Source organism: Adhaeribacter arboris, assembly GCF_003023845.1.
GTDB lineage: Bacteria > Bacteroidota > Bacteroidia > Cytophagales > Hymenobacteraceae > Adhaeribacter > Adhaeribacter arboris.
Genome location: NZ_PYFT01000001.1, coordinates 3,393,315 through 3,508,657 on the forward strand (window position 1 = coordinate 3,393,315; position 115,343 = coordinate 3,508,657).

Here is a 115,343-nt window from a genome sequence, read left to right on the forward strand (position 1 = left end):
GCTAATTAAATATTTTATTCTACAAACTCATAGCACTTAAGTGCCCTGATGGTGGTTGACCGAGTTTCACTTATTCTCTTATTTTATTTAGATAAATATAACCTTACCAAACAGATTTAATACATGAAATTACAGTTAATCGAAAATCAGATGGAAGAAATGACTATTAAAGTAATCGAAAAGCTGAAAGATGCCGATTCTAAAGACCAGATGCTAGATATAGTTACCCAAAAATTACAGATTTTAATTAAAAAATTTGAAGACCGGATTTTTACTACCCTGACCCCTTCTAAGGAATACGAAAAAGACAGAAATGCTAAAGAAGAAATAAGATATATAAAAGCGGTATTAGAAGGCAATCGGGATCACGAAGTTAAAAATCCGGAAAAGTTTAGCTTTATTAAACAGCAGTTAGAACAGGTAAGCTACCGTTTTAGCTAGTTACTCACTTGTAAAAAATAGCTTTTAGTATGCGCCACTTACTCTACACCATTTAAATCATTTACATCACACATTTTTAAGCCAGAAAATAACCTCGCTTCTTATTGGTGCGTACAGTTAAATTCACTAAGCATTAATTAAGATGGCACTAGCAGAAGAAGATAAACAAACCACTCCGAATAAACCTAAAAGTGTTAATTCAGACTATCACCAAGACCAAGCCAACGGAAACCAACCCGATCCGAGCGCTTACCGGAACGTGGGTCCGAACGGTGAAACCGAACGCAACGATCAAAAAGACTCTTTAAAGAATTTACACATTGGCGGCAATGAAACCACTGGTTACGGCGCCAACGATCCGGATAACAAAGAAGCATTTGCCCAAGGACCTGGTTTCGAGTTTGAAGGCAGCTACGACGAAATGGATGGCCATACTAATGGCATCCGGGCGAATGACCAGCCCTTTGGTAGTACGGAGACGAAACCTGAAGAATCTGATTCGGATTACAGCCGGGTTTAATTTGAAAAAATAGACTTAAAACAAAAGCAGCCGGTAATAGTACCGGCTGCTTTTGTTTGTATAGAGATTAGCTAAAAAATATAACGAATAGGGCACCAAGGAATAATTTCCTGCTGTAATTGCTTAAACTCGGCAATTAGCGCTGCTTTTAACTGATGCTGATACCGCACGTTAATACCGCCAAACTGGCTGCGTTTGGTTTCTTGATTTTCCGGTGTCCAAATTAAGGTTTCGGCTTTGGGGTTAATAGCTAAGTTAGCCTGGTGCTGCCAAAAATTATGCGTGAGAAATATAACCTCGCAGCTCATTTGTGCTTTCACTGTCGGATGAACTACTTGATTTAATTGCTCAAATAACTCTCGGTAATCTTCCTGCCAGCCCTCGTACACAATAACCGGCGAAAAGTTAACGTGTACTTCGTAACCAGCTTGGTAAAAATCATTAATGGCGTTAATCCGCTTCTCTACCGAATCGGTGCGCACGTCTACTAACTTACTTACTTTGTGGGGTAACAAGCTAAACCGAATGCGTACTTTCTGCTGCGGATCGTAAGTAAGTAATTCCGGGTTCACAAACTTAGTGGCAAATGTCGCAAAAGCTTTCGGGTGCTGCCGGTAAAAATCAACGGCAACCTTCACGTTATCCGAAATAGCAGCATCTACCGAAATATCAGAATTACAGCCAATATCGTAGGTGTAATACAGGTTATGCGTTTGGTTAGGCACTTTCGGCCAAACTTGCTTTTGCACATGCTTGTCTACGGCAGCCAGAATTTCTTCGGTGTTGGTGAATAAGGTAATGGGGTTTACGGGTTTGTTGCGGTCTACGTAGCAATAAGCACACGCCCCCATGCAACCATTAGCCAAGCTCGGTGAAATAAAATCAGAACTGCGGCCACTTTCCTTGCAAACCAAAGTTTTTAAACGGCCTAATACCAGTACCTCCGACTTCACCTGAAAATGATTACTCTCCAGAGCTGGTAAACGGTTGTGCTGCTGAATCTCCTGCTGACTAGCAGCAGGATGCGAGAGAAGCGCCTTCTGACCACGCTCATTGAGCGCATCGGGCGTGTAAAAGATGGTAGATGGCTGAAATGTTTGCATACGTATGTATAACAGGTTAATGACTGGCAAGGTTCAACCCGACACATATTAAACTATTTGATTATCAATTCATTATACATAATTTTTATAGATTTTTTTAAGTTCCAAATCAAGTGTTTAGCAGGTAAAATCAGGAGTTTACCTTGAATAGAAAATAAAAAAGGCAGGTTTTAACCTGCCTCTGCCTATTAGGTCCAGTATAAGATAGGAGCATCCGGGAAGCGGCGTTTTAATTCCGCTTGAAAGAAGCTGCGCAGCATGTTCATGGTAACGGTATTGTACACGTACTTTTTACCACCAAACTTATTAAACTTAAGCGAACGGTTGCTTTCGTCGAAGTCGATGGAAGTATTGGGGTACCATTCCTGTAGCAATGCCTTAGAACCGGGGGTAAACCGGTGCGTAATTAATTCAAAAGTAATCTCGGAAGGAAAATTTAAAGTTTGCTCTAAACGATCGAGTAAATGGGTGTATTGCTCTTCCCAATCCGGCAATGGCATAATGGGCGCTAAAACAATACCTACTTTGTAACCACCGCCACCTGCGCTACGAGGCAAAGCTAATTTCCGGATAGCAGCTAAACGAGCTTCCATAGAAGCCGTACCGCCTTCCATCCGTGAAGCTACCAACTCGGTATTTAAACTTAGCCGTGGATGCGTATGACCATTGTGAGGCAATTGCAGCAAGCTATCTACCTGGTCAAACTTGGTAACCCAACGCAGGTGCATATTTTCCTGCTCCCCAAAAAAGCGAATAGTTTCGGAAAGGCTGCCCGTAACGTGCTCAATACCCAATGGATCGGTATAACAACTTGCTTCGAAAGTAGTAACCTGATTTGGTTTCTGGTAATTTTTTAAATTTTCCAGAATAGCCGGTAAATTGGCAAATGCCCGGATAACGGGTGGTCCTTGCAGGCTACCAGCCAAATAACAATACTGGCAATGTGCCGGACAACCTTCGGCCAAATGAAACTGGTAATCGGCCGAAGGCGGAATGGGCTGTAACTTCAAGGCGCTGGCCGGAGCAGTTACCACAGCTAAGGTACTTTTTGCTTTCCGGTAGGTTTCGCGCTCATCAGCTCCGCGTAATCCAAGTAAACGGTTTTGTTTTAATTCTTCTATGGGTAAGCCTAAATCCTTCACCCGCTCGTAAATCTGCTGCCCCCATGGCTCCTGCAAAGCGGCGGGAGTAAATAACACCTGTTTGGGCATCCATAATTTGGTTTTACGAACAATGGGTTTAAATTCTACTATTTCCTGGGTGGCTATCATCTACTAAGTTTTAGTACCTAAATTCGATTTAAACAAAAGGTTTTAGCAGTTTAACCTGCTTTACGATCTGTTATTATTTAAACACCTTTATACGCTATATAATTCAGCTTTAACCAGTAAACACCAAAGAATTACCTTTTGTAAATCAAGAACTTACAAATTAATTTTCTATTAAAAATATCTCCTTTAAAAAGCCCTTTCAACTTATTTGACCCGATATTTTGTGAAATTCTGGACCTGATGAAATGTGGAAGGAAGTTCGAAAATGGATTAAAAAATTTTCTGAGAGAAAAATAAGACTGTTATTAAAAAGAAAAGAAAGAAGATGGATAAAAAGCAGAAAGCCCGGAAAGTATACTCCCGGGCTTTTCAGATTTATAAATTTAAAAATTAGATAATATCTTTTAATTCTTGCTGATCCACGAAAGGTTGATTACGCAAACGCTTACCCGTAGCTTTAAAAAGAGCATTGGCCACGGCGCCACCGGTTGGAGGCAAGGCCGGTTCACCCAAACCAGTAGGATCAATGCCGTTATCCACAAAATGAACTTCAATTTCCGGAACTTCTTTTAACTTAATCAACCGGTAGGTATCAAAGTTCTTCTGCGTCGGTAGTCCATCTTTAAAAGTTAATTTGCCGTACATCGCGTGACCGATACCATCTACAATACCACCCATCATTTGCTGACGGGCGCCACTCAGGTTAACTACTATACCGCAATCACCAGCCGCATAAATCTTTTTCAAAACTGGTTTTCCTTTCTGTACCACTACTTCGCCCACTTGAGCTACGTAAGAAGCATGCGAGAAGTAAACGCTAAAGCCTTGAAAAACACCTTTCTTCTTACCCCATTGCGCTTTTTCCGCCGCTAACTGAATTACTCCCTTCATCCGGTCGATGTCGTATTTTATTTCACCTACCGGCGTTTTCTTCGCCTTATCTAATAAATCGAGGCGAAATTGAACCGGGTCTTTACCAGCCGCCAGAGCTACTTCATCCATAAACGATTGTTCGGCAAACGCTAAAAAGTTGGTAATGGGAGCCCGCCACGGACCAGTGGTAATCGGGGATTGATGCTCTACCGAATCAATTAGTAAATTATCAACCGCTCCGGAAGGGAAGTTATGTTCGCGGGTAGAATTACCGGCATTAATACCAGCGCCCCGCAATTTATAACCAATTAAATTTCCTTGCGCATCCAAAGCCGCCTCAAAGCGATACCGAACGGCCGGACGGTAAGAACCACCCGTCATATCATCTTCCCGGGTCCAGATTACTTTTACCGGAGCTTTAATTATACTCGATACTTCGGCGGCTTCTAAAGCATAGTCAGCTTTTAAACGGCGACCAAAACCACCACCTAAGCGGGTAATTTGTACGGTTACCTTTTCCGGTGGGATATTCAGCAATTTAGCCGTTTCGTTACGGGCCAAATCCGGCGTTTGCGTTGGTCCTACTAACTCTACGCCATCGGGCCGAACGTGCGCAAAAAAGTTCATCGGTTCCATCGGACTGTGCGATAAGAACGGACACTGATACTCGCTTTTAATTACTTTAGCCGCATTTTTAAAAGCAGTATCTACATCGCCATCTTTCCGGCGTACCGTAGCTTCGGTACTATTCAATAATTCCTGGAAAATACGATCGTGGTCTTGGGTACTTTCGATGTTACCCTCTTTTTCGTACTCTATTTTTAGAGCTTCCCGCGCTTTTTTAACCTGCCAAGTAGATTTTCCTACTACCGCTACGTTATTTTTAAAAGTAACTACATCTACAATACCCGGCGTGGCTTTAGCGGCCGCTGAGTCTACAGATTTAATTTTCATCCCGAAAGCTGGCCGTTGCACCATGGCAAACAACATTCCTTCGCGGTAAAAATCCAAGCCAAAAAGTGGTTTACCGGTTACAATTGCCGGATGCTCCACATTTTTTATTGCTTTCCCGATCAGTTTAAAATCTTTCCGGTCTTTTAATTTTACCTCGGTTGGTACGGGTATTTGAGCAGCTTCAGTAGCCAGTTCACCATAAGTTAGTTTCCGGTTACTTGACTTATGCCAAACTACTCCTTTTTCGGTGCTTAATTCAGATACTGGTACGTTCCAGCGCTTAGCCGCTGCTTCTAGTAGCATTTGGCGCGCAGTAGCGCCCGCTTTTCGCAATCTTTGCCAGGAATGCGGCACTGCCCCACTACCACCGGTTAATTGGCGCTCGAATTTTTTATCTAACATGGCCTGCTCTACTTTCACCTTAGTCCAGTCGGCATCCAGCTCTTCGGCCACAATCATCGGGAACGAAGTTTTAATATTCTGGCCTAACTCCGGATTAGGAGAAAAAATAGTAATCAGGCCATCCGTAGAAATTTTAAGGTAGCTGTTAAAATCAATATCTCCGGCAGCCAAAGCTGCTTGGCCAACTACCGAAGTAGTAGCCGCTTCGGAGCTGAGCCAGTTAAAGCCCAGAAAGAGTCCGCCGCCGGCCGCAGCGGTTAATTTCAAGAAGTTTCGCCGGCTCGTTTGTACTTGCGTTGACATAGCTATTTCGTGGTTTTGTTAGCGGCTAATTGCACGGCTTCGCGAATCCGGTGATAGGTTCCACAACGGCAAATATTGCCGGTCATGGTGGCATCAATTTCGGCGGTTGTAGGTTTCGGGTTTTTCTTCAGCAAGGCTGCAGCCGTCATTATCTGACCGGCCTGGCAATAGCCACACTGCGATACATCTACTTCGTTCCAGGCGGCTTGTACCGGATGATCCCCTTTAGCAGATAAGCCTTCGATGGTAACAACTTTTGATTTACCCACGGCGGATACCGGATAAACGCAAGATCGGGTAGCTTCGCCGTTAACGTGTACGGTACAGGCGCCGCATTGGGCAATACCACAACCATATTTAGTGCCGACCAACCCCAGGTGGTCACGTAGTACCCACAAAAGTGGGGTATCGGGCTCTACATCGGCCTGATAGCTCCGGCCATTTATTTGTAATTTGAACTGGGCCATTGGTTTAAGAAGATTAGTTTGCAGGCTAATTTACAAAACAATTAAAAATTTACCAGAAATTATGTTGTATAATTCACAATAACTAGCCAATTAAATTTTAAAGCTAATTTCCTTTTAGTTAAGGGATAGAAAAGGCGTGTTTAACATTAGTTATAAAGAACCGGAGAATATTGCCTTGTACGTTGAAAAGTTAAAAACCACCACTTTTACTTAGACAAAAAGCGGTCGTGGCTGTTGCACAACTCCCTTTTGAGCCGCGTCCTATTTCCCTATCTGAACTCAATGCTGCTCCTAATAGTGCTCTCTTAGTGGAAAAACAGCTTAGTAAAAGCAAAAGAATAGCTGCTAAAAGCAGATTCTTGATTCTTTTGAAGTGCCAAAGCTTGGCTGACCGCTTTCACCGGTTTAAACTTCAGATATTTCTTCAAGTTAAAAGCAGTGGTGGCCAGCAGCATCACCTTGTGAGCCCCGGCTTTACCCCGCACTCCTATTTTCCGGAGACCATAGTAATGAATTAAGCTGCCGAAGACCGGCTCTACCGTGCTTTGTCGAACTCGCTTCATCCGTTTACCTTTTCTACTTTGCTGTCTTTCTAATGCTCGTCGATATTCCGAATCGTATGCAGTACGGGTGATTTGGCGGCATTGGCTTTTGGGAACGCAAGAAGATTTGAGCGGGCAATGTTTACAGTCCTGGTAGGTAGCCCGGTAGATTTTTAGCAAACCTCCCTCCGCATTGGTGTCATAGGTCTTAAAGGCGAGTATCTTCCCGGTCGGACAGGTGAAATAGTCAGCTTGTTGGTCATAAGGAAAACCTTCTATCTCGGACTTGTACTGGCCAAATACGGGTATCCAGCCCGTTATCTTTCTTTGCTCTAAAAAGGCGTAGTTGCTACCGTTAGAATAGCCACCATCCGCTAGCAGTTCCTTTAGACGTAGTTCATTATCTAGTAGCCGTCGCTGCAATCTCAGCGTGATAGCCGGCAAATATTGGCTGTCCCGCCCATCAGCCAAATCCGCTTGAACATGGCTGATAACGCCTTTGGCTGTATCCACCGCCAGGCTGCAATAATAGTTAAGTTGTCTGGCTTTGCCCGGTTTGACCGATATGCGGGCATCCGGATCGGTGGAACTGTAGTGCGTTTTATTGCTGACCAGGCGGGCCTTCTCGTGCTTACCGCCTAAGCCTTTGGGAGATGCTTTCAGCTGATCTTGGTGCTTTTCCAGTTTTCTTAACTGGTACTCCGGAGCCGAGAGGAACTGTTCTGGCTTTCCCTCTTTATTCTGGTTGGACTTCTTTACTACCGCTTCATTCTCGAGGATAACCTTCGTTAAGTGCTTTTTCACCGACTCGGGTGATTGTTTTAAAAGCAGGCTATCCATCGAAGCATTGGCCTTAATGGGGGCGGAGTCAATCGCCTGCCGATGACCGGCTACCATGCCTTTCTCGACACATAAGCGAAAGACTCTATCAAACAGTAGCTCAAACAACTTCTCCGGGTAAAGCTGCCGAGTACGAGAAACCGTGGAGTGCCAGGGCAAGGGCTCATCTATTTGGTAGTCTAAAAAGTAAAGCAGATCTAGTCGGAGGCTACAGTGCTCGATCAGTTGGCGGTCGGAAACAATATTCTCCAGGTAACCCACCAAGCAGAGCTTAAAGAAGACTACCGGATCGATCGACTGCTGACCACATCGTCCGTAGTAAGGTTGGGTAAGCTCGTAGAGAAAATCCAAATTCAACTGCTGTTTCAAGCGGCGATAGAAGTTGTGTTCTGGTACATGTGCCGAGAGCGAAAAAAGCAACGCCTTTTCATCTTCCAAAACCTTTCTGCCTTGCATAACCTTAAAAAATAGTCCTATCCTTCTTCAACGATTAACTTCAATCAAGGGGTTGTGCAACAGCCACTGCGGTTTTCTACGAATAAGAAAAATTCTAATTTTTATTAGTTAATCGGTCTGCTGCTGCTTCGTCTACCATCCAGATAGTTTCACCTTTTTGCGGTTGAATAAGTTGGGCCGGATATTTTTCCGGATTATGTTCTCCTTCTAAAACTTCGTATAAGGCATTACTTTTCTTTCCGCCGTAAGTTAAAAAAGCAATTTTGTTTGCCTGATTAATAAAAGGAGCCGTGAGGGTAATACGGTGCATTTGTTGCGGCTCTAAATAATAAGCCTGCACCCAACGCTCTTTTTCGTGCAGAACAGCTGTACCCGGAAAAAGAGAAGCCGTGTGACCATCATCGCCCATTCCTAACAAAATTAAATCGAAACCAGCGTTTGGTTCATGAAAGTGATTTCGTAAAAGATCTTCGTATTGTTGCGCATATTGTTCGGGAGCTACTTCGCCCCACATGGGGTAAATTTGAGCAGGAGGTATGGGCACATTCTTCAGCAAAGTATCAAAAGCCATTTTAGCATTGCTGCGTTCATCGGTAAGGGGCACCCAACGTTCGTCGCCCCAGAATACATAGGTTTGCTGCCAGGGTATTTCTTCTCGATAAGGTGATTGCGTTAGTAAACGATATAATTTCTCCGGCGAAGAACCTCCCGTTAAGGCAACGGTAAATTTATTTTTGGCTTTTACCGCTTCTAGGGCCGTTTGCCGGAAAATTTCGGCAGCCGCTTGGCTAAGTTCTTCCAAATTTGTAAATACCCGGATCATGCTTTTTCCTTTTCTTTCACTTCCTTAGATTGCCCGTTCCGGGAAACATTTACCGCCCAGGTATGGCCTTCGCGAGCTATTAAAGCCTCTGCATTTTCGGGTCCCCACATGCCTGCCGTATAGTTCGGAAACTCCAGCGACGGCCGCGACTCCCAGGTTTCCAGAATTGGCGTAATTACTTCCCAGGCGGTTTCTACCTGGTCGGAGCGCATAAATAAAGTAGCATCGCCTTGTAAAGCATCGAGCAACAAGGTTTCATAAGCCTCCGGCGATTGGGTAGAACAATCATCGTAATCAAACACCAGTTCGGCTGGGGTCAATTGCATTTCCAAGCCGGGTCGTTTGGCAGTAAACCGCAGGCGGATATCCATTTGCGGCTGAATATTGATGGTTAACCGGTTAGGCAATAAATTTTCGGAGAGAGCCGTGGAAAAGGTAGAATGCGGCACGGGCCGGAACTGCACGGTTATAGAAGAAGTTTTTTCCTGCAGACGCTTACCGGTACGCAAATAAAAGGGTACTCCTTGCCAACGCCAATTATCCAGGTAAAATTTTACGGCAGCATACGTTTCAGTATTTGAATGCGGATCTACGCTGGTTTCTTCGCGGTAACCCGGCACTTTTTTACCCTGCACCCAGCCGGACCCGTATTGACCCCGGACGGCATGTTTGTTTACCTGATCAGGTGTTAGGCGGCGGATAGCCCGTAGTACATCTACCTTGCGGTTGCGTATTTCTTCGGCTTCGAACGAAACGGGCGGTTCCATGGCAATCATACACATAATCTGGAGCAAGTGGTTTTGAATCATATCCCGCAAGGCGCCCGATCCTTCGTAGTAGCCTCCTCGATCTTCTACCCCAACTTGTTCGGCTACCGTTACCTGCACGTAATCGATATAATTCCGGTTCCAGAGAGGTTCGAACAAGGCATTGGCGAACCGAAAAGCCAGAATGTTTTGCACCGTTTCTTTTCCCAGGTAATGATCAATGCGGTAAATCTGGCTTTCCTGAAAAGTACGGGTGAGTAACTGGTTTAAATCACGGGCCGTTGCTAAATCTTTCCCGAATGGTTTCTCCACAATAATGCGATCGCGGGCCGCATCACTGGCCAACTTAGCCGCGTGGATATTAACGGTAACTGCTTCGATAAACTGGGGGGCAATGGAGAGATAGAACAATCGGTTGGCTCGGGTACCCCAGGCTTTATCCAATTCAGCTATTCTATCGGCTAATTTTTTATAAGCTTCCGGATCATTGATTTCAGAGGGTAGATAAGAAATAAACGGGTTAAAAGTATTCCATTTTTCTTCGGTTGGTTTACCGCTGCGCGAAAACTCACCTAAGCCTTCGTACAGACGCGTCCGGTAGTCATTATCGTTCAGGGGGGTACGTCCTAAGCCAATAATGGCAAATTTATCGGGCAACCAGCCATCCAGAAACAAATTGTAAAATGCCGGTAACAGTTTTCGTTTGGTTAAATCGCCGGTACCGCCGAAGATAACCACCACGGTTGGCGCTGTATTTTTGCCTGTTATCATAAGGATAATGATTAATAAGGTAGTATTACCGGATAGAAGCTGTATAGGAGGTTTTGAATTTATCTGATATCAAGACCCGGAACATTCCATCCCGCTTTTATTTTTTTCGATGTATTAATAAGAGAAACAACACAACTTAAATCTGTTGATGTAACTATTACAACTACTAACCCGAAACTACGCGAAATGTTAAATACGGCACATCAAGTATGGCCTTTTTCTTAAAGGCCCATTAACTCCACTGCGTATGAAAAATGCCTGTCTGATCAATACGTTCGTAAGTATGCGCCCCAAAGTAGTCCCGCTGCGCCTGAATTAAATTGGTAGGTAAAGTAGCGCTGCGGTAAGCATCAAAATAACTCAACGATGCTAACAAACCGGGCATCGGAATTCCTTTATCTACGGCGGTTTTAACTATAATTCGTACATCTGCCTGGCGCTGTAACAAAGATTCTCCAATTTTAGGATCGAGCAACAGATTGGACAAATCCGGGTTGGTAGCAAAAGCTTGCCGGATATCTTCTAAACAAGCCGCCCGGATAATGCACCCCCCCCGCCAGATTTTAGCTACTTCCTGCAGTTGCAAACCATAATTATACACTTGCGAAGCTATCCGTAACTGCACCAAACCTTGCGCATAGGTAATAAGCATAGAAAAATAAAACGCTTGCCGGAGCTGATCAATAAGTTGCAAATTGTCAGCCTCTGAATGAGAGGCGGCGTTTATTCCTCCTAATTGCTGAGCGGCTTGTACTCTTTCGTCTTTATAAGCTGACATATCGCGCATCGTTACGGCCATATCCACAGTAGGAAGCGGAACCTGCAAGTCCATGGCGTTCTGTGAAGTCCATTTTCCGGTACCTTTTTGCCTTGCCCGATCCGAAATAAGATTTACCAATCGTTGGCCGGTAGCTTCGTCGTTTTTTTGCAAAATTTCACCGGTAATTTCAATCAGGAAGGATTGAACTTCGGTTTGATTCCAGCTGGAAAATACTTGTTGCAAAGCATCATCGTTCAGTCCTAAACCACGTTTTAGAAAATCATACGTTTCGGCAATGAGTTGCATAATGCCGTACTCAATGCCATTGTGCACCATTTTCACGTAATTACCTGCCGAGCCATTTCCTAAATAAGTTACACAAGGTTCGCCATTTACTTTAGCGGCTACGGCTTCAAATATCGGGCGTAATCTTTCGTAGGCTTGTTTATCCCCGCCCGGCATCATACTCGGTCCAAAGCGGGCACCTTTTTCTCCTCCCGAAATACCCATCCCAAAAAAATGAATTCCTTTTTCGGCCAAAGCTGCATCCCGCCGGTCGGTATCCGGGAAGTAAGAGTTACCTCCGTCGATTACAATATCACCGGGTTCCAGATAGGGTAATAAACTGGCAATGGCAGCATCTACCGGTTTACCCGCGGGTACCAGCAACATTAAGGCCCGGGGCTTCCGCAATGATTGAATAAATTCTTCGGCGATGGTAGTTCCTTTTACCGGTTTACCTTTATCGGCTTCGTTTTCCAGAGCTAAAGCTTTCACCGGGTCCAAGTCCAGGCCGGAAACGGCAAAACCATGATCAGCCATATTTAAAAGTAAATTGCGGCCCATCACGCCCAAACCTACCATGCCAAAATCGTATTGTGTGTCGTTCATAACAGCTTTATGTTTGAAGCTTTTGGTGTAAATGTAAAAGAGTAACCATTAAACTAAACCAAAGTTTGCCAGAGCTTGCCGGGTGGTAGCATAACTGGTATGATGAATACAATGCATGCCTAAACTACCCGCTTCCCGCACAAACATAGCTCGGTCGTCGATGTAAATGCTGTGTTCCGGAGCTACCTGGGCGACATCCAAAGCTAACCGGAAAATATCATGATCGGGTTTCCGGAAGTGCACAAAGCACGAGGAGACAAAAGTATCGATGAATTTATCTAACCCGAATTGCTGGATGCGGTAAGCGTTTATTTCACGGCCTTCGTTGTTTACAGCTATCGATTTTAATTTATAGCGATGTTTTAATTCCGTAACCATTGCCATCATATCGGGAAACGGACCAGTTTGATCCATGATAAATTGCGTAAACTCCTGCCGGGAATAAGGCCGGTCTTCGTAGAAAACAATCCGTTCCAAGTATTCGTCCAGGCTTAACTTACCCGATTCGTAGGTATCAAAAGTAAGGTGGTGCCGCTCGTTGAGCTGTTCGTAATCTAAATTAAATTTTTCCGCCGCCCGTTTCCGGGCGGCACGATCCCAGCCATTGGTTAAAAATACCCCACCTATATCCAAAAAAAGGGCCTTAATAGAAAAAGTCGCACTCATTATTCTACCGTGGCTGCTTCTTTACGCTTTTCTTCCAACACACGCATCAAACTAGTAAATGGTTTAATAAATTTCTGGATACCTTCTTCTTCTAATTGTTGGGTTATAGCGGCTAAATCAATTCCTACTTCCGCTAATTGGGCTAAAGTATTCCGGGCTTCTTCGGTGCCTTCCTCTAAGCGAGCAGCCGGCTGTCCGTGGTCGCGGAAAGCATTAAGCGTTTCCATAGGCACCGTATTTACCGTATCAGGTCCAATTAAGGATTCCACGTAAAGTACATCCCGGTAAGCCGGATTTTTGGTACTGGTGCTAGCCCAGAGTAAACGCTGTGGTTTGGCTCCTTTTTCGGCTAAAGCTTTAAACCGGTCAGATTGGAATACTTCTTTGTAAATCTGGTAAGCCATTTTAGCGCTGGCAATAGCTGTTTTTCCGAGCAGCTGCTTGGCAACTCCAGCTTTATCGATGCTTTCGTTAGCTAATTTATCCAGTTTAGGATCTACCAGAGCATCTATCCGGCTGAGGAAGAAACTCGCAACTGAGGCTACCTTATCGATTGGTTCACCTTTTTGCGCCCGCTGTTCCAGACCGGCCACGTAAGCTTCGGCAACCTGCCGGTATCGTTCCAGGCTAAATAATAACGTAACATTAACATTAATGCCTTCGCTGATTAACTGGGTAATAGCCGGTAACCCTTCGGGAGTGCCTGGTACTTTAATCATTACGTTTGGCCGGTTTAAGGTTTGCCACGAAGATTGCGCTTCTTTAATGGTGCCAGCGGTATCCTGCGCCAGAGTGGGCGAAACTTCTAGGCTCACGTAACCATCCAGGCCTTGGGTTTGTTCGTAAACTCCTTGAAAGGTATCGGCCGCATTTTGCACATCTTCAATAGCTACCGCTAAAAAAATTTCTTCGGTAGATTTTCCTGATTGCGCCAAGGTTTGAATAGCCTCCCAGTAATCGTCGCTACGGGCAATAGCTTCTTCAAAAATAGCCGGGTTAGAAGTAACGCCCCGCAAATCATCTTCGTCGATCAATTTTTTTAATTCGCCGGAAGAGATAAATTTCCGACGGATAAAGTCCAGCCAGATACTCTGACCAAACGATGCTATTTGAGCAAGAGAACTTTTCATGATTTATTCTTTTTTTCTAAAGCTATTACTTTATCTAAACGACGTTGGAAGCGCTCTTCTTTTAAGAACTGCGCTTTTAAAAAAGACTGCACAATTTCCCAGATGAGCATGGGGCCAATTACCCGACCGCCCACACAGAGCAGATTCAGGTCGTCGTGCTCTACTCCCTGGTGGGCCGAGTAGCTCTCCGTGATTAAAGCGGCCCGTACTCCCGGAAATTTATTAGCTGCCACCGACACGCCTACTCCACTTCCGCAAACAGCAATGCCCCGTTCTACTTCCTTGTTGGCAACTGCTTGGGCCAAGGGAATAATTATATCCGGGTAATCGTCCTGGGCATCGTACTGGTGTGCCCCGTAATCGGTAACCTCGTAGCCGGCGTCGCGCAACTGCTTTATTAAATATTGCTTTTGTTCGAAACCAGCGTGATCGGCAGCAAGCCCTATTTTCATTATTGTATTACTTATTTAAAACCGCCCGGGCTTTTTCACAAACATTTTCTACGGTAAAGCCAAAAGCGGCTAATACTTTGTCACCGGGACCAGATTCGCCGTAACGGTCGATACCCACTACTGCTCCATCGGAGGTAACGTATTTATACCAAGCCAAGGTAATACCCGCCTCAACAGCTACTCTTTTCTTTACGGATGGTGGCAGCACTTCATCGCGGTACGCTTGATCTTGTTTTTCGAATAATTCCCAGGAAGGCATACTTACCACCCGGGCCTTAATGCCTTCTTTTTGCAATTCAGCCTGAGCGCCCATTACTAATTGCACTTCAGAACCGGTTCCGATTAAAATAATATCGGGAGTTCCTTCGCTATCACTTAAAATATAAGCTCCTTTCTCTAAATTACGAGCCGCTGCGTACTTGGTACGATCAACAGTAGGTAATTTTTGACGAGTAAGAATTAAAGCTACCGGACCTTTCATGCGGTTCATGGCAATTCGCCAGGCTTCTACCGTTTCATTAGCATCCCCAGGGCGGATAACCGTTAAATTAGGAATAGTGCGTAATGCGGTTACGTGCTCAATAGGCTGATGCGTAGGGCCATCTTCGCCTACCGCAATACTATCGTGAGTGAAAACATACGTAACTGGAGCTTCGGTGAGAGCAGCTAGCCGGATAGAGCCCCGCATGTAATCGGAAAAGGTTAGGAACGTTCCGCCGTAAGCCCGCACGCCCCGGTGTGAAGCCATCCCGTTTAAAATAGCGCCCATCCCGTGTTCCCGCACGCCAAACCAGATGTTAGTGTGGTCGTAACTACCCGGCTGGAAGCTAATATCGCCTTTAGTAGGCATTTCGTTGGAGCTGGCTAAATCCGCAGAGCCCCCAATTAACCAAGGCACCGTTTGCTTTAAGGCCTCTAAAGTTTTACCGGATGCCTGCCGGGTAGCCAATGCTTCGCTGGGGGCAAAAACGGGTAAGTTGGCGTCCCAGTTAGCGGGCAGTTCCCCTTCGTACGTGAGCCGAAGTTGTTCCCCTTCGGTGGTAAATTGCTTTTGGTATTCTTCAAATTGGCGCTGCCATTCGGCTTGTAATTCGGAGCCGCGGCGGCCTGGTTCCTGGAATTGTTCTTTTACTTCGTCCGGGACATAGAAACTTTGATTCGAATCGAACCCTAAAAATTCTTTCGCTTTTTTCAGGTTTTCCTCGCCTAATGGGTTGCCGTGTACTTTACTGGTGCCTTGCTGCGGGCTGCCGTAGCCAATAATGGTTTTAACAGATATAATGGAAGGGCGTTCGGTTTCTTCTTGCGCCGCCCGGATGGCCTGATCAATTCCTTCAACATCATTCCCATCTTTTACTTGCTGCACGTGCCAGCCATACGCTTCAAAGCGAGCCAAAACATTTTCGGTAAAGGCCAGACTGGTTGGTCCATCCAGAGAAATATCGTTATCGTCGTACAGATAAATAAGCTTACCTAATTTCAAGTGACCGGCCAACGAGGCTGCTTCGGCAGCTACCCCTTCCATTAGATCGCCGTCGCTCACAATACAATAAGTGTAATGGTCTATCAGGTTAAAATCGGGGCGGTTGTATTTAGTGGCTAAAAAAACTTCGGCCATGGCTACTCCAACACCATTACCAAATCCTTGGCCTAATGGTCCGGTAGTTACTTCTATTCCAGGAGTCAGGAAAGATTCGGGGTGCCCCGGGGTTTTAGAGCCAATTTGCCGGAAGTTTTTAATTTCTTCTAAAGGTAAATCATACCCATATAAATGCAATAAACTATACAACAAGGCGGAACCGTGTCCGGCCGAAAGAATAAAACGATCGCGATTCTGCCAGTGCGGATCTTGCGGATTAAACCGGAGAAAACGCGACCAGAGTACATAGGCCATTGGTGCGGCTCCTAAAGGTAAACCAGGGTGTCCCGAGTTAGCTTTCTGTACCATATCGGCAGAAAGAAAACGGATGGTGTTAATGCTAAGCTCATCGAGCTGGGTTATTGTTTCGGTGGAATTTTGTTCAGCCATATTGAATAGGAAAATAAGTTTTAACGCGAAGCGGTAACTTTAGGATGAAAAATCAAATTAAATTGCTGTTAACCCGTAATTACATGTTTAAGTAAGTTTTAACACGTACCCGTATTCTATTTTCTTACCGGTTAGCAGTAAAATGGTTGTAAACTTAAAACTTCTATTGAATAAATCAGCAGTTCTGTTCCTGAAATAGTTAATTGATTAAAAATTGTTACGCATAAGGCGATGGACTTACCGAAGTCCAGCCGCCATCAATAATTAAGGTTTGGCCGGTAATATGGCGGGCCTTTTCCGATACCAGAAAAACGGTAGCGTGGGCAATATCAGTCGGGGTAGCTGGTCGGCCTATAGGAGTAATAATCGACCAGGTCTTTTCGTATTCCGGGTCTTCGGCGGTTCTCTCGGTGAGGGTGGCGCCCGGTGCCACGGCATTAACGGTAATACCATAAGCCGATAATTCCACCACCAGATTCTTGGCCAGCATTTCCAAAGCAGCCTTGGTCATGCCATACGCTGCCAGATTCTTATGCGCCTGATGCCCGGTAACCGACGACATAAATAAAATACTACCGCCCGTTTGCTGTTTCATCATCTGCTGAGCGGCGGCTTGGGCTAAAAAGAAAGATCCGCGTAAATTTAAATCCATCACCCGCTGCAAGGCTTCCGGAGTATAGGTCAAAAAATCACCAAAAAGCGTAATACCGGCATTGGCAATAGCAATAGTAACCCTACCAAAATGGTCTACGGCTTTTTGAATTAATTCTCTTATAAAAAAAACATCGGCTGCGTTACCAGGTACCCCTAAACAACAATCTTTAAACTCAGTATTTAATTGACGGGTAGCCTGTTCGGTTAAGGCCGCATCGGCATCATTCAGTACAACCGCCACCCCTTGTCGGGCCAACTCCCGGCAAATAGCAAAACCAATGCCTTGGCCCGCCCCGGTTACAATTGCTACTTGCTGCTTTGCATTTTTGTTTTCGAGCATATTAGAAGGAATAATCCACTTGTTGATAAAGGTATCCCGTTTTATAGAATTTCTTTTTCCGGCAACTTAGTCTCAGTTAGTTAAAATTGGGGCAGGGAATTCAATTTACAGAAATCATCTTCGGCTCTCGTTTTGCCTTCTGCTAGTACTAAAGTTTTCCCGGCCGGAAATACGTATTTCTCCGGCATAAAACCAAATTACCGTAGTGCGCTACCAATGATTTTAAAGAATACTTCTTAGGTGCTTTAACCCAGATTAAAACTTGTATAATTCAGTGACCCTGCCCACAATATTCTTTCCTCGCAGATGTTATTCTAATAGGTGCTTGGCGAAAAAACAAAAGTGATTTTTATAAGATTAACCACATCCAAAATTTTAAACTTATTTACCTGAATAATAAAGTTCGTCTAATATTTTATTTTGAGAGTTGATCTTAGCCTTAAATGTGACCTTAAACAAGAAAACTATGGTACTTTACATAGAGAAACATCAATATTCAATATTCGCGTGCTCTTAGAAATGTTAAAATCATAAAATCACTATATATTTACTTCCGTAATGCAAGAGCAACACAAAACATTAATCAATCTTATTAACTGCTAAAAACCAACAACACCAATGACCACCAACTACAGCGCCGTTCAAGAAGTATCTAATCTTAATCATTCCTCGATTTCAGCTAATGCTATCCTGTTAGTTAAAGCCGAAGAATCGCTCATTCAACTAAGTTGGGTAAAATCACCGGCCCCTGCCGAATTAACTGAATGTGCCAATTTAGTTAGTGAGATAATAAAAGAAAATAACCTGCTTTACTTCTTGCACGACATCCGGAATGTAAATTATACCGATATAAATTTACAAAGATGTTTAACGAAAGAGTTTTGCCCGCAAATTCTGGAAGCTGGTATTACCCGGTTTGTGCATTTAGCTAAATACGCGCTTCCCGAAATGATGATAATTGACCAGATTACAGATTATTTAAAAAGCAAAGTGGTCACTAACAAAAACGTTAAATTAGAAATCTGTACTACTCCCGAAGGTGCCTCGGATTGGTTAAGCAATTCCGCTTCTCAAACGGCTGATTCTTCGGTTAAAATACAAGTTAAAGAAGTAGTTGCCGAGCAAGTTAGTTACAACTGGGCAGCGGCGGCTCAAATTAGCGCTTCCATTAAGCAATATAAAGAAAAAGCATCCTTGGTCTTCGGGATTCTAACCAAACGCAAATCCTTTCTTTCTGATTTATAATAATTAAGTAATTCTATTCTGATAGAAACAAAAAGAGGAAACCTTAAAGGTTTCCTCTTTTTGTTTCATAAATTTTATGGTTTTCGCTTCAGGAACTTGAAAGTAACAATACATAAATCCGATTTGTTTTTAACTTAACCTGTCCTCTTTAAGTTAGAATCTCATATTAAAGCGTACCTCTATAATTCTTCTTTATTACAAGCAATAGTAACAGGCAGCAATTCCCCCTTAGTTAAAGTTAAAACCACTTATCTTGCTTCGCCGCTTTCAATAAGTGTTCTGGAACTATTAAGGATACTTAAAATAAATACCTGAATGAAAATATTTAAGAAGATTTAAGAAAGTTTTTGTATCCGCTTCAACTTATCCTTTCGGTAATGAGTATAATTTTACTTTTACGCCATCCTGCATAACTAGTATTTAGAGCAAATTAAGAATTACTTGTTTTGATGGGTTATGTATTTACCGGCACGTTTTACTTACCATGACCCGAAAACAGCGCATCAGCATTATTCTTATTTTAGGAACCCTCGCTACTATCAGTCCTTTTTCGATTGATATGTATTTACCGGGTTTTCCGGCCATTGCGCGGGATTTAAACACTACTATCGACCAGATTCAATTATCCTTAACCAGTTATTTGATTGGTATTGCCATTGGTCAGTTACTATATGGCCCTTTATTAGATAGATTTGGTCGCAAAAAGCCACTTTATATAGGTTTAACCGTTTACGTGCTCGCGTCTATTGGTTGTGCCTTTACTCACTCGGCCAATAATTTAATAATGATGCGGTTTATTCAGGCAATTGGAGGCTGCGCGGGCATGGTAGCGGCGTTGGCTTTGGTACGAGATTTATTTCCGGTAGGTGAAATTGCCAAAGTACTATCGCTGCAAACGCTGGTAATCAGTGTATCTCCTATGATTGCTCCTACTGTGGGAGGCTATGTTACGGCTGCGTTTGGCTGGCAGTTTATTTTTTTGGTATTAGCCATAATCGTGGGCTTGGTAGTTTTGGGTATTTACTTTTTTTTACCAGCTGGCCGGCCACCGGACATTTCCTTTTCCTTATTACCGGGGCCGGTATTAAGTAACTTTTATTCGGTTTTAAGAAATCCGCAGTTTCTTACTTATTTGCTGGCGGGAGGAGTTGGAGCAGCCGCTCCGTTTGCTTATATATCGGGTTCGCCGGATGTATTTATGAATATTTACAAAGTAAGTGAGCAAGAGTACGGATGGATCTTTGCCTTTTTAGCCGCGGCCATGATTGGTTCTACCCAACTGAATACTCCTTTATTGAAACGGTTTTCCAGTGAACAACTCCTCTCTTTTGCTTTGTTTTGGCAAACCTGCATTGGTATCTTATTGGTAGTTGGAACCGTTTTGGGCTGGTACGACAAATTTAGCCTAATTATTTTAATTTTTTTGTTCCTGGCTGGTCAGGGTTTAAATGTACCTAATTCATCGGCTCTGTCGCTGGCTCCTTTTGCCCGACAGGCAGGTAGTGCCTCGGCCTTGTTAGGCTGTTTCCGAATGGGAATTGGAGCGGTGGCTTCGGCGGCGGTAAGTGTGCTGCATAACCAAACCGTTTTACCTATGGTAGGTGTAATGGCCTTGTGCGCCTTTATAGCAGCCATTATTTTATTTATCGGTAAAAAACAAATTATCCTGGAGCCACCCTTACCCGATCCGGATGAATCAGAGTTACAAGAAACCACGCAACCTGTACCTCTTAAGAAATAGTTTCAGCTATAATTCGTCAAGAATATGCACTATAAAGTATTAGGTAAATCAGATCTACAAGTAAGTACCGTAAGTTTCGGCTGCATGTCGTTACCGGCGGCTAACCCAGCAGAGAGCATTCAGCTTTTAAATCAGGCCTTTACCAATGGAATTACTTATTTTGACACAGCTGACTTGTACGATAAAGGAGAAAATGAAAAATTAGTGGGACAAGCCTTTCGGGAGAACCGTCAACAAGTAATTATTGCTACCAAAGTAGGGAACCAATGGCGCTCCGATGGCAGTGGTTGGGATTGGAATCCGCGTAAAGATTATATTTTAAAAGCCGTAGAAAGCAGCCTGCAACGTCTGCAAACCGATTACATTGATTTATACCAGTTACACGGCGGCACCCTCGACGACCCCATTGACGAAACCATTGAAGCATTTGAAAGACTCCAACAGCAAGGTAAAATCCGGTATTACGGTATTTCTTCAATCCGGCCAAATGTTATCCGGGAATACGTTAAACGGTCGAATATAGTAAGTGTGATGATGCAGTATAGCTTGCTGGACCGTCGCCCGGAAGAAACGGTACTAGATTTATTAAAAGAAAGCCAAATTGGAGTTCTTGCCCGGGGCAGTCTGGCCCAGGGATTATTAACGGGTAAGCCGCCCAAAGTTTACCTTAACTATTCAGAAAAAGAAGTAGAAAAAGCAGCGCAAGCAATACAAAATCTGGTTAAGGAGAATCTTTCACCTGCTACTATGGCGGTACAATATGTGTTGCATCCTCCTGCGGTAGTATCTGCTGTTTTAGGTATTCGAACACTACCTCAATTGCAGGAAGCCTTGCACATCCCGAATGCCGAAGCATTATCAGAAAATAATATTCACTTTTTACAGGAATCTATCCGGCCGCTTCTTTACGAACAGCACCGCTAAACCATGCGGCAAGAACTTATATTTTGGAATGGAAGCAAAAGATAACCTGACCTTCATTACTCAATCCACTACTTTTTAATATTATAAAATTCCTCTTCTATAGTAGCTATAGCACCTAGCTAAATATATTGGTTTTGCTAAACTTTTGATAAAATTCTTGAGGTAATCTTTTAAAACCAGCACTTAAAAGCGAAAGGTTAATAGAAACCAGAATGAGAAATTTAAATCAGAGAGGTTTATAACAATTTTAGTTTTAATCCTAATTTTTGCAACGGATCTAGAAAAAAAACGCTCTACAATATTTAAAAAAGCTTTTATTTGTCATAACTTAACTTAGCAATTCCGTTACAAGTTGCACTTTACCTTCATTCCCTTTCCGGTGGTTACTGAAGCTGTAAATTATTTTGCAAGTAAAAGGTATAAATATTTGTATATTAAGTTTTATGAATTTATAATCGTATAATATTTTATTACTTACAGGATAGTCTTACTAGCAGAATTAGTAAAACTATTTAAATACTCATGCTACTTACTTATTTATCACAAACCCATTTATAATTTCAAACTAGCGAATGGAACCTGTACAAATTTTATTTATTCCTCCCTAAAGATTATCAAAACCTTCTTACGACTTTAGCATAACCATGACCGGACCTTCGCTTCCGGTCATGGTCGTTTTAAAGGCTAACCAAAACAATTTACACCTTATTCTTACCTAACGTTTTGCTTAGGCGCGCAAACTCACTTTGCCTGTGTTAGCCAGTAATTCTTTTAATAAGCTTTTAGATCAACTACTAACATCAAAACCAGAATAAATAAAAAAGTTACTACCCGTGACAGATGGTAACTTTAAAAAGGTTAAACCAATAATATGGTTAAAATTAAATTTTAATATTTAATACCCATTTTCTTCGCAATATCTTTAAACATCTCCGGATCAAAATCATCGGCGCCCGGGGAATTCAATTGTGGTTCCTCATCTAAGTCAGGCGCTGGAGCGCCTTCCGGAGCACCAAAACGTACCTCCAATGGTTGACCATCTTCCGGATGAGGACCGTTAAATACTAAACCGGCTTTCTGATAATCATCTGGACTGAAGGTGTAAAGAATACGATGCACTCCATTTGCTTCATATTTACGCGTTTCCGGGAAAGCTTTATTGCTCAATTCAGGCACCGGAATTAATTTTGTTACATCAGAACCAGTTAAGTGCTCTAACGCCCTCGCGTAGGCTACTACGTGTAATCCACCGCGAACCAGTAAATAACCTACCATTTCGCGAGCGGTTGGATCGGTTACCATTTCGTAAACCCGCATTTTATTAGCCCGGGCACCGCACTCCAGGAAAAAGTTGTGCAGCAAATCTAATCTTAAATTACCACTGCTGAACACATTCTGGCCGGTCCAGAAATTACCCATAGAGTCTACGGGCAAAGCAGATTGGTTGCTGGCGATAAAATGGTAGGTATTACGGGCATCGGTTGCATTTTTAAGTGGGCCTGGCTCCGGATCAAAACCCCTTTTAGTAGTACCGGTTAATAATAAGTTAATGGCGTAACTAACCGCTTCTATATGACCATATTCTTCGCCGGCAATACTGCAAATCAGATCATAAAAAGGGCGTAGACGCTTCCGGCCCCGAAAATTAAACGACTGATAAGTGTAGTTCATCAGGGTAGACATTTCCCCGAATTTACCACCTAATAACTCTTGAACCGCCGCCGCATCGTTCGGCGACGGGTTATTAGGGGTAGGCAGCTCTATCGGCAGCCGATCCATTTTTAAAATCATAGTTTATTAGTTAATAGGTTAAAAATAAGAACAGAATAATGCTTTGCTAAACGTTTGAACCGGAGCAAGGTTTGTAAATAAGTAGTTATTTCTAGAATAAATTATTCGGGAACAAAGGTTGGCAGAAGGTAAATCTGCTTAGTTAACCGCGGAGAAAGCATTTATTAAGAGCGGAGAAAACAGCATTTATTTTTATAAGTTAACACTCCCATTTGCAGTGCTAAACTGCGCTATAAACGCGCTGTTTCAACAATCACACTTACCTTATTAGCGTCGGAACGATACTTTCTTACAGCAGGCGGGTAAAAATTTGACAGAATTAATTTAGGTAAAGTATTTACGGAGTATGGCACTGGATTAACTTTTATCAGAATAGCTTATAACCTACTTAAAAGCGGCTATTAGTGGTTTAGCACAAAATCGAAGTTTATTTCGCGCATGCATTTAAAATGGCCTTGTGGACATTTGCTGTAGCCAATTTTAGAGCAAGGCCGACAATATAAATTTGGTCGCTCGAAAATTAAAAATTCGGTTTTGTACGGGTACATGCCGAACTCCGGCACGGTGTTGCCCCAAATCGAATAAATCTTTTTCTTAAAAGCGGCCGCAATGTGCATCAAGCCGGTGTCGTGGCTGAAAACGGCGATAGCTTGTTTTACCAGCGAAGCCGATTGATTTAAGTTATATTTCCCGCAGGCGTTGTAGATGGTTGTTGGTTGTTGGTTGCTGGTTGCTCGATTTTGAAAGAATTTAGTAATTTCTTCAGCCGTAGCGGTATCTTCTTTGCCGCCCAGTAAAACAGCCGGAGCATTTATTTTAGTACAAACCTCAATGATTCGTTCGGTAGGCAGTCGTTTAGTAGCGTGTTGCGCTCCAATGGCAAATGCATAATACCCATTTTGGTGCGTAAGAGGTAAGTCTGTAAGCTTTACTTCGTCGACAGCCGGAATAAAATAATCCAAACCTTGGCCATCGTTTTTTATTCCTAACTCAGAAGCAGCCGCTAGGTAGCGGTCTACAATATGCACATCCGGCAATTTGTTTACCTTCAACCGGACCAGTAACCATTTCCGGAAATTAAGTTTATCGAAGCTTTTACCGGGTACTCCTAATTTAAATTTAATGACGCTTGTCCGGAGACTATGGTGCAAATCAACCACGTAATTAAATTTTTCGGCTTGCAATTCAGTAATTAAATCACGTAGACTTTCGCGCAGATAATGGATCTGATCGAGGTACGGATTATGCGCTACAATAGAGCGGAAACTCCATTTAGTCGCGTAATGAATACGAGCCTCCGGTAATTGCTGCTTCAATGCCCGCACTACGGGAGTAGTAAGCACAATATCGCCAATGGAAGAAAAGCGCAGTACTAATATTTTAGTCATTTAACCTCGGCAAGCGCTTTTATCCGGCGTTCTTCGAAATAGTTGGTTACCTTTTCCAACGGCCAGGCATTAAATGTCATTTCTTTGGTTAAGCCGCCTTTACGCGCTACCTGCACCCCGTAATGCATATCGTGGTAACCGCCAGTACTATGGGCATCCGGATTAATACTCAGCAACACGCCTTGCGACAAAGCATAATCAACCCAACGCCAATCTAAATCTAACCGCCAGGGATTAGCATTAATTTCAACAATAACCTTATAAAAGGCACAAGCATCAATAACGGTTTTATAATCAATGGGATACCCTTCGCGCTGCAGCAATAACCGGCCCGTTGGATGACCTAAAATAGTGGTAAACGGATTTTGAATGGCTCCCAGTAAGCGCTCGGTAGCTTTTTTCTCTTCCATTTTTAAATTACTATGGATGGAAGCTACCACAAAATCAAAAGTACGCAGCACGTCATCGTTATAGTCCAGCGACCCATCTGCCAGAATATCCGCTTCTATGCCTTTGAATATTCTAAACGGGCTCATTTTTTGGTTTAACTCATCTATTTCGCGGTGTTGCTCCTTTACCCGGTGCTCCACCAAACCATTGGCATAAAACGCGGCTTTAGAATGATCGCAAATACCTAAATAATGATACCCTTGGTCGCGGCAATAAGTAGCCATGGTGGCTAAAGTATGAGCCCCATCGGAGTAAGTAGTATGATTATGCAAAATACCCTGCAAGTCTTCGTCAGTAATTAAATCCGGCAATTGGTTCTCGCGGGCCCAGGCAATTTCCTGACGGCCTTCGCGTAATTCCGGTTGGATATATGGTAAACCTGCTTGCTGATAAATTTCTTCTTCGGAAGCAAATTTTTGTTGATTTACTAATTGCAATAAGCAATCGGTATCGTTGTACAAAGAATTTAAGTGCGCGGCAGCCCCCGTGTACTGGAACAAAGCATTGTAAAAAGAATCTGCCGCTACAATTTTTACTTCCACCCGTACGCCGGTTTGTGTTTCCTGGCCGCGCCATACAAAAGGCCCGGATTTTACTTCGTCGAATTGCAACTCCGGCCGTTGCTGCAGTAAAACCGGCACTTGTAAAGGATCTGGTGGGGCGGCGATAAACAACATAGTTTCAATTATTTCCAGACGTCGACGTACTTCTCCCGCCACAGCCACTAAGTTAGTTTGCAGGTTGGTTTGCAAAAAAGAAACTAGCTCATTACTATATTTTTCAACAGTAGCGTAATGTACTTTGCCTTTACTGGACTCCGAATAAAGCAATCCGTTTTTGATTGTTTCCTGCGTTTTAGATCCGAAGCCTTTTAAAGCGGCTATTTGGTTATTTTCGCAGGCCTGCAATAAATCCTCAGCGGTTTCTACGCCTAATTCTTTCCAGATAACCCGGATTTTCTTCGGCCCGATCCCTTTTATTCGCAGCATGTCTACTACGCCCGGCGGAGTGGCCGCTAATAAGGCATCCAATTCCGGAAAGCTACCGGTTTGATTCAGTTCAAAAATTTTACTTGCAATCGATTTTCCAATGCCTTCCAAATGTTCCAAATCGCTTATTTGTAAGCTTTCCAAGGGAACATCAACCCGCTCCAGGTTCGCGACGGCATTGCTATACGTACGTATCTTAAAAGGATTTTCGTCGTGCAGTTCCAATAACGATACCGCTAAACGGAAACTCCGGATAATTTCTTTATTTTTCAAGGCGCCTAAATTTTCACAAAGATACACATTTCTGTTAGCTGCAATTGCTGGTAAATCTATAAACTTCGCGCCTTATTGCCGGCTATAGTTCTGGAAAAATAAGGCTGATTCTACTATCTAAAAAGTTCTTCTATCTTTAGCGGCAATAGGCAGCATTTTTACAATCGTATTGAGTTACTATAATTTAATCGACAAACAACTATTATTATTTAACTTGCGCGCATTAAACACATACCCATCATTCAAAACTTAATTCATAAAGAACGCATGCAGTACTGGCTCGTAAAATCTGAACCGGAAGCATATTCCTGGGCCGATTTAGTAAAAGACGGGAAAACTTCCTGGACCGGGGTCCGCAACTTTCAGGCGCGCAACAATTTAGTGCAAATGAAAACCGGCGACCCGGTTTTATTTTACCACAGTGTCTCTGAAAAAGCCATAGTAGGTTTAGCCAAAGTCGACCGGGAAGCTTACCAAGATCCTACTTCCGACGATATTCGTTGGCAAACCGTAGACTTAGTGCCCACCCGTGATTTCAAACAACCCGTAACCTTAGACCAGATTAAAAAAGACCAACGGCTCGAAAACTTGGCCTTGCTGCGCCAATCGCGGTTGTCGGTTTTACCGCTTAAACCCGAAGAGTACGATATTATTTTGGACCTGGGTAATTAAACCGCAGATTTAGATTTGTTCAATAAAATTATTTTTAAAGCATTGTCAAACTTGCTTGCTATTACTTGCGTTGCTTCTGGCTTAAGCCGGGGCAACGCAAGAATAAAAAAGAACTATTTCCATTATTAAGGTTTGACCATTTGCTTCTGCTGTTCTTTTTATTCTATTTCAATTTTCGATAAATATTTACCAAACTACTTTCCATCCTTTGCATAACTGCCGTATAAGTATTAAATTAATCATTATTCTCATCTAACTAAGCCAAGAAATAGGGTTCTTGATGTCGAAAATCACCTGGTTTTTATTCTTTACTTTCTGGATTTTTCAATCGACAATTGCTTACAGCCAGGAACCTGTACAGCCTAACCGCGTGGAGTTTGAAGCTACTACTTCTGATTCGCACTTTGAAGTATATCCTTTACAAGACAGCACCTTATTCGTGTACGCGCACGATTACTCAGATATAAACACGAAAGAAACCTTTACTTTCTCTAAATTCGACCAACAGCTGAATAAAGTCTGGTCGGGTCAAATCCCTATTCAGGACGATTACCGCCTGCAACATATTTATGCCGATCGCAATTACATTTATATTCTCTTTCTTACCTATAAGCCCTGGGAGTTTATCCTTTTGAGAATCAACAGCTATAACGCCGCTTACTCCGAGGTTACCTACGATTTACGCGAATACGATTTGCCCGCCGATTTAAAAATTGAGAGCTTTAAAGTACTGGATAACAATGCTTTTTTAATCGCCTACGATTTACGCCACTTAATCGTATTAAATCTGGATTTACAGACCGACCAAATTAGAACGCTGCCGGCTTTGTACGACAAATCCGATGCTCTAGCCACTTTTAACGCCGATACCGCTACCCAACGGGCGGAGTTTGTTTTATCGGAATCGAACGGCCGGATAGGCCGCTTGCAGGTAAAACGATTTGATAAGATTGGTAATTTACGCAGCATTAAGATTTTGCAGTCGAAGCTTAACCGTAGTTTAATTACCAGTCAGTTGAGCCCCGGCGACAGTAGTCAGAAAATAATGGTGGGTACTTACTCGCTGCGCGACATGCGCTACGCCCAGGGAATTTTTACCAGCCAGTTATTTAACGAGCAAAGCGATATAATTTATTACGATTTCAAAACCTTCCGGCATTTCTTCGATTACATGCGCAAAGGCCGCCGGGAAAGACTTTACCGGAAAGCGGCTCGTTTTAAAGCCAAAGACAAAGATTTCCGGCTTCGTTACCGGATTTTATTGCACGACATTATTTACTACGAAAAGGGCATGTTGTTAGTAGCCGAAGCGTATTACCCGCAATATAGCACTTCCAGCGCCTACAGTTACGGTTTGGCTCCGCTGGCCCGGGTATTCGACGGTTATCGGTACACCCATACCATTGCCTGTGCTTTCGATAAAACAGGCAAACTGATCTGGGACAATAGCTTTACTTTAAGAGATGCCTTGCAAGAAAATTTAATCGAAAACACGCAGCTAATTCGGAGCGGCGACAAAATTATTATGGCGTACAGCGACGAGAAAAACATTCGCTACAAAATCATCCAGCAAGACAGCGTTACCAAAGATAACAGCAAAGTAGCGGTGCTAGCCAATGACTCATCCGAAAAAGTAACGGAGGCCGAAAGAACCGGCTTGTTGTCGTGGTATAATAATGTTTTTATTGCTTACGGCTACCAGCGGGTCCGGCCACCGGGCGGTCCGGCACGTAATGTTTTTTACCTGAATAAGGTTGTTTTTAAGTAGGTTTTAGTCGATAGTCCATGGTCCACAGAGTTTGTGATATCTACCAGTTAGGGGTAAGCTATAGAATTAAAAAAATATAAATGTTCAATGCGATGGCGAATAAACCTCATTGGTTCATGTTTCTGCTAATCCCAATGATTTTGCTTCTAGCAATAACTAGAATAGGGAACACAATAGATATTCAGATACATAACACATACATTGTAATTAACCCAATCCATTTTGGATTACTTTTGTCAGTTATTCTGGGAAGCTTCGGCGGACTTTATTGGTTAGTTAGAAAAAAGAAACTTATCTATTGGATGACAATAGCGCATGTTCTAGTTACTGGTATAGGCCTACTTTCGATAACAGGTTTTTCGCTTAAACCTGATATATTAAATGGAACATCTGGAAATAGCTTTTATAACTATGAACAATACCAAACAATTATTATGATTATCTCAATAGCAATGTTGGTCTGGTTATTATGCCAGATACTATTCTTCATAAATGTTGCGGCAGGAGTAATGAGAAACAAAGAAAAATAAAAGCTTATCCATAGCCAAACGTATCGTTTACACGCGGCTGTTTGAACATCATTCAGACAACAATTTAAGTAATGTTAAACTTTTTGACCTACTTCTATTTTTGGCAAAGAGAGTTACATAGAAGAGGCAATTCATTTAGTGATGCCAAGAGAAAAGCTCTTTTTTCGACTGCAACCCTAATTATGCTTAACTTCTTTTCCATTTTCTTCTTTCTAAATCACTTTGTGAAGCATAAGTTTATTAGTGCCCTGAGAGGAAATGATAAACTTATAAATCGAATGCTATCCTTTGTAATTGGATTACCTATTTTACTTTTAATTTACTTTTAGTTTAAGTATCGAAAGCAGGCGATTGACTTAAAATTAGAAGAATATAAGAATGAAGGTTTAGAAAAAAAGAAGCAAAGAAGATTTTATTGTATCCTTTATACAGCATTTAGCTTAGTCTTTCTATTTCTCTCTATTTTCTTTCCTTCTTTGCTTAGATAATGCAGTACCTATTAAAAAAGCAGTATAGTATGGTTCTTGCGCTATGAACTATACTGGAAGTGACTCCTTGGTTTAGAAACCAAAATAATTTTCCATCGACTATGGACGGTGGACTATGGTCTAAAAAAATACCTATCTTTGCCCGATATCTTTGGTCGGTATGCAGAAAAGACTAATTGTAAGTAATCAGTTGCTTCAAATAATGCTGGAACGCCTGGCGCAGCAATTGATTGAAAATCACCACGATTTCTCCAATTCCGTTATCTTAGGGTTACAGCCTCGTGGAGTATTTGTAGCGGAGCGTTTGCAGAAAATATTAGAAAGAATAACAAACAAGCCTATCCGCACCGGTCGCTTGGACATTACCTTTCACCGCGATGATTTCCGTCGCCGCGAAAGCCCGCTGACGGCCAATGCAACCCAGATTGATTTTATTATTGAAAACCAACAAGTAATTCTGGTAGATGATGTGCTATATACCGGTCGTTCCGTTCGGGCCGCCCTCGATGCCATGATTGCTTATGGCCGGCCGCGCAAAGTAGAATTATTAGTTCTGATTGATCGCCGGTACAGCCGCGACTTACCCATCGAAGCTACGTACGTAGGACAACACGTAAATTCCCTCTCGTCGCAGCGGGTACTGGTAGAGTGGCGCACTCCCGAAACCTCCGAAGATAATATTTGGCTTATTACCAAAACCGAAGAAAAGTAATCCATGCAAGCACTTAGCGTAAGGCATCTTTTAGGAATTAAAGAAATTACCCCCGCCGATATTCAGTTAATTTTTGAAACGGCCGACAATTTTAAAGAAGTTCTGAACCGCCCGATTAAAAAAGTACCTTCGCTCCGCGACATTACCATTGCCAACGTTTTCTTCGAAAATTCTACCCGCACCCGGCTTTCGTTTGAGCTGGCGCAAAAACGTTTATCCGCCGATATTGTTAATTTTTCGGCCAGTGGCAGTTCCGTAAAAAAAGGCGAAACCCTGCTTGATACGGTTAATAATATTCTGGCCATGAAAGTAGACATGATTGTAATGCGCCACGCCAGCGCCGGGGCGCCGCATTTCTTGTCGAAACACATAAAAGCCAATATTGTAAATGCCGGCGACGGCACCCACGAGCATCCTACCCAAGCCTTGCTGGATGCCTTCTCTATCCGGGAAAAGCTAGGCGAAGTAGCCGGTAAAAAAATCGCTATTATCGGCGATATTCTGCACTCGCGGGTAGCCCTTTCTAATATTTTTGCCTTACAAAAATTAAAGGCGGAAGTTATGGTTTGCGGCCCGGTTACCTTGCTGCCCCGTTACATTAGTGCTTTAGGCGTGAAAGTAGAATTAAACGTGCGTAAAGCTCTGGAGTGGTGCGATGTAGCCAATGTGCTGCGAATTCAGTTGGAACGGCAGCAAATGAAGTATTTCCCGTCTTTGCGGGAATATACCTTATATTACGGCATTGATAAAAAATTACTGGATAGCTTAAACAAAGAAATCGTGATTATGCACCCCGGTCCTATTAACCGCGGGGTTGAATTAAGCAGTGATGCCGCTGATTCTCAGCAAGCTATCATCCTTAATCAAGTAGAAAATGGCGTTGCTATCCGGATGGCAGTTTTGTATCTGCTCGCTTCCCGCGTGTAAGTAATAAGAACAAACTATATTTTAAACTAAAATATTTAGTAACAAAAAGAACATATTTTAGTTTTTGCCAGTATATTTAGCAATATATCCTCTATTCGCTAACTATACTATGGAAATTCTTTCTGCCTCTTTCCCGATTAGTCAGCCCAGCCAGGTGCGGGTACGACTTTATGAACATAATGTACCCGCCGGATTCCCCTCACCGGCCGCTGATTTCACCGAACGAACGTTAGATTTAAATGAGTTTATCGTAAAACACCCCGCTTCTACTTTTTTCGTGACAGTGAGCGGTGATTCCATGCAAAATGCCGGCATTTACGACCGCGATGTTATTGTGGTAGATAAATCGTTGAAAGCGGTACACGGCAACATTGTACTGGCTTTGGTTCATGGAGAATTTACCGTAAAACGGCTGCATTACATAGGTAAAAGAGTTTTCTTAAGGCCGGAAAATGAACGTTACCAGCCACTGGAGATAGTACCGGATATGGGTTTTGAAGTATGGGGCGTAGTGGTTCACGTATTACATAAACTATACGGTCATGATCGCGCTAATTGATTGCAATAACTTTTTTGTGTCCTGCGAGCGGGTATTTGAGCCGTGGCTCAATGGTAAGCCGGTAGTAGTATTGTCGAATAATGATGGTTGTATTATCTCCCGGTCGCAGGAAGCAAAAGATTTAGGGATTAAAATGGGCGAACCTTTATTTAAAGCGCGTCCGCTTATTGAACGCGAAAACGTACGGGTATTTTCGTCTAACTTTATGCTCTACGGCGATATGTCACGGCGGGTAATGCAGATCTTAAAAACCTTCGGCCCGGTTGAAGTTTATTCTATTGATGAAGCCTTTGTTGATTTACAGCACCTCCCGGCAGCCAAACTGGAAGCTTACGCTACTACCATCCGGCAAACCATTGGGCAGCACTTAAACATACCCGTATGCGTAGGTATAGCTCCTACTAAAACTTTAGCAAAAGTAGCCAACCATCTAGCCAAAAAGAACTCCACTTACAACGGTGTAGCCTTGCTCGACACACCGGAAAAACAAGCAACCGCCCGGCAACATTTGCCAGTAGAAGCTATCTGGGGCATAGGCCGGCGTTATGCTATTAAATTGCACCAGCACCAGGTTTACACGGCCGCCGATCTGGTAGACCGTAGTCCTGGTTGGGTATACAAATACATGGGGGGCGTAGTAGGCGTGCGGCTGCGACAAGAATTACTCGGTATTCCGTGCCAGGAATTAGATGTAACCGAGGAACAAACGCGAAAAAATATTGCTTGTACCCGTTCTTTTTCCCAATACATTACCTGCCTCCCTGAACTGCAAGAGGCTGTAGCTACCTATACTTCCCGCGCTGCTGAAAAATTACGATTGCAACGTAGCGCAGCGAAAGCCGTTTCTGTTTTTATCCGGACCAATAAATTTTCGGCGCAGGCGCCGCAATACCATCGGGCCACTACTATCTCATTACCCAATGCCTCAGCCGATACCGGCGAGTTGATCCGATACGTCTTGCAAGGTCTAAGGCAAATCTTTCAAAGTGGATACGCGTATAAAAAAGCCGGCATTATTTTATCCGAGATTATTCCGGAGCATCAAGTGCAAACCGATTTGTTTGATACTACCGACCGAGGTAAAAGCCAGAAACTAATGCAGGCTCTGGATAAATTAAATGCCAAAATGGGTAAAAATGAATGGGCCATGAATATGGTAGGCTATGCTACTACCGGTACTAAAAAAGACTGGCGAATGAATCTCAGCCGGATGAGCCCGCGCTATTCTACGCACTGGAAGGAACTATTAGTGGTAAAGATTTAAAGATTTAATAAAATAACCTCACGGTTGTGGGGAGAGTTAGCCAAGCGCTCTCCCCACTTTTAGGATAGCCAATCTCCTGATTGGCGTTACGGGAACTACATTTTCGAGATACTTCTTGGTTTAGAATATGCTTTGCTAAATACTTAACTAAATCAACTTGTTAGTTCAACACGCCAATCAGGAGATTGACTTTCCGGGAAATGCGTAGAGACTGCTTACGCAAACTCTACGCATGGCATAAGTCGTACTTTAAAATATATTTTGATTAAAATCTAGGCAAACCGGTTTACTAGTCCTACACGCTAATCAGAAATTGGCTGCTTGGAAATACGTAGGGCTTACTGACGCGAACTCTACCCGCAACAGGACTTTACTTCCATGTTATTTTTACCCGATATTTCTTAAAATTCTCATCTTTTGTTAGAATAACTAATTTATCCGCTATGCCTTGTGCGATGATTATTCGATCAAAAGGGTCACGATGGTGATATTTTAATCTTAATAACTTCTGTAAATGTTCAAAGGTAACTGGAAGAACTTCAATATCATTAGCTGTTAGAAACTCAGCGATATTATTGAAATCTGCTTTAAGTTCCAGCTTGTCAAGGCTCACTTTAACGGCAATTTCCCAAAGAATGGCAATACTGATGTAACATTTGTTATCAATATTTTTAATCTGATCTTTAACGTTTTCAGGAAGTAAATTATCGCCGTTAATAAACCAAATAAAAGTATGTGTATCTAGGAGGTACTCCATTACATATACTCTTTAAAATCATCCAGCGGTTCATCAAAGTCAGGTGACACTTTAAAAAAGTCTTTCGCATAGCCAAATTTACGTTCCTGAATCTTCTTTTTTGCTTTTGATTTTTGCTTTAGAAAATCAACAAAATCCGAAACTTCTTTCTTTAAGTCAGTAGGCAAAGAAGATATCTTGTTGTATAATTGAATATCACTCATAATAGATTTTTGTTGAATATACGAAATTTTGTTATTGCTGTTCTCTTTATTAAACTATCCGTTTTTCGTATGGTTATCAGGCGGTCTATAGATAACAGTGAAAACCAACTAGCCTATTAGCATTAATACATTCTTTCAATTTGTCTTCTGACTTTTTTGAGTAAACGACTCATGCTGTATATCAAGTTTAAATGCTCCATTGCTGTGAGGAGAGTTAGCCAAGCACTCTCCTCACTTTCGGACAACCAATCTCCTTATTGGCGTTACTGGAAATACATTGCTAAGATACCTCCTTTGTTTAGAATATGCTTTGTTAAAGAGTTTAACTAAATCAAGTTGCTAATTCAACACGCTAACCAGGAGATTTGCCTTCCTGCTTTGCGTACAGACTGCTTACGCAAACTCTACGCAAAGCAGGAATTAACTATAATTCCTCCTTGTTAACTCTTCATATTTTTCTCTTTCAAGTTAATTGCTTTATCTATATTTTTTTTCCTAATCTTTAACTCTTTTAGGTTAAAGTTATAACTATCTAAAAACATAGTTGCTTCATCAATAGTATTGAAAAAACCTGCGAATTTAAAATTGAATCTAATTATCAAATTATATATAAATTCTTGAATAAAAAAACAAGCTACAAAAGGGTCTAATCCATTATTTCCTTCATGAACAAACTCATTGCGGTAAATTCTTAATCCCTCTAAAATTTGCTTCTGGACTTGCTTATGTTCTTCACTGTACATAGCGGTACAACGCTTTATCAGTAACTCATTTTGGTCAGCCTTCAAAATGGTTTCTAATGCTGTCCAAGCTCCGAGAAAACATATATACTTATTGGATTCATCAAATGCACTTACATAGATATTCAAAGCTTTGCTTAAGGTATTTTTATGTTTTTCTATACATAAGTTATACCTTTTAATTAGCCATTTAATATTAGTCTTAAGCTTTATTCTTTTTTCTGCATTAAGTTCTAACGTTTTAACAACTTTATAGTTAGATTCAAACCAATAATTGCTGCTATCTGCACAAAAACCATTTTCAAGATGTAAAGTAGAAAATTCTCCTTGTCTGACTTTATTAATCGGGTTTGCTGAGTGGGATCCAAAGCGCAACTCAAGATTAGAGTTGAGTATTAGGCAAAGCAAAGCTCTAAATACTTCCAAACTCCTATAAGCTTTTTCGTAAGCATCTTTAAAATCGCGGCCTTTTGTTGCAACTACAATTTTAATGTAATTATCATTATCATTGTGAGTTTTACGAATATTATTTCTATGACTTCTAAATTTTTTTGGGAAATTTTTCCCAGTAATTATTATTTGACTGTTATCAACAGTAAGTTTTCTTATTGGTAATTCTTTTACAGATAATGAAGTCAGTAAATAATAATGCTTTTCTGGTTGTTTATTATGCTTTTGAATTTGATTACTTAAAATTTCATAAAAGATTTCTTTATCAAACCTTTTTTTGAGCACTAATTGCCTAAATGTATTTTGCAGAATGTTTTTTTTTGCCTCAATGCTATATACACCTTGAAATTCTAGTAACGCTAAAAAGACCCATTCTAGTTTCTCATATTCGAAAGCATCAAAAGCTACAGTATTATTTTCATTTAATGTAGAAATCTCATTCAGTTTTTCTAGAAGAATAGCAATATTAATTTTATTTTCTAATTTAAGCTTAGCTTTCATAAATATCTATTTATTAGAAATCTAACTATTTATATCCATAATTATTAAAAAGTAATTCAAAATAATATTGAAACAAAAAAGCTGCGCCAGCTCTTACACCAACGCAGCTTTCAAAAAATTTACTAAATCTAAATTAAGACACCGTGCCGCCGTTCTTTACCACCGTGGAAGGTTGCACAAAGGCCAACGAGCCATCGGCGTTTTCGGCCATCAGAATCATGCCTTGGCTCTGGATACCTTTGATTTCGCGGGGGGCTAGATTTACGAGTACCGCTACTTGCTGGCCAATTATCGCCTCCGGAATAAAATATTCGGCAATGCCGCTCACAATGGTGCGCTGGTCAATGCCGGTATCAATTTTTAATTTCAGCAATTTTTTGGTTTTAGCTACTTTTTCCGCTTCTAAAATGGTACCGACTCGAATATCTATTTTCGAGAAATCGTCGAAAGAAATGTTCTCCTTAGCGGGTTCCGCCACCGAATTGGCGAGCAAATTGGCTTGTTTGGTGTCGAGTAGTTTTTGTACCTGGGCTTCTACGGTAGCATCTTCAATTTTCTCGAATAACAATTTTGCTTCGCCCAGCGAGTGAGCCGGAATAATAAATTCCGACATGCCGGCTTCGTACCATTTACCCAGGTGAATATTGAGCATATCGGCTAATTTTTGCGCCGAAGTAGGTAAAAACGGTTCTATTAGAATACTTAAAGACCCGGCAATTTGCAGCGCAATATTTAAAATTGTTTTTACGCGAGCTTCGTCGGTTTTAATTAATTTCCAGGGTTCGGTATCGGCCAGGTATTTATTACCTAACCGGGCTAGATTCATTACTTCCTGCAGGGCTTCTTTAAACCGGTACTGCTCCAGGGCGGCCGCAACTTTATCCGGATACGTTTCAAACTGGCTTAAAACCTCGCGGTCCAAATTGGTTAAATCACCTTTATCAGGTACCAGGCCGTTAAAATATTTATGGGTAAGCACCAATGCCCGGTTCACAAAATTCCCGAATATGGCCAGCAGTTCGTTGTTGTTGCGGGCTTGAAAATCTTTCCAGGTAAAATCGTTGTCCTTGGTTTCGGGAGCGTTGGCGCACAGCACGTAGCGCAGCACGTCGCCTTTGCCCGGAAAATCCTGCAGGTACTCGTGCAGCCAAACCGCCCAGTTCCGCGAAGTGGAAATTTTATCACCTTCCAGGTTCAGAAACTCATTGGCGGGTACGTTATCGGGTAAAATATAGTCGCCGTGCGCTTTTAACATTACCGGAAAAATAATGCAGTGGAACACAATGTTATCTTTCCCGATAAAATGTACCAGTTTGGTTTCGGGGTCCTGCCAGTAAGTTTTCCAATCAGGCGTTAAATCTTTAGTGGCCGAAATATAACCGATGGGGGCATCGAACCACACGTACAATACTTTGCCTTTAGCTTCTTCCAGGGGCACGGGTACACCCCAATCTAAATCGCGGGTTACGGCGCGAGGCTGCAAACCACCATCAATCCAGGATTTACATTGGCCGTATACGTTGGTTTTCCAATCGTTTTTATGCCCTTCTACAATCCATTCGCGCAGCCAATCTTCGTATTTATCCAGCGGCAAATACCAATGTTTGGTTTCTTTTAACACCGGTTTTTCGCCGCTCAGCATACTTTTGGGATTAATTAACTCCGTCGGACTAAGAGAGGAACCGCATTTTTCGCACTGGTCGCCGTAAGCATTTTCGTTGCCGCAGCGCGGGCAGGTACCCACAATGTACCGGTCGGCGAGAAATTGTTGACTTTTTTCGTCGAAGTATTGCTGGGAAGTTTTTTCTTCAAATACTCCTTTTTCGTAGAGGTTGGTAAAAAATTCGGAGGCAGTTTGATGGTGCGTGTCGTTAGAAGTGCGCGAATAAATATCGAAAGAAATATTAAACTCGGCGAAAGCATCTTTAATTTGCTTGTGGTATTTATCAACGATTTCCTGCGGCGTAATACCTTCTTTCTGCGCCCGGATAGTAATAGGTACCCCGTGCTCGTCGGAGCCGCAAACAAATTTTACGTCGGCACCTTTCGAGCGCAAATAGCGCACGTAAATATCGGCGGGTATATATACTCCGGCTAAGTGACCAATGTGTACCGGACCGTTGGCGTAAGGCAAAGCCGCCGTAACGGTATAACGTTTATATTTTGAGTCCATTTTTTACAAGTTGGGGTGCAAAGATAGAAAATTGCTTCGTGATTTTGTCGAAGCGCTTACTAGTAGCTAAACAATCCGGAGTTCCCGTAGTATTTCGGTAAGAACCAAATATCAACTAAAAAAATAACAGAAATTTAATATTAAATAAGGTAAAATAATACGATATTTCGTATCCTGACTTATACTAAACCAACCCGTATAGCAAGCGCATAAAAGCGCTTTTACTCATTATGAAAAAACCGGAAAAGAAAAAAACAGGCAAAAAGAAAAGTTCTGCTAGCGCCACTAATAAACTAGGTTCGAAGGAACTACAACGAGAATTTAATAAAAGAATGAAAACGCTGGTGCGCGACATAAAAAACGAAACGCAAACCACCATTAAAAACGTGCTGAAAGAAGCCAAACAGAAATTACACGAAGGTTCGGAATTTGTGATGAATGATGTCCTGAACTCCATTGTATCCACCGTGGAAAGTGCCGAAGAAGCAATTACTGGTAAGAAAGAACCCAAAAGCGGTAAAAAAGAAAAAGGAAAGAAAAAAGCGAAAACAGATAGCCACGCCAGCGACAACACCGAACCAAATGAAACGCCTGAATCATCGCCGACATCTGCTTCTGAACCTACAAATAACGGCAGCCCTGACGCCGGTAGTCAAGAGAAAACCGAGGCTCCTACGGTGGCAAAAAAACCAGCTTCTACCCGGCCGCGTAAAGTAACTTTAACCCCTGCTGAACCTGCCCAGCAGGAATCTTCGGTGGAGGCTTCTCAATAAAAATTATTTTTAAATTATTATACAATTAAAAGTCTTACCAGAGGAACATACCAAGTAGGCTTTTCTTCTGGTAAGACTTTTAATTGTAACCGTTCGGGTTACCTACTATATCATCAGTTACCCACCCGGTACGGTATCCGTACGGGTTCTTATTTCCTGCGGCCGTACTTCGTTGGGCGTTAAACCGGGCCTATCCGTACTATTATCTTCAATATTTCTTTTGCGGTTAACTTCGCTGGCCCGATCACTTAAGTTGGGCTTAGGCAACTGCTCCGGATTACTGCCCACCCCGTTATTATAGATTTGTTGCCGCTGTTCATCGGTTTCTATGGTGGCCGGGGTGGTTACCTCAATAGGTTCGTCCGTTGTTTCGTTGGTTTCGCGGGCCGAACTGCAACCTGCCAAGCAGCAACCCAACCCTCCTACCATTATCAGATAGAACGCAGTACTTTTACCGCTACGCATTAGATTTGGGCGGTTCATGCTTGACTTATCACCACTATTTTACTTCTTTATTCTCTTGCAAGGTATTATATCCTACCGGCGTTAAGCGTAATCCGGCAGCATCCGGGGTAGCATAAGCCTCTTTGGTCAAGTGAAACTCAGCCTCTCTTTGTACATCTTTAAAATGATTGTGCTCGTCGTGTTCTTCCAAATAAGGAATTAACTGCTCGTAAGTTAACACCTCATTTGCCTGAACCTTAAAATGCCGGAATGCCTGCATAATTAAGTTAGTGGTATTTTCGATGTTATTCGTAGGGGAGGTTAAATTTTCCATTATTTTAAAAAGTATAGTTTGTTCTGATTTGGATGTACGCGCCTCGTGGGGTATTAGTTATTTATTAGTCCATGGTCGATGGTCCATAGTCCACGGAAGTTTATAGTTGAATGGTTGAATGATTAAAGTAAGATGGGTATGAAAAATAGGCTTTTGTGGGAGGTGATATCCATAAAAAAGCACCCGCTTCTAACAGGTGCTTTTCCGTCAAATTTGATAATCTTCTCTCGAATTTCTAAAATCCAACGTTTCCAAAAAGCTAGTTAACCATTCAATCAACTAACCATTTAACTATAAACTTCCGTGGACTATGGACCATCGACCATGGACTAATTCACTTCTTCTCAAAGGCCAAAGCAACGCTATTAAGGCAGTAACGCAGTCCGGTAGGTTTAGGTCCGTCATCGAATACATGCCCTAAGTGGCCACCGCAACGGCTACATAACACCTCCGTACGAGCCATGCCTAAACTCATATCCCGTTCTTCTTTTACATTTTTATTATTTAACGGTTTATAAAAGCTGGGCCAACCCGTGCCGGAGTCAAATTTAGTTTCGGACGAAAATAGCTCCAGGCCGCAGGCCGCACATTTGTAGATGCCTTTATCTACATTATGATTGTACTTACCGGTAAAAGCCCTCTCCGTGCCTTTTTCGCGCAACACGTAATATTGTTCAGGAGTTAAAATAGCTTTCCATTCGGCATTGGTCTTGACCACTTTATCGGGCTGACCGGCCTTATTTAATTTATTTACTTTACTGGTTGGTACCGGTTCACGACCGGCCTCGGCGGTTGTTTCGCCGGCCGGAGCTTTTTTACCGGATTGCGCACAAGCGGTTACCGATAGTAAAACGGCCGCCATGACATATACAATTGCTTTCATCTGATTTTAAATAGTCTATTTTGAACCTTGTTAGCACTACCCGGGCAAGCAGCTAAAAAGCCGGTTTTTACTAAGATGCGCGGATTTTACTTCTGAGGTTACTTAATTTGTTTGTTCTATTTTATTAGTAATATACGCAAATAATGAACCTGTTGGATTGGTTTTCGGGTAGCTAAAACGGAACCCCGCAGATTATCCTTTTGTTAATTAGAAACTTAAAATAAAGGGACTTACTAAAATTATATAAAAATCCGTACCTTTGCGGCTTCAATAAAATTACCGATGCAAAGTATTCGAAATATTGCGATTATCGCCCACGTTGACCACGGCAAAACCACGCTGGTCGATAAAATTATTCACGCTTCTAAAATATTTGACGCCCACCAGCACTTCGACGACCTGATTCTGGATAATAACGATCTGGAACGCGAACGTGGTATTACCATTGTTTCAAAAAACGTTTCTGTTCGTTATAAAGATGTAAAAATCAATATTATCGATACTCCTGGTCACGCCGACTTTGGGGGAGAAGTAGAACGCGTTTTAAAAATGGCGGATGGCGTGCTGCTGCTGGTAGATGCCTTTGAAGGAGCTATGCCGCAAACCCGCTTTGTATTGAGCAAAGCTATTCAGTTGGGCCTGAAACCCATTGTAGTAGTAAACAAGGTAGATAAAGAAAACTGCCGTCCCGACGAAGTGCACGAACAGGTATTCGACCTGATGTTTAACCTGGATGCCACCGAAGACCAATTAGACTTTGTTACTTTATACGGTTCTTCTAAACAAGGCTGGATGAGCCGCGATTGGCGAGAAAAGACCGACAATATTATACCCCTCTTTGAAGCCATTATCGAGGTAATTCCGCCGGCTCCTACCCGCGAAGGTACGCCGCAAATGCAGATTACCTCCTTGGATTATTCCTCATTCGTGGGCCGGATTGCCATTGGCCGGGTTCACCGCGGCACTTTGCAAGAAGGGACTAACATGAGCTTATGCAAGCGCGACGGCAGTATTAAAAAAGTAAAAATTAAAGAACTGAACGTTTTTGAAGGTTTAGGCCGGGTAAAAGTAGAATCTGTTTCTTCCGGCGAAATTTGCGCTATTACCGGTATCGAAGGTTTTGATATTGGCGATACTTTAGCGGATTTCGAAAATCCGGAACCGTTGGAGCGGATTTCCATTGATGAACCGACGATGAACATGTTGTTTACCATCAACAACTCCCCGTTTTTTGGTAAAGAAGGTAAATTTGTAACCAGCCGCCACTTACGGGATCGTTTATTTAAAGAAACCGAGAAGAACCTGGCTCTGCGCGTAGAAGAAACCGATAAAGAAGATACATTCCTGGTATATGGCCGGGGTATTCTGCACTTATCCGTATTGATTGAAACCATGCGCCGCGAAGGTTATGAATTGCAGGTAGGTCAGCCACAAGTGTTGTTTAAAGATATTGATGGTCAGCGCCACGAACCTATCGAGCATTTAGTAGTAGACGTGCCCGAAGAAACCGCCGGAAAGGTTATTGAATTGGTAACGCAGCGGAAAGGCGAGTTAACCATTATGGAGCCGAAAGGTGATTTGCAGCATTTAGAGTTTAATATTCCGGCCCGCGGTTTAATTGGTCTACGCAATAACGTATTAACGGCTACTGCCGGCGAAGCCATCATGAACCACCGGTTCCAAAGCTACGAACCATACAAAGGCACCATTCCAGGCCGTATTAACGGTTCCCTGATTGCGATGGAAACGGGTCCGGGTACCGCTTATTCGATTGATAAATTACAGGATAGAGGCGTATTCTTTGTGGAACCCGGCGAAGAAGTTTACATGGGACAGGTAATTGGCGAGCATAGCCGCGGCAACGACTTAACCGTAAATATTCAGAAAGGCAAGCAGCTTACCAACATGCGCGCTTCCGGCTCCGATAATAACGTTCGGATTGTACCTAAGCTACAGTTCTCGCTGGAAGAAGCCATGGAATACATCCAGAAAGACGAGTACCTGGAAGTAACGCCGAAGAGCATCCGGATGCGAAAAATTTACCTCGACGAAAATGACCGGAAACGCTACGAAAGAAAAGATGATTAACTGCTTAGTTGTTAGTTAATCGTTGTTCGTTGCTAGCTAAACAAAAAAGGTGAATCCGGGTTGGATTCACCTTTTTTGTTTAAACTTTCTGTTGGCTTTCGCTTGATACTTAAGGCAAGAATTTAAAATTCAGATTTTATTTATCTGAAGCAATTTTACATTCTTGCCTTTTAAGCATTAAAATAAAAGGTAAAATCCAAATGGTATCCCTTAGTTTTATTTATACGCTGCCCACCAATTAGTATTTAAGTTTTGTTCGGGCAATATAGTTGGTTCTCCGGGAACGGGTAAAAATAACGATACACCTTGTTCTTGAGCTAATGTTACTAATTCTTCTACGGGTGCGGTCCAGGCGTGGAAAGCGAGGTTAAACAAACCCCAATGAATAGGCAGCAATAGTTTGCCTTTCAAATCCAGATGCGCTTGTAAGGCATTAGCTGGTCCCATGTGAATTTCGCCCCAGTTTTCGTGATAAGCCCCAATTTCCAGTAGGGTTAAATCAAAAGGACCGTAGGTGTTACCTATTTCTTTAAATCCCGGAAAATAACCCGAGTCGCCACCGTAATATACCCGGTACTGCGGACTAGTAATTACCCACGAAGCCCACAAAGTATTATTCCGTTTTAATCCCCGCCCGGAGAAATGACGCGCCGGAGTGCAATACAAGTTAAAACCATTAGGCAACGATACCGTGTCGCCCCAATCACAAGAAACAACTTTACCGGCAGGTAATTGCCAATTACGGAAATGCTGTTCTACCCCTAAAGGCACGTAAAAAGTAATACCAGTTTGGCTTAAAATTTTTAAAGCCACCGGATCAAAATGATCGTAATGATCATGCGAAATAATAACGCCGTCCAGAGGTGGTAAATCTTGGAGCGGAATAGTAGGGGCGAAGAATCGGGCAGGTCCGGCAAAATTTACGGGTGAACTACGCGAACCCCAAACCGGATCGGTTAAAAAGCGTTTACCCTCTATTTCCAACAAAACTGAAGAATGCCCAAACCAGGTAACGCGAATTTTATCCGATGCCGTTCTTTTTAACTCCTGTGTATCTGTAGTAAACGGGCCTATTTTCCGAGCCGGGACTCTTTGCTCGCGACCCACCATAAATTCCCATATGGTATTCCAGAAAGTACCGGGCTTGGAAACCGTTGTGGGCACCGGGTTCACGAATTGCTTACCGTTGAAGTTCTTAGAGTTATACATACCAGGAAGTAGGAGTTAAAATAGCGTAACAAGAATAAGCAAAAGATGTTATTACCTGTTTAATAAACAGAAAACTCTAAACTAAGAACACCTAAATTTATTTCTATTTAGATTTCTGGTAAACCCGCACGTAATCTACTTCAAACCGGACCGGAAAAGTAGTTTTAGAAGGATTGCCACCATTGGCACCACCAATCGCCAGGTTTAAAAGCATGTATTGCGGTTGGTGGAAAGGATTTATACCGGTTCCATCTTGATTAACGGTTTTAGTTAAATTTACTTCATTTAATAATAAACCATCTACGTACAGCCGGATGTATTTTTCATCCCAGTCCATTCGCCAGACATGAAATTTTTGCGCCCAATTTGGGTCGTTGAAAGAAGTAATAGCTTTTTTGGTGGTACTCCACTTGGCCTGGTATTGTTTAGCTGTGCCCCATGCTACATTGGCTAGTAAGGAGTCGCGGTAGTATTCCATAATATCTATTTCCCCGTTGCGGGGCCATTCGCCGGAAACTCCTAAAGTCCAGAAAGCCGGCCACATGCCCGGTCGGATGTCTATTTTGCCGCGCATTTCCCAACGGCCATACTGCCATTGGTGTTTTCCCTGGGTAGTCAGGCTAGCTGAAGTATAAGCCGCAAACTCGCGGTTGGTTCGCCAATCCGTACTATTGGCTTGGTAAGCAGGATTCTGCTTTTGTTCCCGGCGAGCTTCAATAATCAGATAGCCATTTTCGCACCAGGCATTTTCCGGTTGATATATTTGGGCTTCCAGGTTCCGGACAAATCCTTTTTCAAAATTCCAGTTATTTGGGTTTGGCCGGCCAGGAGTGTTAAATTCATCGGCCCATATTAACTGCCAGCCAGCATCTTTTTTAATTTTGGCAGGTTGCTTAGCTGAATTAGGTTGAGCAATTAAGTTGAAAGAAATGAAGGAAGTAAATACTATTGTAAGAAGTGCCGCAAGTAGTTTCATAGTTTAAAAGTAAATTTTAAAAGTAAGAACTTCTCCTGAATTTTTTGCTTTAGCAGGCAGTACTTACCTTTGCCAGAGAAAATAATTAAAGATAGCATACATGCAAACACCAATCCGACGGTTTAGAGTAGTAGGGATTATAGAGGGTATCTCGTATTTAATTTTACTGGGCATAGCCATGCCTTTAAAGCATTGGGCAGGAATTCCGGAAGTAGTAAAAGTAGTAGGTTGGGCGCACGGCGTATTATTTATTTTATTTGGGCTGGCCTTACTGCACGTATGGGTAGCGCGGCGGTGGTCCTTCGGGCGGGCGTTGCTGGCTTTTTTAGCTTCGCTGGTGCCTTTCGGAACCTTTATTTTTGATAAAAGCTTACGGCACGAAGAGCAATTAGCGCAAGGATAAAGAATATTTTTTATTCCGGCTTAATCTTCTAACAATGTTTCCGGATTTTTACTATCCCCGGACAGATAATGCTGCAAGGCCGTGTAATCCGCTACGGTATCGATATCAAATGAACCTAACTTAAATGGAATAGTAGTTACCGCCTTCGAATGCTGATAAAGCAGTTTTTTGGCGCCTTGGTTACCGTATAAAGCCAGCAGTTCCGGGAAAAATTGTTTATTGAATAATACCGGCGTACCCACTGTATCCTGGTAAGTACAGGCAATTATTTGTTGGGAGCTATTTTCTTTGTGAGTGATTAATTCTTGGAGCAGTTGGCTGGATACAAATGGCTGATCGCAGAGCATTAAAATTACATTTTCTACGAGAGGTGCCACTTTTAGTAAAGCTGCTAAACCATGCCGGATAGAAGCACTCATGCCTTCCTCCCACTCGTTATTCTCCACAATATGAATATGAATATCCAGAAAATTTAATTGAGCTCGTAAGGAATCGGCTTGAGCGCCCAGCACTACCATTATAGGGTTGCTCCCCGATTGTTGGGCTACCTGCACGGCATGCTGCAATAAGGTTTGGCCTTGAAAATTTAAATTTTGTTTCGGGCGGCCTAAGCGAACGGAAGCTCCTGCTGCTAATAAAACTAATCCCGTTGTTGCCATAGTAATACTTAAATTACTTCATCCGAAACCGGTTGCGAACTCCCTACAGGAATGGGTGTATTGACCACCGACCTCTCATGGATAGCTTGCGGTTTCTGGCGCAGGAAAGTACCTTCTTTACCGGCAAGTACTGCTTTTATTTCTGAGATAGCCGATAAGGCAATTTCTTCGGGTGTTTCAGCCCCAATATTCAAACCAAGCGGACCGTAAATCTTCTGCATTTGGTCCGGAGTAATTTCCATTCCATCGGATTCCAGTTCCTCTAGCATCTGATTTAATTTCTTTTTGGGTCCTAAAACCCCCACGTATACTACCGGCAAAGGTAGTAATTGCCGGAGCATGGCCAGGTCATAATTATAGTTATGGGTCATGAGCAGGAAAACGGTTTGCGCATCTACCGTTATATTTTCCAGCACTTGCTGGGGTTTGGCTACCAATACTTTGTCGGCAGTAGGAAACCGGGTTTTGACCGCGTAATTAGTACGCCCATCGATTACCGTTACCGACCAGCCCAGAATACTCGCCATTTGTACCAGCGGCTGTACATCGTTACCGCCCCCCAAAACAATAACTGAAACCGGCGGATGTAGATATTCTACAAAAGCGCTTAACACCTTATCTTGTAATTGATAATTCCGGATAAGAGATTTTTTACTTTGCAATACCTGGTTTCCTTCTTTTTCCAGCAGTTCACTTAATTCAAGGGGATATTTATCGCCGCGTTTATCACCTTTTTCGGGTAGCAACAAACAGGTGCCGGGCTGAAAACCCAAGCGATTTTGTAGCGAAAACAAAGTAATAATTACGGCTTGCTGCCGCTGACTGATAACCGCCGAAAGTAAAGCAATCGGGTTATTTAAATCTTCGGCTACAATGGGTTCGATTAAAATTTGAATAATACCGTTGCAACCTAAACCCACCCCTAAACGGGAATCGTCATCGTCGGTGGTATCGTAGGTTACCAATAAAGCTTTTTGCTGGGTCATTACCAAGCGGGCTTTGCGTAGAGCATCTCCTTCCAGGCAACCGCCACTAATGGCACCCGTTAATTCTCCGTCTTCGGTTACCAACATCCGGGCGCCGGGCCGCCGGTACGCCGACCCTTCTACCTGTACTACCGTTGCCAGAGCAGTTTTCTTATTTAACTGGCGGGCTACTCCATAAGCCCGAACAATATCCTGTATCTCTTTCATGGGACTAATGGCGAATATAAGCCATTACCGAAAAATATACGTGCAAATGCAAAATAATTTACCTGGAGCAAGCTGTTAGTTTTACTTTAAAGCCTGATTTAGGGAATTGAAATTTATGGAAATACATAAAATTTCGCGGTATTCTACAAAGCATGCTTGTTTTTTTAAGAAGATTGAATTCTGTATTATCCTGCAACAGAACTTAATTCAGATAAAAAATTTCCTTTGCTACCGCTTTCGTCTTTTATCGAATCTTACCGGCCGTATTCTCTAAAACCACATTAGAAAGTATTCCCGTGTCCGCTTTGTCCGGCAGATGCGAACAAAAACCGATACCAACATAAAATGGCCCCTTGAATGGTACCTGGATAGGTTCGCCGAACTGTTTCATGGGTTCGCCATTCATACTAGTAAAAACGGCAAAGGCATTTCCCCGCTTTTCTATGCCCAGGCGAAGCGCCCCTTTTTGGTCAACCCGCATTTCCTTCATGTTTGCTCCTTTTTCTGGCCGGTAAGCCAGGTGTATCAGGCCCGCACCATGCAGGGCCACCATGGCTTCTTTAGAATCATCTTCCAAGCTCTGGCGAATAATAAGAATAGCTTTACGGTCAGCGTAGCCCTCTTTATCCGGGAAGGCAATATCAGCGGCCAACGATACATCACCGGACATTTTTTTCCATAAATATCGGAATTCATCCCGCGTATACCATACATTATAGCCGGCCGAGGTGATGGTGTACTGCTTGGTAGCAGGATTGTAACTGGAAGAACCCGGTACCAATGCCGCTCCAACGTCGCTCTGGCCTTCAAATATGCCAATGCGTTTATTCTCTGTACGAGTAGGCCGGTGAAAATCCAAAGGGGGTGGTACTTGTTTATGCGTGGCAGATCCGGGGAGGGCCCAATCGGGTACTTCCACTTTTGTGGTTGTTTGGGCAAAGCTTATTTGCGATGTTGCCCATAATAGTACGGCAGGAAGTAAAACAATGCAGGTCTTGTTTATGGCACCAATATACTTATAAATACTACTACTCATCGCGCTTATTAATTTTGAAATCATTTCCATTTTACACTTTAATTTTATGAAAAGCTATATTAAGAATGAACCCGAAAAAACCGCATGGCATTCTTGGAAACTTACCAAAAATGACATGGAAGGAATTAATTATTTAAATTCAGCAGCAGATCAAATTAGCTGATATTGCTATACGTTTTAAACTTATTTTCGCTTACATCTTAATTAGATAAAAGAGTTTAGAAACAACAAAATATAATATTTAACGCAGCACTTGCTTGGTAACATGTTTATAATGACGACCAATGAGTAATTCTTTTCCTGCTACTGCTATGTGAGTGGGCATGCGATGTATCAATTTTGTTCAAGGCTACCATAAAAGAACAATGAATGCGCAAAATCTGGCCCTCGAGGCAGCATTTTTTCTAAAGAAGTAGTGGTTTGCTTCGCGATAAGTTGGCGGTAACAATGCGTACGTAGTCTTTCAGGCTCTCGATGTACTACAACCTGAATTATTCGCAAAAATAGTAGTTCTGCTTCCGGGAAATATATTAAACAACAAAGGCAAGTCATTACACTTGCCTTTGTTGTTTTTTCATCCTTGCTGGCTGACTACTTCCTGGGTAGCTGGTTCTGGTTTAAGTTCTACCTCGTACAGGTAAAAAGGCACTTCGTATCCTTCGCGTTGCAAAATTGGCTTGGCCACGTTAAATACTTTTACTCCCGCCGAAGTAGCGCCTTCTAAAGTACCTACGTGCGCGTGGCCGTGGAAAGCAACTAACACCTGGCGCCGGTTAATGGGCTCCACTAAACGCGAGCAGCCCAGGTACGGAAAAATTTCGGGTGGCTCTCCTACTACCGTTTCTTTAATAGGCGCATAATGCAACACTACAATTTTAGGTATATCTATATAATCTACGTCGAGGTGCGCTAAGGCCCGGTCGAGTTTCAAAGCATCGTCTACGGCTTCCTGCACGAAACTTTTAATCATGGGTTCGCCGAACATCGACAGCATGTGCTTATCAAAACCACCGCCAAAACCTTTTACGCCAGCAAAACCAATTCCGTGCAGCACCACCGTCTGGCCATCCAGAATGTGAACCTTATCGTTTTCCAGCATTTTTTTAATGGTTTTCTGCTGGTCCCGCTCGTAATCGTGATTACCCAATACGGCAATGATCGGGATGGTACAGGCTTTTAACTCCTGCGCTAATACTTCGGCTTCGGCCAGGTGCCCCGTGTCGGTGAGGTCGCCGCAAAGCAATAAAATATCCGCTTGCGCCGAGATCGTCCGGAAATATTCTACCCATTTGCCCTGATCGGTTTCTTTTACATGAATATCGCCCACGGCGGCAATCCGGATGGGGTTTTGCTGCTTGTTATTTTCCATGTTGGTTAAACAGTTTTAATGGTAATTACTTTATACTCCGCATCTACAATATCGGTTCGGTACTGAGTCTGATCGATAATGGGTCCGAGGCAAACTTTTTCTACGGGTAAAGGCAAATCAAACTGACCTTTGGCTTTTTCTATTAACGTGTCGAACAACCAGCGGGGAACAAGATCGCGCTCCGTTGGGTACACAAACTGAAAAAGTAAAACCTGGGCCAGCAGTAAATGCCAATGTTGTTCGAGCCGGGTCCAGATGCGGTTCCAATCGAGTAAGTGCCCGTGTTTTACAATAATGTGGTTGACATCGGCGCCATCGTAGCGTTCGCGGTTTTGTACGTAAACTTTACACCACAATAGTTCTTCGGCCGGAATAAACTTTATGGTTACCCCGTACGCTTCGCCGGCTACCGCATGGTCAAACCACGTATCATCCACAGTGCAGATGTTGTTTACCGTATTAAAAATAATATCGATGTAATAATTATTTTTATAAACTTTCGCTAGCCAGCGTACGTCCGTTAGTTCGGTAGCAAAGCCATGCTCAGCAAAAAATTTTAAAATTCGGGCGTAATCGCCCGCTTTACAAAACAAATCCAAATCTTTTAAATCGCGAATTATACCGGTATATTGGCGCAAGGCCAACCCACCTCCTACCAAAAAAGGGATTTCGCTTTCGGAGAGTAAACGTAATGCCTCCGCAAAAAAGTTATGTGCAGCCGTTTGTAATTCGTCTTCTTGTATCATATAATTTTATTGATTGCTCGGCTTTATTAAACAGCAAAAACACTTATAAAGCCATTCAGTACCCAATACCTCACTCCAAATAAAGTAAAGTAGTACATTTACTTATTTCCAACAGATTTGTTGTAAGCCATTCCCGAAGAAGTTAAAATAAATACCAGTAAAGCTTGGCTCGAGTAGATAATGGGGTAAATTGACAGAATCCTGCTTTTTGATTTCAGAGATTTCGTTCCTTTATGTACTTTTAAAAGCCAAAACGGGTTATCAGAATTTTACTCCTAACTAAAAACGATGAACAAAAAACGTATTGCCATTGATATGGATGATGTTATGACCGATGCAATTGGTCGTTTTATAGAACTTTATCAACAAGAATTTCAGGAAGACCTTTCGGATTTGCGCTTACCTGGTCGTAACTTAACTAATACCGTACCGCCCGAGCGCTTAGAGGCGATAAAGCAGTACCCGCACCAACCCAATTTCTTTAAAGATTTAGAACCTATTGCCGGTAGTCTGGAGGTAGTGGAACAACTGCATCAACGTTACGAAATTTTTATTACCACCGCCGCTTTGGAGTTCGAGCATTCGTTTACGCCTAAGTACAATTGGTTAAAAAAGCACCTGCCTTTTATCACCTGGAAGAATATTGTTTTTTGCGGCGATAAAAGTATTATCCGCGCCGATTACTTACTCGATGACTTGGACCGCAACTTAAAAACTTTTACCGGTACGGGTTTACTTTTTACGGCTCCGCATAACGCGCACGTTACCGGCTATACGCGCCTGAACAACTGGCAAGAAGTAGCTGCCTATTTTTTGCACTAACCTGCTAGCTACCCTTAACCTGTATTTTATCGGCTTATTTCTTTATCCTACTTACTATTTAACCTTAGCTTAAAAGTTTATGGTAGCGTTACTCAGAAAGATATTGCTCTTTTTACTTATTACAGGTAACATTACTACTACCGGTTTTAGCCAAACTACTTACGCGGAAAAATTAGGTTATAAGAAAGGGGAACGAGTCCTGATTTTACACGTGGATGATGCCGGCATGTCGTACGACTCCAACGAGGGTGCTATTCAGGCGCTGGAAAAAGGGGTAGCCAACTCGGTAAGTGTGATGATGCCTTGCCCTTGGGTACCTGGATTTATAAAATACCTGAAGCAACACCCGCAGGTAGATGCCGGTTTGCATTTAACTTTAACCTCAGAATGGATAAACTACCGCTGGGCACCCCTCGCTGGTACGGCCGGCACTCCAACTTTAATTGATACCGAAGGAGCTTTGTGGCCGAGCGTCGCCGACGTGGTACAACACGCCAAAGCCGATGAAGTAGAAACAGAAATCCGGGCGCAACTTGCCCGAGCCCAGACCATGGGCTTTCAACCTACTCACCTGGATTCGCACATGGGTACCTTATTTGCTTCGCCGGCTTTTTTAGAACGATATATTAAAGTTGGGGTCGAAAACCAGATTCCGGTTATGCTGCCCGGCGGCCATAATACTTTACTTTTACAGCAACTTCAAAACGAAACCATTGCCGAGTTAAAAAGCCAGGGTAAATACCAGGCAGGAATGGCCGTTCCTACCCCCGCTATTGCCACGCAGGCGAAAGCCATAGGCGAAAAAGTTTGGCAAGCGGGCTTACCCGTACTCGACGATTTACACAATACAAGTTATGGCTGGCATTTACCCGCTACAACTCCGGTCACTCCCGAGAACCTGCGGCAATTTAAAGTACAACAATATATAGCCGGTATAAAGGGTCTAAAACCGGGCGTTACCATGATGATTATGCATTGCACGGCTCCCACCGAAGTATTTCAGCATATTTCTAATTCTGGGCCAACCCGCCACGGCGATCTGCTGGCTATGCTGGACCCAGGTTTACGCAAGACCTTGCAGGACGAAAAAATTGTGCTTACTACCTGGCGGGAATTGATGCAGCGCCGCTCCCAAGTTACCAATCAACAACTGGAACAGAAACGATAAATTTACCCGAGAATAGACAAAAAGGAACGACTATTAAGCCGTTCCTTTTTGTAATGGGTTGGTACAATATTATATTTATTCCAGCACAATCCTGGTTTGTTTCTGGCCCGATGAACCTTGAGCTTTTAGGATGTAAATACCCGGTTTTATGGTTTTAGTAACTAGTAACTCTGCAGATGTACTTCCTTGATCATCCGTAGTAACAGTTTTGGCCTGGTACAACTGCCCAAAAGTATCGTACAAACTCAAAGTAACCGGCTCCTGCTGCTTAAAACCTGTTAGATCTGCGTAAATCTTAGACCCAATTGGGTTAGGGTTTGGATAAACTTTAAGAACTGGTTCAACATCTGTAACTTTTGTGACAATAGAAGTTAAGGAATCAACCAAGGAATCAATAGTGGTGGTATCACTACCTTCGTACACAATACCTAAACCGTACAATTCCACCGAAACGGTCTGGTCTTTCTTCTTTTTACCGCTAACCGCTTCCAGCTTTGCTTTCTTAAAGCCTTTTGAAGTCGGATAAAATGCCACATTAAAGGTAATAGAACTATTCTTCCGAATTTTTATTGGTTTATTCGGTTTGGCATCTGGCTGACCCAACATCCGGAATTCACCGGCATTCTCTCCAATAATGGCTAAACCTTTCAACTTTAAATTACCCCGGCCAGTATTGGAAATGGTTACGGCGTGCGGCGTTACTTGAGAAAGATCCGGTAAATCCGAATCATCATCGTCTTTATCTTTGTCTTTATCTTTGTCCTTATCTTTGTCCTTGTCTTTATCCTTGTCCTTGTCTTTATCTTTCTTGGCCATTGTGGCTTTAGTTAAGGAATTTACTGTTTGAGATAAAGCCGTTTGAGTTACTCCCACTACTTCGGTAGCAGAAATCTTTTCCGGGAAAGCGGCAGCAAAACCTTCGTCATCGGAGATGCTGCTCACGCGCAACAAAGTAATTTGGGAGGTTCTATCCGGAATGTTGTTCCAGTTAAACTCGATTACGTACAGGTTACCCGTTTTTACATCTTCTACAATATCCAAAGGGTTAATAAAACCCGACATACCTACTAAGCCACTCGTACCGGCCCCAGTGTAATCGGCTTCAATGTCGTATTCACTATCGGCGCTCCCTTTTACTACTGAACCTGGTTTTAAAACAATAATATCCCCACCGCCACTAAAGCGACACACCAGCAATTTGCCTTTTAAAGCACCGTTAAAAGTATTGCTCTTGTACTCGATAGCTCCGTTAGGCGAGCGGTTCAGTTCAAAGTTAAAGGCGGCTCCCCGGTAGTTTTTATCGGCACCTAAAGTACTCGGGTATTTAGAATTATCTTTGTATCCCCGGTTAGCTACGTACTCCCCACGTAAAGGATTCGGATGGCCGTAATATCCTTTTGGCTTAATGCGGAATAGCCAATCATTTTGCACCTGTACGCCCGAAGTAGCCGGTATGGTTGGGCCGCTGTAAAAGGTACCATCTGGCCGCCGGGTTCCGGCTACCGATGGCGGTGTACTACCACCTGCTGCCGAGCCATTAGCGGGTGCGTAAAGTTGTCCGTTGCTGTGCCACACCAGATCGTAAGCATTTCGAACCCCAGAGGCATAAATAGTAAGTGGTGCATTTGCAGCGTAAGGGTTATACGTACCATCGGAAAACCGTAATTGACTCGAGGAGGCATTATTAATTAAGCTTTGGTTAGAAGTAGTTTTAGCGTCTAAAGTTGAGTTGCCCAGTTTTACTAAATCCAGGCGTAACACCGTTCCTGACAATAAACTTTCGTCCCGTTGCCAGGCTCCGTCAAAAGCTCCCATCGAACTATTACTACCCTGCGCTATATACAAGGCCTTATCCGGACCAAACACCAAGCTATTTACCAAGTGGTCTTTAGCCGAGCGAGGCAAATTTGTTACTAATAAGCGTTCGGTAGAAAGACTAGAACCCGATAACTTAGAAATCTTACCATCAAAAATCGGGGCTCCTTCCAAGCCGGAAGAACAATGCGAAACGTAGGCAATTAAGTTACTAGCTGTTGCTGCCGGATCGAACACCAAACCCACGGCGGTACGATTACCATACTTGCCCACTAAAGTATTTATAGTAGTTAAATTACTTAAAGTGCCATTGGTGTGGTTAATTGTAAACCGTTCGATGACGCCATCTAGCCGCAAAGCATAAAATTTATCATCGGGCCCAATTACCAAGGAAGAATACTTTTTGTTCTGCGTACCCGATACAGGCACTTTAGTAAACTCTACCGATAAAGGATCCGTGGGTTCAATGGCAGCTCCGGTAGTAAAAGTAGCTGTGTACGGAATAAAGGAAGCCCCAGGATAAGATTTTACGCCCTCGGTTACCATAAATTTATAGGTAGTATTGGCTTCTAAAGCAAAGGTAGGCGAAAAGCTGATGGCATCGCCGCCACCCGTACCCTGCACCACTCCGGCCACCTGGGTAGTGGTACTGCCCACTACTTTCAAGAGTTTAACGGTACTGCTGGTAATAGTACTGTTATCTACCCCGCCCGGGTAACCGGCTACAGTAGGTACAAACAGGTTGTTAGCCGCAATACTAGACGTATTTACGTTTACATTAGTAGCACCATTCGTCGGCGTAGATGAAACAACGTAAGGACGGGGCGCACTTACCGTTACCTGAACGGTAACACTACCCGCCGTAAAACCAGAAGCCGCTGCTTTAACAGTAGCCTTATAGGTACCCACTGGTAGATTTTGGGCCGCCGAATAATTAAAAGTTACGTTAGGCTCGGTACCCGAATGGGTTTTATTAAAAGTTAACCAACCACTACCTCCTGTGCCGTAAACAGCAGAGAGCGTATACTGAACACTTTTATTACCCGTGTTGCTTAAGTCTAAAGAAAAAGTTTTGTTTGTAGTAGAGCCACCTTTTTCAATGGTTACTAACTGTTCATTCGCCGACCAATAGGTAATAGGACTAGTAGTAACCGGTACAATACGGGCCGAGTTAATTTTTGTATTCGTTCCGCCATCGGCATCAATGGTTAGATTGCCATCAGTAACGCTTACCCGTACCGTAGCAGATTTAAAGCGGGTACTGGCCCCGGCTGCTCCGGTAGGCACAAATTTATCAATGGCTGTAGCTCCTTCCACATTTAAACTATGTCTTTCCGGAAAGGAATAAACGCCGGCATCACCCGCTGAAACGGTTACATCATAAATTCCCTTCGGTACTTTTACCTCCCAGTAACCTTCGGCTTTGGTACCGTCAAAAGCCCCCACGATATCATCCGACTGCATGTGTATTAAAGTAGCTTGCAGTACATTAGAAGGCTTGTCCCGATCCCGTCCATTGCCGGGAGTTGTACCTCCTACCGAAATATTTAACAAGCTATTGTCCGAACGTTTTTTCCAGCCATACGTCAAGTTGCTGCCCTGATTGGCACCAGTACGTAGTCCGTAAGGCTGACCATAATCCCGCACCCAGTTAGTAGGCGGTATTGTTTTTGGATCCTGAAAGTTAACTTGAATGGTTTGAGCAAAACTGGGCAAACCTATAATTACAACAATTAAGAGAACTATTAATGGTTTAAAAAAGCGGACAACCAGCAGTGAAGGAGTATAAATTTTCTTCATTTTAGAATTAAATAAACATTTAGAATTATCACAAAATACAGAGATGCCTTCCTGATTACCAGCCAGAGTTACTGAAAAAAATATTAAGCTTATAAAGGAAAAACATTTGCAGAAAGGAGTGGCTTGGAAGGAGCTTGATTTAAATAAATCCAATGCGGGATTTACAAATTAATCCTTGATTTACTGTAAAGAAGCTATATAAATTATTCATGTATTCTTTAAACACTATTTTTTAATACTAGATAAAATAAAAAAAATACAGTTAATTAGCTATTTTTAACGGGAAATGCACCTAATTAGTTCTATAATCTTAGTTTAATTATAAGCACTTTTAATTTAAGTTATATGCGTTAATTTCCCCTATACGCGAGTTTATTTTTCAGATTTGATTGCAACTAACAACTATATTAATCTTTAGTAACCATTCATTTTCTTCTACAGAGTATGAGCAATCCACGCAGCGAGAGCCTTATTTACTCCAGAAGACTGATTAACAAACTTGAAGCAAGAAAAAGAACAAGAAGTTAAAATAACTTTCCTGTCTTATTTTCTATGTTCTAATGCTATTATTTAAATGCTTCGCCAGCATTTTTTACAACCGAAAGCTAAATATTTTGCCCAACCAAGTAGTTTTCTTTAAAAGATCACCATAAAACATCTTTTTTAAATACAAAATCACATTCTAATTAGTACGCTGAATGAGATTGTAGGGTAGAGGTGAAATAGGGCAAGTTGTTAATGCTTTTTAGTTATAATACCAAATAGTGTTAGCTATTTTCCATAGGGTTGCCTTAAAAGCACTAAACACGGCGGGTTTTGGAAACCCGCCGTGTTTAATCTTCTTCACTATGGCAGTTAGTTTAGGCGATTTGGTATAACTAAACAAGGTTACAATAAAAAGGGAACGATGCTCTCGTTCCCTTTTTATTGTAACCCGATATCTTAAAACGGATTATTCCAGAACAATTTTTGTCTGTTTTTGACCCGAAGAAGTATTGGCTTTAATTATGTAAATGCCCGGTTTCATAGCTTTAGTTAAAAAAAGTTCGGCCGAAGTGCGGCCTTGAGCATCTACTTTTACGGTTTTTGCCTGGTACAATTGGCCAAAAGAATCGTACAAGCTGAGAGTAACCGGCTCCTGCGGCGCAAAATCAGCCAGGTCCAGGTATATCTTCGATCCGATAGGATTTGGATTGGGATATACGGTAAGAACCGATGCTTTATCAGTTAGTTTTTTACTAACCTTAGCCGCCGATTTTTTCATTGCCTTATTGGCCACTGAATCGATGCCAGTAGTATCACTGCCTTCGTATTGAATACCTAAGCCAAACAATTCCACCGAAACTACTTGGTCTTTCTTTTTCTTACTACCCACTCCTTCCAGCTTCGCCGTTTTAAAGCCTTCCGTAGCTGGGAAGAATGCTACGTTAAACGTAACTGAACTATTTTTCCGAATTTTTACTGGTTTGTTCGGTTTAGCATCCGGCTGGTTTAGCATCCGGAACTCGCTCGCATTCTCTCCAATAATGGCTAAGTTTTTCAGTTTCAGGTTACCCCGGCCGGTATTGGAGATCGTTACCGCGTGCGGTGTTACTTTCGAATAATCCGGCAAGTTTTCATCATCTTTCTTCTTTTTCTTATCTTTATTAGCTGTCGGTTTTTTTGCCCAGGAAGCGGCTACCGGGGGCGTAGCGGTTTGAGTTACTCCTACTACTTCGGTGGCGGTAATCTGCTCGGGGAAAGCGGTGGCAAAACCTTCGTCGTCGGAAATACTGCTTACCCGTAGCAAGGTAATCTGCGCCGTTCTATCCGGAATGTTGTTCCAATTGAATTCAATTACGTACAAATTACCGGTCTGCACGTCTTCCACAATATCCAAGGGGTTAATAAAGCCCGACATCCCGACTAAACCTGCCGTGCCTGCGCCAGGATAGTTGTCTGTAATGTCGTAATCCGTTTCAGGACTATTTATCACCACCGAACCGGGTTTTAGAACGATAATATCGCCGCCCCCACTAAAGCGGCACACGAGCAGCTTGCCTTTTAAAGCTCCGTTAAAGGTATTGCTCTTGTACTCGATGGTGCCATTAGGCGAACGGTTCAGCCCAAAGTTAAAGGCCGCTCCCCGGTAATTAGGATCTGCCTCCAAACCATTCGGGTATTTGGCATTATCAGCAAAACCTCGGTTGGCCACGTATTCGCCCCGGAGCGGATTGGGGTGACCAAAGTAACCAACTCCTTTTAAAGGATTGATGCGGAACAACCAATCGTTTTGTACCTGTACGCCCGAAGTAGCAATTACTGCCGGACCGTTGTAGAAAGTGCCATTAGGTCGGCGGGTACCCGTTACCGAAGCCGGCGTGTTACCGCCCGCTGCCGAGCCATTGGCTGCCGCATAGAGTTGGCCGTTGCTGTGCCAAACCAGATCGTAGGCATTCCGAATACCGGAAGCATAAATGGTTAATGGTGCATTACTGGCGTAAGGGTTATAAGTATCATCCGAAAACCGTAACTGGCTCGCAGTTGCATTATTAATTAAGCTCTGGTTTGAAGTAGTTCTAGCGTCTAAAGTAGAGCTGCCTAATTTTACTAAATCTAAGCGCAGCACGGCTCCGGCTAATAAACTTTCGGGGCGCTGCCAGGTACCGTCATAAGCGCCCATCGAGCTATTACTACCTTGGCAGAAATACAAAGCGCCATCTGGGCCGAAGGCTAAACTATTCACCAAGTGATCTTTAGTGGAGCGAGGCAAGTTGGTAACCAGCAATTGTTCTGTGCCCAGGTTAGCTCCCGTTAATTTAGAGATCTTACCATCAAACTCAGCGGCCCCCGACAAGCCGGAAGAACAATGCGACACGTAAGCAATTAGATTGGTCGCGGTTGAAGCGGGGTTAAAAACCAACCCAACTGCCGACCGTCCACCGTACTTACCCGGTAAGGTGGTAATAGTAGTTTGGAAGGTAAGACTACCATTCAGATGATTAATGGCAAAGCGTTCAATATTACCATCCAATCGTAAGGCATACAACTTATCATCGGGCCCGATTACTAAAGAAGTATACTTTTTGTTCTGCGTACCCGATATAGGCACTTTAGTAAACTCTACCGATAAAGGATCCGTGGGTTCAATGGCAGCTCCGGTAGTAAAAGTAGCCGTGTACGGAATAAAGGAAGCCCCAGGATAAGATTTTACGCCCTCGGTTACCATAAATTTATAGGTAGTATTAGCTTCTAAAGCAAAGGTAGGCGAAAAGCTGATGGCATCGCCGCCACCCGTACCCTGCACCACTCCGGCCACCTGGGTAGTGGTACTGCCCACTACTTTCAAGAGTTTAACGGTACTGCTGGTAATAGTACTGTTATCTACCCCGCCCGGGTAACCGGCTACAGTGGGAACAAACAGGTTATTGGCCGCAATGCTGGAGGTATTAACACTAACGTTGGTAGCCCCATTGGCGGGGGTAGACGAGATAACGTACGGCTGCGGAGCGCTTACGGTAACTTGAATACTAACACTACCCGCCGTAAAACCAGTAGCAGTTGCTTTAACGGTAGCTTGATAGGTACCGATAGGCAGGTTCTGAGCAGCAGCATAGTTAAAAGATACATTTGGTTCCGCGCCGGTATGGGTAGGCGTAAAACTTAACCAGCCGCTCGCTCCCGCCCCGTATAAGGCGGATACGGTATACTGCACATCGGTTCGGTTACTGGAATTGCTTAAGTCTAAAGAAAAAGTTTTGTTGACCGTAGAACCACCTTTTTCAATCGTTAATAATTGCTCATTCACCGACCAGAACGTGTAAGGACTAGTAGAAACGGGTACAATCCGGGCCGAGTTGATTTTGGTGTTCGTCCCGCCATCGGCATCAATGGTTAAATTGCCGTCGGTAACGGTTACCTGTACGGTGGCCGATTTAAAGCGGGTGCTGGCGCCGGCCGCGCCGGTGGGGGCAAATCTATCAATCGCCGTAGCTCCTTCCACGTTTAAAGAGTGTCTTTCCGGAATAGAGTAAACACCGGCGTCGCCCGCCGAAACCGTTACGTCGTAAATACCATTGGGCACTTTTACTTCCCAGTAAGCTTCGGCTTTGGTACCGTCAAAAGTTCCCGGAATATCATCCGACTGCATGTGCATCAAAGTAGCTTGCAGCACATTAATGTCCGGGTTAAGAATAGAATTCCGATTCCGGCCGTTGCCGGGAGTAGTACCGCCCACGGAAATATCCAGTAAGCTATTATTCAAACGATTTTTCCAACCGTAGGTCAGGTTATTACCCTGATTAGCGCCGGTTCGTAACCCATAAGGCTGGCCGTAATCGCGGGCCCAGCCCGCAGGGGGTACGGTAGCCGGATCCTGGAAATTAACCTGAATAGTGGGTTGGGAACTTGAATTCACAACGGAAAAGGTAATTGTTTTAGCGGTACCAGCTGTACCCCCTCCGTTGGCTCCCGAGTAAGGTATAGCTTGTAAGGTATAATTTCCCACTGCGGGTACCCAAGCGTTATAATTGCTGTTTACATCGCCAAATAAAGCATAAGGGGCACCTGTTTCGGTTGTAGTTTTTGATTGTGCCCCGCTTAAAATCATTTTCACACTACCCACTGTAGCTGGACTGGTATTAACCCGGATGTTTAAATTTTTAGTTGATAAGGCCGCCAGATTTATAGTGTTGCCGCTCGCTATGGTTTGAATACCTTGCTCGGTGTCGGCATTTATAAGGGTAAAGCTAGCGATTGTCTCGCCCGCCACTATTGTACCTGGGTAAGCTTTTACCGGTTTGCTATTATTAGGAGCAGAAAAGCCGGAGGAGCTCATTAGTAAGCTCAAGAACAGAAATACTAATTGTTTAATGTTTAACGCGGGAACAACAGGAAGCGGAAGGGTAAATTCTTTCTTCATTTTACCAATTCAGTTAGTTTTTAATAATTTCTAATCACCAGAAGAAGTCAATCTTAAATAATTAAGATATGGAAACATAAAGCATACTTATTTTCAGTATACTTTTCGGGAAGAGAGGTAAGTACAAAAGAGGACTAAACCATTTAGTTCAGGCTCTTAATTAAACCTTTCCTGATAGTCGGCAGGGTTTAATGATAGCTATGGCTTCCCTGAAATTTTTAGAACACTACTATTTCAAATAAAATAATTTCCTAAAAACCAGATAAACCAATGGTTAGAGGGTTTAAAAATCTAAAGCTTTTAAATAATCGAATTTCGTTTGATTCAGGTTTAGCAGTTAACCAATAATTTATAATACCCATAAAGGTTATTAGGTGCGAATAAACGCATTTAATTAAATACTTTCAATTATTTAATTAAATGTTAATATACTGAATAATTCTATAATATAAGCTACCTTCGGGATAAATATTGACTTTACCCCTTATAAAATATAGCTATTCCGCTATAATACTTCTAGAAAATATTTAAAACCTTATCTAAACTTACAAAACATAGATAGGTGTTTCAGGTATTATTAGTGCGCTGGGCGAATAGCCGCTAATTTTTAAAATTCCTTCGTAATCGGCTTCTATATGATGGGGAGGTACTTAGGCAACCCGCTAGAGAAATGGATAATCTTTTATCTTTTGCCAGGGGCCACCTTGGTACTCCCACAAACTCAGACCAATAGCTTGCAGGTAAAAAGGTTGAAAAGAAAGAACTAACTGGTTAAATAAGTTTTGAGCTGTTTCTACGGTTACTTTATTCTGCACGGTAATATGCGGCCGAAAGCCCTGCTGGTCCTGAGGGGTTAGCCATTCCCGCCATTGTTTTTGCAGATAAACGTGTAATTGAGATAATTCCTCGCTTTGCAACTTAAATGCGACTCCTTTACCCAATTTAATTACTTCGGCTACTTTTACCGGAAATACTACCTGGCGGGCTGCCCTTGTTGCCAGTTGTTCCGTTACGGCGGCGCTTGCGGGTAAATGGTGGAAAAGAGTTATATGCGCATCCAGGTAGTTAAGGCGGGGAGGGAAATGCTGCTTTCTTAAATCATTGAAATACGCAAAAGCAACTTCATCCATTTGCAAGGTCAGAATCAAAGGATTTTGGTGCATCATAATCTACCCGCCGGATTAAAATATCTATTTTAGCTAAGAGTATAAATAATAGTTATCTAATCAATTTAAAAATCTATACCGGAAAATGAATTAGGATGCTTTGGTATATTAAATAAGGACTCTAGAATTTATTCACTTTTTACAATATAATGTTTGGCTTGTTTGTGGCGCTAAATTTTAAAAACTCTCCGTCTTTTTTCATGAATAACTTTCATTTTTAAAGCAATGTTAATATCTTCCTCTTAAAGAAAGCAATACTGAACTTGTTTTGTTTAAATTCTTTTGATAACCCTATCTACGCATTAATTATAAATAGGTGATGCTACCGATTCTACTTTCGGCATTTCTTATTTCTTAAAAAAATGTTTTTTCTTATTGGATCCATTATTTAAAATGACAGTATTTAAGCCATTTAGCTACTCTTATCGCCTGGAATCCAAGGGTTTCTTTTTCTTCATTACTCTTGCCTTTTTATTTTCCTGCGAACAAGAACAATTAATTCAACCAAAAGAAATTATTCAGGTAGAGGAGGCATTAGCCGATGCTCAAATTATTACCTCTAAAGATGGTGATCGTTCTAATTTATTAGTAGAAGGCCGCTTCGACCCTACCATAGAACCGGTGTTTCACGTTCAGACAGGTACTTCGTATGGCTTTGAGGTAAGCAGCAAACGAGCCCGCAGAGGCTCGAATGCGGTACGCTTAGAGCTAAGACGCAATACCGATCAGATTCGTTCTGAAATTTCTTTGGCCGGTGAAACCAAAAGGGAAAGATGGTACGGAACAAGCCTTTATTTACCCGGTAATGATTGGGATTCGGATTTAAACGCGGATGGCTGGGACATTATTACCCAATGGCACGCCCGAGAAGATAAAGGAGAACCTAGCCGCCTACCCCCAATATCTTTAGTGGTAAGTAAAGGGCGTTTAGGCCTGGTAGTGTATTGGGCCACCAGAGAAAAGAATACGAATGCTACCATTAGTGGCAAGAAAATATTTGATCTAGGACAAGTAGAAAAAGATAAGTGGTTAGATTTAGTTTATCACATTAACTTTTCGCATAAATCAGACGGCGAATTAGTGGTTTGGAAAAATGGCGTAAAAGTAATTGATTATACTGGCCCTAATAGTTACAACGATAAATACCTTCCTTACTTTAAAGCGGGCATTTACAAAAGAAAATGGTATAAAATTTCGAAACGGGTACTATATATAGATGAAGTAAGAGTTGGCAACGGCAATGCGACTTATAAAGATGTAGCTCCTTATGGCTCCGTTATCGTTAACCCCGCGGCTGATACACCGGCTAAAAATAAAAAATTAAGCTTAAAGCTGATTAATGCTAATTCCGACCTGCTCATTAAAACTATTACGAACGGGGCTACTCTGGACTTAGCTACCTTACCTACCAATAATTTAAATATTAAAGCTACCCCTGCGGGTGCCGTTGGTAGTATTCTTTTTAAATTAACAGGTCCTCAAAATAAGAAAGTAATTGAATCGGAAGCGCCTTATTCTTTATTCCGCGATAAGAATGGCGATTTTCCATCCTGGACGCCTAAAGCAGGTAACTATACTTTAACGGCCACTCCTTACTCCAAGGCTAACGGCAGTGGTAAAGCCGGCTCCCCGGTAACGGTTAATTTTAAAGTAGTGAATCTGGCAAAAGATGGCTCCGGCACGCCAACTGTAAGTATGGTTATTAATAAAAACAAAGGTGTAACCAGTTCCCGGAATGCCCTATTAACCATTCGAGCCGTTAATGCCACCAAAATGCGCTTCTACGACAATAGCAACAGCAGATGGACCAATTGGGAACCCGTTTCTTCCATCAAAGCCTGGACTTTATCGCGCGGAGATGGTTCTAAGTGGGTAAAAGTACAAGTGCGAAATGCGGCCGGCGTTATGTCGGCTTCTTATGCCGACGGCATTATATTACGAACAAAATAAAAATCATTTCTAATTTATAATTTGGCGAAACATTAGTATACCGCTTTACCTTCCTGAGCTTCGTCATTCAGCCCATAAAGCAGGAAATAAATTTTGGGTTTAAAACAGCCGAATTTTGCAATATAGCTATAATATAACGGCTAGAGCTGTACTCCTGAAGCCTTTCCTATTTTCTACCTAATTACCTTAACTTGGTAAATAATATCAGAATTATGCTATAAACTAACTTATTACTGAACTTTACCAAGTTATATTTGTTATAAGAATCAATCCCGCTCACTTATTATTTTAGTTTGATTAGAATTCTTCTGTTTGTATTTTTTATTCCGGAGAGAATCACTCTTCTTAGTGGAATTTAAATTAAAAAGCATTATTTAAACTATTGCTAGCATCTTATTGCATGAAATTTAAACTTCTCTTTCTTTTATCTTCCTTATCATTATTTTTATTTTCCTGTGAACAAGAAGAATTAATTCCACCCAAACAAATTAACGAATCGGCAATAGGTATTGCCAACGCCCAAATTATTCAATCAGTAGATAATTATCGTTCTAATTTATTAGTTGAAGGTAGATTCGAACCCACTGCCGACCCTTTTCTTGTGCAGACAGGCACTTCTTACGGTTTTGAGATAAGTAGTAACCGCTCCCGGAACGGTTCTAATTCCGCCCGGTTGGAGATAAGAAACGAAGCAAATCAAGTTCGTTCTGAAATCACCCTGGAAGGTGAAACCCAGAGCGAAAGATGGTATGGAAACAGTCTGTATTTACCCGGCAACGATTGGGATTCGGATTTAAATCCGGACGGATGGGACATTATTACGCAATGGCACGCCCGAGAAGATGCCGGCGAGGATGCGCGGTATCCGCCCATTGCTTTAGTAGTAAGTAAAGGTCGTTTAAGTATGGTGGTGTACTGGGCCACCCGCGCCGAAAATACCAACGCTACAGTAAGCGGCAAGAAAGTATTTGATTTAGGTACTCTGGAAAAAGATAAGTGGTTGGATATGGTGTACCACATTAACTTCTCGCACGAATCGGATGGGGTATTGGAGGTATGGAAAAACGGTGAGAAAGTAATTAACTACAACGGGCCTAACTGTTACAACGATAAAAGCTTACCTTATTTTAAAGCGGGTATTTACAAAAGAAGATGGTACGATATTACTAAACGGGTAGTGTACGTGGATGAAGTTAGAGTAGGTAATAAAAAAGCGGATTATTACGACGTAGCTCCTAGTGGCTCTACCTTAGTGGAACCGGAAGAATTAGATCTTAACGATAATTCTAAAAAATTAAGCTTAAACCTAATTAACGCTAACTCTGACCTGTTCATCCAGAAATTAACTAACAATGCGGTCTTGGATTTAGCCAGTTTACCCACCAAGAATTTAAATATTTCGGCTACTACTGGGTCAGATATTGGCAGCGTTGTTTTTAAATTAACCGGCCGGGAAAATAAAACTGTAATCCAATCGCAGGCACCTTATACTTTATTCGGCGATGAGAACGGCGATTACCAATCCTGGATTCCTACGGAAGGCGAGTATACGCTTACGGCTACTCCTTACTCCGGCGCCAACGGTGAAGGAACGGCGGGCGCTCCCGTAACTGTTTCCTTTGAAGTAGTAAACCTCTCCACCGATGGCTCCGGTACGCCAAAAGTAACCATGGTAATTAATAAAGATGAACCCATTACCAATTCGCGGCGAGCTATCTTAAGAATAAAAGCCGTCAATGCCACCGAAATGCGCTTCTACGACGACAGTGACAGCGAGTGGACCGACTGGGAACCGGTCGCTGCTGTTAAATCCTGGACCTTATCGAAGGGGGATGGCTCTAAGTGGGTGAAAATACAAGTGCGAAACGCCGCCAATGTACCATCTGAATCTTATTTTGATGGCATTATACTAAGAACTAAATAAACTGCCTAACAGGCTACGCACGGCTGCTGTCGAGTTTACAACCTGTTAAGTGGCAACAAAAAAGCAAGTATTACACCTTTATTTCATGTTCCTCGTTTAATCCGGCAGTATTTAAAGCCTCTTCCAAGCTGGCGTACCGGGAAATACCAGAAATTAAAAAATCCGTTAAGGTAAAAACGCTGGTTACAGTTTGCATTCCGGTAATTGCTCCCGTTTGCGGATCATGCCATTCCCCTAATTCTTCTACTACTACAACACTATCTTTCTTAAAATACCTTTTAGGAGTAAGCGTTACTTGGGCGCGATCCACCCATTCTAATAATAGATGCACCCCTTTTTCCCTCCCGCGTGGTCCCCTTATTTGCACATCTTTTTTAACCAAGGCCGCTAATTGTTCTTTATCAATAGTATTTAAGGCATTATGCCACTCCTGTACTATTGCTATTTCCCGAGAGACCATAAGTAGTTGTTGGTTATTAGTTGTTCGTTGTTCGACGGATAAATAGACAGTAAGCAGCAGATTATCATCATTGGTAGTCTCAACTAATTTCGTCGAAGTACTCAAATATTATCCGCTCAGAAGCAGTCTATTTATTCCTAACCTAATCCTTAAGCCTGTTTTCTACTAAGTAAATAGACTAAATTAATTTAATCGATTTAATTGAAAATATTCAAATTAATTCACTGATAATGAAAGGACTACACACATAAAAGTCTTGTATCTAATATCTTGATACTTGTGTCTCTTTACTTAGCTAAATTATAGCTTCTTTTCTTTCTTAATGGTGATAAGTAAAATACCCGCCAGCACAATGGCCGTTCCCAGTAGCTGAATACCCGAAACTGTTTCATCGAGAAAAATATAAGCCAGTAAAATAGTAGAAATAGGACCAATACTGCCAATAATGGCCGCATTACCTGCGCCTACTAACCGGATACCTTCGGCAATGAGGTAAGAAGGAAGCACTGTAGCCACAATCGCCATTAATAAGCTATACCCATAAACCGCGGGCACGTAATGGAAAAGCTGCCCGCCGCCCTGATTGATTAAATAATGAACAAACACCCCTAAAGCGGCCACCGACATGGCATAAGAATTAAACCGAACCGAACCAAATTTGGGTATGAGCACGCCGCTGCCCATCAGGTAAAGCGCATAGGTAACCGCACTGGCAAAAATAAATAAACCTCCTTTAATTAAATGCTTACTGGTCTGTACCTCTACGTCGCCTAATAATACCAGCAGCACGCCCGAGTACGTTAAACCCAGCGCGATGTATTGATTCCGGGTAATTTTTTTACCTAAAAATAACCAGGAAAATACGACCACCAACGTAGGGTAAATAAACAAAATCAGGCGTTCCAAACCGGCCGTTATGTATTGCAGCCCCAAAAAATCAAACAAACTGGCTAAGTAGTACCCCATTAAACCGTAAAAAACAAGTAAGGCATAGTCCCGCCGTTTTACCGGAACGGCCGGCACTTCTTTTTTGCGCGACAAAACGCCAATCAGAACAAAAAACGGCAGCGAGAAAGCCATACGCAAAGCCAATAAAGAAACTGAATCAATGTGGTACCGGTAAGCCAACTTTACCATAACGGCCTTCGAAGAAAAACACACCGCCGCCAACAACACAATCAGCGCGCCGGCGAATTGCTTACTGTCAAACTTTATTTTGGGCGATGGTTTCGGGATGACGGTTGTTTTCATGACAGGTAAAAAGCCGGTAACATATTTATTTAAAAGCTTGCGGTATAAATGTACGCAGCCCGTTTGGCAACTCCAATTCTGCCAGGCGGGCGATTTTAGGTATAATTACGAGATGGTATTCCTCAAATTAATTCCGGTAGAAGTAAAAAGTACTTTCTGCCACTTTGTTTTACTATCAGGATTCTATAAAATCAAGCTTAAAAATAAAACCTTGCGTAAAGGGAGTAGTTAAAGGAAAAGATTCTTACTTAAAAACGTAACTCCTTAACCTATATAGAATATATGAAGAAAATAAATAAGCTTTTACTGGTGAGTTTACTTCTTACTTTTGGTTTACTCGCCATTTTACAAGCCCGGCAAAACCAGAAGAGTTCTAACTTAGCCTTAGAAAATTTAAAGCGGTCCACCTCTCCTGCCAAAGATAAAGCAGCCGCCAACGTACAATTAAAAGTAGCTTTCCCGAATCTTACTTTTGAAATGCCCGTGGAGTTCGTCAGCCCTAATGATGGCACGAATCGTAATTTTGTGATTGCCCAGGAAGGTGTTATTCACGTGTTTCCCAATAATCCGGGAGTAAAAACCACCCAAAAGTTTTTAGATATTACCAGCAAAGTAGTAAGCGGCGGCGAACGAGGCTTATTAGGCTTGGCTTTTCATCCGGACTTTAAAACCAACGGTTATTTTTACGTAAATTATACGCGGGGCAAAAATCTGGAAACGGCTATTTCGCGGTTCCAGGTAAGTAAAAGTAATCCCAACGTAGCCGATCCAAAATCGGAAGTAGTATTACTTACCTACGACCAACCTTACAGCAACCACAACGGCGGCAAAGTAGCTTTTGGCAAAGATGGTTACCTGTACATTGCCGCCGGTGATGGCGGCAGCGGCGGCGACCCGCAAAATAATGGTCAAAACAAAGCTAGTCTCTTAGGTAAAATTTTGCGCATCGACGTTAATAAACCATCGGGTAATTTAAAATATTCTATCCCCGCCGATAATCCGTTTAAAGGCAATAAAGAAGGTTACCGCGAAGAAATTTACGCTTATGGTATGCGTAATCCCTGGCGCTTTAGCTTTGATAAAACCACCGGTGATTTATGGGTAGGCGATGTAGGACAAAATAAAATTGAAGAAGTAGACATTGTGAAAAATGGCCAAAACTACGGTTGGCGGGTAATGGAAGCCGAGGCATGCTTTAATCCGGAAGATTGCGATAAAAAGGGTTATTCTTTACCGGTTCACTCGTACCAGCAAGGCATGGACACGGGTAAATCTATTACGGGCGGGCACGTGTACCGCGGTAAAAAAGTGGCGGCGCTAAAGGGCAAATACGTGTACGGCGATTATGTAACTGGCAACATCTGGACGTTAACGCCCCAGGGAGACGGCAAATATGCCAATGCCTCCTTAATGAAATTAGATGGTAACATTTCGTCGTTCGGCGAAGATGCTAATAACGAACTATACCTTTGCTCGTACAACGACGGCAAAATTTATACGTTTGCATCAGCCAACGCCGAAACAGCCAAATAAAATCATTTTACTAAACCAAATTATTTTAAAAGGAATTGCCGGCAAAGCAGTTCCTTTTTTATGTATTACATCCTAATAATTTAAAATTACTTTAACTTTACCCGCATCAGATACATGTGCGCCGTGAGATACAATACACTTTCGTCGGGGCTAAACGCACAATTAGCCGTAGACTGCCCGGTTTTAATGGTTCCTAAATGTTTCCCCTCCGGCGAAAAGATCAATACTCCCCCCGGGCCAGTCGCAAATAAGATTCCTTCTTTGGTTACTTTTAAACCGTCGGGGTTGCCGGGTTCTTTTTTCAACATTTCGGTAGCATCAAAAAATACTTTCCCGTTGGCAATACTTCCGTCGGGCTGCACGTCATAGGCCATCCAAATGGCTCGTTCCGGGTCGGAATTGGCTACGTAAAGCGTTTTCTCGTCCGGAGAAAAGGCAATGCCGTTGGGTCGGCTTAAATCTTTGGTTAATAAGTGTACCGTACCCTTTGAACTTACCCGGTAAACCCCCTGGTAAGGCAGTTCTTTAGCCGGATCGTCCATGTTCTTTTCTAAACCGTAAGGTGGGTCGGTAAAATACAGGTCGCCGTTCCTTTTATACACGGCATCGTTCGGGCTATTTAATTTTTTCCCTTCATAACTATCCGCTAAAGTAACAAAAGTGGGTTTAGGGGCCCGCAAGGAAGCATCCATCCGGGCCATTCTGCGGTCGCCGTGCTGGCAAAGTACCAAACGGCCTTCTTTATCCAGAATTAATCCGTTAGAACCTACTTCGCCTCCCCGCGGCTGCTTGCCGGTATAACCCGAAGGGCTTAAATACAACTCCAAACCCGACTCTTCGGTCCATTGGTAAATTTTATTCGGTGGTATATCACTGAACAGCAACTTATCATCCTGCGGCAGCCAAACCGGTCCCTCCGACCAGGTAAATCCTTTTGCCAGAACTTCAATTTTTGCTCCAGGTTTTATAATCTGGTCTAGGCGATCATCCAGTTTTTCAATGGCTCCGGTGGTAGTAATGGGCGTTTGCGTCATAACAGTGTCGGCAGATGCAGTATTGGTGGAAGAATCAGCAGTATCTTTTTGGCCTTGCTGGCACGATCCGGCCAACCAAAGCCCTAGCAGCAAGATAGATATATAATAGGAGTAGCGCACGGTTTAACTATTTTAGTAAAATCTATTTTCGCTCCCGAAACACATTAGGTAGAGGTAAGCCCACGCGTTACGTTACTGTTGCAAGGAACTATGAGTATTCCATTACTTAATTTAATAAAAATCTAAAATCCGAATACTTATGGTCTTTAATCAAGATTGAATTGCTAGCTCCCAGTTCGGAATTTATCATACTAAAATAATTTGCCAGCCGCAACCTTAAACTAAGTTTTACCAACTCAGTCGAATAATTTTACTTAATAGCTTAAGCATTTAGGGTAATAATAGTTTAAACCCCATTATTTTCCAAAAAAGATTTCGGGCAGATTTAAGAGTTAAAGGCAACTTTTTATTGTACAATTTACAAGAACAAAAAATTTTTAGTGCTCTTCTAAGAAGATTACATAAAGCTTAAAATTTGTACAAAAAAACAAATAAATTCTTATATATTTCTTAATCTTCCTTTATTTAAGCCAATAAACACCTCATTTAATATAACTAAATACAGGAAAAATATTTATATATCAACATACATAATTAAAGAATATTAATATCTTTGTTCAAGCTTACAAGAATAAACAACTGACTTACGGGTATATCTAATAAATCCATTCTGGTATTTAGTACCTAATAATTGTTTTTGCTGCATGATTAAAAAAAACTACTTAGATGCTTGGGTAAGTAGTATTACTCTGTACAACCGACCAGGTTAACAACCTGTGTATGAATAAACTTCAGAAAAGTGAAATTCTTTTCGGCAACCTCTAATTATTCATTGCTACTCTTGAACGAACAATTATTTACCCCTAAGAGTAAATTGTCTTATTTATACAATTTTTACTCTTCTCGGCTAAGTACTTTTGAGAGATTTTAAACACGTAAAAGACAAATAGACTTACAAATAATATCTTCTCCCATAATGCTTGGTAAAATACGGCTAATTAATAATCCATATTCTCATTATAATCTTAATGAATAATCACTAACACTTTTAAACATTACTCTAACCAACTACTATCTATTTATCTATGAATCTACCTTTAATCAAATCCATTCTCGCACTTTATTACCGGGGATATAGTTTCCGGGGGCCAGCTTTATTCTACAAACCGAACTCCTGGCATATTTTATTTTTATTACTAACCTCGACGTTTTTTTCTATTTCCTCTAATGTTCGTGCCCAGGAAGAACTAATAGGTTTAATGTCTAACGGCGGTCCGCAGGGAAAAGGAACGTTATTTTCCGTTAAACCTACCGGAGCCGGCTATTCCGTTTTAAAAGGTTTTGCCGACTGGGGGAAAAGTCCGGAAGGCAGTTTAGTTAAAGGAGACGACGGAAATTTTTACGGTCTTACTTCTTTGGGAGGCACCTATAATTACGGTACCATTTTTAAAGTAAGCCCGGCCGGGGCGGTAACTGTTTTGCATCAATTCGATTATAATACCACCGGCGGTTATCCGAAGGGCAGTTTGGTAAAAGGCGCCGATGGCAACTTGTACGGCATGACTGGTTCGGGTGGACCGGGCAGTTACGGCAATATTTTTAAAATTACGCCTAATGGTACTCTTACCGTAATCAAGAATTTTTCTTACAGTACCGATGGCGCTAAACCAAACGGCCATCTAATAGTAGCGAAAGACGGTAACTTCTACGGCCTAACTTACAGTGGCGGAACGTACGGCTATGGTACCATTTTTAAAATGACTCCTGGCGGAACGTATACGGTTTTAAGATCCTTGGATTACACCACCGACGGCGGCAATGCTTACGGCAGTTTAGTACAAGGAAAAGACGGCAATTTTTACGGCATGACGTACTGGGGAGGCACCTACAAGTACGGTACAATTTTTAAAATTACTTCTACGGGTTCGTTTACCGTGCTGCGTCATTTGCAGCCCGCCGACGGAATTTACCCCCAAGGAAATAACTTAGTAGCTGCCACCGATGGTAATCTTTACGGAATGCTGCCCAGAGGAGGAGATAACTACTCAGGTACTATTTTTAAAATAACTACAAAAGGAGCTTTTACCGTTATCCAGCATTTAGACGTTAAAAAAGGCACTAACCCGCTTGGCAGTCTGGCACAAAGTACCGATGGCGCTTTATACGGCATGACCTATTACGGCGGCACGAATGGTAACGGCACCATCTTTAAAATTACTACCAGCGGAACCCTTACGGTCTTATATAATTTTGCTAAATCTCCTGACGGAATTCTGCCCGCCCCGGATGGCGCGCATCCTGCCGGAGATTTGTTCCGCAACAGCGACGGCAATTTTTATGGCCTTACCTTCGAAGGGGGAAAAAACAGGTTTGGCACTATCTTTAAAATAACGCCTTCGGGCACTTTTACGGTATTAAACAGCCTTAATGGTGGTTCGCAGGGCAATGCCCCTTACGAGAGCGTGGTTCTAGCCAAAGATGGCGCGTATTACGGCACCACCAGCACCGGTGGTACGTATAACCAAGGCACCATTTTTAAATATTGCGGCAACACGTACACGGTACTCCGGTCGTTGAATAAAAACACGGATGGCAGTGCGCCTCTGGGCAGTTTAATACAAGGTACCGACGGTAATTTCTACGGGATGGCTTCCGAAGGTGGCACTAACGGGGCCGGTACTATTTTTAGAATAACTCCCGGCGGCAGCTATTCCGTATTGCATCATCTGAAAACCGCAGATGGTATTAATCCGTACGGCAGCCTAACCCAAGGTAAAGACGGTAATTTTTATGGCCTAGCCAACGGGGGTGGTACGACTGGAGCCGGCACCATTTTCAAAATAACACCTAGCGGCACCTTTACGGTTTTATGGAACTTAACCGCCACTACAGATGGCCGTTACCCGGAAGGAAATCTGGTACAAGGCCCGGATGGTAATTTTTACGGCACCAATAGTATCGGCGGTACGAATAACTACGGTACTATCTTTGAAATTTCGCCCACTGGTACGTTTACCGTTTTAAAACAATTAAACAGTCTGCCTGACGGCAATGCGCCTTTAGGAAGTTTGGTATTAGGGAAAGATGGTAATTTTTACGGTACTACCAGCTCGGGGGGCAGCAGTTCGTACGACGGTGCTATTTTTAAAATATCCCCATCCGGTACCTACACGGTATTAAAGCGTCTATCCGGAGCTACCGACGGTGAAACTCCTAAAGGCAATCTGGTGCAAGCCAGCGACGGGAACTTTTACGGTCTGACTAGCAAAGGTGGTAAGAACAACGCCGGTACCTTATTCCGCATTACTCCTTCGGGTACTTACACGGTTTTAAAGCATTTTAATTTAATTACCGATGGCGGCGCGCCCATGGGCAGTTTAATTGTAAAGAAAGTTAACCCGCTGGTAGCGAATGCACAAAGCATTACTACCTCCGAAGACACGCCAAAAGCAATTACGCTCACCGGATCGGGCGGCTCGCCGCTTACCTATGCCATTCGCTCTAATCCCCAGAACGGTACAATTAGCGGTACCGGCGCGAATCGTACGTATACCCCCAAAGCTAATTTTACCGGCAAGGATTCTTTTACCTTCACGGTAAGCGTGGGCTGTGAAGTATCGGCTCCGGCTACGGTAACCATTAACGTAACGGCGGTTAACGATGCCCCGGTACTTGCGGCTATTGGTAACAAAACCGTAGAGAAAGGTTCTACCTTAACGTTTACCGCTAAAGCCACCGACCCAGACGCGGGCCAAAGCAAAACCTTCTCCTTAGTCGGCGCGCCTGGGGGGGCAACCATCCACGCGGTTTCCGGTGTCTTCAACTGGAAACCTTCGGTAGCAGGTAACTACAGTTTCAGCGTGAAAGTAACGGATAACGGCTCCCCGGCTCTTTCCGACCAGGAAACCATTACGGTGAAGGTAATCAACTCAACGGGCAGTTTGGTTCGGGTAAATGCCGGCGGAGAAGCCGCCGCTACTTCCCTGGGTAGCTTTAGTGCCGATACTTATTTTAGCGGGGCTACCAGTATATCGGCTACTACTTCACCGATTGCCAGTACTACCGATGATATTCTTTACCAGAACAACCGCCGGGCAACAGATGTGGGGGGCAGCTTTAGCTACAATATTCCGGTGAGCAATGGTACTTATACCGTGAAGTTGCACTTTGCCGAAACCTTCTATACTACTACCGGACAGCGGAAATTTAACGTGAAAGCCGAAGGCGTTAGTTGGTTAAGTAATTACGACATTGTAGCCGCGGCGGGAGGTGCGAAAGTAGCCGTAGTAGCAACCAAGAACATTACCGTGGCCGATGGAAATGTTACGCTGCTCTTTTCTTCGGTGGTAGATAAAGCTTGTGTAGCCGCCATTGAAGTGCTGCCGGCAAGTGGTGCCGAATCTGATAAAGCTACTACCAACCTGATTGCTAATTTGTACCCGAACCCGGCCGAAAATTCTCTTACTATTGCTTTAAATACAGCAGTGGAGAAAGTAGAAGCTAAGATTACCAATAACACGGGCGATGTGGTAAAAACAATAGATCAATCCGTAGAAAACAACAAGTTGCAGATAGAAATATCAAATTTAGAAGCGGGTCTGTATCAGCTACACGTTCAAACTCCGACCGGCGTGCAAGTTTACCGGTTCGTTAAAAAATAATTTCTAGAAAAGCTTATATTCACACCATGTAAAAAGCAGAACATCCTAAAAAGATGTTCTGCTTTTTTATTAATACATCTAAACTAAAGAGCTATTCCGTTTAAATCCGCCGGCTTTAATTTTGACTGTTTTCTGCTGAAGCAACTCATTAACTTAGATTAGGAGTTTAGTATTTTTAGATACATCAACTTTCTAAATCGTTAAATCTTTCAGCTATTAAGTCTCTTACTTTCTCTACGGTTAAGGGTTTTAAGATGTACGGCGCGGCATACTCACTAGCCCGGACGGTATCTTGCGGGTGCGAGGAAGTAGACAGCAGGGCAATAACGGTATCTTGCTTTACCTTATCCGCCAAATCGTTATGGTACATTTCTAAAAATTCGAAACCATCTAACATAGGCATATTTACGTCCAGAAAGATTAATTCCGGTTTAAAATAATTAGGATCGGCCGAATTGAAATTGCCTTTTTCTATTTTTTGCAGATACTCCAAGGCATTCAGGCCGTTGCTAAATACCCGAATGTTTTCGGTTACTTCCATCCGGTTTAACAAACGATGATTCAAAAAATTACTGGTTTCATTATCATCAATTAACAAAACACCTTTCAGCTTTCGCATAATTAAAAAATTGCCGTTACTTTTTAGGAATAAAAACCCGGAAGGTAGAACCCTCGCCTGGCTTACTAGTTACCTCTACTTTACCATGATTATATTCCAGAATACGTTTCACAATAAATAATCCTACTCCATTCCCTTCCACATCGTCACGTAAGCGTTTAAACAAAGAAAATATTTTTTTCTCGTGCTTAATTAAATCAATGCCCATGCCATTATCGGTTACCGCTATAATGTTAAAATTTTCATTGGCCGTGCTTGTAATTTCCACAACCGGGGTTCGTTCCGGGGAACGGTATTTAATCGCATTACTTACCAGGTTGTACAAAATACTTTTTAAGTTCTTACGCGAAAACCAAACAATTGGGTTTTCTTCGAAGTGAGTCTGTATGCTGGCACCGGATTGCGTTATCACTTCGGCTAAACTGTCCTGGACTTCCCGGAACACTTCCGTTATGGGTATTTGAGTGAGTTCTTCTTCGGTATTTTTCTGAATTTTACTTACTTCTGTTAAATCGCTGATAGTACGGTGCATCTGTTGAATGGCGTTCTCTAACTTCTCTACCACTTCCTTAACTTCAGATTCTATGGGCGGCAACTCTTCTTTTAAAACGCTTAAAAGGCCTTCGGCATTAATTACCGGCGATTTAAGATCGTGCGACGCACAATAAACAAAATTATCCAGGTCAGCGTTAATCCGGATGAGCTCGCCATTTTTAAGCACTAAGGTTTTCTCCGCTTTTTTTCTTATTTCTACTTCTTTTTCCAATTCGCGGTTAGCCCGGATAAGTTGAGCCGTTCGTTGGTTTACCCGCGTTTCCAGTTCATCATTTACCCGACGTAAGGCAGCTTCCGCTTTGTGTCGTTCCGCGATCTGCCATCTTAATTCGTCGTTGGCAAAAGCTAAGGTATCGGAACTAGGAATCAGCAAAATTTTAGGTAAAGAACGTAATAGAATAAAGGCGGTACCTAAGGATAAAAGCCCCGTTATAATCTTTACTAAACTGGCTACATCGTAAATCGGGTCCCAAACGGTCCAGATATCGAGTAAATGGGTAGCGCCGCAGGATAAAATGAACATCCCAAACAACACAAAAACGTGTTTCTGCACCAAATCTTTCCGTTTACGAGCCAGGTAAAAGAGCATAAACGGAATAGAAAAGTAAGCCAATCCGGTTAAGGCATCGCCGGTTACGGTCGGCCATAGAATAACGTCTTGCCACTGATAGCAATGCCCATGCGGCATAAACGTGGAAGTATCTATAAAAGCCAGCATTATTTTAGTCGTCATCTTACAAACAATATACTGTTCAAACAAACCAACATGGTATGCTACTTATTCAAAAGCTACAAATCTGGGTACAGGCATCGATTATTCCTGTAATACTTACCGTTTGTCTAACACTACTCTTAAATGTTGAAATTAACGATTTAAAACGCCGTTAAAATAATTTTACTTGTATACTTTCTATACGCCCTATCTTATATAATTTGGAGATCAACTGCTCCTTCTAACAACTTAAAAATACTCTATTAATAATTGACAGTAGTTTAAATACTTGCAATTTTAACTTCTTTACTCCTAAAAAATAGCACCTTTTTAAGGAAATAAAAAAGCACTTCTTAGCATAGCCAAAAAGTGCTTTTTTGCTGAAAAATAAAGAGCAATTACTCTATGTAACCTTGTTCCCGCATCCAATCGTCGTTGTAAATTTTAGCCAGATAGCGCGTACCGTGGTCGGGTAAAATTATTACCATTACATCTTGTTCGGTTAAGTGCTGCCGGGCATACTCCAGCGCCCCGAACACCGCCGAACCACAAGACCAGCCCACAAACAAACCTTCTTCTTTGGCTAATCGCCGGGTCATTACCGCGCCGTCTTTGTCGGTTACTTTAGTAAAATGATCAATTAAAGTAAAATCTACATTTTTAGGCAGAATGTCTTCGCCGATGCCTTCGGTTTTATACGGATAAATTTCGTTTTCATCGAAAACGCCGGTTTCCTTGTATTTTTTAAATACCGAACCGTAAGTATCAATTCCAATAGCTTTAATGGCGCTGTTTTGTTCTTTTAAGTACTTGGAAATGCCGCAAATGGTACCGCCGGTACCTACCCCCGTGGCTAAATACGTAATTTTGCCTTCGGTTTGCTGCCAAATTTCGGGGCCGGTGGTTTCGTAATGCGCCGCCGTGTTCGACAAGTTATCGTACTGATTCGGGTAAAAAGAATTCGGAATTTCGCGGTTTAGCCGTTTGGCAACCGAGTAATAAGAACGCTCATCTTCAGGGGCTACGTTGGTAGGGCAAACTATTACTTCGGCGCCCACTGCCCGCAGAATATCCATTTTCTCTTTACTCTGTTTATCGGTAAGGGTAAAAATACATTTGTAGCCGCGGGCAGTGGCCGCAATGGCTAAACCCATGCCCGTATTACCCGAAGTACCTTCAATGATAGTACCGCCGGGTTGTAGAATACCGGCTTTTTCCGCGTCCTCAATCATTTTAAGGGCCATGCGGTCCTTTACCGAATTACCCGGATTAAAATATTCGACTTTAGCCAGAATGGTAGCCTTAAGCCCATCGGTTACTTTGTTTAACTTTACCAGCGGCGTTTTGCCAATAGCTTCGGAAATATGATTTAAATACATGAAAAGCAAATTTATAGATGGCCGAAAAACAAAATAGTACCGCCTTCTTTATTTATCCTTCCACAAAAATAAGCGAATTATTTGGGATAATTAAACCAAAGCCCGGATAGTTCTGCTATTGAGTGGTATTAAAATGCTGTTAGTAAGGCGGCTCCTCATCCGCTTTAATCGCTTAGTACGAAAAATTCTTGTTTCATTTAATTCATTGTTAAGCAGATAAGATACTGGAAAATAGTTTTTGAGTAAAAATATTCATCTCCACCCGTTAACTTTTCTTTTCATTCGCCGAGCAGTAGATAGACTCTTGGCTGCTTTCCTGGCAAAAGACAACTCTCTTCTAAATATTTCTGTATTATAGTCGGCTACTTTACTTATTTGGGGATTATAAGCAAAACCCGGCGGGTAAATTTATCCGGTAAATCCTTAATTCTGTTTGGAGCGGATTTAAAAAAAACTATTTTTGCAACACCTATTACATACGTACCCACTTTTTTAACCTGACTGACATGAGTGTTCTAGTAAATAAAGATTCAAGAGTAATTGTACAGGGCTTTACCGGCTCCGAAGGTTCGTTTCATGCCCAGCAAATGATTGAATATGGCACGAACGTAGTAGGCGGGGTTACTCCGGGCAAAGGTGGCAGTACCCACCTGGAGCGGCCGGTGTTTAACACGGTTGCCGATGCCGTGCGCGAAACTGGGGCAAATGTTACCATTATTTTTGTGCCGCCGGCTTTTGCCGCCGATGCTATTATGGAAGCGGCCGATGCCGGAATTAGCGTAATTGTCACGATTACGGAAGGTATTCCTACCAAGGATATGATCTACGTGAAAGAATATATCAAGGAAAAATCTCTCACTTTAATTGGGCCCAACTGTCCGGGTGTAATTACTCCGGGCGAAGCGAAAGTAGGTATTATGCCGGGTTTTGTGTTTGAGCCGGGCCGGATTGGGATTGTATCGAAATCCGGAACCTTAACGTACGAAGCCGCCGACCAAATTGTAAAAGCGGGTTTAGGAATTTCTACGGCTATCGGTATCGGCGGTGACCCTATTATTGGTACGCCTACCAAAGATGCCGTGGAACTGCTCATGAATGACCCGGACACCGACGCTATTGTAATGATTGGCGAAATTGGCGGTAACTACGAAGCAGTTGCTTCGCACTACATTAAAGAAACCGGCAACAAAAAGCCAGTGGTTGGTTTTATTGCGGGTCAAACGGCTCCGAAAGGTCGCCGGATGGGTCACGCCGGAGCTATAATTGGTGGTGCTGACGATACTGCCGAAGCGAAAATGCGTATTATGCAGGAGTGCGGCATTCACGTAGTAAAATCGCCGGCTAATATTGGCGAAACCATGGCTAAAGTATTAAAAGGCGAAGCCATTGAAGCGTAAAAATTAGCTAGTGTTTAGCTAGTAGTAACTAGATTTTAGATACCAGACTTTTATAAAATTAAAAAAAGAGATGCTTTAAAAGGCATCTCTTTTTTTATGCTCGTCTTGATAAATAAGCTATTCAAAAAAGTTTTCTTAAACTTTAAGGAGTATTTACAAGTTTAAACCGTACATAATAGAGAACGACGAAAACCTATAATACTATGCAAGACTTAACCGCAACCGGCCTCGAAAAAAAAAGCAATCAGGAGTTAGCTACTAAGCTGAACGAACTTCTGGCTAATTACCACATTTACTACCAGAACGTGCGCGGATTTCACTGGAACATCAAAGGGGGTAATTTTTTTCAGTTGCACGCTAAATTTGAAGAATTATACACTACTGCCTTAACCCGCATCGACGAAATAGCGGAACGCATCTTAACTTTGGGCTACACGCCTTTACACAGCTTTTCCGAATATATTGTTAATTCTACCATAAAAGAAACCCATAATCTTACTTCGGATCGCGATACCGTAGGAACGACCATCGAGAACTTAACTTTTTTACTTCATTTGGAACGTGAAATTTTAAAGTTAGCCGACGAAAGTAACGACGAAGGTACCTTAAGCTTAATTAGTGATGATCTAAACGAAATCGAAAAAACCTTTTGGATGCTTAATGCTTTCCTGAACGGGTAACCTAATCGTAACTAGGCGCTAAAAACAAAAAGCGGGAGAAAATTCTCCCGCTTTTTGTTTTTAGCGCTAAAGCCCGCAGGTTTTTATTTAAATTATCGCACCATAATCTTCTTGCTGTAAGAATGACCATTACCTGACACCGTTAACAGGTATACACCCGCTGCTAAATACTGATTCTGATTGATTTGAAAAGTATCTTCTCTGCTTAGGGTTTTTACTTTACTCACGTAATATCGCTGTCCTACCAAGTCCGTTAGCAATAGAGAATACTCTTTATCATCGGCTCCGCCAATAACTATATTTATTTCTCCTTCCGTTGGATTAGGAAAAACGTTCACGGTAAAAACCGAGTTTTCAATTAAATTAACTGCCACTATTTCTGAGTAAGTACTATTCTTGTTATTGTCAGTTTGTTTCAGGCGGTAATACGACAAACCATTAAACGGTTGCATATCCTGCGCCTGATAGGTTATACTAGTACCTGCTGCTTTAACTATAGCTACTCTATAGTAATCTTTTAAATTGCGGGTTTTCTCAACGGTAAAAAAATCACTTTCCGTTTCCGAAGTTGTTTTCCAATGCAGGTCTACGCGTGAATTATTTAAAGTAGCCGTAAAATTTAACAGCTGCACAGGTAAAGGCGAATTGTTACCCGATAAAGTCCAGGGCGAAAAAGCAGTTACATCCGGCACGGTAGCCGAATAAGCCGTACTGCTTTGGCCGGGTAATGGCAACTCCCAGATAGCGCGCGCCGCATTCCAACGCTGCGCCTGCAACATGGTTACTTGCCCTACTTCCTGGGGGCTAGCAGTAAAAGTAAGTGTGGCCGTGCCGCTTGGTCCGTCTTTGTCTATTTGCCAGAATCGATCGACGGTGTTGGTGCTGTTATCTTTGCCGTTCCAGCCGTTTACATTGGTAACTAAGTTAGGCGTGGTAGGGTAAGGTTGATTAGTAACACTGGTAGCGTAGGTAGCAACGGCCACGTTTCCTATTGTTCCAGCTGTTAGATTCAGCACAAAAGGGATATAATTACCCGTTGCCGTACCAAACGGAAAAACGTGGGCTCCGGTACTATTACTGATATTCCAATTTATCCGGCTCGAGTTATTGGTCTGTTCGCTTATAATATAACCATTGGTGCGAGCTATGGCAGTAGGAGCATTATTGCCAATAGTTAAAGTCCTGGAATTTAAAAACAGAGGGCCAGTAGTTAAAGTAAGAACATCGGTGCGTACATTTTGCTGCAAAGTAAGCCCAGCTGTATTATTAACTGTAAATTTTTCGAATCTGGTAAGCGAAGAACCAGTTATTGCTTGCCCAACTGTTCCGGTAAAATTCACGTCGCCTATCCCGTTCGGGTTAATAAATACGTTATTGGCCGCATTATTCGTTATATTTCCTTGCAGGGTAATAGTACCGTTATTATCAATACTGCCATCGGTACCAAAAGCCGTATTGTTGATTAGGTTAGCATTAGTGCCGGTAATAGTTAAAAAGGAACCGGTTCCTACTACTATTTTCCCGCCATTGTTAACGACACCCTGGGCCTGCAGAAAGAAAGGCAACAACAGAAACAGGCAAAAAAGTAACCTCTTTCTTAAGCAGTAGATGGATGATATACACATATCCTTAGTGTTCATTTTTTAAGTTTGAAGGATATTATTAATCGTCCATTCTACGCCAATTGGTACCATCCGAAATTATCTCAACGGCTCCTGCAGCAGCTAAAGAACTTGCGGTAACACCGTTGCCCGTCGTAATAGCCGGTGAAACATTAAGGGCTTGAGAACCATGATTCACGATCCGATATACCCGGCCTGTGCAGGTACTTGCCGGCGGCAGGGTAAAAGTGTTACCAGCCGTTGTACCGGTTTTTATTACTACGTGGTCCGTAGCATTAAGTGAGTAATTACCCGTTTGAGTTTTAACCGCCAAAGTGAGCGATCCATTAACGGACAAGGTAGAAGTTGGCGTGGTAGTAGCGATTGCTACCCTTTCTCCGGAAGCAGTAATTCGCATGGCTTCGTTGGTAGTGGCAGTTCCTCCCACTAAAAAAATAATAGATTTTGGGTCAGTTTGATTCGGATTATTATTTACTATGTAGAAGTCATTTCCCGCTGATAAAATATAACCATCGTTGGCTTTTCCAGTTTCTATAGGGTTACCATTTTGATAAACATAACCGGAACCATTTATTCCTACATCAATAAAATTGGTGGTTTCGGTACCATTATTAGCCGTTGCTACAATATCGGAACTGGCCTGATTCCCAGTGGATAAATTTTGAATATTGGTTTGGAAGTAGTTATTAACACTTCCTTTCGCGTATATAGCATTAACTGAAGTAGTAGTACCCGCATCAACTACTAATTTTTCTGGATTATCATCATCAAAGGTAGTGGTACCAATGCCCACATTACCGGCTGGAGATATAATCATGCGGGTATTTAATGCGGCTGGCTGCGCCTCGGCATTAGCTAAAGTGCTATTAGCATCTAAATTAAAGTTCTGAAATCGAATTTCTTCCGCTACCATGCGTATCCGGTCGGGGCCAAAAGCGTTAGATGGGTCATTGCCAACGAAAAAAAGCATCTCCTGCTGCTCCGTCGCGCCCCCGGGCCGTACTTCTATGGCAGCATCCGGGTCAGAGCCGGTATTGGCAAACATAATTCTTCTGGGAGTTGTAGTAGAGGTAGCACTTAATCTTAGATTGCCGTTTACGTCTAATTTCTCTGCGGGAGCAGTAAGGCCAATGCCTACATTACCATTGGCCAAAACGCGCATTTTTTCGGTATTATTGGTAATAAAAGGTAAATCAAAATTAGTGATAGTACCTAGGTTACTTAGCGCACCTACACTATTGCCTCCTAAAGCCCAGCTAGAAGACGCACCCGCTGTTACCCAAACGGGCGAAGCATTTACTCCCGCCGATTGTAGCACTTGCCCAACTGTACCTGCCGAACCATTCGGCATAAAGGCGCCGGTTAATTTAAAATTTCCTACTACATCCAGCTTTTGGGCAGGCACTGTTACGCCAATACCTACGTTCCGGGCAGCCGTAATACGCATGGCTTCATTGGTGGGGGCTGTACCACCGGTCGTAAAAATCATATCTTTGGTGGCATTATTATTTACGATATGAAAGTCCTGGCCGGCTGATAGTAAGTAGCCATCGTTCGCCTTACCGGTTTCTATGGGATTACCCGTTTGGTAAACATAACCGGAACCGTTAATACCTAAGTCAATAAAATTGGTAGTCTCGGTACCATTATTAGCCGTGGCTACGATGTCGGAACTGGCCTGATTACCGGTCGACAAATTTTGAATATTCGTCTGGAAGTAAGAATTAATGGTTCCTTTAGCGTAAATAGCATTTACCGACGTAGTGGTTCCCGCATTTACAAGCAATTTCTCGGGGTTGGTAGCATCAAAGGCGGATGCACCAATACCTACATTACCTGCTGCCGAGATCCGCATTTTTTCGGTATTATTGGTAATAAAAGGCAAATCATGGTTCGAAATAGTACCTAAGGTTTTAATGCCCGTTAAAGTATTACCATTTAATACCCAGTTCAGGTTACTGGTAGCGGTACTCAGGTCTACCCAAACCGGTGAAGCATTGGCACCCGCCGATTGCAAAACGTACCCGGCTGTACCCGGCTGGTCATTCGGCATAAAAGCCCCGGTTAATTTAAAATTCCCTGATACATCTAATTTTTGGGCAGGAGCCGTTACGCCCAGACCCAGATTACCAGCACTATTTACCACGTTTATGGCCGTACCCGTAGGATTTAGCCATTCCGTTAAGTTAGCCGATTGAGTAGCGGAATTACCCTGGATAGATAAAGGTACGCTTGCGTCACGGGCACTTCTTACTAAAACGCCTCTGTTGGGGATGGTAGTACCGGCTATAAAGGCCGGGAAAGCTGCTGTTTGACGATCACCAGAGAGAATAGTTGTATGGAAAGAACCCATTTGTAAGCTGCGGCCACCACCACCCTGCCAGAAAATATCGCCGCCATCACCACCAATGCGAAAATCACCGGTACCGCCGGTATTGGTAAAAAGTAATTGTGAGATAGTCCCAGTCCGACGAACTTCTAAGGTGTTATTTACTGCCAGCGAATTTCTGGGATTAGTTACGCCTACTCCCACAAAACCGGCCGAGTAATAGATATTATTTGTACCGGTTTCTTTTATCCATTGGTTACCCATATCCGAAACAAGCGGGGTCCAGGTGGTACCGGTATAATAGTAAAAACCAGGAGTAGTACCATCTGTCTGGTACACCAACAAACCCGTAGCCGGACTAGCAATAGCCGTACGTTGGGCTTCCGTCATGCGGGGCACTAATATGCCTTTAGAAGTAGAGTAAACATCCAGTACCGCCGAAACATCCGGTGTACGACTGATATCGCTGATACCCGTATTCTGAGCGAAAACGCAAGTACTGTAAACAGAGAGCAAAAACAACAATCCAGTTTGTAAGTTTAAATAGCGCATAAAAAATTTATTAATAATCCAACACCCAATTTACCATAAGAATGACTAATACCGTGGAATCCTTTAACTAAGATAAGTTAAAAATTTGGGTGATTTTCAAAAAGCAAAGCGGTAAAAAGGAGTCTTTTAATTTATTTTGACTTTATATGCGGGTCGCCTATATAGTCCTTAAAGCAAAATGTTTAGGCTATATTTACTGTAGTAGAAAGAATAAATACCCTTGGAAAGTACAGGCAACTTATTTTATTCTTTTTGATTGCCTTACTTTACAGTATTTTAATTTGGCTTTTTTTAAAGAAGGAAACAATAACAAAAAGAATAATACCGGAGTTAATAAACTTGTTTAATAGCTCGACCATTCCGTTCTTCATCGGCGAAAAGTACTATTAGCCTGTTGCGCCCACGGTAAGAAGTTGTTTTCTAGCTACTCCATTTTATTTGCCGAAACGATAAATTCTACCCGCCGGTTTTTAGCCCGTTCTGTTTCAGTAGCATTGCCCGTAATGGGGCGGCGGTCGGCGTAGCCCTGAGTAGTAATTCTGTTACCCGCAATCCCGTGCTGCTGCAAGTAATCTGCTACTACTAGCGCCCGTTTAATGGATAGTCTTTTTTTCAGCCGATAGCTGCCAAGATTATCCGTATGCCCCGCAATGTTTATATAGAGGTAAGAAAATTTCTGTAACAACTTCACTAAACGGTCTAATTCCGGAACGGACTCGGGCAGCAAAACACTTTTACTTTGCGCAAAAAATACGTTCTCTAATACCATAGCTTTATCTGTTTCCAGGCTATCCCAGGTGTCTTCTCGTGGTGTAGCTACTATTGGGGTTTCCGGAGCATTGTTCGTAGGTAGCCGGCTCGCGGTTGCTCTTTTCGGTTTATAGATAACAACCGGTAATATTCCGGTAACCGAAGGCACCGGTTCGGGTAAAGTAGAGGCTGCTTTTTTAACTTGGGCAGATGAGGTACGTAAAGAAGCAGAAGTAATTTTAGAGGTGGCTTTAGGTGCCAACTGTACCACCGCAGGCACCGGTTGATAAACAAGAAGCGGAACAGGTTGGCTGAACAAATAGCGTTGCGGAATTATTTCTTCTGGGGTATATACGGGTAACCCCAATACCCGGACAACATCTTTCGGGCATTCCCAGGCCAACTTTATAATTGTAGTAACCGGCCCGTTATAATACTCTAGCTTAAGCTTGTAATAATGGCCGGCTTTTAATTCTATACCTGCTTCGCGTACTACTTCTTCCTGTATATTCCAATCGTTGATCAATAATTTACCGCCCAGCCATAATCGCACGCCATCATCTACGTGTACTATTATTTTATAAGTACCCGTTACCGGTGCCAGTAATTTGCCGGTCCATCGTACCGAATAATCTTCGGCGTATACACCCGGACCCGGACTTTTCCGGAATAAATAAAAATTAACTTGCTTATCCGTCCGCGAAAGTACTTTTTCTTCGAAGTTTGTTCCGTTATAATAATCGCCTCTTAATCCGTTACCTCTTACTCCTTGCAGAACAGCATAATTTCTTTTAACCGGAACGGCTAGTTGTGCCCGAACAGGTTCAACTGTCCTTAAGGCCGCCAATAACACAATAGTAAAGCAGACATAACGCATATTAATCCCGGAATTAAGAAAATGTTTTCAAGGAAGATGTTTCTTATAGGAGATGCAGGTATCTTCAAAATTCCATATATAATTAGGGAAAATGAATAATTTTGGTAACTTAGAGAAAATTCTTCGATAATAAACTAATTTACACTCCACTTTAAGGTTAAGAACCCTAGCTCTAATTTCTTTAAGGGCAGGTCTTCATTAATTGAGATAAATCTAGAAATTCCATAAACCACCGTTAGCTTTCCGGGATGGCTGTAGCTTTAAATAGATTGGCTATACCTCCCACTTTTAGCTCGCCCCCCTCTGAAATTATATTTTGTTTGAAAACAGATGGGATAAAAAGGAACAAATAAATAGCTTCAAAAGTAAGAACATAATAGCTTAGCGACTTATTAAGCCCTTAATGGTTGTTTTTTATTTTTTATTTCAAACCCGTATGATTAAAGTTTACTTTATTAAGATTCGGAAGCCCCAGGAGAGGTTTCCTCTTACCGCCCGCGTTCTGTTACTGTTGCTTTTACTATTTCAGGTACAGGTAACCTACGCCCAATGGACCCGCCAGAAAAATGCCAATAAACCACGAGCCGAGATGATGAATGTAGTTTACCAAGGTAAAATGTATAGTTTCGGTGGGATTGGTAAATGGCCCCAGGTAGAGCCGGTACCAGAGGTTTATGATCCCGTTCAAAATAAATGGAAAATGTTAGCTCCTATGCCCGCCGGGAAAACCGTTACGCACCAGGGTATTGTAGTAGTCGATGGTAAGGTTTGGCACATTGGCGGCCGTTTGGAAAGTACAGAAGGTCCGCTTACGCACGAAGTTTGGATATACGATATCAGCCGGAATAAATGGTCCAGAGGCCCGGCGCTAAAACATCCGGTTACGGGTAAACCTGTTTCCTGGGGGGGTGGCGGAGCAGCCTTAATCGGGCGCACTATTCACTTGGTAGGAGGCTTTGCTATGACCACTTGTAACGGTGACCAAGATCAATTACACCTGACTCTCGACGTAGACAAATGGGCAGCCAACCCCAAGAGTACCACCTGGGAAAACAAACTAACTCCTATGCCCATTAAACGCAATCACATGAGTACCATTGTTCTTGACGGTAAAATGTACGTTCTCGGCGGGCAATTCGGCCACGATTGCGGGGGCGGTCAGGATAAAAGATATTCGCATGTGTATAATCCTTTAACGGATAAGTGGACCCAGTTAACGGATCTGCCCATGGATCGCTCGCACTGCGAAGCCAGCGTTTTTGCCACCGGCGGTAAAATATACCTGGTCGGCGGGGATGGAGGCGCCAATAAAGTTACCCGGTTTAACCCGGCCGCCAACGGTGGCCGCGGTTCCTGGACCAATCTTCCGGCCCTGGAGCTGCCCCGGCCTTTTATTGCGCTAACGGCAAAAGCAATTAACAACAAATTAATTTTAGCCGGTGGCCGTTTCGAAAATTCGCATACTACCCGTTTAGAAACCTACAGCGCTCCCTTTCCGCAGAACGTTGCTTATAAATTTGGCTTTCTGGAAGATTGTATGAGCCGCACGGTAATTTCAAACGAGAAGATTACCGTAAAAAATTTACTTTATACCCAAGAAGGAGAAAAACAATACCGTTTAACTTCCAGCGCTTCGTGGCTAAAAATCAGCAAAAATGCTACCGGCTGGGCGGTTCCATCGGGAGTTTACGTGGAAGCTAGTATTCAGGCCGACGGCTTACCGGCGGGTAATTATAAAGCTACTATTACCGCAAAAGGAACCGGTGGCGGCCCAAATTTTACGAGTGCCAGTTTCTGCGTAACCTTAAAAGTAACGCAAGGTTCTTCGGTTTTAACTATTACGAAGGCAGGTAACGGATCGGTTGTTAAAAGTCCGGACAAAGAGTATTATTCCTACGGCGAAACCGTGCAGTTAACGGCGAAGCCCGCTAGTGGCTACCGGTTTGCTGGGTGGTCCGGAGATGCCTCTGGTACTGCTAATCCGCTTAAAATAACCCTGAAAGGCAACCGCCAAATTACGGCTACCTTCCGCCGGAAAGAAACAGAGTTAACTATAGTTCGCATTAATGCGGGTGGCGGTACGCAAACAGTTAATGGCGTAACCTGGCGCGGTTGTGCTTCGGAAAATGGCTGCCGCGATTACGTAGACGGTGGTTTTGCTTACACAGAAAAACCTTCCCCCCAAATTACCGGAGCGCAATTTAATAATCTAAACCAAGCCATTTACCAAACCGAGTGGACAGGCGGTGAAACTGGAAGCAATCCCGTACCCAAGGGAGCTACTGCTTTCTCGTACCGCATACCCGTAGCAAATGGTAAATACCTGGTGCGTTTGTACTTTGTGGAGTTAAATAAAAATGCCGACAACCAGCGCGAGTTTGATATTAAATTGGAAGGCAAAGTAATCCAGAAAAACTTTGACATATTTGCTGCGGCTAACGGTATCCACAAAGCCATCTACCGGGAATATCCGGTAACCATCTCCGACGGAGCCGTTAACCTGGCATTCATTCGCCAGATTCAGAATGCTAAAATAAGCGCTATTGAAATTGTACCTTTTAAAACGGCTACCTTAAATAGTAAGCCTATTCCGGATGCTGGTAAAACTCAAACGGTTACCGCTAATTCTGATGGTTATGCGCAAGTTACGTTAAATGCCAGTGCTTCTTATGACAAAGATGGGTACATAGTTTTATACCATTGGCTCCGGAATCTGAAGCACTTAGCTAACGGTGAAAAAACAACGGTAAATTTAGGCGTGGGAACGCACCAACTAAAGTTAGTGATAAAAGACAATGCCGGAGCTTACCGGACGGACTATACCACGGTTATTGTAAAGGCCGGAACCATACCGGCGAAAGCAGATTCAGTAGTAGTTCCGGCCATTGCGGCAAACGCCGATTCGGAAGTATTAAGCCGGAAAGTTACTTCTCCGGCTGAAATTAAGTTACCCACTACAAGTAACCAATTCACCTTACGCGTATTTCCTAACCCCGCTGTTGCCAACGACCGTACCTTTGTGGAAATAACGAACGGCGGTCAGCAGGAAAATATTACTCTTATGCTTTATGATATTACGGGTAAGATTATTCAAACAACTAATCTCACGACCGATGCGGGAGGAGCAGCCCGTACCGAATGGCAGCTTACGGGTAAAGTAAGTTCCGGCAATTACCTCATCCGGGCATCTAGTAAGGCAGGAACTACCCAAACGAAGCTACTTTTCCGGTAAATCCTTTTTTAGTTCTTTACCGTGGACAGATGTTAATCCCCAAAGTAAAAGTTTAGCATTCGTTCTAATGTTTCTAATTAATTTCAGATTTAAATAAAGAATACAGCCGATCTGAAATAATAACAGAATACATGTTCTCCGAACTTAAAAAGGCTTACCGATCGGTAAGCCTTTTTAAATTTCCTTATAGTTTAGAGTAATCTACCAAAGCACTAATTTTTTACCTATATTTTTAAATGGAACGGGCACTAAGTTATACGTAAGCGCAATTTCGTTACTGTTGGCGTTCAAGCGGCGGGCATCCTGAGCGACTGATTCGTAGCTGTAGTTTAACCTTAATTGCTTTAACCGGAAACCAGCGGTAAAAATGTAGGCTAAGTTGTAACGGTAACCTGCACCGGCCCAAAAAGTATTCTGGAATACTCCTTTTACCTGGCCTTCTACCGTTTCTTTTAGTTTCGCATCGTAGCGGTAAATACCATTTACTACTAAGCCAAATTGTTCGGAAAAGCCTTGCCGGTAACCAGCCTGAACAATATGCTGCATCGGAAAAGTATTCATAAAATAATTTTCGTTAGAAGTCAATTTTCCTTGGGCAGCATCCTGTAAAGCATACCCCACATAAAAATTTTCGCCGGCTAAGGCCACTCCTACGTTTACATCTATTTTATTTATTTCATTATTATCGGCTTGAATTAAATTTTGCAACTCCGGATCGTTACTTTGGTCCAGGGTAAGTTGCAGGTAGTCCAGAAAAATATTATTGTAAGTAACCGCTGTTCCCGCCCGCAGGGTTAGTTTTTGGGAAAGATATACTTGCCGACTGTAACTCAAGAACAACTGATTTTCGCGATATGGACCAAAGGAATCGTGCAATAAAGAAACGCCTAACGCATCTTTGGCCCCCAGATACGGATCAGGTCTTTCTTCCTGTAACACTCCGGGCCGTTTACTACGGCTCCAGGCACCCACATCGGCTAAATCAAATTCACCGGAAAAAAATAAGGTGCGGGGAGCATCTTCAAAACCGGTCCACTGATCGCGGTAAAAAGTCTTCAGCTGGGTACCTTCCAAGCTGGTCAAGGCAGGATTAAAATAATGCTTTACCTGCGCAAAGCTGGCAATATGTTTCCGGCTTTGCGCCTGAATTTTTCCGCCTATAAAGACTAATAAAATAACTAGTAAATATTTTCTCATGTTATTTACCTTTTAAGCACGGTTACTACCCCTTTTTTCGTCAGGTTAATATCTGCCACCTGAATGATGTACAAGTAAGAACCCGGTAAAATCTGGCCGTTCATGTTTTGGCCGTTCCAGCCTTTTTCCGGATCTGTGCTAAAAAACAGTCGCACTCCGGCACGGTCAAATACTTCAATCTGCACTTTGTTATAAAACTTAAGTTCGGGTACCGTCCACTCGTCGTTTACGCCGTCGCTATTAGGAGAAAAGGCATTTACAATTTTAAGTTGGTCCGCCGTTAGTGGGTAGGAAGCTTTAGTTAAAGTAAAGCTTTGCTCGATGTTATTATTAAACGAATCAGTAGATTTTACCCGGATAGTAAATGCGGTCTGGCCCGATAAGCCGCTGTTCGATTTTAAAAACAACTGGTCTCCTACTATTTCAAATAATGTGTTATGCGTATCTCCCTGACCGGCCACTAAGGTGTAGGTAAATTGAGTATCATCGGTGTCGGTAGTTGCAAATTTCCCGATTGGTTCGGAAGGCGCTACGTTGGGGCTGAAAGTAGTATTGCTTAGGGTAAGAGCCGTAGGCGCTTGATTTGATTCTACGGATACAATTATTTTTGCCTGCCTGTTACTCAGGTTGCTAGTACCAGGGCTTAACGTAAGAATACCGGTTAATTCGTACTGTCCAATGGCATCCGCATTATAAGAGCCTGGCTCCCAGGTTACCGGAACTTCTTCTTTCTCCCCAGTGGAATACGTAACTTCTACGGTAACCGGCAATGTTAATTGCGGGAAGGTTGTACCAAGGGGCACTCGGAGGTTATTTGGTTGTTTAATATCGACTACATCTTTCGTATTCTTAATAATTTGATTAGTAACCGTTCCGCCTTGATTACCGGCGGCATCTACCAGATAAAACGAAAGGATTAACGGACCATTGGGCAGTTCGGTCAGGTTTAAACCCGTGATATCAAATTGCGCTTGTTCCACTAGCCCCGTGCCCGTGACCGGGGTACCACCATTTCCGCTGGTTATGGTATAGAAATATGTAGTACCAATTTCGGCATTGCTTACTTTTAGTGTACTATTTTCCTGGTTAGTAAGATCAATTTGCGCCTGTTCAAATGCGGCGGCGTAACCAGCTGGCTGGGTACCATCAAATACCAGCTTTAGCTCATTCGAAGCCAGATTACCTGTATTAGAAATATCCTGGGCTACTCCCGCCGTAACATTTACCGTTACTTCACCATCGACCGCCGGCGTGATAATAGCCGTGTAAATTTGCTTACTTACCGCAGTAAAAGCGGATGCAATGGCATTCTTTAAGGTAAGATCCGTTATGTCAAAATTATTAACCTCTTCGCTAAAAGTTATGGTTACTTCAAATGGAGCATTAAGAAGCGTTGGTGCAGTGGTAGAAAGAGTTACTGTCGGTGCATTTAGATCTATCCTCCAGGTGTGGCTGGCTGGAGTAGCGTCCATATTTCCGGCTATATCTACGGCGCGAACCTTAAGTTCATGAGTTCCTTCCGTTAAACCAGTCAAGGCTAATGGATTAGTAGCCGCCGCGTAAGCCGCATTATCCAGGCTGATTTCAAATAAGGCTCCTGTCTCGCTGCTGGTAAAATCAAAGGTGGCTGCCGTACTGTTCGAGTTAGTTAAAGGAGCGGATATAATACTGGTTTCGGGTGCTTTGGTATCTATTTCTACGCGAAAAGGAGCGCTAAATGGACCTTCCTGGTTGGCAGAATTAGTGGCATTGGCGGTGAAGGAATAAACCCCATCCGGTAAGATATTGGGAAAAGCAAAAGTCCAGTTGCCCGCTGCATCGCTGGTAGTTGTGCCCATATCGCCGAGCCCGGCTGCTACTATTTTTACCGTTACTCCAGCTTGAGCAGTACCCGTAAGAGTTAAGGAGTTATCAGCAGTAATGGCATCGGTAGCATTACCGGTATCTTCCGAAACTCCCACCATAACCGGAGTAAGCGGCAATAATCCAACGGTAATGGTAAAAGTTTGATCTAGGGTAATTTTACCATCCGTTACCCGTAAGGTAACGGTATGTAAACCCGCATCGGTTTGTTTTGGGATGCCGCTTAAAACACCCGTAGCCGCATTAAAGCTTAACCATCCGGGTAAAATGGGCGCGGAGAAAATTAACTTATCCGCCACATCGGCATCGGTAGCGGTTAAAGTGTACGCATAATTATTCCCCTCCGAAGCGGAAGTAATTGGCGTGGAAGTAATAACCGGAATATCGTTCATCGGCTCTACAAGTACCGCAATAGTAAGAGAACTAGTCTTGTTTCCGCCGGCTCCGGCTAAGCCATTATCGTTAATGGTAAGAACAACATTATCTGTTCCACTATAATTAGCATTGGGGGCATAAACTAATCCGTTTTTGCTCAAAGTTTCATTTATAGCTGTCAGAGGAGCGTTTATAGTAACCGAATTCGTATTATTAGTAGTAATATCGCTGGCGGCAACGCCATTACTTACGTCATTTTTAATTTTTATTATTCCATTAGCAACAGTAAGCGTTAAGGTTACCTTTTCGGAACCAGCATCCGGATCAGAAACGCGTACATCGGCAATAATTTTTTCTGTATCTTCGAGCGTAGTAGCGGACATTATCGGAATAGCCGCTACTTCCCAGGTAGCTCCTTCGTGAATGGTCCCGTTTTTACCATTAGCCGTGGCATCCGCTAGCGTAGTACCCGTACCTTCGGCAAATTTATAATACACTTCTAAGCCTTCTTCATTGCCCCCTAATTGCTGGTATCTATTTTCCTGAATTTGAGCTTGGGTACGGGCTACGTCCCAGATGCGCACTTCCCGCATTTTACCGTTAAAATAAGCATCGTTGGCCCAGTTACTTCTGGCTAAATAATTAAGAGACCTAACTACATTGCGGGGTACACTCTGGTTACCGGAACCTACTAGCAGGCCATCGATATACAAAGTGCCAGTACCCGCTCCGTTGTTAACAACTGCTACGTGTTTCCAGACCCCAGTTGGAAAAACAGTATTTGCCGCCAAAAAACTACCCTGATTGTTTACAAATGATTGCATTTCCAATTGCTGATTGGTATTGAAGGTAGCTAGAAGATTATCCTGATTGGGGCCATTACCTAAATCAGCCACCCGAGCCCAGTTCTGGTATTGGGTTATGTTCACCCAAGCTTCAATAGTATAATCACCTTCTATCTCTAACTCCGGAATAGATACATACCCTTTTGCCCCATCGAAGTTGAGCACGTTTACGCTTACCGCACTGGTAATAACCGGTTCATCATTAACGGCAGACACCGTACTAGTAGCCGTACCGGAGGCAGCGCTAAATGCCGTAGCGCCCGCAGCCGTAATATCCGCTACGCTATAGGCAGTACCGGTACTTTGATCCCAAGCTCGAAAAATAAACGAGGCTGTTCCGTTAAAATTAGCCGCCGGTACAAACCGGATTTTAGCGGCAGGTGGCAACAGCAAAGCATTAGCATCGGTGGGAGTACCATTTAAATCAAGGTTATTCCAAATATTATTCTGAAAAAATTCCCAAGTTCCATTGGTAACATCTCTGCCGGTAACGGCAATTCCTACCTCTAAGCCCTCCGGCGAAGAAACGGCGCCGGCAATTAAATTAGAGATGAAGGCCCCTTGGTTTTGTTCTACTGCTATATCTTCGACGATAGCCGGCAGAGTAAGTTCGGTTTGGTTAATAACAGGGGCTTGTTTCGTTATCGTTAAAATCGCGCTACCGGAAGTAATCTCCATACCATCGCTAACTACTACCCGGTAGGTGTAATTATTCATCGAATGCGGAACATTGGTAACAGTAAGAGTGTCCGTAGTGGCACCACTATACACTCCCCCGTTCATTATATTGGCGAATGAACCGTTACCGGCATCTACCTGCCATTGGTAAGTTAATGCATCTCCGGTAGCCACAACGGTAAAGCTGGCATTTGCGCCGCTATTTACGGTTACTGATGCGGGCTGGGTAGTGATTTCGGGGGCTTCATTCGCCTTAATTGGGGTAAGAATTGCGCTTTTATTGCTACTATGTTTCTGATTGAATAGAATATTAAAAGGGTAAGAGATAATTCTGGTTGTATAGGCTAGATTTCCGGAGACGCCTTGTAGAGGAGCAATACTATTTTCTAAGCCATTTGCTACAGTATAATTTTTTTGGAGTAGTGAATGATTAAAAGTAACGGGGAAAATAGTAACATTTGAATTAAATACATTATTTGCCTGCCCTTGTTGCCCAGGAACAAACAAAAATTCTAAACTTAAAACAATAAAAAGTACTTTCTTTATCATAAAACTTGATTCTAGACGAATGCTTTTCATTTAGTTTATGCCGACTGGAACATATCCAACAAAGACTAAATTCTGAATTTTAGAATGCTCAAAGGTAAGAACCTTGCCATTACTTTGAAAAATTGAACGATTGCGCTTTTGTTTAAAGCTGGCTACTATCAAGTAATAAGGGTGAAACTTAAATACGGCTAAATATTTTTTCTTGGTACCAAAAAATTAAAATATTCTACTTAATTCTTCATAATCAACTATTTTACGGTAGCTTTTTCGGTTTAATGAAGTTATACTTAATTATTAATTCTGCAAAATCCGGCCTATCTCAAATTAACAAACCTACTCTACCCTGAAATCTCAAAGTAGTGGCCTAAGACTCAATCCTATTTTTTCTGGAGTTTATACCTAATAAAAAGGAATAAGTCGTATGATTAATGAGCAGCGCTAAGAAAAGTTGACACCAGCTTGGCGGTGGAAGGCCTTCTAAGGTTCTGGTGTCGACTTTAGGAGACATTCCGAGGTACGAGAAAAGGAAGCTTAGACCTACCCGGAAGAGCCAAACGAGGCCCGCCGGCCACGAGGCAAACTGGGTACGGCTCCACCGCATCAGCACCACTGCCTGGAGACGGGAACCGGCTCCAAGTAATAACAGCTACTATTACTTTTACCCAAACGTCTTAATAAGTTTCAAGCGGGTATAAATTATCAGGTATTTTTTTGCTTAAATACTTCTAAAACAAGCAGGGAACCGCCAATTGTAATGACAGTTCCCTGCTTGTTAAATATTAAAAGATGCAGAAAATTTATGTTTACTCGATAACTAATTTGGTTTGCGTACTGCCCGAAACCCCGGAAGCTTTTATTATATAAATACCCTGCCGTACCGGCTGGGCTACTGTTATATCCTGCTTGCCTGTTCCTTGTTCATCGGTTACCAAAGTGGTTGTTTGTACAATCTGTCCTATGGCATTGTGCAAAGTTAGGGTAACGGATTCCTGGGCGCTAAAATTTTTCACTTCGGCGTGCAAGTTATCGCCCGGACTCGGATTAGGATAAACACTTACAAATAATCCCGCTTCTTCCTCCGGCATAGCAAATGCTTCGTCGCTAGTAGCTATTCTCTGATTGGCTACACTATTGCTGTTAGCGGGCTTACTTGCCTTCAATAAAGTTATGCGAGGCTGTCCGTCGCCGTTGCCGTCGTAATACTCCGATAGGTACAGGTTACCGGTTTTCACATCTTCAATTACATCTAATGGGTTAGAAAACGGCCGGCGTAAACCCGGTACTTGAATGCCTTCGATCGCGCTAATACTGTTTGGGTTGCTCGTACTCGGGGTTAATACAATAAGATCATCGCCGCCACTAAACCGGCATACCAGCATTCTACCTCTAAGTTTGCCGCCAAAGGCATTGCTTCTGTACTCAATAGCCCCGTTAGGTGAAATATTCAACCCAAAATTATAAATATAACCCCGGTAATTGGGTTCTTTCGGCGTACCGACTTTATAGGCAACTACTTCTCCCGGATCCGTATTGCTGGTTGGGTTACCGCCATTTAAGATATACTCGTGCCGTAAAGTGTTGGGATGCCCGTAATACCCACCTTTCACCACTCTAAATAAATAGTCGCTCATGGTTTGGCGCACATCGAACATCGCCGGGACACTTGCCTTGCTATAAGTCTGTCCGTTGGACCATTTAGTCCCCGAAGGTAAAGCGGGCGTATTGCCCCCGGCCGCCGAACCGTTAGCCGGCACGTACAAAGAACCATTCGAATGCCATACTAAATCATACGCGTTCCGGATACCAGTGGCATACAAAGTTAAAGGCGCGTTTGATGAATAAGGATTGTAAGAACCGCCTTCCTGAGTTTTTACATTCACGGGTAAACCTTGGCTCTGCGCTTTGTTAATATCTAGACGCAATACGGCTGCATTCAATAATCTTTCTGCCCGGTTCCCCCAGGCTCCGTCCAACAAACCCATCGCCGAATTACTACCTTGCGTAAAATACAAAGCACCATCCGGGCCAAAATCAAGGCTATTGGTAGTGTGATCTTTATACGAGCGCGGTAAGTTAGTTACGTAATCAACTACTTGCGGACTGGCTGGATTGTTTAGATTAATACGCGAAATCTTACCTGACCAATCCGGCGCATTGGTAAACACCGGGGCAGAATGGCTAATCCAGGCAATTAAGTTGCTGGAAGTAGCCGAGGGAGCAAACCGTAAACCAATTAGTAAACGCCGACTCGAACCAAAGGGGGAGATAGTTTTATGATTGGTAATCGTTCCGTCTGAATTTATATCCCAACGTTCAATTTTACCGCCGGAAGTAGCCGCGTACAAGCGATGGTCGGGCCCTACCACCAACGACGTGAAACCATCGCTGCCAAAGGAAGTAGTAATTAAGGTTTTCTCCGTGAAAGACACCCCACTTAAATTGCCGGAGGGCTCAGGAGTATTGCCGCTCGTCTTAAACCGGGAGGAAAAAGGGATGAAAGCGTGTCCGTTATCATCTTTTACCTCAGCGGTAATCTGAAACTCATAAGTAGTACTAGCTTTCAGCGAAGCCGATAACGTGATAGCGTCCCCGGCCGCAGAAGAATTAACTGCTGTACCACCTACCAGGGATTTGGTACCCGTGGAACTAACCGTATATAATTTTACCGTACTCGTGTTTACCGTTTTACCACTAATAGAATTTCCGCCCGGGTATTTTAAATCTACGGATACAGATTGGTCTAAAGACACATTAGTAGCGCCATCTGCCGGGCGCACCGCAGTTACGTACGGCCTGATATTAGGAGTGCCGCCGGCCTTCACCACTATAATATACGTGTTTTTTGAACCATCCGCGGGGCTGGCCAGGTTTCCTCCCAGGCTAACGGTACCCGCCGAAAAAGTTTTGCTGTAAACTTGTAAATAACTGATCCGGGGATCATTAATGCCAATTCTTTCAGAAAGTTTCTGCCAGCCGCTCATCCAAGCGGGTAATTTAGTAGCCAAAGGATCGTAGGCCACATACACCGTTGCACTCTGGCTAAGTTGAAAAGAAACTGCTCTGGCACCAGTAAAGTATTTATCGTCGTTAGGGGTTTTAATAAAAGCTTGTTTATTTAACGAGGCAGGAACCGAGGTAATCTGGTAAGATCGATCGGTGTAAAAAGTTGTACCTGTAGCTATAGTAGATAAGGCATAGCCATTACCTGTATAAGATTGAATGTTGCTGACCAAACCAGATGAAGAAGTCTGATTGGTTACTTGAAAAGAAATAGTTAAAGCCGATCCCGTGGTTCCGGTGCCATCTGGCCCGGAGTAAGGTGTACATTTTAAAGTATAGCTGCCGTTTGTTGGTACCCAGGGATAATAATCACCTTTAGCATCCCCGAATAAAGCATAAGGCTTTTCGGTTTGCAATTGCGAGTGCGTTTGGGCGCCGCTTAAACTAAAAATCACGCTGCCCACCGTAGCTGGATCGGTATCCGCCCGGACACTAAGGCTTCGGGTAGGCAAGTTGGCTAAGTTTAAAGTAGCTCCGTTGGTAATTTTTTGAATTTCGCTATTATCGTTTGCATTTATTAAGGTAAAACTAACTACTTTTTCTCCGGCGAATGAGGTAGGCCTATTAGCGGTGGAATAAGTTGTACTTTTAACTACTGTTACCATCTTTGAAGCTACAGCAGCGGCATAGCTTTGGGAATTAATTACGCCGGTAAGAAGTAAAATTACCAGCCACCTGTTCTTTAAAAACTTAATTAATTCTGGATAAAAAGTAAATTTTTTTTTCATGAATGCTACATAAAACAGAATGTAAATAGTAATAAAGGAGAAAAGGGAAACATCTGATTTAGGAAAACAAATTTTTACTCCGGTAAATCAGTCAGGTAGGATAAATCTGGTACTACTCTAAAGCAACATCTACTGCCATCAGTAGAGAAGTAATAAGTTAAAAATAGAAGCTTAACTGCTGTTACAATTCTAGTTAAAAACTCATGATGCTAGTAATAGTAATTTTCTTGTTAGGTTAAAAACTTAATTTTTGGATAATGAGGTAATTTTTCCTTGATTATCTATAATCAATTTATTTATAAATATAATCGTAGCGTTTATAGTAACAAACATTTACAGTTTTATTTAGTATTCAAATGATAATAATCCGTAATATTCCTGTAAACAAAAACTAGAACTTTACTTTGTATTTCCAGCATTTGTCTGGTACTGTTACTTTTAGGCACTTCCTTTTTTCGATAAATCTTACATTAAGTAAATGGGTTATAAGCTTTTCTTAAGTTAGCTGCTAGCAGAATGGCTGGTACCAGCTACCACTTAAAATAAAAGATTACTATATATCTTCCGTACAAACCCTATCAGGAGTGTACAATCATTAAAAAGAATAAATTTTAATTTTCATCCGGTATGCAAGCTACTTTTTACTTAAATATAAAAAGCAGGTGGTAAATGCTACCCCTTTGTAATCCAGGAGGCCTCCATTTTCATTTAAGGTACATCAATCTTACAAGTCTATTTTTAACTAAAATTGCCTTATAAAATAAAAAGGAACTGCCACTTACGCGACAGTTCCCTTGTAAAATCAATAAGTTAATTTTTACTCAATTACTACCTTCGTCTGGGTATTCCCCGAAGCACTGGCCGCTTTCAGAATATAAACGCCCCGTAATACTTGCTGATGGAGAGTAATATCCTGGCTTCCGGCTCCCTGCTCATCCGTTACCAAATTAGTAGTTTGAATTACCTGGCCCACGGCATTATGCAAGGTTAAAGTAACGGCTTCCTGGAAGCCGAAGTTTTTCACTTCTGCGTGTAAATTATCGCCAGTACTCGGATTCGGATAAACAGATACGCTCAATCCGGTTGCTTCCTTGTTTTGTTCAACGAAAGTATCGGTGATTAATCTGTCCGCAACGGCACCGCTAGTAGCGGGTTTATCTGCTTTCAATAAAGTAATCCGCGGCTGACCATCACCATTCGCATCGTAATACTCCGATAAGTATAAATTGCCGGTTTTCACATCTTCAATTACATCTAATGGGTTAGAAAATGGCCGGCGTAAACCCGGCACTTTAATGCCTTCCGTAACCGTAATGCTATTAGGATTGGAGGCACTCGGGGCTAATACCATCAGGTCATCGCCGCCGCTAAAGCGACATACCAGCATTTTACCTCTAAGTTTGCCGCCAAAAGCATTACTTCTGTATTCAATAATTCCATTAGGCGATTTGTTCAACCCGAAATTATAAATATAACCCCTGTAATTAGGCTCTTTCGGCGTACCTACCTTATAAGCAGTTACTTCTCCTGGGTCACTACCACTGGTTGGGTTACCGCCATTTAAAATATACTCGTGCCGTAAAATATTCGGGTGGCCGTAATACCCACCTTTTACCACTCTAAATAAATAATCGCTCATGGTCTGGCGTACATCGGTCATGGCCGGGATACTCGCTCCCGTATATTTTGACCCGTTCGACCAAACCGTACCGGAAGGTAGAGCGGGCGTATTGCCACCGGCCGCCGAACCGTTAGTTGGCACGTACAAAGAACCATTGGAATGCCATACTAAGTCGTACGCATTCCGGACGCCAGTTGCGTAAATAGTTAAAGGCGCATTGGATGAATAAGGATTATAAGTACCGCCTTCCTGAGTTTTTACATTCACGGGCAAACCTTGGCTCTGCGCTTTGTTAATATCTAGACGCAATACGGCGCCATTTAAAATTTTCTCCGGCCGATTACCCCAAGCGCCATCTAAAGACCCCATGGCCGTAGCACTGCCTTGCGTAAAATACAAAGCACCGTCCGATCCAAAATCAATACTGTTAGTAGAATGATCTTTATACGAGCGCGGTAAATTAATTACGTAATCAACCACTTGCGGACTGGCTGGATTGTTTAGATTAATACGCGAAATCTTACCTGACCACTCGGGAGTACCTGTAAATAACGGCGAAGAATGACTAATAAAAGCAATTAAGTTGCTGGCCGTAGCCGATGGGGCAAAATGAAAACCAATGAGCAACCGACGGCTCGAACCAAAAGGGGAAATAGTTTTATGATTGGTAATCGTTCCGTCTGAATTTATATCCCAACGTTCAATTTTACCGCCGGAAGTAGCCGCGTACAAGCGATGATCCGGCCCAATTACCAAGGTAGTGAAACCATCGCTGCCAAAGGAAGTAGTAATTAAGGTTTTCTCGGTAAAAGAAACGCCATCTAAATTTCCGGGTGGCTGGGTAACGCTGGTAGTTTTGAAGCGGGAAGAAAAAGGAATTAAAGAATTACCATTATCATCTTTTACGCCATCGGTAATCTGAAACTCATAAGTAGTAGCAAGTTTAAGAGAAGCCGAAAGAGTAACCGCATCGCCGGCAGCGGTAGAATTTACGGCTGTACCCGTTACTAAGGTTTTAGCACCCGAAGAACTAACCGAGTACAATTTTACGGTACTGGTATTTACCGTAGTAGTACGGATGTAATTACCACCCGGATATCTTAAATCAACCGATACAGATTGGTCTAAAGCTACATTTGTGGCCCCATTTGCTGGCCGGACGGCTGTTACGTAAGGCCGCGGGTTAGTAGTACCGGTTTCCACTTTAAAAGAAACAGTTAAAGCGGCCCCAGCCGAACCCGAACCCCCACCGCCGGAATAAGGCGTACATTTAAGCGTATAACTACCATTAGTAGGTACCCAAGGATAATAATCCCCGCTGGCATCGCCAAATAAAGCGTAAGGCTTTTCCGTTTGAGTTTGATTTTGTACCTGAGCTCCCGATAAATTAAAAACAACGCTTCCTACTGTAGCCGGAGAGGTATTCGCCCGGATGTTAAGGTTTTTGGTGGGTAAACTGGATAATTTTAAAACAGCTCCATTGGCAATAGTTTGAATATCTTTTTCGGTATCAGCATCTATTAAAGTAAAACTAGTAACTTTTTCACCCGCAAAAACAGCTGGCTTAACGGATACAGAACGGTTGTTTGGGGTAGTACCGGCAACGGAGTTACGTGGCTTTGTGGCGCCATTCGCTTGAATACCCCACATGCAGGCAAGTAGCAGAGTTATTGACCACTTTCTATTCAACAAATCCGCCAGCTTTTGATAAGAAGTAAATTGTTTTTTCATAAACAAGCAATAAAAATAAACTATAATTTAACAATTGATTATAAAGACATTAGAATACAACAAAAAATAAGCACGTAGTATTTTCATCTGATATCAGTCAGTTTAAACGGTCAATAGAATATCCAATAAATATCGGTTATTTAGAACTTTTAGGTAGAAAAGGCGCTTTGAATTAAATTCTAAGGAGTTAATTCTAAATTAATTTTCGTAAACAGGCGCTGCATATAGTTAAGGTTAGTTAGTTTTGAATATATTTTTTCTCAAAAATATTAAATTTTTAGTATTTATTTTATGATATCTATTTAAAAATAGTTTATAAATATAATGCTATCTAAAGTAAATACAAATTTTTGCTGTATTATATTTCTGTTAGTAAAAGTTCAGAATCAATTTGTTACCCAAAAACGCTGTTTCCGGATTTTAACCTGATTAAATTATTTTAAAAATTTTTATCTATCTGCTTCGGGCGGATAACAAATTAAGGGCACTTATTTAAAATAAAAAGGGAACTGCCCAGTTATAGACAGTTCCCTTTTTCATTAAAAAGAACTATTTATTCGATTACTAATTTAGTTTGCGTACTACCCGAAGCACCAGCTGCTTTTATTACGTATACTCCGCGAACTAACTGTTGCTTGTGTAGCGATAAATTGGTGCTGCCTGTTCCCTGTTCGTTGGTAACCAAAGTAGTAGCCTGTACTACCTGACCAACCACATCGTGTAAAGTAAGAGTAATAGCTTCCTGCGCCGAAAAGTTTTTCACTTCTACGTGCAGGTTGTTTCCAGTATTTGGATTTGGGTACACGCTTACAGTTAAACCTGATCCATCTTCCACCTCTGTATCTATAATGCTAGCTACTCTCTGCGCGGTGGTACCGCTGGTAGCAGGTTTGTCTGCTTTTAACAAAGTTATGCGGGGCTGTCCGTCGCCGTTGCCATCGTAGTACTCCGATAAATACAGGTTACCGGTTTTCACATCTTCAATTACATCCAATGGGTTAGAAAACGGCCGACGGAAGCCTGGTACTTTAATTCCCTCGGTTGCGGTAATAGTATTTGGATTGCTCGCACTAGGTGCCAGAACAATTAAATCATCGCCGCCGCTAAAGCGGCACACGAGCATTTTACCTTTTAACTTACCCCCAAAAGCATTGCTTCTATATTCAATAGCTCCGTTTGGTGAAATATTCAGGCCGAAATTATAAATGAAGCCCCGGTAATTTGGTTCGGTAGGTGTACCAACCGGATAGCCTACTAACTCTCCTGGATCCGTATTGCTGGTTGGGTTACCCCCATTCATGATGTACTCATTCCGCAAAGCATTGGGGTGGCCGTAATAACCACCTTGCACTACCCGGAACAAATAGTCATTTTGCGTTTGGCGCACATCCGTCATCGCTGGGATACTCGGACCGGTATAAGTTTGACCATTAGACCACTTGGTACCATTAAGCAAAGCCGGCGTGTTTCCTCCTGCGGCTGAGCCATTAGCTGGCACGTACAAAGAACCATTCGAATGCCATATCAAGTCATACGCATTTCGAACTCCCGTGGCGTATAAAGTTAAAGGCGCATTGGATGAATAAGGATTGTAAGAACCACCTTCTTGCGTTTTCACGTCGATAGGTAAACCTTGGCTCTGGGCTTTGTTAATATCTAACCGCAATACGGCTGCATTCAATAATCTTTCTGCCCGGTTTCCCCAAGCGCCATCTAAAGAACCCATCGCCGAATTACTGCCCTGCGGGAAGTATAAAGCACCATCCGGCCCAAAATCAAGGCTATTAGTAGAGTGATCTTTGTAAGAACGCGGTAAGTTAACCACATAATCTACCACCTGCGGACTAGCTGGATTATTTAAATTAATTCGGGATATTTTTCCTGACCAATCCGGCGCATTGGTAAACACCGGTGAGGAATGACTAATCCAAGCAATTAAGTTGCTGGAAGTAGCCGAGGGAGAAAACCGTAAACCAATCAGCAACCGACGGCTCGAACCGAAGGGAGAAATGGTAACGTGGTTGGTAATGGTACCATCCGCCCGAATGTCCCAGCGTTCAATTTTACCGCCGGAAGTAGCCGCGTACAAGCGATGGTCGGGCCCCACCACTAACGATGTGAAACCATCGCTGCCAAAGGAAGTAGTAATTAAGGTTTGTTCGGTGAAGGAAACGCCGCTTAAATCACCGGTATTATCTGGGGTAACACTGGTAGTAGTAAACCGGGAAGCAAAAGGAACTAAAGCGTTTCCGTTATCATCTTTTACGCCATCGGTAATCTGAAATTCGTAAGTAGTGCTGGCTTTTAAAGCGGCCGATAATGTTATAGCATCGCCGGCAGCGGTAGAATTAACGGCTGTACCACTCACTAGGGTTTTAATGCCCGTGGAACTAACCATGTATAATTTTACGGTGGTAGTATTTACCGTATTGCCATTAATAGAGTTACCGCCCGGGTATTTTAAATCTACGGATACAGATTGATCTAAATGCACATTGGTCGCTTCATCAACGGGGCGTACGGCTGTTACATAAGGGCGAACATTTGTTGCTCCGTCTGGTTTTACTACTACAATATACGTGTTCTTAGAACCAACTGCAGGACTGGCTAAATTACCCCCCAACGTAATAGTTCCGGGAGCAAATGATTTGCTGTATACTTCTAAATAACTAATCCGGGGATCATTAATGCCAATCCGGTCAAAAGTTTTTTGCCAGCCAGCCATCCAGGCCGGTAGCTTAGTAGCCACCGGATCGTAGGCTACATAAACCGTAGCATTCTGCCCAAGCTGAAAGGTGAAGGCGGTAGAGGAAGTAAAATATTTGTCGTCGTTAGGTGTTTTAATAAACGCTTCGCCATTTAAAGAAGCGGGCAGCGATGTAATTTTATAAACCCGATCGGTATAAAAGGCAGCGCCTACCGCTAAATTGGATTGAGCATAACTATTGCCGGTATTTGATTTTATGTTACTGATTAAACTGGTAGAGCTCTTATTAACTACGGTAAAGGTAATAGTTAAAGACGCACCTGCCGTTCCGGAACCAGCACTACCCACAAAAGGAGTACATTTAAGCGTATAGCTTCCCAAGGTAGGTATCCAAGGGTTGTAGTTCCCGCCTGCGTCGCCGAATAAGGCGTAGGGCTTACCGGTTTGCGTTTCGTTACGGATTTGAGCGCCACTTAGCTCAAATACCACACTTCCTACGGTACTTGGGTCAGTATCTGCCCGGATGTTCAGATTTTTGGTTGATAAAGTAGCTAAGTTTAAAGTAGCTCCGTTAGGAATGGTCTGAATAGGCTGTTCGGTATCGGCGTTAATTAAAGTGAAACTTACTATTCTTTCACCGGCGAAAGCAGCAGTGCGGCTTTTAGTAGTTAAATGATAATTTTTACTTTCCCCTTCAGCTGCACTGGCAGCATAACTGGGTAAAACAGATACGATACCGACTATCAAGGCCAGAAGAAGTGCAGAAAGCAACCTTCTATTCGATAATTCTATAAACCTTTGATAAGGGGTAATTTCTTTTTTCATATAAATTTTAAAATACACTATGTTAAATAATCAATAACACAAGAAAACAGGATACATCAGATTAGATGGGAGAAAGCATATTCATACTTTTCTCCAAATCTGTCAGGCAGAATGGATATTACAGCGGCCCACAAGCATCGTAAATTTTGGATGTTTTAGCGCAGAAATGCCGTTGGAACGAAATTTTAACTAGCTGCTACTGTAACAGTTCTAGTAACAATATTTACATACAATCAGGACTTTTTTAAAGATTAAAAAATTGTTTTGGAACGTTTGAACATTTCTAATTTGAATATTATACAGGAATCAAATAAATACCTCTAAAATCAATAATAATTTAAATATAGTGCTACTTCTATTATGTACAAACTTTAAAGTATTATTTTTCGCTAAAAATTGATAAATAGTCCTTAGAAGTAGTAGAAGTAATTTTTTATTTTTTTAGTTTCAAAATACCTTGTTTATATAATTACATTTACCGCTATATTTTTCCACAAAGCAAGCGTTAATTTATATCTTCTTGGATACTAATCTTTTACCGTAACATCACTGTATCTTGCTTCATTATCCGAAACCTTCCTATAGTATTTTTACCCAAAAGCAAACCGGTAAAATTTGCTACTGTTTATAAATATTGTCGTCATTTTTAATGCACTTAAATAACGCTGGACTTAATAGTAAATTAACATAATGTAATTTTTATTATATCTAGCTCAGAAATTTCTTCGCCGCAAGTTGCAGTACTATTCAGAGAAAAGCAATACCTATTTTTAGGTATCCTTTTTAAAGTAGCTTTAAGCTTGAATTTATATAAAATACCTAATATTTAATATTAATCCTTGTACGGATAATACCTTCAACAAGGTTGCCTAATGATTTAAATTATTTTTTTATTTTTTTGTACTTTACAAGAATCATACCTATTATACGTACTTAACGCAAAAATTGGATTTGGCAACTATTTAGCTAATCTCGCTTTTCTCAGCTTATTACTTTGTCCTGTTTGCTTCATCCAAAATCTAATCTGAAACAATTACCTATCCGGGCAAACTTATTTACGTTATAACTAGTACTTTTACTTCTGAACCGGTTTATACTACTTATGGCTCTTACCGACGAAAATCCTGATTATAAAAACAACCGCAGATATGTTCTATCCAAACGGATGGATCGCCTGTTTCTGGAATTAAATTCTATTTACCAGTTTATCGCCCGCTTTTTCCGGGAAGTGTTTTTACCCCCCTACGAAGGCAAAGAAATTATTAAACAATGTTTCGAGATAGGTGTTAAATCGCTGCCGCTTATTTCGTTAACGGGTTTTATTATTGGTATTGTTTTTACAAACCAGTCCCGGGTTTCCCTCGCTGAATTTGGCGCTACGTCCTGGTTACCGGCGCTTATTTCAGTGGCTATTGTGCGGGCAATGGGTCCGTTGGTTACGGCTTTAATTGCGGCCGGCCGGGTTGGGTCCAGTATTGGCGCCGAATTAGGCTCTATGAAAGTAACCGAACAAATTGATGCGATGGAGGTATCGGCCACTAATCCTTACCGTTTTTTAGTGGTAAGCCGGGTATTAGCTACTACTTTTATGGTGCCTACACTTATGATGTACATGGTTTTAGTAGCTTTGTTGGGAGCCTACGTAAATGTTCATAATAACGAGTTAACCAGTTTTACCACTTATTTCGTACAGGTTTTTAACGCCATTACTTTTCTAGATATATTTTCTTCCATAGCCAAATCTTTTGTATTTGGGTTTACCATTGGGGTAGTAGGTTGCTACAAAGGCTATAACTCCTCTAAAGGTACCGAAGGAGTAGGTAAAGCGGCAAACTCCTCGGTAGTAACCGGTATGTTCTTAATTTTTATTGAAGAACTAATTTCCTTACAAATTATTACGGCGTTGCGGACTATTTAATTCAAAGTATTTAGATGAAAAAAATAAATCCGAATATTGATAAAAACAATAAAGTTATTTCTATCAGAGGATTAAGAAAATCGTTTGATGAATTTGATGTGCTTCGCGGGGTGGACCTAGACCTTTACCAAGGCGAAAACTTAGTAGTGCTGGGCCGTTCAGGAACGGGTAAGTCGGTGTTAATCAAAATTATTGCCGGTTTGCTCAAACCCGATTCCGGCGAAATAAATGTATTAGGCAGCCAGGTAGATAAATTGTCGCCGGTAGAATTAGACCAACTGCGTTTAAAAATTGGCTTTTCTTTCCAGAACAGTGCTTTGTACGATAGCATGACAATCCGCGAAAATCTGGAGTTTCCTTTAATCCGGAACCAAAAAAATTTAAGCCGCCGCGAAATTGACCGGATTGTAAATATTGTGCTCGAAGCCGTAGAACTTTCGCATACTATTAATCAAATGCCCTCTGAGCTTTCCGGCGGGCAACGGAAACGGATTGGTATTGCCCGGACTTTAATTCTGAAGCCGGAAATTATGCTTTACGATGAACCAACCGCCGGCTTAGATCCCATTACGAGCATCGAGATTAATAAATTAATAAATGGAGTGCAGAAAAGATTTAATACCTCCTCCATTATTATTACCCACGATTTAACCTGCGCCCGCTCTACCGGCGACCGGATTGTCATGCTGTTAGACGGCCAGTTTCAGCGTCAAGGTACTTTTGAGGAAGTGTTTGATTCGGAGGATGAACGCGTGCGAGCTTTTTACGATTATAATTTTATTGAATAGAACCAGTAAAAGCTTATCTACAAACAATTAATAAAAAATTTAATAAATACATTACTTTTTACAACGTATTAATTTAAAACTTACCACTTACTTAAATGGGTGTAGCAGAGAACAAACGTTCCGTACTTGTAGGCATATTTATCTTACTGGCCATTATCATCTTTGTTAGCGGGGTCTTTCTGTTGGGCGGTCAGCAAAAGCGGTTTGTTAACAGCATTAATATTAAAGCCGTTTTCGACGATGTAGCCGGCTTAAAGCCAGGTAATAATGTCTGGTTTTCCGGGGTTAAAATCGGAACCGTTAAAACCATTAATTTCTATGGCGAGTCGCAGGTAGAAATAACCATGAGTATTGAAGATAAAGTACGGCAGTACATCCGGAAAGACTCTAAAGCCCGGATCAGTTCCGAAAGTTTAATCGGCAACCGAATTATCGTGTTATTTGGCGGCAGCCCCCAGGCGGCTCCGGTAGAGGAAAACGATCGGGTATTAGCTGAGAATCCACTTAATACCGATGATGTAGTAGAAACTTTGCAGGAAAATAATAAAAATCTGGTAGGTATTACCCGCGATTTTAAAACGCTTAGTACCCGGCTGGTACAAGGACAAGGCACTATGGGGGCCATTTTAAAGGACTCCACTATGGCAGATAATTTCCGGGCGGTGGTTAGTAACTTAAAACAAGCTTCGGCTACTACCGTGCGGGCAACCGGTGCGCTGGCCGCTTTTACCAACAAGCTCAATACTCCCGATGGTTTGGCAAGTAAATTTTTAACCGATACCCTAGTTTTCCGGCGTTTAGAGAATTCAGTGGCTCAGATACAAAGAAGCACTGCCGCAGCCGCAGATATTACTAATAATTTAAAGCAAGTCAGCAGTAAGTTAAACAGCGATTCTAATGCGGTAGGTGTCTTTTTAAACGATGCTGCTTTTGCCGACCAACTACGCAATACCATGACCAACCTGGAATCCAGCACCGACGAACTGGACGAAACCTTAAAAGCTATTCAGAATAATTTTTTCCTGAAAGGTTACTTCCGGCGCAAAGCAATCCGGGATGCCCGGGAAGCCGCTAAACAAAAAGAAGAAGCGGCTAAACAAAAGGAAAAAGCGCAAGGCAAATAATATATTTTCGGAGCTCGTTCCGGCGAGGCTTGATAACGACTCTACTATGACTTCTATCTCTCCTACTCATGAAGAGCAAACAATCTTTACCGCAATAAAAAATATTGCTCTAATTATTTGCGGTATTTTAGCGGCGGCATTCGGCCTGAAAGGATTTTTGCTTTCCAGTCATTTTATTGATGGGGGAGTTACGGGAATTTCTATGCTGCTGGCTCAAATTTCGGGCTTTCCGCTGTACGTACTTATTTTATTTATTAATCTGCCTTTCATTATTTTAGGCTACCAGCAAATGGGTTGGCGTTTTTCTTTTAAAAGTGCCGTGGCCATTGCTGGTTTAGCTGTTTGTCTGGCTGTAGTACCTTTTCCGGATGTTACCCCAGATAAGCTATTAACCGCAGTGTTCGGCGGCGTTTTCATTGGGGTAGGCATTGGATTAGCCATGCGCGGGGGTGCCGTATTAGATGGCACCGAGATTGCAGCTTTAATCGTGAGCAAAAAGTACCCTTTATTAAAAGTAAGCGATTTTATTTTATTACTTAACATCCTGATTTTTTCGGCCGCCGCTTTCTTACTCGGCATTGAATCCGCGCTATACTCTATTTTAACTTATTTCGCGGCTTCTAAAATGATCGATTTCCTTATTTCCGGAATTGAGCAATACACCGGGGTAACTATTGTCTCCGAACAAAGCGAGGAAATCCGGCAGAGTATCACCGAAAATTTGGGCAGGGGGGTTACTATTTACCAAGGTAAACGCGGCTTCGGGAAACGCGGCGACCGTAGCTTAAGCATTGATATTGTTTTCACGGTAGTAACCCGCTTCGAAATTCCGGACTTGCGCAAAGAAGTTAAACGCATTGACCCAAATGCTTTTCTAATTCAGCATAGCATCGATGATACCGAAGGTGGTATGGTTAAAAAGAAACCTTTGCATTAACAGCCTGGCTTTACTCCGCACTTTATTTTTTAACCCTTTATTTTTTACTTCTGCTTTCTTTTATTATAAGCTTAATTTAAACCTCAAAGCAGGAGAATTTCTCTCTTGTTAGATTTTTATATAGTTCTTGTACGAAGAATTACATTTAAGTTTTTTAACTCCCTAAGCCAAGCTTTCTTTCCTAAACTTTGGTTCGCAGCACCTAATTTTACTGAACAAATAAGACTTCGCGAGGCGATCTAATTTTTAAAGTAACAGCTTGAAAGAGGGCATCATCTATCTGGCCAGAAGCATTTAAGAAGCATGCTAATCTTTACATTTTTAAATTTTTCCTTTTAAAGCAACAATTTAGGAAACCCATATAATTTAAGATCAAATAATCAGTTATATACAGAAAACCTATATTCTATACAATCTAACTCTATGAAAGCATTTTTCCGGAACAAAAAATCAACTAACAATTCTTCTCCTACCAAAAGTGTTCTCCGGGAATGGGGCGATGCGCTCATGTTTGCGGTAATAGCGGCTACTTTAATCCGGTGGGCAACCTTTGAGGCCTACGCTATCCCTTCCTCCTCCATGGAAAAATCTTTATTAACCGGTGATTATTTGTTCGTGAGTAAACTGCATTACGGCTCCCGTACTCCTGCTACTCCTTTACAAGTACCATTAACGCACCAAACTATTTGGGGAACGGAATTACCTTCTTATTCAGATATTATTACATTGCCCTCTTTCCGGTTACCCGGTTTTTCTGAAATTAAGCGCAACGATGCGGTGGTCTTTAATCTCCCTTCCGAAGATCAACACCCCTTCGATTTAAAAACCCATTACATAAAACGCTGCGTGGGCATGGCCGGTGATTCTTTTAGCATCAAAGACGCCCAAATCTATGTGAATGGCCAACCTATCCCGAATCCGAAGGAAGAGCAATTCCAGTATTACGTTGTTACAAATAAAGTTTTAAACGAAGAATTTTTCAACGATCGGGATATAACGGATTACTTTTCGGCGCCAAGTGGTTATGCGGTGCACACAAGTCCGGTTAAAGCAAAAGAATTAGCTTCACTAGATTTTATACAAGAAGTACGGCTATTGGTATCTCCCGCCGGCGAAACGGAAGCCGAGGTATTTCCGCAGGAACCTAGTATTTACCGTTGGAATAAAGACAATTACGGTCCTTTGTACATCCCTAAAAAAGGTACTACCGTAACTATTACTCCCAACAATCTGCCGTTATACGCCCGGGTTATTACCAAATACGAGCACAATAAGACCGCACAAGTTTCGGAGGGAAAGCTTTTTATTGATGGCAAAGAAGCGAAAAGCTATACTTTCAAACAGAATTATTATTTCATGATGGGCGATAACCGACATAACTCCGAAGATTCCCGTTATTGGGGCTTTGTACCCGAAGATCATGTAGTAGGCAAAGCGGTTTTCGTTTGGATGTCGGTAGATCCCAAGGGTAGCTTCACCGATAAAATCCGCTGGAGTCGTATCTTTAAAACTATTGAGTAATAACAAGTCTGCTATTTCTAATCAATCCAATTTTACGGGTAATCGGTAAATAATAGTAGAAGATTAAAATTTAATAATTGCTTTGACCTAAAATGATAAATGTTAAGGTTTAGAGCACTTGCCGGCAATAATTACTCAGAAATTAACCCTGGCAAATGCCCTAACCTTTTATATCCGTTAAGCTACTCATTTAAATAAAGAGTAGTAACTTTTCGGTTAAATCACAAATTAGTTGAGCCATTTTGTTTTTCCAGATCTAACAACCATTTCTTGCGCCATAAGCCGCCGCCGTAACCCGTTAAATGCCCGCTTTCTCCAATTACCCGGTGGCAAGGAATTAAAATAGAAATCCGGTTCATGCCGTTGGCGTTAGCCACTGCCCGAATGGCGGCAGGTACTTGCAAGGCAATAGCTTGTTGCTTATAAGAACGAGTTACGCCGTAAGGAATCTGCTGTAGTTCCTGCCAAACTGTTTGCTGAAAATTGGTTCCCGGCGTAATGAGAGGTACCGAAAAAACTTTTCGCTGCCCGGCAAAATACTCATTTAATTCTGAACGGAGAATTTCAAAATTAGGGTTTGAACCTTGAATAATAGTGGCATTTAAAAGTTTGCTCAAAGATTTTAGCTCTGTTTCCAGCATTCGCCGGTCCGTAAACTCTAGTAAACAAATACCTTCTTCTACTGCCCCGGCCAGCATGGTGCCTAAGGGTGTTTCTAAACGGGTAACATTTATTACCTGTTTTTGTTTACCTTTTGATGGCGACATTCCGAAAATTATTTTGAAAGAATCTGTAAAACCACTCAAAGACTCGTAGCCGCTCTCAAAAGCAGCTGCGGTAATAGTTTCGCCATTCTGAATTTTCTTGAAAGCCGAGTTAATCCGGAAAAGGCGTTGGTAGGCCTGAAAGGTTAAACCATGATTTTTAAGAAACCAGCGCCGTATTTTGTTAGGTTCAATGCCCCGCTTTACCAAATCATAATCGCTCCATTTCCGCGATGGATTAGAATGAATTTCCTGTAAAAGCTCTTTTACATAATCCGGACTTTCTCCTAAATTTTCTAACGGATGACAAACCTTACAAGGCCGATAGCCGTGCAGAATAGCTTCTTTAGTATTTTTAAAAAAAAGTACATTATCTCTCTTCGGCTTACGGGCCGTACAAGTCGGACGGCAAAAGATACCGGTTGTTTTTACGGCTGCAATAAAAGTACCCTCGTACGATACATCTTTATCGATTAAAGCCTGGTAAAATAATTCGCCTTGGTTTGCCATGTTCTTGAACATTTAAATGCTTTATAGCGTGAATTGCGGATCGAAACGAAATAAGTTTTCCGACAAAGTAAAAGCTATCTCTAATCAACGGCAACCGGAAACTTAACAACTATTTTTAAATTCTATAAGTTATGAATACTTGAAGTTATGAGTACTTGCCTAACCGTTTACTTCAGAAGCAGTCTACCTATGATTAAACTATTCAGATAAACTAAAATAGCTAAATTACAGGAACCCTGGTTTTTTGAAATTATATTTACAAAAACACGAACCTATAGCCACTAGATTATGAACGTTACCAGCGCCTTCTTTAGGTTTCTATTAGTTTTTCTATTTTGCCAGAATATAGCAGTTTCGGGTCAGGTTAAACCAGCCAAACCTTTACGAGTGGGAGTTGCTGGTTTGGTACACGGCCACGTGGGTTGGGTGTTTGAAAGTAACAAACGCGGCGATATTGAAATTGTGGGAATTGCAGAACCTGATGTCGAATTAGCTCAACGCTATATCAAAAAATATAACTTGCCTGCCAGCCTGATTTTTTCCGACCTAAATGACATGTTAACTAAAACTAAGCCCATAGCAGTTACGGCTTTTACTTCTATTTATGATCATTTAGCGGTCGTTCAGGCGTGTGCTCCCCGGGGCATCCACGTAATGGTAGAAAAACCCTTAGCTGTAAACCTGGATCATGCCCGTCAAATGGAAGCGCTCGTCCGGAAAAACCCGATTCATTTGCTTACAAATTACGAAACTACCTGGTACGGCAGCAATCATAAAGCGTACGATATTATTTATACGGATAAATCGATTGGCTCCATTCGGAAAATGGTGGTGCACGATGGGCATCAAGGCCCCAGAGAAATTGGGGTTGGTCCCGAGTTCCTGGCCTGGCTAACCGATCCGGTAAAAAATGGTGGCGGCGCTCTAATCGATTTTGGCTGCTATGGCGCTAACTTGGTTACTTGGCTCATGCAAGGCCAACGACCTATATCGGTTACGGCGGTTACTCAACAACTAAAGCCGGATATTTATCCCAAAGTAGACGACGAAGCCACCATTTTGGTAACGTATCCTGGGGCACAAGGCATTATTCAAGGTTCCTGGAACTGGCCATACAGCCGAAAAGATCTAGAAATTTACGGACAAACCGGGGCAGTATTTGCCTTAGATAATACCCGCATGTTATTACGCTTAAAGTCCAACGAAACCGCTCAACCGTACCAAACAACAAACCTATCTTCGCCTTATAACGATCCGTTCCGGTATTTAACCGCCGTTGTACGCAACGAAATAAAACCCAAAGACGATTTATCTTCTCTGGCAAATAATATGATAGTGGTAGAAATTCTAGATGCTGCCCGCCGCTCGGCTAAATCCGGTAAAACAATTTTTCTGGAACCGGAAAAGAAGCCTTAATTTAGAGTAGTGCCGTTAATTTACTTTATGCGGGTTAGTTTTCCATTTTTATTACTTGCTTGATTAAATATCCAAAAGCCAAAAATGAAAACTTAATTGTTGTGTCCCGGCTAAGATTTGTAAGTAATGGAGAAGCTGTAAGACAGGAAAATCAGAAAAGAAATTACTATTTTAGTAAAGAGTTTGCTGTACTTGGCATCTGAATTATCAATTTAAAACATTGCTGTTTAAATTTTTATAAAACAAAAACCTAACTATTACCCGGATACTTGTGTTTCCTTACTTAAATTTGAAAATACTAAAATTTATTTTTAATGATGACTATTTGCCACTAAGGCATCTCTACGTTCACCTATTATCTTATAGTTTTAAGCTACCTTTTTTAAAGTGAGTTCACAATTTAATTGCTTAAGCAATTTACTCCATAAATCGGCAATTTCTTCGAGCCGGGTTAAATCTAATTTTGGATTAACAAGCAATCGGATTCTCCAAAAAGTAACCATTTCCTCTGCAAACTTAGCTATATCCGCAAAGCTGTAAAAGGGTGCTAATTCTGAGTCAGATAAAAACTCTTCGGAAAAAGACTTACTGGCATCAAAAGGGCTTTCACAAGATAATACTAAATAGTAGTTACCCATGCACTGGTTACTATTTGTATTATTCTTTTCTACCCTAAGGCTAAAGCTAAAAGTTCTAACTTCGATCATTTGCTCTGTACTTATTAACTGCATTCTTAATGAATACGACAAATGTAATACCGTAATAGGTATTTAGCAAGAATAATGCAATTTTTATTAGAAAGATGCAAAATATACCAGAATAAAC

At 42.3% G+C, this 115,343-nt stretch carries 78 protein-coding genes and 1 pseudogene; 30 read left to right on the forward strand and 49 right to left on the reverse strand.

The genetic code is table 11. The features are described from left to right. The first annotated feature begins 123 nt into the window (after positions 1-123). Both AHMF7605_RS14235 and AHMF7605_RS14240 read left to right on the forward strand, forming a co-directional pair. Positions 124-441, forward strand: a complete 318-nt coding sequence (locus tag AHMF7605_RS14235; protein ID WP_106930367.1) for a hypothetical protein — start codon at positions 124-126, stop codon at positions 439-441. 142 nt (positions 442-583) lie between these two features. After that, entirely contained in the window at positions 584-961 is a 378-nt protein-coding gene (locus AHMF7605_RS14240; protein WP_106930369.1) for a hypothetical protein, read from the forward strand. Between the two features lie 71 nt (positions 962-1,032). Here AHMF7605_RS14240 and AHMF7605_RS14245 read toward each other — a convergent pair whose 3' ends face one another. From AHMF7605_RS14245 to AHMF7605_RS14305, 13 genes are all read right to left on the reverse strand, one after another. Continuing rightward, positions 1,033-2,064, reverse strand: a complete 1,032-nt coding sequence (locus tag AHMF7605_RS14245) for a spore photoproduct lyase family protein (RefSeq protein ID WP_106930372.1) — start codon at positions 2,062-2,064, stop codon at positions 1,033-1,035. Positions 2,065-2,252: 188 nt separating this feature from the next. Next, positions 2,253-3,335, reverse strand: coding sequence for a spore photoproduct lyase family protein (locus AHMF7605_RS14250; RefSeq protein ID WP_106930374.1), 1,083 nt, complete (start codon positions 3,333-3,335; stop codon positions 2,253-2,255). Positions 3,336-3,725: 390 nt separating this feature from the next. Then, complete coding sequence (locus tag AHMF7605_RS14255; RefSeq protein ID WP_106930376.1) at positions 3,726-5,867, reverse strand: xanthine dehydrogenase family protein molybdopterin-binding subunit; 2,142 nt, start codon at positions 5,865-5,867, stop codon at positions 3,726-3,728. A 2-nt stretch (positions 5,868-5,869) separates the two neighbouring features. Continuing rightward, positions 5,870-6,334 (reverse strand): (2Fe-2S)-binding protein, encoded by a 465-nt coding sequence (locus tag AHMF7605_RS14260; protein WP_106930378.1) that lies wholly within the window; start codon positions 6,332-6,334, stop codon positions 5,870-5,872. A 305-nt stretch (positions 6,335-6,639) separates the two neighbouring features. Beyond that, a complete protein-coding gene (locus AHMF7605_RS14265) occupies positions 6,640-8,172 on the reverse strand; it encodes an IS1182 family transposase (RefSeq protein ID WP_106925799.1) in 1,533 nt (510 codons plus the stop codon). Positions 8,173-8,266: 94 nt separating this feature from the next. Beyond that, positions 8,267-8,995 (reverse strand): 6-phosphogluconolactonase, encoded by a 729-nt coding sequence (gene pgl, locus AHMF7605_RS14270; protein ID WP_106930380.1) that lies wholly within the window; start codon positions 8,993-8,995, stop codon positions 8,267-8,269. Then, the gene (gene zwf, locus AHMF7605_RS14275; RefSeq protein WP_106930382.1) at positions 8,992-10,533 is read right to left on the reverse strand and encodes a glucose-6-phosphate dehydrogenase; all 1,542 of its coding nucleotides are present in this window, start codon (positions 10,531-10,533) and stop codon (positions 8,992-8,994) included. The genes pgl and zwf overlap by 4 nt, the downstream gene beginning before the upstream one ends. Positions 10,534-10,765: 232 nt before the next feature. Then, entirely contained in the window at positions 10,766-12,184 is a 1,419-nt protein-coding gene (gndA, locus tag AHMF7605_RS14280; protein WP_106930384.1) for an NADP-dependent phosphogluconate dehydrogenase, read from the reverse strand. 48 nt (positions 12,185-12,232) lie between these two features. After that, positions 12,233-12,850 (reverse strand): HAD-IA family hydrolase, encoded by a 618-nt coding sequence (locus AHMF7605_RS14285; RefSeq protein WP_106930386.1) that lies wholly within the window; start codon positions 12,848-12,850, stop codon positions 12,233-12,235. Further along, entirely contained in the window at positions 12,850-13,980 is a 1,131-nt protein-coding gene (gene tal / locus AHMF7605_RS14290; protein WP_106930388.1) for a transaldolase, read from the reverse strand. The genes AHMF7605_RS14285 and tal overlap by 1 nt, the downstream gene beginning before the upstream one ends. Further along, the gene (locus tag AHMF7605_RS14295) at positions 13,977-14,432 is read right to left on the reverse strand and encodes an RpiB/LacA/LacB family sugar-phosphate isomerase (RefSeq protein ID WP_106930390.1); all 456 of its coding nucleotides are present in this window, start codon (positions 14,430-14,432) and stop codon (positions 13,977-13,979) included. The genes tal and AHMF7605_RS14295 overlap by 4 nt, the downstream gene beginning before the upstream one ends. A 7-nt stretch (positions 14,433-14,439) precedes the next feature. Then, on the reverse strand, positions 14,440-16,461 hold the full coding sequence (tkt, locus tag AHMF7605_RS14300) for a transketolase (RefSeq protein ID WP_106930392.1): 2,022 nt from the start codon (positions 16,459-16,461) through the stop codon (positions 14,440-14,442). A gap of 217 nt (positions 16,462-16,678) precedes the next feature. Further along, positions 16,679-17,455, reverse strand: a complete 777-nt coding sequence (locus tag AHMF7605_RS14305) for an SDR family NAD(P)-dependent oxidoreductase (RefSeq protein WP_106930394.1) — start codon at positions 17,453-17,455, stop codon at positions 16,679-16,681. Positions 17,456-18,073: 618 nt separating this feature from the next. Here AHMF7605_RS14305 and AHMF7605_RS14310 point away from each other — a divergent pair. From AHMF7605_RS14310 to AHMF7605_RS14320, 3 genes are all read left to right on the forward strand, one after another. Continuing rightward, on the forward strand, positions 18,074-18,700 hold the full coding sequence (locus AHMF7605_RS14310; protein WP_106930396.1) for a hypothetical protein: 627 nt from the start codon (positions 18,074-18,076) through the stop codon (positions 18,698-18,700). 484 nt (positions 18,701-19,184) lie between these two features. Next, positions 19,185-20,441 carry a multidrug effflux MFS transporter gene (locus AHMF7605_RS14315; protein WP_106930398.1) on the forward strand — a complete coding sequence of 419 codons (1,257 nt, stop codon included), beginning with the start codon at positions 19,185-19,187 and terminating at the stop codon, positions 20,439-20,441. A gap of 24 nt (positions 20,442-20,465) precedes the next feature. After that, positions 20,466-21,365: an aldo/keto reductase gene (locus AHMF7605_RS14320; protein ID WP_106930399.1), complete on the forward strand. Its 900-nt coding sequence runs from the start codon at positions 20,466-20,468 to the stop codon at positions 21,363-21,365. A gap of 888 nt (positions 21,366-22,253) precedes the next feature. Here AHMF7605_RS14320 and AHMF7605_RS14325 read toward each other — a convergent pair. The 3 genes from AHMF7605_RS14325 to polX all read right to left on the reverse strand — a co-directional run bounded on the left by AHMF7605_RS14325 (position 22,254) and on the right by polX (position 26,256). Continuing rightward, positions 22,254-23,156, reverse strand: coding sequence for a manganese catalase family protein (locus AHMF7605_RS14325; RefSeq protein WP_106930401.1), 903 nt, complete (start codon positions 23,154-23,156; stop codon positions 22,254-22,256). A 401-nt stretch (positions 23,157-23,557) separates the two neighbouring features. Further along, complete coding sequence (locus AHMF7605_RS14330; RefSeq protein WP_106930403.1) at positions 23,558-24,544, reverse strand: glycosyltransferase family 9 protein; 987 nt, start codon at positions 24,542-24,544, stop codon at positions 23,558-23,560. Continuing rightward, entirely contained in the window at positions 24,541-26,256 is a 1,716-nt protein-coding gene (gene polX / locus AHMF7605_RS14335; protein ID WP_106930405.1) for a DNA polymerase/3'-5' exonuclease PolX, read from the reverse strand. The genes AHMF7605_RS14330 and polX overlap by 4 nt, the downstream gene beginning before the upstream one ends. Before the next feature lie 267 nt (positions 26,257-26,523). Here polX and AHMF7605_RS14340 point away from each other — a divergent pair, with 267 nt between their 5' ends. The 7 genes from AHMF7605_RS14340 to AHMF7605_RS14370 all read left to right on the forward strand — a co-directional run bounded on the left by AHMF7605_RS14340 (position 26,524) and on the right by AHMF7605_RS14370 (position 33,176). Further along, positions 26,524-26,928, forward strand: a complete 405-nt coding sequence (locus AHMF7605_RS14340; RefSeq protein ID WP_106930407.1) for an EVE domain-containing protein — start codon at positions 26,524-26,526, stop codon at positions 26,926-26,928. 280 nt (positions 26,929-27,208) lie between these two features. Continuing rightward, the gene (locus tag AHMF7605_RS14345) at positions 27,209-28,696 is read left to right on the forward strand and encodes a hypothetical protein (RefSeq protein WP_106930409.1); all 1,488 of its coding nucleotides are present in this window, start codon (positions 27,209-27,211) and stop codon (positions 28,694-28,696) included. A gap of 92 nt (positions 28,697-28,788) precedes the next feature. Beyond that, positions 28,789-29,226, forward strand: coding sequence for a hypothetical protein (locus tag AHMF7605_RS14350; RefSeq protein ID WP_146153589.1), 438 nt, complete (start codon positions 28,789-28,791; stop codon positions 29,224-29,226). Between the two features lie 648 nt (positions 29,227-29,874). Continuing rightward, positions 29,875-30,426 carry a bifunctional pyr operon transcriptional regulator/uracil phosphoribosyltransferase PyrR gene (gene pyrR / locus AHMF7605_RS14355; protein WP_106930413.1) on the forward strand — a complete coding sequence of 184 codons (552 nt, stop codon included), beginning with the start codon at positions 29,875-29,877 and terminating at the stop codon, positions 30,424-30,426. Positions 30,427-30,429: 3 nt separating this feature from the next. Continuing rightward, complete coding sequence (locus AHMF7605_RS14360) at positions 30,430-31,353, forward strand: aspartate carbamoyltransferase catalytic subunit (protein ID WP_106930415.1); 924 nt, start codon at positions 30,430-30,432, stop codon at positions 31,351-31,353. Between the two features lie 109 nt (positions 31,354-31,462). Continuing rightward, a complete protein-coding gene (locus tag AHMF7605_RS14365; protein WP_106930417.1) occupies positions 31,463-31,912 on the forward strand; it encodes a LexA family protein in 450 nt (149 codons plus the stop codon). Then, positions 31,896-33,176: a Y-family DNA polymerase gene (locus AHMF7605_RS14370; protein ID WP_106930419.1), complete on the forward strand. Its 1,281-nt coding sequence runs from the start codon at positions 31,896-31,898 to the stop codon at positions 33,174-33,176. Before AHMF7605_RS14365 ends, AHMF7605_RS14370 begins: the two co-directional genes overlap by 17 nt. A 370-nt stretch (positions 33,177-33,546) precedes the next feature. Here AHMF7605_RS14370 and AHMF7605_RS14375 read toward each other — a convergent pair whose 3' ends face one another. From AHMF7605_RS14375 to metG, 4 genes are all read right to left on the reverse strand, one after another. Next, entirely contained in the window at positions 33,547-33,933 is a 387-nt protein-coding gene (locus AHMF7605_RS14375; RefSeq protein ID WP_106930420.1) for a type II toxin-antitoxin system VapC family toxin, read from the reverse strand. Next, positions 33,933-34,136 carry a type II toxin-antitoxin system VapB family antitoxin gene (gene vapB / locus AHMF7605_RS14380; RefSeq protein ID WP_106930422.1) on the reverse strand — a complete coding sequence of 68 codons (204 nt, stop codon included), beginning with the start codon at positions 34,134-34,136 and terminating at the stop codon, positions 33,933-33,935. The genes AHMF7605_RS14375 and vapB overlap by 1 nt, the downstream gene beginning before the upstream one ends. 440 nt (positions 34,137-34,576) lie before the next feature. Continuing rightward, positions 34,577-35,827, reverse strand: a complete 1,251-nt coding sequence (locus AHMF7605_RS14385; RefSeq protein ID WP_106930424.1) for a hypothetical protein — start codon at positions 35,825-35,827, stop codon at positions 34,577-34,579. 133 nt (positions 35,828-35,960) lie between these two features. Continuing rightward, positions 35,961-38,000: a methionine--tRNA ligase gene (gene metG, locus AHMF7605_RS14390; RefSeq protein ID WP_106930426.1), complete on the reverse strand. Its 2,040-nt coding sequence runs from the start codon at positions 37,998-38,000 to the stop codon at positions 35,961-35,963. A gap of 230 nt (positions 38,001-38,230) precedes the next feature. Here metG and AHMF7605_RS14395 point away from each other — a divergent pair, with 230 nt between their 5' ends. Next, positions 38,231-38,773 carry a hypothetical protein gene (locus AHMF7605_RS14395; protein ID WP_106930428.1) on the forward strand — a complete coding sequence of 181 codons (543 nt, stop codon included), beginning with the start codon at positions 38,231-38,233 and terminating at the stop codon, positions 38,771-38,773. A gap of 117 nt (positions 38,774-38,890) precedes the next feature. Here AHMF7605_RS14395 and AHMF7605_RS14400 read toward each other — a convergent pair whose 3' ends face one another. The 3 genes from AHMF7605_RS14400 to msrB all read right to left on the reverse strand — a co-directional run bounded on the left by AHMF7605_RS14400 (position 38,891) and on the right by msrB (position 40,434). Beyond that, a complete protein-coding gene (locus AHMF7605_RS14400) occupies positions 38,891-39,256 on the reverse strand; it encodes a hypothetical protein (protein WP_146153590.1) in 366 nt (121 codons plus the stop codon). A 16-nt stretch (positions 39,257-39,272) separates the two neighbouring features. Further along, positions 39,273-39,551: a hypothetical protein gene (locus AHMF7605_RS14405; RefSeq protein WP_233219100.1), complete on the reverse strand. Its 279-nt coding sequence runs from the start codon at positions 39,549-39,551 to the stop codon at positions 39,273-39,275. 334 nt (positions 39,552-39,885) lie between these two features. Next, the gene (msrB, locus tag AHMF7605_RS14410; RefSeq protein ID WP_199200238.1) at positions 39,886-40,434 is read right to left on the reverse strand and encodes a peptide-methionine (R)-S-oxide reductase MsrB; all 549 of its coding nucleotides are present in this window, start codon (positions 40,432-40,434) and stop codon (positions 39,886-39,888) included. A 282-nt stretch (positions 40,435-40,716) separates the two neighbouring features. Between msrB and typA the strand changes: the two genes are divergently transcribed. Next, positions 40,717-42,522, forward strand: coding sequence for a translational GTPase TypA (gene typA / locus AHMF7605_RS14415; RefSeq protein ID WP_106930434.1), 1,806 nt, complete (start codon positions 40,717-40,719; stop codon positions 42,520-42,522). 216 nt (positions 42,523-42,738) lie between these two features. On the opposite strand, the gene AHMF7605_RS14420 is transcribed toward typA, so the two are convergent. Both AHMF7605_RS14420 and AHMF7605_RS14425 read right to left on the reverse strand, forming a co-directional pair. Next, positions 42,739-43,731: an MBL fold metallo-hydrolase gene (locus tag AHMF7605_RS14420; protein ID WP_106930436.1), complete on the reverse strand. Its 993-nt coding sequence runs from the start codon at positions 43,729-43,731 to the stop codon at positions 42,739-42,741. Between the two features lie 103 nt (positions 43,732-43,834). Next, the gene (locus tag AHMF7605_RS14425; protein WP_106930438.1) at positions 43,835-44,707 is read right to left on the reverse strand and encodes a glycoside hydrolase family 16 protein; all 873 of its coding nucleotides are present in this window, start codon (positions 44,705-44,707) and stop codon (positions 43,835-43,837) included. A gap of 100 nt (positions 44,708-44,807) precedes the next feature. Here AHMF7605_RS14425 and AHMF7605_RS14430 point away from each other — a divergent pair, with 100 nt between their 5' ends. Beyond that, a complete protein-coding gene (locus AHMF7605_RS14430) occupies positions 44,808-45,110 on the forward strand; it encodes a DUF3817 domain-containing protein (RefSeq protein ID WP_106930440.1) in 303 nt (100 codons plus the stop codon). 20 nt (positions 45,111-45,130) lie between these two features. Here AHMF7605_RS14430 and AHMF7605_RS14435 read toward each other — a convergent pair whose 3' ends face one another. The 5 genes from AHMF7605_RS14435 to AHMF7605_RS14455 all read right to left on the reverse strand — a co-directional run bounded on the left by AHMF7605_RS14435 (position 45,131) and on the right by AHMF7605_RS14455 (position 50,113). Then, entirely contained in the window at positions 45,131-45,769 is a 639-nt protein-coding gene (locus AHMF7605_RS14435) for a nucleotidyltransferase family protein (protein WP_106930442.1), read from the reverse strand. Between the two features lie 8 nt (positions 45,770-45,777). Further along, entirely contained in the window at positions 45,778-46,962 is a 1,185-nt protein-coding gene (locus AHMF7605_RS14440; protein WP_106930444.1) for an XdhC family protein, read from the reverse strand. Positions 46,963-47,206: 244 nt separating this feature from the next. Further along, the gene (locus tag AHMF7605_RS30175; protein ID WP_199200239.1) at positions 47,207-48,022 is read right to left on the reverse strand and encodes a hypothetical protein; all 816 of its coding nucleotides are present in this window, start codon (positions 48,020-48,022) and stop codon (positions 47,207-47,209) included. Between the two features lie 550 nt (positions 48,023-48,572). Further along, the gene (locus AHMF7605_RS14450) at positions 48,573-49,367 is read right to left on the reverse strand and encodes a metallophosphoesterase family protein (protein ID WP_106930446.1); all 795 of its coding nucleotides are present in this window, start codon (positions 49,365-49,367) and stop codon (positions 48,573-48,575) included. A gap of 5 nt (positions 49,368-49,372) precedes the next feature. Beyond that, entirely contained in the window at positions 49,373-50,113 is a 741-nt protein-coding gene (locus tag AHMF7605_RS14455) for a nucleotidyltransferase (RefSeq protein ID WP_106930448.1), read from the reverse strand. Positions 50,114-50,401: 288 nt separating this feature from the next. On the opposite strand from AHMF7605_RS14455, the gene AHMF7605_RS14460 reads away from it, so the two are divergent. Together AHMF7605_RS14460 and AHMF7605_RS14465 are read left to right on the forward strand one after the other, a co-directional pair. Beyond that, entirely contained in the window at positions 50,402-50,935 is a 534-nt protein-coding gene (locus tag AHMF7605_RS14460; protein WP_106930450.1) for a 5' nucleotidase, NT5C type, read from the forward strand. 79 nt (positions 50,936-51,014) lie between these two features. Further along, complete coding sequence (locus tag AHMF7605_RS14465; RefSeq protein WP_106930452.1) at positions 51,015-52,103, forward strand: polysaccharide deacetylase family protein; 1,089 nt, start codon at positions 51,015-51,017, stop codon at positions 52,101-52,103. Positions 52,104-52,178: 75 nt separating this feature from the next. Here the strand turns inward: AHMF7605_RS14465 and AHMF7605_RS14470 are convergent, their stop codons facing one another. The 3 genes from AHMF7605_RS14470 to AHMF7605_RS14480 all read right to left on the reverse strand — a co-directional run bounded on the left by AHMF7605_RS14470 (position 52,179) and on the right by AHMF7605_RS14480 (position 61,784). Then, positions 52,179-55,718: an Ig-like domain-containing protein gene (locus AHMF7605_RS14470; protein WP_106930454.1), complete on the reverse strand. Its 3,540-nt coding sequence runs from the start codon at positions 55,716-55,718 to the stop codon at positions 52,179-52,181. Positions 55,719-56,670: 952 nt separating this feature from the next. Then, entirely contained in the window at positions 56,671-60,618 is a 3,948-nt protein-coding gene (locus tag AHMF7605_RS14475) for an Ig-like domain-containing protein (RefSeq protein WP_106930456.1), read from the reverse strand. A gap of 662 nt (positions 60,619-61,280) precedes the next feature. Then, entirely contained in the window at positions 61,281-61,784 is a 504-nt protein-coding gene (locus AHMF7605_RS14480; RefSeq protein WP_106930458.1) for a 2'-5' RNA ligase family protein, read from the reverse strand. A 393-nt stretch (positions 61,785-62,177) separates the two neighbouring features. Here AHMF7605_RS14480 and AHMF7605_RS14485 point away from each other — a divergent pair, with 393 nt between their 5' ends. Beyond that, on the forward strand, positions 62,178-63,734 hold the full coding sequence (locus tag AHMF7605_RS14485; protein ID WP_106930460.1) for a polysaccharide lyase: 1,557 nt from the start codon (positions 62,178-62,180) through the stop codon (positions 63,732-63,734). A gap of 400 nt (positions 63,735-64,134) precedes the next feature. Next, on the forward strand, positions 64,135-65,658 hold the full coding sequence (locus AHMF7605_RS14490) for a polysaccharide lyase (RefSeq protein ID WP_106930462.1): 1,524 nt from the start codon (positions 64,135-64,137) through the stop codon (positions 65,656-65,658). 70 nt (positions 65,659-65,728) lie between these two features. On the opposite strand, the gene AHMF7605_RS14495 is transcribed toward AHMF7605_RS14490, so the two are convergent. Next, on the reverse strand, positions 65,729-66,223 hold the full coding sequence (locus tag AHMF7605_RS14495; RefSeq protein ID WP_146153591.1) for a hypothetical protein: 495 nt from the start codon (positions 66,221-66,223) through the stop codon (positions 65,729-65,731). 195 nt (positions 66,224-66,418) lie between these two features. Next, the gene (locus AHMF7605_RS14500) at positions 66,419-67,369 is read right to left on the reverse strand and encodes a DMT family transporter (RefSeq protein ID WP_106930466.1); all 951 of its coding nucleotides are present in this window, start codon (positions 67,367-67,369) and stop codon (positions 66,419-66,421) included. A gap of 282 nt (positions 67,370-67,651) precedes the next feature. On the opposite strand from AHMF7605_RS14500, the gene AHMF7605_RS14510 reads away from it, so the two are divergent. Next, the gene (locus AHMF7605_RS14510; RefSeq protein ID WP_106930470.1) at positions 67,652-68,902 is read left to right on the forward strand and encodes a PQQ-dependent sugar dehydrogenase; all 1,251 of its coding nucleotides are present in this window, start codon (positions 67,652-67,654) and stop codon (positions 68,900-68,902) included. 86 nt (positions 68,903-68,988) lie between these two features. Here the strand turns inward: AHMF7605_RS14510 and AHMF7605_RS14515 are convergent, their stop codons facing one another. Continuing rightward, positions 68,989-70,056 carry an SMP-30/gluconolactonase/LRE family protein gene (locus tag AHMF7605_RS14515; protein ID WP_233219106.1) on the reverse strand — a complete coding sequence of 356 codons (1,068 nt, stop codon included), beginning with the start codon at positions 70,054-70,056 and terminating at the stop codon, positions 68,989-68,991. A 1,025-nt stretch (positions 70,057-71,081) separates the two neighbouring features. On the opposite strand from AHMF7605_RS14515, the gene AHMF7605_RS14520 reads away from it, so the two are divergent. Beyond that, complete coding sequence (locus AHMF7605_RS14520) at positions 71,082-74,657, forward strand: choice-of-anchor tandem repeat GloVer-containing protein (protein WP_106930472.1); 3,576 nt, start codon at positions 71,082-71,084, stop codon at positions 74,655-74,657. Between the two features lie 184 nt (positions 74,658-74,841). Here the strand turns inward: AHMF7605_RS14520 and AHMF7605_RS14525 are convergent, their stop codons facing one another. The 3 genes and pseudogenes from AHMF7605_RS14525 to AHMF7605_RS14535 form a co-directional block, all read right to left on the reverse strand. Further along, positions 74,842-75,276 carry a response regulator gene (locus AHMF7605_RS14525; protein ID WP_106930474.1) on the reverse strand — a complete coding sequence of 145 codons (435 nt, stop codon included), beginning with the start codon at positions 75,274-75,276 and terminating at the stop codon, positions 74,842-74,844. Positions 75,277-75,292: 16 nt separating this feature from the next. Next, positions 75,293-76,564 carry a sensor histidine kinase gene (locus tag AHMF7605_RS14530; RefSeq protein ID WP_106930476.1) on the reverse strand — a complete coding sequence of 424 codons (1,272 nt, stop codon included), beginning with the start codon at positions 76,562-76,564 and terminating at the stop codon, positions 75,293-75,295. Between the two features lie 380 nt (positions 76,565-76,944). Next, positions 76,945-77,922 (reverse strand): annotated as a pseudogene (locus tag AHMF7605_RS14535) (PLP-dependent cysteine synthase family protein); the annotation flags it as partial. A 506-nt stretch (positions 77,923-78,428) separates the two neighbouring features. Between AHMF7605_RS14535 and sucD the strand changes: the two are divergent. Both sucD and AHMF7605_RS14545 read left to right on the forward strand, forming a co-directional pair. Next, positions 78,429-79,319: a succinate--CoA ligase subunit alpha gene (gene sucD / locus AHMF7605_RS14540; protein ID WP_106930480.1), complete on the forward strand. Its 891-nt coding sequence runs from the start codon at positions 78,429-78,431 to the stop codon at positions 79,317-79,319. Between the two features lie 203 nt (positions 79,320-79,522). Further along, a complete protein-coding gene (locus AHMF7605_RS14545) occupies positions 79,523-79,999 on the forward strand; it encodes a Dps family protein (protein ID WP_106930482.1) in 477 nt (158 codons plus the stop codon). Between the two features lie 92 nt (positions 80,000-80,091). Here AHMF7605_RS14545 and AHMF7605_RS14550 read toward each other — a convergent pair whose 3' ends face one another. The 3 genes from AHMF7605_RS14550 to AHMF7605_RS14565 form a co-directional block, all read right to left on the reverse strand. After that, the gene (locus AHMF7605_RS14550; protein WP_158267513.1) at positions 80,092-81,564 is read right to left on the reverse strand and encodes a T9SS type A sorting domain-containing protein; all 1,473 of its coding nucleotides are present in this window, start codon (positions 81,562-81,564) and stop codon (positions 80,092-80,094) included. Positions 81,565-81,661: 97 nt separating this feature from the next. Further along, the gene (locus AHMF7605_RS14555; RefSeq protein ID WP_106930486.1) at positions 81,662-84,502 is read right to left on the reverse strand and encodes a beta strand repeat-containing protein; all 2,841 of its coding nucleotides are present in this window, start codon (positions 84,500-84,502) and stop codon (positions 81,662-81,664) included. A 424-nt stretch (positions 84,503-84,926) separates the two neighbouring features. After that, a complete protein-coding gene (locus AHMF7605_RS14565) occupies positions 84,927-86,129 on the reverse strand; it encodes a PA14 domain-containing protein (protein ID WP_106930490.1) in 1,203 nt (400 codons plus the stop codon). A 436-nt stretch (positions 86,130-86,565) separates the two neighbouring features. Here AHMF7605_RS14565 and AHMF7605_RS14570 point away from each other — a divergent pair, with 436 nt between their 5' ends. Continuing rightward, positions 86,566-89,361 (forward strand): Kelch repeat-containing protein, encoded by a 2,796-nt coding sequence (locus tag AHMF7605_RS14570; RefSeq protein ID WP_158267514.1) that lies wholly within the window; start codon positions 86,566-86,568, stop codon positions 89,359-89,361. A 201-nt stretch (positions 89,362-89,562) separates the two neighbouring features. Here the strand turns inward: AHMF7605_RS14570 and AHMF7605_RS14575 are convergent, their stop codons facing one another. The 5 genes from AHMF7605_RS14575 to AHMF7605_RS14595 form a co-directional block, all read right to left on the reverse strand. Beyond that, positions 89,563-90,558: a PorP/SprF family type IX secretion system membrane protein gene (locus AHMF7605_RS14575; protein WP_106930494.1), complete on the reverse strand. Its 996-nt coding sequence runs from the start codon at positions 90,556-90,558 to the stop codon at positions 89,563-89,565. 5 nt (positions 90,559-90,563) lie between these two features. After that, positions 90,564-94,868, reverse strand: coding sequence for a LamG-like jellyroll fold domain-containing protein (locus AHMF7605_RS14580; protein ID WP_158267515.1), 4,305 nt, complete (start codon positions 94,866-94,868; stop codon positions 90,564-90,566). Positions 94,869-95,671: 803 nt separating this feature from the next. Beyond that, entirely contained in the window at positions 95,672-98,656 is a 2,985-nt protein-coding gene (locus tag AHMF7605_RS14585) for an Ig-like domain-containing protein (protein WP_106930498.1), read from the reverse strand. Positions 98,657-99,473: 817 nt separating this feature from the next. After that, positions 99,474-102,008, reverse strand: a complete 2,535-nt coding sequence (locus tag AHMF7605_RS14590; protein ID WP_106930500.1) for an Ig-like domain-containing protein — start codon at positions 102,006-102,008, stop codon at positions 99,474-99,476. Positions 102,009-102,561: 553 nt separating this feature from the next. Then, complete coding sequence (locus AHMF7605_RS14595; RefSeq protein ID WP_106930502.1) at positions 102,562-105,540, reverse strand: Ig-like domain-containing protein; 2,979 nt, start codon at positions 105,538-105,540, stop codon at positions 102,562-102,564. Between the two features lie 1,102 nt (positions 105,541-106,642). On the opposite strand from AHMF7605_RS14595, the gene AHMF7605_RS14600 reads away from it, so the two are divergent. From AHMF7605_RS14600 to lepB, 5 genes are all read left to right on the forward strand, one after another. Continuing rightward, positions 106,643-107,458, forward strand: a complete 816-nt coding sequence (locus AHMF7605_RS14600; RefSeq protein ID WP_106930504.1) for an MlaE family ABC transporter permease — start codon at positions 106,643-106,645, stop codon at positions 107,456-107,458. Positions 107,459-107,472: 14 nt separating this feature from the next. Continuing rightward, a complete protein-coding gene (locus AHMF7605_RS14605) occupies positions 107,473-108,246 on the forward strand; it encodes an ABC transporter ATP-binding protein (RefSeq protein ID WP_106930506.1) in 774 nt (257 codons plus the stop codon). A gap of 95 nt (positions 108,247-108,341) precedes the next feature. Beyond that, the gene (locus AHMF7605_RS14610; protein ID WP_106930508.1) at positions 108,342-109,370 is read left to right on the forward strand and encodes an MlaD family protein; all 1,029 of its coding nucleotides are present in this window, start codon (positions 108,342-108,344) and stop codon (positions 109,368-109,370) included. A gap of 46 nt (positions 109,371-109,416) precedes the next feature. Next, entirely contained in the window at positions 109,417-110,307 is an 891-nt protein-coding gene (locus AHMF7605_RS14615; RefSeq protein ID WP_106930510.1) for a YitT family protein, read from the forward strand. A 423-nt stretch (positions 110,308-110,730) separates the two neighbouring features. After that, positions 110,731-111,828 (forward strand): signal peptidase I, encoded by a 1,098-nt coding sequence (gene lepB / locus AHMF7605_RS14620; protein ID WP_106930512.1) that lies wholly within the window; start codon positions 110,731-110,733, stop codon positions 111,826-111,828. Between the two features lie 221 nt (positions 111,829-112,049). On the opposite strand, the gene AHMF7605_RS14625 is transcribed toward lepB, so the two are convergent. Beyond that, positions 112,050-113,102, reverse strand: a complete 1,053-nt coding sequence (locus tag AHMF7605_RS14625; RefSeq protein WP_106930514.1) for a bifunctional transcriptional activator/DNA repair enzyme AdaA — start codon at positions 113,100-113,102, stop codon at positions 112,050-112,052. 288 nt (positions 113,103-113,390) lie between these two features. Between AHMF7605_RS14625 and AHMF7605_RS14630 the strand changes: the two genes are divergently transcribed. Continuing rightward, the gene (locus AHMF7605_RS14630; protein WP_106930516.1) at positions 113,391-114,518 is read left to right on the forward strand and encodes a Gfo/Idh/MocA family protein; all 1,128 of its coding nucleotides are present in this window, start codon (positions 113,391-113,393) and stop codon (positions 114,516-114,518) included. Between the two features lie 368 nt (positions 114,519-114,886). On the opposite strand, the gene AHMF7605_RS14635 is transcribed toward AHMF7605_RS14630, so the two are convergent. Continuing rightward, positions 114,887-115,225 (reverse strand): hypothetical protein, encoded by a 339-nt coding sequence (locus AHMF7605_RS14635; protein ID WP_146153592.1) that lies wholly within the window; start codon positions 115,223-115,225, stop codon positions 114,887-114,889. Positions 115,226-115,343 lie beyond the last annotated feature (118 nt).

Bases quoted from the DNA above. Each gene is read 5' to 3' on its own strand.
- AHMF7605_RS14235 (WP_106930367.1), top strand. From the start codon at position 124: ATGAAATTACAGTTAATCGAAAATCAGATGGAAGAAATGACTATTAAA.
- AHMF7605_RS14240 (WP_106930369.1), top strand. From the start codon at position 584: ATGGCACTAGCAGAAGAAGATAAACAAACCACTCCGAATAAACCTAAA.
- AHMF7605_RS14245 (WP_106930372.1), bottom strand. From the start codon at position 2,064: ATGCAAACATTTCAGCCATCTACCATCTTTTACACGCCCGATGCGCTC.
- AHMF7605_RS14250 (WP_106930374.1), bottom strand. From the start codon at position 3,335: ATGATAGCCACCCAGGAAATAGTAGAATTTAAACCCATTGTTCGTAAA.
- AHMF7605_RS14255 (WP_106930376.1), bottom strand. From the start codon at position 5,867: ATGTCAACGCAAGTACAAACGAGCCGGCGAAACTTCTTGAAATTAACC.
- AHMF7605_RS14260 (WP_106930378.1), bottom strand. From the start codon at position 6,334: ATGGCCCAGTTCAAATTACAAATAAATGGCCGGAGCTATCAGGCCGAT.
- AHMF7605_RS14265 (WP_106925799.1), bottom strand. From the start codon at position 8,172: ATGCAAGGCAGAAAGGTTTTGGAAGATGAAAAGGCGTTGCTTTTTTCG.
- pgl (WP_106930380.1), bottom strand. From the start codon at position 8,995: ATGATCCGGGTATTTACAAATTTGGAAGAACTTAGCCAAGCGGCTGCC.
- zwf (WP_106930382.1), bottom strand. From the start codon at position 10,533: ATGATAACAGGCAAAAATACAGCGCCAACCGTGGTGGTTATCTTCGGC.
- gndA (WP_106930384.1), bottom strand. From the start codon at position 12,184: ATGAACGACACACAATACGATTTTGGCATGGTAGGTTTGGGCGTGATG.
- AHMF7605_RS14285 (WP_106930386.1), bottom strand. From the start codon at position 12,850: ATGAGTGCGACTTTTTCTATTAAGGCCCTTTTTTTGGATATAGGTGGG.
- tal (WP_106930388.1), bottom strand. From the start codon at position 13,980: ATGAAAAGTTCTCTTGCTCAAATAGCATCGTTTGGTCAGAGTATCTGG.
- AHMF7605_RS14295 (WP_106930390.1), bottom strand. From the start codon at position 14,432: ATGAAAATAGGGCTTGCTGCCGATCACGCTGGTTTCGAACAAAAGCAA.
- tkt (WP_106930392.1), bottom strand. From the start codon at position 16,461: ATGGCTGAACAAAATTCCACCGAAACAATAACCCAGCTCGATGAGCTT.
- AHMF7605_RS14305 (WP_106930394.1), bottom strand. From the start codon at position 17,455: ATGCTCGAAAACAAAAATGCAAAGCAGCAAGTAGCAATTGTAACCGGG.
- AHMF7605_RS14310 (WP_106930396.1), top strand. From the start codon at position 18,074: ATGACCACCAACTACAGCGCCGTTCAAGAAGTATCTAATCTTAATCAT.
- AHMF7605_RS14315 (WP_106930398.1), top strand. From the start codon at position 19,185: ATGACCCGAAAACAGCGCATCAGCATTATTCTTATTTTAGGAACCCTC.
- AHMF7605_RS14320 (WP_106930399.1), top strand. From the start codon at position 20,466: ATGCACTATAAAGTATTAGGTAAATCAGATCTACAAGTAAGTACCGTA.
- AHMF7605_RS14325 (WP_106930401.1), bottom strand. From the start codon at position 23,156: ATGATTTTAAAAATGGATCGGCTGCCGATAGAGCTGCCTACCCCTAAT.
- AHMF7605_RS14330 (WP_106930403.1), bottom strand. From the start codon at position 24,544: ATGACTAAAATATTAGTACTGCGCTTTTCTTCCATTGGCGATATTGTG.
- AHMF7605_RS14340 (WP_106930407.1), top strand. From the start codon at position 26,524: ATGCAGTACTGGCTCGTAAAATCTGAACCGGAAGCATATTCCTGGGCC.
- AHMF7605_RS14345 (WP_106930409.1), top strand. From the start codon at position 27,209: ATGTCGAAAATCACCTGGTTTTTATTCTTTACTTTCTGGATTTTTCAA.
- AHMF7605_RS14350 (WP_146153589.1), top strand. From the start codon at position 28,789: ATGGCGAATAAACCTCATTGGTTCATGTTTCTGCTAATCCCAATGATT.
- pyrR (WP_106930413.1), top strand. From the start codon at position 29,875: ATGCAGAAAAGACTAATTGTAAGTAATCAGTTGCTTCAAATAATGCTG.
- AHMF7605_RS14360 (WP_106930415.1), top strand. From the start codon at position 30,430: ATGCAAGCACTTAGCGTAAGGCATCTTTTAGGAATTAAAGAAATTACC.
- AHMF7605_RS14365 (WP_106930417.1), top strand. From the start codon at position 31,463: ATGGAAATTCTTTCTGCCTCTTTCCCGATTAGTCAGCCCAGCCAGGTG.
- AHMF7605_RS14370 (WP_106930419.1), top strand. From the start codon at position 31,896: ATGATCGCGCTAATTGATTGCAATAACTTTTTTGTGTCCTGCGAGCGG.
- AHMF7605_RS14375 (WP_106930420.1), bottom strand. From the start codon at position 33,933: ATGGAGTACCTCCTAGATACACATACTTTTATTTGGTTTATTAACGGC.
- vapB (WP_106930422.1), bottom strand. From the start codon at position 34,136: ATGAGTGATATTCAATTATACAACAAGATATCTTCTTTGCCTACTGAC.
- AHMF7605_RS14385 (WP_106930424.1), bottom strand. From the start codon at position 35,827: ATGAAAGCTAAGCTTAAATTAGAAAATAAAATTAATATTGCTATTCTT.
- metG (WP_106930426.1), bottom strand. From the start codon at position 38,000: ATGGACTCAAAATATAAACGTTATACCGTTACGGCGGCTTTGCCTTAC.
- AHMF7605_RS14395 (WP_106930428.1), top strand. From the start codon at position 38,231: ATGAAAAAACCGGAAAAGAAAAAAACAGGCAAAAAGAAAAGTTCTGCT.
- AHMF7605_RS14400 (WP_146153590.1), bottom strand. From the start codon at position 39,256: ATGAACCGCCCAAATCTAATGCGTAGCGGTAAAAGTACTGCGTTCTAT.
- AHMF7605_RS14405 (WP_233219100.1), bottom strand. From the start codon at position 39,551: ATGGAAAATTTAACCTCCCCTACGAATAACATCGAAAATACCACTAAC.
- msrB (WP_199200238.1), bottom strand. From the start codon at position 40,434: ATGAAAGCAATTGTATATGTCATGGCGGCCGTTTTACTATCGGTAACC.
- typA (WP_106930434.1), top strand. From the start codon at position 40,717: ATGCAAAGTATTCGAAATATTGCGATTATCGCCCACGTTGACCACGGC.
- AHMF7605_RS14420 (WP_106930436.1), bottom strand. From the start codon at position 43,731: ATGTATAACTCTAAGAACTTCAACGGTAAGCAATTCGTGAACCCGGTG.
- AHMF7605_RS14425 (WP_106930438.1), bottom strand. From the start codon at position 44,707: ATGAAACTACTTGCGGCACTTCTTACAATAGTATTTACTTCCTTCATT.
- AHMF7605_RS14430 (WP_106930440.1), top strand. From the start codon at position 44,808: ATGCAAACACCAATCCGACGGTTTAGAGTAGTAGGGATTATAGAGGGT.
- AHMF7605_RS14435 (WP_106930442.1), bottom strand. From the start codon at position 45,769: ATGGCAACAACGGGATTAGTTTTATTAGCAGCAGGAGCTTCCGTTCGC.
- AHMF7605_RS14440 (WP_106930444.1), bottom strand. From the start codon at position 46,962: ATGAAAGAGATACAGGATATTGTTCGGGCTTATGGAGTAGCCCGCCAG.
- AHMF7605_RS30175 (WP_199200239.1), bottom strand. From the start codon at position 48,022: ATGATTTCAAAATTAATAAGCGCGATGAGTAGTAGTATTTATAAGTAT.
- AHMF7605_RS14450 (WP_106930446.1), bottom strand. From the start codon at position 49,367: ATGGAAAATAACAAGCAGCAAAACCCCATCCGGATTGCCGCCGTGGGC.
- AHMF7605_RS14455 (WP_106930448.1), bottom strand. From the start codon at position 50,113: ATGATACAAGAAGACGAATTACAAACGGCTGCACATAACTTTTTTGCG.
- AHMF7605_RS14460 (WP_106930450.1), top strand. From the start codon at position 50,402: ATGAACAAAAAACGTATTGCCATTGATATGGATGATGTTATGACCGAT.
- AHMF7605_RS14465 (WP_106930452.1), top strand. From the start codon at position 51,015: ATGGTAGCGTTACTCAGAAAGATATTGCTCTTTTTACTTATTACAGGT.
- AHMF7605_RS14470 (WP_106930454.1), bottom strand. From the start codon at position 55,718: ATGAAGAAAATTTATACTCCTTCACTGCTGGTTGTCCGCTTTTTTAAA.
- AHMF7605_RS14475 (WP_106930456.1), bottom strand. From the start codon at position 60,618: ATGAAGAAAGAATTTACCCTTCCGCTTCCTGTTGTTCCCGCGTTAAAC.
- AHMF7605_RS14480 (WP_106930458.1), bottom strand. From the start codon at position 61,784: ATGATGCACCAAAATCCTTTGATTCTGACCTTGCAAATGGATGAAGTT.
- AHMF7605_RS14485 (WP_106930460.1), top strand. From the start codon at position 62,178: ATGACAGTATTTAAGCCATTTAGCTACTCTTATCGCCTGGAATCCAAG.
- AHMF7605_RS14490 (WP_106930462.1), top strand. From the start codon at position 64,135: ATGAAATTTAAACTTCTCTTTCTTTTATCTTCCTTATCATTATTTTTA.
- AHMF7605_RS14500 (WP_106930466.1), bottom strand. From the start codon at position 67,369: ATGAAAACAACCGTCATCCCGAAACCATCGCCCAAAATAAAGTTTGAC.
- AHMF7605_RS14510 (WP_106930470.1), top strand. From the start codon at position 67,652: ATGAAGAAAATAAATAAGCTTTTACTGGTGAGTTTACTTCTTACTTTT.
- AHMF7605_RS14520 (WP_106930472.1), top strand. From the start codon at position 71,082: ATGAATCTACCTTTAATCAAATCCATTCTCGCACTTTATTACCGGGGA.
- AHMF7605_RS14525 (WP_106930474.1), bottom strand. From the start codon at position 75,276: ATGCGAAAGCTGAAAGGTGTTTTGTTAATTGATGATAATGAAACCAGT.
- AHMF7605_RS14530 (WP_106930476.1), bottom strand. From the start codon at position 76,564: ATGACGACTAAAATAATGCTGGCTTTTATAGATACTTCCACGTTTATG.
- sucD (WP_106930480.1), top strand. From the start codon at position 78,429: ATGAGTGTTCTAGTAAATAAAGATTCAAGAGTAATTGTACAGGGCTTT.
- AHMF7605_RS14545 (WP_106930482.1), top strand. From the start codon at position 79,523: ATGCAAGACTTAACCGCAACCGGCCTCGAAAAAAAAAGCAATCAGGAG.
- AHMF7605_RS14555 (WP_106930486.1), bottom strand. From the start codon at position 84,502: ATGCGCTATTTAAACTTACAAACTGGATTGTTGTTTTTGCTCTCTGTT.
- AHMF7605_RS14565 (WP_106930490.1), bottom strand. From the start codon at position 86,129: ATGCGTTATGTCTGCTTTACTATTGTGTTATTGGCGGCCTTAAGGACA.
- AHMF7605_RS14570 (WP_158267514.1), top strand. From the start codon at position 86,566: ATGATTAAAGTTTACTTTATTAAGATTCGGAAGCCCCAGGAGAGGTTT.
- AHMF7605_RS14575 (WP_106930494.1), bottom strand. From the start codon at position 90,558: ATGAGAAAATATTTACTAGTTATTTTATTAGTCTTTATAGGCGGAAAA.
- AHMF7605_RS14580 (WP_158267515.1), bottom strand. From the start codon at position 94,868: ATGATAAAGAAAGTACTTTTTATTGTTTTAAGTTTAGAATTTTTGTTT.
- AHMF7605_RS14585 (WP_106930498.1), bottom strand. From the start codon at position 98,656: ATGAAAAAAAAATTTACTTTTTATCCAGAATTAATTAAGTTTTTAAAG.
- AHMF7605_RS14590 (WP_106930500.1), bottom strand. From the start codon at position 102,008: ATGAAAAAACAATTTACTTCTTATCAAAAGCTGGCGGATTTGTTGAAT.
- AHMF7605_RS14595 (WP_106930502.1), bottom strand. From the start codon at position 105,540: ATGAAAAAAGAAATTACCCCTTATCAAAGGTTTATAGAATTATCGAAT.
- AHMF7605_RS14600 (WP_106930504.1), top strand. From the start codon at position 106,643: ATGGCTCTTACCGACGAAAATCCTGATTATAAAAACAACCGCAGATAT.
- AHMF7605_RS14605 (WP_106930506.1), top strand. From the start codon at position 107,473: ATGAAAAAAATAAATCCGAATATTGATAAAAACAATAAAGTTATTTCT.
- AHMF7605_RS14610 (WP_106930508.1), top strand. From the start codon at position 108,342: ATGGGTGTAGCAGAGAACAAACGTTCCGTACTTGTAGGCATATTTATC.
- AHMF7605_RS14615 (WP_106930510.1), top strand. From the start codon at position 109,417: ATGACTTCTATCTCTCCTACTCATGAAGAGCAAACAATCTTTACCGCA.
- lepB (WP_106930512.1), top strand. From the start codon at position 110,731: ATGAAAGCATTTTTCCGGAACAAAAAATCAACTAACAATTCTTCTCCT.
- AHMF7605_RS14625 (WP_106930514.1), bottom strand. From the start codon at position 113,102: ATGGCAAACCAAGGCGAATTATTTTACCAGGCTTTAATCGATAAAGAT.
- AHMF7605_RS14630 (WP_106930516.1), top strand. From the start codon at position 113,391: ATGAACGTTACCAGCGCCTTCTTTAGGTTTCTATTAGTTTTTCTATTT.
- AHMF7605_RS14635 (WP_146153592.1), bottom strand. From the start codon at position 115,225: ATGATCGAAGTTAGAACTTTTAGCTTTAGCCTTAGGGTAGAAAAGAAT.